This window comes from Streptomyces sp. NBC_00457, from assembly GCF_036014015.1.
In the GTDB taxonomy this organism is placed as follows: domain Bacteria; phylum Actinomycetota; class Actinomycetes; order Streptomycetales; family Streptomycetaceae; genus Streptomyces.
Genome location: NZ_CP107905.1, coordinates 685925 through 799625, shown reverse-complemented (window position 1 = coordinate 799625; position 113701 = coordinate 685925). Strand labels below are relative to the sequence as shown.

General features: G+C 70.9%; 106 protein-coding genes and 3 pseudogenes (2 of these 109 cut by a window edge). 64 read left to right on the top strand and 45 right to left on the bottom strand.

The window, feature by feature from the left end; genetic code table 11:
* Positions 1-701, top strand: the final stretch of a protein-coding gene (locus OG828_RS03790; protein WP_328500080.1) for a GMC family oxidoreductase. Its footprint begins 829 nt before the window's first position; only the last 701 of its 1530 coding nucleotides appear in the window; the start codon falls outside the window, past its left edge; its stop codon occupies positions 699-701.
* A 135-nt stretch (positions 702-836) separates the two neighbouring features.
* On the opposite strand, the gene OG828_RS03785 is transcribed toward OG828_RS03790, so the two are convergent.
* On the bottom strand, positions 837-1700 hold the full coding sequence (locus tag OG828_RS03785) for a 3-hydroxybutyryl-CoA dehydrogenase (protein WP_328350130.1): 864 nt from the start codon (positions 1698-1700) through the stop codon (positions 837-839).
* A gap of 240 nt (positions 1701-1940) precedes the next feature.
* Between OG828_RS03785 and OG828_RS03780 the strand changes: the two genes are divergently transcribed.
* The 16 genes from OG828_RS03780 (at position 1941) to OG828_RS03705 (ending at position 16026) form a co-directional block, all read left to right on the top strand.
* Complete coding sequence (locus tag OG828_RS03780) at positions 1941-2729, top strand: enoyl-CoA hydratase/isomerase family protein (protein ID WP_328350128.1); 789 nt, start codon at positions 1941-1943, stop codon at positions 2727-2729.
* Positions 2730-2734: 5 nt separating this feature from the next.
* On the top strand, positions 2735-3130 hold the full coding sequence (locus tag OG828_RS03775) for a Zn-ribbon domain-containing OB-fold protein (protein ID WP_328371562.1): 396 nt from the start codon (positions 2735-2737) through the stop codon (positions 3128-3130).
* Positions 3127-4281, top strand: a complete 1155-nt coding sequence (locus OG828_RS03770) for a thiolase family protein (protein WP_328500079.1) — start codon at positions 3127-3129, stop codon at positions 4279-4281. Before OG828_RS03775 ends, OG828_RS03770 begins: the two co-directional genes overlap by 4 nt.
* Before the next feature lie 18 nt (positions 4282-4299).
* The gene (locus tag OG828_RS03765; RefSeq protein ID WP_328500078.1) at positions 4300-5532 is read left to right on the top strand and encodes an acyl-CoA dehydrogenase family protein; all 1233 of its coding nucleotides are present in this window, start codon (positions 4300-4302) and stop codon (positions 5530-5532) included.
* Entirely contained in the window at positions 5529-6503 is a 975-nt protein-coding gene (locus OG828_RS03760) for a phosphotransferase family protein (protein WP_328350122.1), read from the top strand. Before OG828_RS03765 ends, OG828_RS03760 begins: the two co-directional genes overlap by 4 nt.
* 46 nt (positions 6504-6549) lie before the next feature.
* Positions 6550-7794, top strand: a complete 1245-nt coding sequence (locus tag OG828_RS03755; RefSeq protein WP_328500077.1) for an acyl-CoA dehydrogenase family protein — start codon at positions 6550-6552, stop codon at positions 7792-7794.
* Positions 7791-8567: an SDR family oxidoreductase gene (locus tag OG828_RS03750; RefSeq protein WP_328350118.1), complete on the top strand. Its 777-nt coding sequence runs from the start codon at positions 7791-7793 to the stop codon at positions 8565-8567. Before OG828_RS03755 ends, OG828_RS03750 begins: the two co-directional genes overlap by 4 nt.
* Positions 8564-9337: an SDR family NAD(P)-dependent oxidoreductase gene (locus OG828_RS03745; RefSeq protein ID WP_328500076.1), complete on the top strand. Its 774-nt coding sequence runs from the start codon at positions 8564-8566 to the stop codon at positions 9335-9337. The genes OG828_RS03750 and OG828_RS03745 overlap by 4 nt, the downstream gene beginning before the upstream one ends.
* Positions 9334-10137 carry an enoyl-CoA hydratase/isomerase family protein gene (locus OG828_RS03740; RefSeq protein ID WP_328500075.1) on the top strand — a complete coding sequence of 268 codons (804 nt, stop codon included), beginning with the start codon at positions 9334-9336 and terminating at the stop codon, positions 10135-10137. The genes OG828_RS03745 and OG828_RS03740 overlap by 4 nt, the downstream gene beginning before the upstream one ends.
* A gap of 47 nt (positions 10138-10184) precedes the next feature.
* Positions 10185-11333, top strand: a complete 1149-nt coding sequence (locus tag OG828_RS03735) for an acetyl-CoA C-acetyltransferase (RefSeq protein ID WP_210570112.1) — start codon at positions 10185-10187, stop codon at positions 11331-11333.
* A gap of 85 nt (positions 11334-11418) precedes the next feature.
* Complete coding sequence (locus OG828_RS03730) at positions 11419-12042, top strand: TetR/AcrR family transcriptional regulator (RefSeq protein WP_328350111.1); 624 nt, start codon at positions 11419-11421, stop codon at positions 12040-12042.
* A 192-nt stretch (positions 12043-12234) separates the two neighbouring features.
* Positions 12235-12615, top strand: a complete 381-nt coding sequence (locus OG828_RS03725; protein ID WP_328350109.1) for a nuclear transport factor 2 family protein — start codon at positions 12235-12237, stop codon at positions 12613-12615.
* Positions 12612-12989 (top strand): hypothetical protein, encoded by a 378-nt coding sequence (locus tag OG828_RS03720; protein WP_165256547.1) that lies wholly within the window; start codon positions 12612-12614, stop codon positions 12987-12989. Before OG828_RS03725 ends, OG828_RS03720 begins: the two co-directional genes overlap by 4 nt.
* Before the next feature lie 50 nt (positions 12990-13039).
* The gene (locus OG828_RS03715; RefSeq protein WP_328350106.1) at positions 13040-13366 is read left to right on the top strand and encodes an EthD domain-containing protein; all 327 of its coding nucleotides are present in this window, start codon (positions 13040-13042) and stop codon (positions 13364-13366) included.
* A gap of 31 nt (positions 13367-13397) precedes the next feature.
* Positions 13398-14906: a class I adenylate-forming enzyme family protein gene (locus OG828_RS03710; protein ID WP_328500074.1), complete on the top strand. Its 1509-nt coding sequence runs from the start codon at positions 13398-13400 to the stop codon at positions 14904-14906.
* Between the two features lie 79 nt (positions 14907-14985).
* The gene (locus OG828_RS03705; protein WP_328436578.1) at positions 14986-16026 is read left to right on the top strand and encodes an MBL fold metallo-hydrolase; all 1041 of its coding nucleotides are present in this window, start codon (positions 14986-14988) and stop codon (positions 16024-16026) included.
* Positions 16027-16087: 61 nt separating this feature from the next.
* On the opposite strand, the gene OG828_RS03700 is transcribed toward OG828_RS03705, so the two are convergent.
* The 3 genes from OG828_RS03700 to OG828_RS03690 are packed head-to-tail and all read right to left on the bottom strand — an operon-like array spanning position 16088 to position 19130.
* Positions 16088-16846, bottom strand: coding sequence for an SDR family NAD(P)-dependent oxidoreductase (locus OG828_RS03700; protein WP_328350100.1), 759 nt, complete (start codon positions 16844-16846; stop codon positions 16088-16090).
* A 35-nt stretch (positions 16847-16881) separates the two neighbouring features.
* Positions 16882-17931, bottom strand: a complete 1050-nt coding sequence (locus OG828_RS03695) for a phosphotransferase family protein (protein WP_328500073.1) — start codon at positions 17929-17931, stop codon at positions 16882-16884.
* Positions 17928-19130 (bottom strand): acyl-CoA dehydrogenase family protein, encoded by a 1203-nt coding sequence (locus OG828_RS03690; RefSeq protein WP_328500072.1) that lies wholly within the window; start codon positions 19128-19130, stop codon positions 17928-17930. Before OG828_RS03690 ends, OG828_RS03695 begins: the two co-directional genes overlap by 4 nt.
* A gap of 204 nt (positions 19131-19334) precedes the next feature.
* Here OG828_RS03690 and OG828_RS03685 point away from each other — a divergent pair, with 204 nt between their 5' ends.
* Both OG828_RS03685 and OG828_RS03680 read left to right on the top strand, forming a co-directional pair.
* Positions 19335-20051, top strand: coding sequence for a TetR/AcrR family transcriptional regulator (locus OG828_RS03685; protein WP_328500071.1), 717 nt, complete (start codon positions 19335-19337; stop codon positions 20049-20051).
* 2 nt (positions 20052-20053) lie between these two features.
* Positions 20054-20821, top strand: a complete 768-nt coding sequence (locus OG828_RS03680; protein WP_328350092.1) for an SDR family NAD(P)-dependent oxidoreductase — start codon at positions 20054-20056, stop codon at positions 20819-20821.
* A gap of 34 nt (positions 20822-20855) precedes the next feature.
* Here OG828_RS03680 and OG828_RS03675 read toward each other — a convergent pair whose 3' ends face one another.
* From OG828_RS03675 to OG828_RS49445, 3 genes and pseudogenes are all read right to left on the bottom strand, one after another.
* Complete coding sequence (locus OG828_RS03675; RefSeq protein ID WP_328500070.1) at positions 20856-21725, bottom strand: DUF72 domain-containing protein; 870 nt, start codon at positions 21723-21725, stop codon at positions 20856-20858.
* 58 nt (positions 21726-21783) lie between these two features.
* Positions 21784-22212, bottom strand: a pseudogene (locus OG828_RS03670) (response regulator transcription factor); the annotation flags it as partial.
* 9 nt (positions 22213-22221) lie between these two features.
* A pseudogene (locus OG828_RS49445) lies at positions 22222-22345 on the bottom strand (sensor histidine kinase); the annotation flags it as partial.
* A gap of 223 nt (positions 22346-22568) precedes the next feature.
* On the opposite strand from OG828_RS49445, the gene OG828_RS03665 reads away from it, so the two are divergent.
* On the top strand, positions 22569-24515 hold the full coding sequence (locus OG828_RS03665) for a ricin-type beta-trefoil lectin domain protein (protein ID WP_328500069.1): 1947 nt from the start codon (positions 22569-22571) through the stop codon (positions 24513-24515).
* A 45-nt stretch (positions 24516-24560) separates the two neighbouring features.
* On the opposite strand, the gene OG828_RS03660 is transcribed toward OG828_RS03665, so the two are convergent.
* Positions 24561-24917 carry a nuclear transport factor 2 family protein gene (locus tag OG828_RS03660; protein ID WP_374104639.1) on the bottom strand — a complete coding sequence of 119 codons (357 nt, stop codon included), beginning with the start codon at positions 24915-24917 and terminating at the stop codon, positions 24561-24563.
* Positions 24918-25106: 189 nt separating this feature from the next.
* Between OG828_RS03660 and OG828_RS03655 the strand changes: the two genes are divergently transcribed.
* Positions 25107-26567: an aldehyde dehydrogenase family protein gene (locus tag OG828_RS03655; protein ID WP_328500068.1), complete on the top strand. Its 1461-nt coding sequence runs from the start codon at positions 25107-25109 to the stop codon at positions 26565-26567.
* Positions 26568-26576: 9 nt separating this feature from the next.
* On the opposite strand, the gene OG828_RS03650 is transcribed toward OG828_RS03655, so the two are convergent.
* Positions 26577-28331: an ABC transporter ATP-binding protein gene (locus tag OG828_RS03650; protein ID WP_328500067.1), complete on the bottom strand. Its 1755-nt coding sequence runs from the start codon at positions 28329-28331 to the stop codon at positions 26577-26579.
* Between the two features lie 124 nt (positions 28332-28455).
* Between OG828_RS03650 and OG828_RS03645 the strand changes: the two genes are divergently transcribed.
* The 5 genes from OG828_RS03645 (at position 28456) to OG828_RS03625 (ending at position 31968) form a co-directional block, all read left to right on the top strand.
* Entirely contained in the window at positions 28456-28743 is a 288-nt protein-coding gene (locus tag OG828_RS03645) for a metal-sensitive transcriptional regulator (RefSeq protein ID WP_210570145.1), read from the top strand.
* A 108-nt stretch (positions 28744-28851) separates the two neighbouring features.
* A complete protein-coding gene (locus OG828_RS03640; RefSeq protein ID WP_328436571.1) occupies positions 28852-29940 on the top strand; it encodes an S-(hydroxymethyl)mycothiol dehydrogenase in 1089 nt (362 codons plus the stop codon).
* On the top strand, positions 29940-30569 hold the full coding sequence (locus tag OG828_RS03635; protein ID WP_328350079.1) for an MBL fold metallo-hydrolase: 630 nt from the start codon (positions 29940-29942) through the stop codon (positions 30567-30569). The genes OG828_RS03640 and OG828_RS03635 overlap by 1 nt, the downstream gene beginning before the upstream one ends.
* Positions 30559-30951: a DUF4180 domain-containing protein gene (locus OG828_RS03630; RefSeq protein WP_328500066.1), complete on the top strand. Its 393-nt coding sequence runs from the start codon at positions 30559-30561 to the stop codon at positions 30949-30951. The genes OG828_RS03635 and OG828_RS03630 overlap by 11 nt, the downstream gene beginning before the upstream one ends.
* 102 nt (positions 30952-31053) lie before the next feature.
* Complete coding sequence (locus OG828_RS03625) at positions 31054-31968, top strand: SDR family oxidoreductase (RefSeq protein WP_328500065.1); 915 nt, start codon at positions 31054-31056, stop codon at positions 31966-31968.
* Positions 31969-32026: 58 nt separating this feature from the next.
* Here the strand turns inward: OG828_RS03625 and OG828_RS03620 are convergent, their stop codons facing one another.
* Together OG828_RS03620 and OG828_RS03615 are read right to left on the bottom strand one after the other, a co-directional pair.
* Complete coding sequence (locus OG828_RS03620; RefSeq protein ID WP_328500064.1) at positions 32027-32659, bottom strand: DUF2461 family protein; 633 nt, start codon at positions 32657-32659, stop codon at positions 32027-32029.
* Positions 32660-32781: 122 nt separating this feature from the next.
* On the bottom strand, positions 32782-33174 hold the full coding sequence (locus OG828_RS03615) for a winged helix-turn-helix transcriptional regulator (protein WP_328350071.1): 393 nt from the start codon (positions 33172-33174) through the stop codon (positions 32782-32784).
* A 106-nt stretch (positions 33175-33280) separates the two neighbouring features.
* Here OG828_RS03615 and OG828_RS03610 point away from each other — a divergent pair, with 106 nt between their 5' ends.
* Both OG828_RS03610 and OG828_RS03605 read left to right on the top strand, forming a co-directional pair.
* A complete protein-coding gene (locus OG828_RS03610) occupies positions 33281-34114 on the top strand; it encodes an enoyl-CoA hydratase/isomerase family protein (RefSeq protein WP_328500063.1) in 834 nt (277 codons plus the stop codon).
* A 279-nt stretch (positions 34115-34393) separates the two neighbouring features.
* Entirely contained in the window at positions 34394-35191 is a 798-nt protein-coding gene (locus OG828_RS03605) for an SDR family NAD(P)-dependent oxidoreductase (protein WP_328500062.1), read from the top strand.
* 91 nt (positions 35192-35282) lie between these two features.
* On the opposite strand, the gene OG828_RS03600 is transcribed toward OG828_RS03605, so the two are convergent.
* The gene (locus OG828_RS03600) at positions 35283-36680 is read right to left on the bottom strand and encodes a pyridoxal phosphate-dependent decarboxylase family protein (protein ID WP_328500061.1); all 1398 of its coding nucleotides are present in this window, start codon (positions 36678-36680) and stop codon (positions 35283-35285) included.
* 183 nt (positions 36681-36863) lie between these two features.
* Here OG828_RS03600 and OG828_RS03595 point away from each other — a divergent pair, with 183 nt between their 5' ends.
* Entirely contained in the window at positions 36864-37559 is a 696-nt protein-coding gene (locus OG828_RS03595; protein WP_328371558.1) for a L,D-transpeptidase family protein, read from the top strand.
* Positions 37560-37587: 28 nt separating this feature from the next.
* Here OG828_RS03595 and OG828_RS03590 read toward each other — a convergent pair whose 3' ends face one another.
* From OG828_RS03590 to OG828_RS03575, 4 genes are read right to left on the bottom strand one after another with little or no spacing between them, the layout of a single operon-like run.
* The gene (locus OG828_RS03590; RefSeq protein WP_328371555.1) at positions 37588-38790 is read right to left on the bottom strand and encodes a Gfo/Idh/MocA family protein; all 1203 of its coding nucleotides are present in this window, start codon (positions 38788-38790) and stop codon (positions 37588-37590) included.
* 14 nt (positions 38791-38804) lie between these two features.
* Entirely contained in the window at positions 38805-40154 is a 1350-nt protein-coding gene (locus tag OG828_RS03585) for an ABC transporter substrate-binding protein (protein WP_328500060.1), read from the bottom strand.
* A 10-nt stretch (positions 40155-40164) separates the two neighbouring features.
* Positions 40165-41085: a carbohydrate ABC transporter permease gene (locus OG828_RS03580; protein ID WP_328436542.1), complete on the bottom strand. Its 921-nt coding sequence runs from the start codon at positions 41083-41085 to the stop codon at positions 40165-40167.
* Positions 41086-41103: 18 nt separating this feature from the next.
* The gene (locus OG828_RS03575) at positions 41104-42069 is read right to left on the bottom strand and encodes a carbohydrate ABC transporter permease (protein ID WP_328350059.1); all 966 of its coding nucleotides are present in this window, start codon (positions 42067-42069) and stop codon (positions 41104-41106) included.
* Between the two features lie 159 nt (positions 42070-42228).
* Here OG828_RS03575 and OG828_RS03570 point away from each other — a divergent pair, with 159 nt between their 5' ends.
* Both OG828_RS03570 and OG828_RS03565 read left to right on the top strand, forming a co-directional pair.
* Positions 42229-43389 (top strand): ROK family transcriptional regulator, encoded by a 1161-nt coding sequence (locus OG828_RS03570; protein ID WP_328350057.1) that lies wholly within the window; start codon positions 42229-42231, stop codon positions 43387-43389.
* A gap of 73 nt (positions 43390-43462) precedes the next feature.
* Positions 43463-43648: a hypothetical protein gene (locus tag OG828_RS03565; protein WP_210570168.1), complete on the top strand. Its 186-nt coding sequence runs from the start codon at positions 43463-43465 to the stop codon at positions 43646-43648.
* A gap of 57 nt (positions 43649-43705) precedes the next feature.
* Here OG828_RS03565 and OG828_RS03560 read toward each other — a convergent pair whose 3' ends face one another.
* On the bottom strand, positions 43706-45091 hold the full coding sequence (locus OG828_RS03560; RefSeq protein WP_328350055.1) for a S1 family peptidase: 1386 nt from the start codon (positions 45089-45091) through the stop codon (positions 43706-43708).
* Positions 45092-45187: 96 nt separating this feature from the next.
* Positions 45188-46219 (bottom strand): hypothetical protein, encoded by a 1032-nt coding sequence (locus tag OG828_RS03555; RefSeq protein ID WP_328500059.1) that lies wholly within the window; start codon positions 46217-46219, stop codon positions 45188-45190.
* Between the two features lie 25 nt (positions 46220-46244).
* Between OG828_RS03555 and OG828_RS03550 the strand changes: the two genes are divergently transcribed.
* Together OG828_RS03550 and OG828_RS03545 are read left to right on the top strand one after the other, a co-directional pair.
* Positions 46245-47423 (top strand): MalY/PatB family protein, encoded by a 1179-nt coding sequence (locus tag OG828_RS03550; RefSeq protein WP_328500058.1) that lies wholly within the window; start codon positions 46245-46247, stop codon positions 47421-47423.
* Between the two features lie 24 nt (positions 47424-47447).
* Entirely contained in the window at positions 47448-47846 is a 399-nt protein-coding gene (locus OG828_RS03545) for a PPOX class F420-dependent oxidoreductase (RefSeq protein WP_328436538.1), read from the top strand.
* An 82-nt stretch (positions 47847-47928) separates the two neighbouring features.
* Here OG828_RS03545 and OG828_RS03540 read toward each other — a convergent pair whose 3' ends face one another.
* Positions 47929-50703: a hypothetical protein gene (locus OG828_RS03540; protein ID WP_328500057.1), complete on the bottom strand. Its 2775-nt coding sequence runs from the start codon at positions 50701-50703 to the stop codon at positions 47929-47931.
* A 173-nt stretch (positions 50704-50876) separates the two neighbouring features.
* Here OG828_RS03540 and OG828_RS03535 point away from each other — a divergent pair, with 173 nt between their 5' ends.
* Positions 50877-52229 carry a Gfo/Idh/MocA family protein gene (locus tag OG828_RS03535; protein ID WP_328500056.1) on the top strand — a complete coding sequence of 451 codons (1353 nt, stop codon included), beginning with the start codon at positions 50877-50879 and terminating at the stop codon, positions 52227-52229.
* Positions 52230-52406: 177 nt separating this feature from the next.
* Here OG828_RS03535 and OG828_RS03530 read toward each other — a convergent pair whose 3' ends face one another.
* Positions 52407-52820, bottom strand: coding sequence for a Zn-ribbon domain-containing OB-fold protein (locus OG828_RS03530; protein WP_328350044.1), 414 nt, complete (start codon positions 52818-52820; stop codon positions 52407-52409).
* Positions 52821-52980: 160 nt separating this feature from the next.
* Positions 52981-53658, bottom strand: coding sequence for a TetR family transcriptional regulator (locus OG828_RS03525; RefSeq protein WP_328504794.1), 678 nt, complete (start codon positions 53656-53658; stop codon positions 52981-52983).
* Between the two features lie 200 nt (positions 53659-53858).
* Here OG828_RS03525 and OG828_RS03520 point away from each other — a divergent pair, with 200 nt between their 5' ends.
* The 4 genes from OG828_RS03520 to OG828_RS03505 all read left to right on the top strand — a co-directional run bounded on the left by OG828_RS03520 (position 53859) and on the right by OG828_RS03505 (position 59252).
* Entirely contained in the window at positions 53859-55391 is a 1533-nt protein-coding gene (locus OG828_RS03520) for a hypothetical protein (protein ID WP_328500055.1), read from the top strand.
* A gap of 312 nt (positions 55392-55703) precedes the next feature.
* Complete coding sequence (locus OG828_RS03515; RefSeq protein WP_328500054.1) at positions 55704-57005, top strand: AAA family ATPase; 1302 nt, start codon at positions 55704-55706, stop codon at positions 57003-57005.
* Between the two features lie 128 nt (positions 57006-57133).
* On the top strand, positions 57134-58339 hold the full coding sequence (locus OG828_RS03510; RefSeq protein ID WP_328371552.1) for a vWA domain-containing protein: 1206 nt from the start codon (positions 57134-57136) through the stop codon (positions 58337-58339).
* A gap of 217 nt (positions 58340-58556) precedes the next feature.
* Positions 58557-59252 (top strand): peptidoglycan-binding domain-containing protein, encoded by a 696-nt coding sequence (locus tag OG828_RS03505; protein WP_328500053.1) that lies wholly within the window; start codon positions 58557-58559, stop codon positions 59250-59252.
* A gap of 22 nt (positions 59253-59274) precedes the next feature.
* On the opposite strand, the gene OG828_RS03500 is transcribed toward OG828_RS03505, so the two are convergent.
* The 5 genes from OG828_RS03500 to OG828_RS03480 all read right to left on the bottom strand — a co-directional run bounded on the left by OG828_RS03500 (position 59275) and on the right by OG828_RS03480 (position 65669).
* Positions 59275-59652 carry a hypothetical protein gene (locus OG828_RS03500; RefSeq protein WP_210570190.1) on the bottom strand — a complete coding sequence of 126 codons (378 nt, stop codon included), beginning with the start codon at positions 59650-59652 and terminating at the stop codon, positions 59275-59277.
* Positions 59653-59930: 278 nt separating this feature from the next.
* On the bottom strand, positions 59931-60854 hold the full coding sequence (locus tag OG828_RS03495; protein WP_328350039.1) for a MurR/RpiR family transcriptional regulator: 924 nt from the start codon (positions 60852-60854) through the stop codon (positions 59931-59933).
* A 58-nt stretch (positions 60855-60912) separates the two neighbouring features.
* Entirely contained in the window at positions 60913-62625 is a 1713-nt protein-coding gene (locus OG828_RS03490) for a phospholipid carrier-dependent glycosyltransferase (RefSeq protein ID WP_443062368.1), read from the bottom strand.
* A gap of 93 nt (positions 62626-62718) precedes the next feature.
* Positions 62719-64659 carry a phosphatase PAP2 family protein gene (locus OG828_RS03485; RefSeq protein WP_328500052.1) on the bottom strand — a complete coding sequence of 647 codons (1941 nt, stop codon included), beginning with the start codon at positions 64657-64659 and terminating at the stop codon, positions 62719-62721.
* 101 nt (positions 64660-64760) lie between these two features.
* On the bottom strand, positions 64761-65669 hold the full coding sequence (locus OG828_RS03480; RefSeq protein ID WP_328500051.1) for an N-acetylglucosamine kinase: 909 nt from the start codon (positions 65667-65669) through the stop codon (positions 64761-64763).
* Between the two features lie 263 nt (positions 65670-65932).
* Here OG828_RS03480 and OG828_RS03475 point away from each other — a divergent pair, with 263 nt between their 5' ends.
* The 6 genes from OG828_RS03475 to OG828_RS03450 all read left to right on the top strand — a co-directional run bounded on the left by OG828_RS03475 (position 65933) and on the right by OG828_RS03450 (position 74164).
* Entirely contained in the window at positions 65933-67063 is a 1131-nt protein-coding gene (locus OG828_RS03475; RefSeq protein ID WP_328350036.1) for an ROK family transcriptional regulator, read from the top strand.
* 276 nt (positions 67064-67339) lie between these two features.
* Positions 67340-68668 (top strand): extracellular solute-binding protein, encoded by a 1329-nt coding sequence (locus OG828_RS03470; RefSeq protein WP_328500050.1) that lies wholly within the window; start codon positions 67340-67342, stop codon positions 68666-68668.
* A gap of 114 nt (positions 68669-68782) precedes the next feature.
* Positions 68783-69694 (top strand): carbohydrate ABC transporter permease, encoded by a 912-nt coding sequence (locus tag OG828_RS03465; RefSeq protein ID WP_328500049.1) that lies wholly within the window; start codon positions 68783-68785, stop codon positions 69692-69694.
* A complete protein-coding gene (locus OG828_RS03460) occupies positions 69691-70590 on the top strand; it encodes a carbohydrate ABC transporter permease (RefSeq protein WP_328500048.1) in 900 nt (299 codons plus the stop codon). The genes OG828_RS03465 and OG828_RS03460 overlap by 4 nt, the downstream gene beginning before the upstream one ends.
* Before the next feature lie 2 nt (positions 70591-70592).
* The gene (locus tag OG828_RS03455) at positions 70593-72311 is read left to right on the top strand and encodes a hypothetical protein (RefSeq protein ID WP_328500047.1); all 1719 of its coding nucleotides are present in this window, start codon (positions 70593-70595) and stop codon (positions 72309-72311) included.
* 23 nt (positions 72312-72334) lie between these two features.
* Positions 72335-74164, top strand: coding sequence for a hypothetical protein (locus tag OG828_RS03450; protein ID WP_328500046.1), 1830 nt, complete (start codon positions 72335-72337; stop codon positions 74162-74164).
* Between the two features lie 6 nt (positions 74165-74170).
* Here OG828_RS03450 and OG828_RS03445 read toward each other — a convergent pair whose 3' ends face one another.
* Positions 74171-74815 carry a nucleoside/nucleotide kinase family protein gene (locus tag OG828_RS03445; RefSeq protein ID WP_328500045.1) on the bottom strand — a complete coding sequence of 215 codons (645 nt, stop codon included), beginning with the start codon at positions 74813-74815 and terminating at the stop codon, positions 74171-74173.
* Positions 74816-74925: 110 nt separating this feature from the next.
* Between OG828_RS03445 and OG828_RS03440 the strand changes: the two are divergent.
* The 5 genes and pseudogenes from OG828_RS03440 to OG828_RS03420 form a co-directional block, all read left to right on the top strand.
* Positions 74926-75033: pseudogene (locus tag OG828_RS03440) on the top strand (DUF4440 domain-containing protein); the annotation flags it as partial.
* 147 nt (positions 75034-75180) lie between these two features.
* Positions 75181-76656 carry a hypothetical protein gene (locus tag OG828_RS03435; protein ID WP_328500044.1) on the top strand — a complete coding sequence of 492 codons (1476 nt, stop codon included), beginning with the start codon at positions 75181-75183 and terminating at the stop codon, positions 76654-76656.
* The gene (locus OG828_RS03430; RefSeq protein WP_328500043.1) at positions 76653-77588 is read left to right on the top strand and encodes a lysylphosphatidylglycerol synthase domain-containing protein; all 936 of its coding nucleotides are present in this window, start codon (positions 76653-76655) and stop codon (positions 77586-77588) included. Before OG828_RS03435 ends, OG828_RS03430 begins: the two co-directional genes overlap by 4 nt.
* Positions 77589-77655: 67 nt before the next feature.
* Complete coding sequence (prcB, locus tag OG828_RS03425; protein WP_328436525.1) at positions 77656-78510, top strand: proteasome subunit beta; 855 nt, start codon at positions 77656-77658, stop codon at positions 78508-78510.
* A 258-nt stretch (positions 78511-78768) separates the two neighbouring features.
* Positions 78769-79899 carry a HoxN/HupN/NixA family nickel/cobalt transporter gene (locus tag OG828_RS03420; protein ID WP_328500042.1) on the top strand — a complete coding sequence of 377 codons (1131 nt, stop codon included), beginning with the start codon at positions 78769-78771 and terminating at the stop codon, positions 79897-79899.
* Between the two features lie 15 nt (positions 79900-79914).
* Here the strand turns inward: OG828_RS03420 and OG828_RS03415 are convergent, their stop codons facing one another.
* The 3 genes from OG828_RS03415 to sthA form a co-directional block, all read right to left on the bottom strand.
* Positions 79915-80874, bottom strand: coding sequence for a hypothetical protein (locus OG828_RS03415; RefSeq protein ID WP_328350015.1), 960 nt, complete (start codon positions 80872-80874; stop codon positions 79915-79917).
* A gap of 11 nt (positions 80875-80885) precedes the next feature.
* On the bottom strand, positions 80886-82358 hold the full coding sequence (locus OG828_RS03410; protein WP_328350013.1) for an APC family permease: 1473 nt from the start codon (positions 82356-82358) through the stop codon (positions 80886-80888).
* 235 nt (positions 82359-82593) lie between these two features.
* On the bottom strand, positions 82594-83997 hold the full coding sequence (sthA, locus tag OG828_RS03405; protein WP_210570227.1) for a Si-specific NAD(P)(+) transhydrogenase: 1404 nt from the start codon (positions 83995-83997) through the stop codon (positions 82594-82596).
* A 146-nt stretch (positions 83998-84143) separates the two neighbouring features.
* Between sthA and OG828_RS03400 the strand changes: the two genes are divergently transcribed.
* Positions 84144-85268 carry a sulfite oxidase gene (locus OG828_RS03400; protein ID WP_328500041.1) on the top strand — a complete coding sequence of 375 codons (1125 nt, stop codon included), beginning with the start codon at positions 84144-84146 and terminating at the stop codon, positions 85266-85268.
* Positions 85269-85373: 105 nt separating this feature from the next.
* On the opposite strand, the gene OG828_RS03395 is transcribed toward OG828_RS03400, so the two are convergent.
* Complete coding sequence (locus tag OG828_RS03395) at positions 85374-85577, bottom strand: hypothetical protein (RefSeq protein WP_155056362.1); 204 nt, start codon at positions 85575-85577, stop codon at positions 85374-85376.
* 157 nt (positions 85578-85734) lie between these two features.
* Complete coding sequence (locus OG828_RS03390; protein ID WP_328500040.1) at positions 85735-86925, bottom strand: beta-1,3-glucanase family protein; 1191 nt, start codon at positions 86923-86925, stop codon at positions 85735-85737.
* 335 nt (positions 86926-87260) lie between these two features.
* Here OG828_RS03390 and OG828_RS03385 point away from each other — a divergent pair, with 335 nt between their 5' ends.
* The gene (locus OG828_RS03385) at positions 87261-88157 is read left to right on the top strand and encodes a GNAT family N-acetyltransferase (protein ID WP_328350005.1); all 897 of its coding nucleotides are present in this window, start codon (positions 87261-87263) and stop codon (positions 88155-88157) included.
* A 109-nt stretch (positions 88158-88266) separates the two neighbouring features.
* On the opposite strand, the gene OG828_RS03380 is transcribed toward OG828_RS03385, so the two are convergent.
* The gene (locus OG828_RS03380; protein ID WP_328500039.1) at positions 88267-89139 is read right to left on the bottom strand and encodes a Gfo/Idh/MocA family protein; all 873 of its coding nucleotides are present in this window, start codon (positions 89137-89139) and stop codon (positions 88267-88269) included.
* 213 nt (positions 89140-89352) lie between these two features.
* On the opposite strand from OG828_RS03380, the gene OG828_RS03375 reads away from it, so the two are divergent.
* Together OG828_RS03375 and OG828_RS03370 are read left to right on the top strand one after the other, a co-directional pair.
* A complete protein-coding gene (locus OG828_RS03375) occupies positions 89353-90210 on the top strand; it encodes an aldo/keto reductase (RefSeq protein ID WP_328436518.1) in 858 nt (285 codons plus the stop codon).
* A 157-nt stretch (positions 90211-90367) separates the two neighbouring features.
* Entirely contained in the window at positions 90368-91186 is an 819-nt protein-coding gene (locus tag OG828_RS03370; RefSeq protein WP_328442270.1) for an SAM-dependent methyltransferase, read from the top strand.
* Between the two features lie 21 nt (positions 91187-91207).
* On the opposite strand, the gene OG828_RS03365 is transcribed toward OG828_RS03370, so the two are convergent.
* Entirely contained in the window at positions 91208-92128 is a 921-nt protein-coding gene (locus tag OG828_RS03365) for a helix-turn-helix domain-containing protein (protein ID WP_328349998.1), read from the bottom strand.
* A 95-nt stretch (positions 92129-92223) separates the two neighbouring features.
* On the bottom strand, positions 92224-92454 hold the full coding sequence (locus OG828_RS03360) for a DUF397 domain-containing protein (protein WP_210570906.1): 231 nt from the start codon (positions 92452-92454) through the stop codon (positions 92224-92226).
* A gap of 292 nt (positions 92455-92746) precedes the next feature.
* Here OG828_RS03360 and OG828_RS03355 point away from each other — a divergent pair, with 292 nt between their 5' ends.
* On the top strand, positions 92747-93205 hold the full coding sequence (locus OG828_RS03355; protein WP_328504792.1) for a hypothetical protein: 459 nt from the start codon (positions 92747-92749) through the stop codon (positions 93203-93205).
* 6 nt (positions 93206-93211) lie between these two features.
* Here OG828_RS03355 and OG828_RS03350 read toward each other — a convergent pair whose 3' ends face one another.
* Positions 93212-93568 carry a hypothetical protein gene (locus OG828_RS03350; RefSeq protein ID WP_328349994.1) on the bottom strand — a complete coding sequence of 119 codons (357 nt, stop codon included), beginning with the start codon at positions 93566-93568 and terminating at the stop codon, positions 93212-93214.
* Positions 93569-93765: 197 nt separating this feature from the next.
* Complete coding sequence (locus OG828_RS03345; RefSeq protein ID WP_328500038.1) at positions 93766-94731, bottom strand: GlxA family transcriptional regulator; 966 nt, start codon at positions 94729-94731, stop codon at positions 93766-93768.
* Positions 94732-94909: 178 nt separating this feature from the next.
* Between OG828_RS03345 and OG828_RS03340 the strand changes: the two genes are divergently transcribed.
* A complete protein-coding gene (locus tag OG828_RS03340; RefSeq protein WP_328349990.1) occupies positions 94910-95380 on the top strand; it encodes a hypothetical protein in 471 nt (156 codons plus the stop codon).
* Between the two features lie 101 nt (positions 95381-95481).
* Positions 95482-95700 (top strand): hypothetical protein, encoded by a 219-nt coding sequence (locus tag OG828_RS03335; protein WP_328349988.1) that lies wholly within the window; start codon positions 95482-95484, stop codon positions 95698-95700.
* 27 nt (positions 95701-95727) lie between these two features.
* On the opposite strand, the gene tgmB is transcribed toward OG828_RS03335, so the two are convergent.
* The 3 genes from tgmB to OG828_RS03320 form a co-directional block, all read right to left on the bottom strand.
* Positions 95728-96705: an ATP-grasp ribosomal peptide maturase gene (tgmB, locus tag OG828_RS03330; RefSeq protein ID WP_328349986.1), complete on the bottom strand. Its 978-nt coding sequence runs from the start codon at positions 96703-96705 to the stop codon at positions 95728-95730.
* A gap of 16 nt (positions 96706-96721) precedes the next feature.
* Positions 96722-96913, bottom strand: a complete 192-nt coding sequence (gene tgmA / locus OG828_RS03325; RefSeq protein ID WP_210570264.1) for a putative ATP-grasp-modified RiPP — start codon at positions 96911-96913, stop codon at positions 96722-96724.
* Positions 96914-97090: 177 nt separating this feature from the next.
* On the bottom strand, positions 97091-97387 hold the full coding sequence (locus tag OG828_RS03320; protein ID WP_328349982.1) for a YkvA family protein: 297 nt from the start codon (positions 97385-97387) through the stop codon (positions 97091-97093).
* Between the two features lie 199 nt (positions 97388-97586).
* Between OG828_RS03320 and OG828_RS03315 the strand changes: the two genes are divergently transcribed.
* On the top strand, positions 97587-98618 hold the full coding sequence (locus OG828_RS03315; protein ID WP_328349980.1) for a hypothetical protein: 1032 nt from the start codon (positions 97587-97589) through the stop codon (positions 98616-98618).
* Between the two features lie 12 nt (positions 98619-98630).
* Here the strand turns inward: OG828_RS03315 and OG828_RS03310 are convergent, their stop codons facing one another.
* A complete protein-coding gene (locus OG828_RS03310; protein WP_328500037.1) occupies positions 98631-99737 on the bottom strand; it encodes a hypothetical protein in 1107 nt (368 codons plus the stop codon).
* A 345-nt stretch (positions 99738-100082) separates the two neighbouring features.
* On the opposite strand from OG828_RS03310, the gene OG828_RS03305 reads away from it, so the two are divergent.
* Positions 100083-100661: a DM13 domain-containing protein gene (locus OG828_RS03305; protein WP_328349976.1), complete on the top strand. Its 579-nt coding sequence runs from the start codon at positions 100083-100085 to the stop codon at positions 100659-100661.
* A 59-nt stretch (positions 100662-100720) separates the two neighbouring features.
* On the opposite strand, the gene OG828_RS03300 is transcribed toward OG828_RS03305, so the two are convergent.
* From OG828_RS03300 to OG828_RS03285, 4 genes are all read right to left on the bottom strand, one after another.
* Positions 100721-102085, bottom strand: a complete 1365-nt coding sequence (locus OG828_RS03300) for an FAD-dependent oxidoreductase (RefSeq protein WP_328500036.1) — start codon at positions 102083-102085, stop codon at positions 100721-100723.
* A gap of 183 nt (positions 102086-102268) precedes the next feature.
* Positions 102269-103075 carry a chitosanase gene (locus OG828_RS03295; protein ID WP_328349972.1) on the bottom strand — a complete coding sequence of 269 codons (807 nt, stop codon included), beginning with the start codon at positions 103073-103075 and terminating at the stop codon, positions 102269-102271.
* Positions 103076-103244: 169 nt separating this feature from the next.
* On the bottom strand, positions 103245-105986 hold the full coding sequence (locus OG828_RS03290) for a SpoIIE family protein phosphatase (protein WP_328349970.1): 2742 nt from the start codon (positions 105984-105986) through the stop codon (positions 103245-103247).
* A 70-nt stretch (positions 105987-106056) separates the two neighbouring features.
* On the bottom strand, positions 106057-108552 hold the full coding sequence (locus OG828_RS03285) for a SpoIIE family protein phosphatase (RefSeq protein WP_328500035.1): 2496 nt from the start codon (positions 108550-108552) through the stop codon (positions 106057-106059).
* Between the two features lie 265 nt (positions 108553-108817).
* Here OG828_RS03285 and OG828_RS03280 point away from each other — a divergent pair, with 265 nt between their 5' ends.
* The 6 genes from OG828_RS03280 to OG828_RS03255 form a co-directional block, all read left to right on the top strand.
* Complete coding sequence (locus tag OG828_RS03280) at positions 108818-109969, top strand: PP2C family protein-serine/threonine phosphatase (protein ID WP_328500034.1); 1152 nt, start codon at positions 108818-108820, stop codon at positions 109967-109969.
* A 152-nt stretch (positions 109970-110121) separates the two neighbouring features.
* The gene (locus OG828_RS03275; protein WP_328500033.1) at positions 110122-111510 is read left to right on the top strand and encodes an MBL fold metallo-hydrolase; all 1389 of its coding nucleotides are present in this window, start codon (positions 110122-110124) and stop codon (positions 111508-111510) included.
* Complete coding sequence (locus OG828_RS03270; protein ID WP_328349962.1) at positions 111507-111875, top strand: rhodanese-like domain-containing protein; 369 nt, start codon at positions 111507-111509, stop codon at positions 111873-111875. Before OG828_RS03275 ends, OG828_RS03270 begins: the two co-directional genes overlap by 4 nt.
* Positions 111872-112828, top strand: a complete 957-nt coding sequence (locus OG828_RS03265; RefSeq protein ID WP_328500032.1) for a sulfite exporter TauE/SafE family protein — start codon at positions 111872-111874, stop codon at positions 112826-112828. Before OG828_RS03270 ends, OG828_RS03265 begins: the two co-directional genes overlap by 4 nt.
* Before the next feature lie 61 nt (positions 112829-112889).
* On the top strand, positions 112890-113477 hold the full coding sequence (locus tag OG828_RS03260; protein WP_328500031.1) for a rhodanese-like domain-containing protein: 588 nt from the start codon (positions 112890-112892) through the stop codon (positions 113475-113477).
* 172 nt (positions 113478-113649) lie between these two features.
* On the top strand, positions 113650-113701 hold the 5' portion of the coding sequence (locus tag OG828_RS03255; RefSeq protein ID WP_328504791.1) for an MFS transporter. It continues 1427 nt past the right edge of the window; only the first 52 of its 1479 coding nucleotides appear in the window; its start codon is at positions 113650-113652; the stop codon falls past the right edge of the window.

Below are 113701 nucleotides of genomic sequence, written 5' to 3'. Positions count from 1 at the left end.
CGCGGCGGCTGCTCGACAGGCTGTCCATCCCCACGACCCAGTGCCTCGAAGGCGTCGGCAGGAACCTCCGCGACCACCCCATGGTGTACCTCACCTACGCCGTGGACGAGGCGACGGTCGGCGAACTCATGCCCCCCTTGCAGACCGCCCTGGCGTTCTCCTCGGCAGGGGCAGGCAGCCAGGGTGAAGTCGACCTGCACGCACTGCCGTTCACCATGGAGCCAGGGGTGATGCTGGTGCCCCTCGCTGTGGTCCGCCCGTACTCGCTGGGCAGGGTGGAGATCACCTCACGCGACCCTGATGCCGACCCGTCGATCCGGCTCGGCCTGCTGGACCACCCCGACGACCTGCGGCGCATGGTGGCCGGCATCCGCCAGATGCGGGAGATCATGGGCTCCGGCCCACTGGAGAAGTACGTACGCGCGGAGCAGTGGCCCGGACCCGAGGCGACCACGGACGCCGACCTGACCCGCGCCGTCCTGCAGGGCAAGAACACCTACTGCCACGCCGTGGGCACCTGCGCGATGGGTGGCGAGGGCACCCCGAACGCCGTGGTCGACCAGAGCGGCAAGGTGCACGGCCTCGACGGGCTGTACGTCGTCGACGCCTCGATCATGCCGGACATCCCGGCCACGCCGACCAACACCACCGTGCTGATGATGGCCGAGCGCTGCGCGGACGAACTGCGCCGGAACGCCTGACCGACCGCGGCACAGGTGCCTGCCGGTCTTCCCGAACCAGAACGCGCGGTTGCGGGCAGGGGGACGGCGGGCGCCTGGCCGTCACGACGGCCTCGACGCACGCCGGTCCCCGGCCCTCACCGGGGTGCGGAGGGTTTACGCGTCATACACGTAGAAGCCCCGGCCGCTCTTACGGCCCAGGTGGCCCGCGGCGACCATGCGGCGCAGGAGCGGGGGAGCGGCGTACAGCGGTTCCTTGTACTCCTCGTACATCGACTCGGCGACGGCCTGCGCCGTGTCCAGGCCGATCAGATCGAGCAGCCGCAGCGGACCCATCGGGTGGGCGCAGCCGAGCTCCATGCCGCTGTCGATGTCCTCCACGCGCGCCATTCCGGACTCGACCATGCGGATCGCGGAGAGCAGGTACGGCACCAGCAGCGCGTTGACCACGAAGCCCGAGCGGTCCGGCGCCTGGACGACCGTCCTGCCCAGCTGTTCGGCGGCGAAGCCGCGGGCGCGGGCCAGGGTGTCGGCGCCGGTGGTGAGGGCGGGGATCACCTCGACCAGCTTCTGCACCGGTACCGGATTGAAGAAGTGCAGCCCCACGACATGGGAGGCCCGGCCGGTGGCCACGGCGAGATCGACGACGGGGATCGAGGACGTGTTGGTGGCGAGGACGGCCTCCGGGTCGGTGACCGCCTTGTCCAGCTGACGGAAGACGTCCAGCTTCACCTCCCGGTTCTCGGCGACGGCCTCCACGACGAACTGCCGGTCGGCAAGGTCGCCCAGGTCGTGGGTGAAGGAGAGCCGGGCCAGGGCCTGGTCGCGGTCGGCCTCGGTGAGCTTCCCGCGCCGCAGCCCGCGATCGAGGGAGGCGGTGACGCGGTCGCGGCCGGCGGCGGCCAGTTCGGGGCTCGATTCGGCGACGGTCACATCGAGACCGCGCAGTGCGGCGACCTCGGCGATGCCGGAGCCCATGAGGCCGCAGCCGACGATGCCGAGACGGGAGATGCCGGACATGAAGGTCCTTCCGGGGTGCAGTCGTTGGGAGGGGGAGGACCCCTCCGTCATATTGAACCGAAGTAGGTATGCTCCTCAAGAGTGAGTTTGAATCAGGTTCGGTTCGATCAATGACGGGATCTCTCTTGCTTGGATCGCAGGATCCCTTCACCTGATGAATCCGTCTCGATCAGAGGGTTGACAGGATATCTTCCGCCTCCCAGACTCGTAGTGAATTCAGTTCAATCTGGAGGCGAAGAGATGGCAGTGGAAGACGAGATCCAGTTCGAGCGTGACGGCCACGTCGCCCGTGTCTGGCTCAACCGCCCGTGGAAGAAGAACTGCGTCACCGTGCCGATCCTGGAGCGGCTCGACGAGATCATCACCGAGGTCGACGAGGACCCCGAGCTGCGCGTTCTGGTGTTCCGCGGCCGCGGCGGCACCTTCTGCTCGGGCTTCGACCTCGACAGCCTGAAGGCGGAGTACGTCGGCAAGTCGAACGCGATCGACGTCGCGGTGAAGTCCGCGAAGGTCTGCGACCGCCTCTACTCGATGAAGACCCCCTCGGTCGCCGTCCTGGAGGGCCACGTCACCGCCGGCGGCTTCGAGATCATGATCTCCTGCGACTTCGCCATCTCCGCGGATGACGCCAAGATCGGCGACTTCCACATCCGCCGTGCGCTGTTCGGCGGAGCCGGCCCGATCTACCGGGTGCCGCGCATGATCGGCATCCGCAAGACCAAGGAGCTGATGCTCACCGGCAAGCTGCTCTCCGGGGTCGAGGCCGCGGAGTTCGGGCTCATCAACAAGTCCGCCCCGGCCGACAAGCTGGATGCGACGGTCGAGGACTTCATCGGCGACCTCGTCGACAAGAGCCCCTTCACCATGTGGCTCACGAAGATGACGATCGACCGCAGCCTGGACGCCGACACCCAGTCGCTGATGGTGATGGAGCACCTCGCCGTGGGCGTGGCGCTCAACTCCGAGGACGCGAACGAAGGCGTGTCGGCGTTCCTGGAGAAGCGTGAACCCAAGTGGACGGGGCGCTGATCCGGATGGCCACGGATCCGCGGAGTCCGACCGCCACCGCCGTCGGGCTCCAGGGCTCACGCTGCTCCGGCGACGGCTGCGCGGTGACGGTCTACCCCGCGGACGACGCGTGCCCGCGCTGCGGGGGACCGGCCGATCCGGTCGTCCTCCACGGCACCGGCACGCTGTGGACCTGGACGGTGCAGCGGTACGCCCCCAAGTCCCCGCCCTACCAGGCCCCGCCCGGCGGCTTCGAGCCGTTCGCACTCGGCTACGTCGAGCTGGCGGAAGGGGTGCGGGTGGCCGCCGTGCTCGAGGTCGGCGACTTCGACGACGTCCGCATCGGCATGCCCCTCACCGTGACCGCCGGCCCTGGCGTCCCGCGGGCCACGCCCACGACCCCCGGCGAGGAGGGTTCATGAGTACCGACGTACTGATCTGCGGCGCCGGACGCACCCCGTTCGGCCGGTCGGAGGCGAGTGGCCGGCAGCTGGCTGTCGGCGCGGTGAACGCCGCGCTGGCGGACGCCGGGATCGAGTGGTCGCGGGTGGGGGCCGCGTTCGGCGGCAGCGACAGCGCCGGCCTCGCCGACACGCTGGTGGCCCAACTCGGCCTGACCGGGCTGCCGTTCATCAACGTCAAGAACGGCTGCGCCACCGGCGGCAGCGCGCTGGTCTCCGCCGTGAACGCGATCCGCTCCGGCATGGCGGACGTCGTCCTCGCCGTCGGCTTCGACAAACACCCGCGCGGCGCCTTCGACCCGCGGCCCGAGGACTGGGGGCTGGGAGCGGAGTACGGCAGCGACGGGCTGATGGTGACCACTCAGTTCTTCGGCATGAAGATCCAGCGCTATATGCACGACCACGGCATCACCCCGCGGACCCTCGCCCTGGTGGCCGAGAAGGCATACCGCAACGGCGGCCTGACTCCCGAGGCATGGCGCCGCAAACCGCTGTCCGCCGAGGAGATCCTCGACTCCGGCATGGTGAGCGATCCGCTGACGCGCTACATGTTCTGCTCTCCGGGAGCGGGCGCGGCCGCGTTGGTGCTCTGCTCGCCCGAGGCTGCCCGCAGCTTGGACACGCCGGACGGTCCGCCGGTCACCTTGCGCTCGGCGGCCGTACGTACCCGGCGGTTCGGCTCGTTCGAGGTGTTCAGCCCCTGGATTCCCGGAGGCGAGCTGACCAGCGTCAGCCGTGATGCCTCGGCTGCCGCCTTCGAGGAGGCGGGGATCGGGCCCGGCGACATCGACGTCTGCCAGTTGCAGGACACCGAGAGCGGCGCCGAGGTCATGCACATGGCCGAGTGCGGGTTCTGCGAGGACGGCGAGCAGGAACGGCTGGTCGCCTCCGGCGCCACGGAGATCGGCGGCGCCCTGCCGGTCAACACCGACGGCGGCTGCATCGCCAACGGCGAACCCATCGGTGCCTCGGGACTGCGCCAGGTCTACGAGGTCGTCCAGCAATTGCGCGGACGGGCCGGTGAACGCCAGGTCCCCGGTGAACCCAGGGTCGGCTTCACCCATGTGTACGGCGCGCCCGGCGTGAGCGCCTGCACGGTGCTGTCCCGCTGAATGGAGGTGGAGGACGAGATGAGCGCCATCCCGGAACCCGAGGAGTTCCGTGCCGAAGCCCGGCGGTGGCTCGCCACGGTCGCCCGGCCGCGCGCCGCCGACGGAGAGTGGGGCAGCGGCTCCGACTCCGTCGCCGTCTTCGAGAACTGGACCGAGGAACAGGAACACGAGTACACCGCCCGCATCCAGGAATGGGAACGCACCCGCTACCACCACGGCTGGGGCGCGCTCAACTGGCAGCAGGCGTACGGAGGCCGGGGCCTGCCCGCGTACTACGAGCAGCTCTACCGCACCGAAGAGGCGGCCTTCGACGTGCCGCACCGCACCGAGGTCTTCCCGGTGACGCAGCAGCTCGTCGCCCCCGCGATCGGCATCTGGGGCACCGAGGAGCAGAAGCAGCGCTGGCTGCGGCCCATGCTCCGCACCGACGAGCTGGCCTGCCAGCTGTTCTCGGAGACAGAGGCCGGATCCGACCTCGCCGCGGTGCGGACCAGGGCGGTGCGCGACGGCGACAACTGGGTGCTGAACGGGCACAAGGTGTGGACCTCCGGGGCTCGCGTCGCGACCTGGGGCGTCGCGGTGTGCCGTACCGATCCGGACGTACGCAAGCACGCCGGTATCACCGTCTTCCTGGTGCGCATGGACGCGCCCGGCGTGACTGTACGGCCCATCCAGCAGATGACCGGCGGCACCAGCTTCAACGAGGTCTACCTCGACGGCGTGGTGGTGCCCGACACGGACCGGCTCGGGCCGGTCGGCGGGGGCTGGCGGGTCACGCTCAGCGTGCTGGCCGCCGAGCGGCTCGACTCCGGCAACCTCGGCCTGGACAACGCCGACCGGGCGCTGGAACTGGCCGGCAACCTGCCCCGCCCGCTCACCGGCAGCGAACAGCAGCGGGCCGCCGATCTGCACATCCGCACCCTCGTCCAGCGGATCGTCGGACTGCGCGTGACCGCCGCCCTCGTGGCCGGACGCGAGCCCGGGGCGGAAGCCTCGGTCGGCAAGCTCTACGCCACCGAGACCATGCGGCGCACCAGCGATCTGGTGTCCGAGCTGCTGGGGCCGAGCCTCGTCGCGGACACGGGGGCATGGGGCACGTACGCCTGGACGGAGCACCTGCTCGGCGCGCCCGGGTACAGCATCGCGGGCGGCACCGACGAGATCCAGCACAACATCCTCGCCGAACGCGTGCTCGGCCTGCCCAAAGAGGGCCCGCCCAAAGACCGCCTGCCCAAGGAGCCCGCCCGATGAGCACGGTCACGCAAACGTCGGAGCTGGCCGTCCGGGTCCGGGACCGGCTCGCCCGCCGCCATCCGGGCGCCCCGATCGGCGAGTTGAGGGTGTTGCCCGGTGGCCATTCGGGGCTGACGTACTCCGTCACCGCGGGGGAGGCCAGGTACGTCATCAAGGCGGTGCCTCCGGGGCAGCGGCCCGTCGGCCGCAACGACGTGCTGCGCCAGGCGCGGGTGCTGGGCGCGCTGGCCGGGTCCGCGGTGCCCGTGCCGGGCATCGCAGCGGTCGACGAGACACAACCAGCCTGGTTCGCCATGGACTTCGCGGCCGGGGAGGCCGTCGAGCCCGTACTCGACGAGCCCGAGGTGCCCGCCGCGACGGCCCGCGCCCGAATGCTGGAGATCGCCGCCGTGCTGCGGCGACTGCACGCCACCGACACCCACACACCCGGGCTCGATCCGCCCGAACCGCTCGATGCGGCCGGGGAGTTGGAGCGGTGGACCCGCACCCTGCACGCCGTACCGGCAGAACTCCGCCCGGGCGGAGAGGAGTTGCTGGCTCGCCTCACCGCCGACGTGCCCGGGGGCCTGCCACCGGTACTGCTGCACGGCGACTTCCGGCTCGGCAACGTGCTGTGCGCCGGCCAGCGTGCAGTGGCCGTCGTCGACTGGGAGATCTGGAGCGTCGGCGACCCGCGCATCGACCTCGGCTGGTTCCTGCTCTTCGCCGACCACCGCAACTTCCCCCAGCTGGGGCGTGCCGTACCTGGCCTGCCCACCGAGGCCGAACTGCTGGTCGCCTACCTCGACGGCCGGCCCGCGCTGCCCGCGATGGACTGGTTCCGGGCGCTCGGCCGCATGAAGATGGCCGCGATCATGGGCCACAACCTGCGCCGGCACCGCGAGGGCAAGCACCACGACCCGGACCAGGAGCGACTGCCGCCCACCATCGCCGCGATGATCCGCACGGCACGCGACATCCTCGGCTGATCCGGACCGACCACACGAACCCCGGCACCCCCGGACAGGAGCAATCGTGGATTTCGGATTCTCGCCACGGGCGAGTGAACTCCAGGACCGCATGCGGTCGTTCATGGATCAGCACGTCTTCCCCGCGGAAGCGGTCTACGACCGGCAGCTCGCCGAGGCGGACGACCCGCACGCGCTGCCGCCGGTGATGGCCGAGCTGAAGGAGAAGGCGCGCGCCGAGGGCCTGTGGAACCTCTTCATGGCGCATGGCGACTGGGGCGCGGGACTCACCAACCTCGAGTACGCGCCGCTCATGGAGCTGGCGGGCCGCTCCGTCATCGGCCCCGAGGTGTTCAACTGCTCGGCGCCCGACACCGGCAACATGGAACTGCTCGCGCTGTACGGCACCCCCGAGCAGCAGGAACGCTGGCTCAAGCCCCTGTTGAACGCGGAGATCCGCTCGTGCTTCGCCATGACCGAGCCGGAGGTCGCCAGCTCCGACGCCCGCAACATCCGTACCAGCATCACCCGCGACGGAGACAGCTACGTCGTCAACGGCCGCAAGTGGTACACCTCCGGGATCCTCGACCCCGACTGCAAGCTGATCATCCTGATGGGCAAGACCGATCCGGACGCGCCCACCTACCGGCAGCAGAGCATGCTGCTCATCCCCAGGGACACACCCGGTGTCACGGTCCTGCGCGACCTGCCGATGTTCGGCTACACCGACCGGCTCGGACACGGTGACGTGCTCTTTGAAGGCGTCCGCGTGCCGGTGGAGAACATCCTCAGGGGCGAGGGGGAGGGTTTCGCGCTCGCCCAGGGGCGGCTCGGTCCGGGGCGGATGCACTACGCGATGCGCGCCGTCGGCTTCGCCGAGCGCGCCCTGAAGCTGATGTGCGAGCGCGTCACCGCACGCATCGCCTTCGGCGGGCCCCTCGCCGACCAGGGCGTGGTGCGCGAGTGGATCGCCCGCAGCCGCATCGAGATCGAGCAGCTGCGCCTCCTCGTCCTCAAGTCCGCCTGGTTGATGGACACCGTCGGCAACGCCGCCGCCCGCATGGAGGTCGCCGCGATCAAGGTCGCGGCGCTGGAGGTCGCCCACAAGGTGGTCGACCGCGCCGTGCAGGCGCACGGCGCGGCGGGGGTCAGCGACGACACCGTACTGGCCCGGCTGTACGCCATCACGCGCGCCCTGCGCATCGCCGACGGCCCCGACGAGGTGCATCTGCGGACGGTGGCCCGCCAGGAACTCGCCAAGTACAAGCAGCCCGAGCAGCACAAGACCGACACGAAGGCAGGGGCAGCGTGAGCACCGACACCCTGGAGGGCAAGGTCGCCGTCATCACCGGCGGATCCCGCGGCATCGGCCTGGGCATCGCCACCGCCTACCGGGCGGCCGGAGCACACGTGGTGATCGCGGCCCGCAAGGCGGCCGGACTCGCCGAGGCGCGCGAGGAGTTGCTGCGGGTGAAGGGCGACGGCGACGTCCACACGGTGGTGGCCAACGCCGGTGAGCCCGACCAGGCCGAGGCCTGCGTCGACGAGACCATGATCCGCTTCGGCAGGGTCGACATCCTCGTCAACAACGCGGCGACCAACCCGTACCACGGCGATCTGCTCGACCTGGACGTGTCGCGTGCCGAGAAGACCGTACGCGTCAACCAGTACGGCATGATCGCCTGGACCCGGTACGCCTGGCGGGCCTGGATGGCCGAGCACGGGGGAGCGGTGGTCAACATCGCCTCCGTCGGCGGGCTGATCGTCGATCCGCACATCGGCTACTACAACGCCACCAAGGCCGCCATGCTGCACATGACCCGGCAGCTCGCCTACGAACTCGGGCCGCGGGCACGGGTGAACGCCATCGCCCCCGGGCTGATCAAGACGGAGCTGGCGCGGGCGGTGTGGGAGGTGCGCGAGCCCATCCTCACCGCCAAGCTGCCGCTGCGGCGCCTCGGCACGGTGGAGGACGTGGCGAACGCGGCGCTGTTCCTGGCCTCCGACGCCTCCTCATGGATGACCGGCCAGACCCTGGTGCTCGACGGCGGCGCGACCGCCCTGCCGATCGGGGTGGACGAGTGAGCGCGCCGCGATCCGCCGCCGAGCTTTTCTCGCTGGAGGGCAGGACAGCGATCGTCACCGGCGCTTCCGCCGGGCTCGGCGCCCGCTTCGCCGCCGTCCTCGCGCAGGCCGGCGCCATCGTGTTCGCCGCCGCCCGCCGCATCGACCGGCTGAAGGAACTCGCCGACTCCGACGCGCGCATCCACCCCGTCGCCTGCGACGTATCGCTCGAAGCCGACCGTACGCGGCTGACGGAGACGGCACTGGCCGCCACCGGCCGCATCGACGTCCTGGTCAACAACGCGGCGACGTCCGGCGAGACGCGCGCCGAGGACGAGTCCTCCGACGCCTTCGCCGACGTCCTGGGCGTCAACCTCACCGCTCCCTTTCACCTCGCCCGGCTCATCGCCGAAGGGCCCGGTCAAGCGGGCGGCAGGAGCATCATCAACGTCTCCTCCATCCTCGGCCTGGTGACCGCCGCCCCCCTCGGCGGCGCGAGCTACTCGGCGTCCAAGGCCGGACTGATAGGGCTGACCCGGGAGCTGGCCGGACAGTGGGGCGCGAGCGGCATCCGCGTCAACGCCCTCGCCCCGGGCTGGTTCCGCACCGAGATGACCGCGGACCTCTTCGGCGACGAGCGCTCCAGCCGCTGGGTCGAGCGCAACACCCTGCTGCGGCGCGGCGGCGACGGTCATGAACTCGACGGCGCGCTGCTGTACCTCGCCTCGGACGCCTCCTCGTACTGCACCGGGCAGGTCCTGACCGTCGACGGCGGCTGGACGGCGCGATGAGCGTCGGCATCGACATCCACGGCGACGGTCTGGCCCACATCACCCTGCGCCGGGGCGAGGCGGGCAACGCCATCGGCCTCGACATGGCGCACGGACTCCTCGACGCGGCACGAGCCTGCGAGCGCGGGACCGTACGGGCCGTGCTGCTCACCGGCGAGGGGAAGTCCTTCTGCGTCGGCGGCGATCTCAGGGAGTTCTCCCGGCTCTCCGGCGAGGCACTGGAGAAGCACCTCACCGCGGTGACCGACGCGCTGCACGAGGCTCTGCGTACGTTCGCCGCGATCGACGCGCCGATGGTGGCCGCCGTGCGGGGCGCGGTCGCCGGCGCGGGCATCGGCCTGGCCGCGGCCGCCGACATCACCCTCGCCGCCGACAACGCCTCGTTCACCGCCGCGTACACCGGTATCGGTTACTCACCGGACGCCGGAGTCAGCTGGTTCCTGCCCCGGCTCGTCGGACCCAAGCGAGCGCTGGATCTGCTGCTGACCAACCGCCGCATACCGGCGGCGGAAGCCGCGGCGATCGGACTGGTGAGCCGGGTCGTCGCCACCGACCAACTGGCCGCCGAGGCCGCGCGCACGGCCGAGGCCCTGCGCCGCGGACCCACCGCCGCCCTCGGCACCACCCGCCGACTCGTCGCCTCCGGGCTGACCGAGGACCTGGGCCCGCACCTGGACCGCGAGGCACGTGCGCTCGCCGCCGCGGCCGCCTCCGACGCGGGCCGCGAGGGCGTCGCCGCCTTCCTCGACAAGCGGACGCCGGACTTCACGCGCGTACCGCCCAGGATCTCCGGAACCTGATCCCGTCCCCGAAACCCATGGAGCCCACCGTGCCCAGCCTGCCCACCGTGTCGGAAGCATTCATCGTCGGAGCCGTCCGCACCCCCGTCGGCCGCCGCAAGGGCGCGCTGAGCGGCGTGCACCCCGCCGACCTCGGCGCCCATGTGCTGCGCGCCCTGCTGGAACGCACCGGCGCCGACCCGGGCGCCGTCGACGACGTGTACTTCGGGTGCGTCAGCCAGATCGGCGCACAGACCGGGAACATCGCCCGCACCGCCTGGCTGTCGGCGGGACTGCCGCAGCACGTTCCCGGCACCACCATCGACCGCCAGTGCGGCTCCTCCCAGCAGGCCGTGCACTTCGCCGCCCAGGCGGTCGGCTCGGGCGCCGCCGACCTGGTGGTCGCCGGTGGTGTGGAGGTGATGAGCCTGGTGCCCATCGCCAGCCCGATGTTCGTCGGCGAACAGGCCGGCATGGGCAGTCCGTTTGCGGGGGACGGCTGGCGCGAGCACTTCGGGGACCAGGAGGTGTCGCAGTTCCGCGGGGCCGAGCTGATCGCCGAGAAGTGGGGCATCTCCCGTACGGACATGGAGCGGTTCGCGCTCACCAGCCACCAGCGGGCCCTCGCCGCCCAGGCCGACGGCGTCTTCGACGACGAGATCACCCCGGCGTTCGGGCTCGCCGCCGACGAGGGCCCGCGCGCCGACACCACGCTCGAGAAGATGGCGGGACTGAAGACCCTCACCGAGGACGGCCGGCTGACTGCCGCCGTCGCCAGCCAGATCTCCGACGGTGCCGCCGCCCTGCTGATCGCATCCGGGGAGGCGGTACGCCGCCACGGTCTGACCCCGCTCGCACGCGTGCACACCATGGCCGTGGTCGGCTCCGACCCGATCCACATGCTGACCGGCCCGATCCCCGCCACCGAGAAGGTCCTGGACAGGGCCGGACTGTCGATCGACGAGATCGACCTGGTCGAGATCAACGAGGCCTTCGCCTCCGTGGTGCTGGCCTGGCAGAAGGAGATCGGCGCCGCCGAGGAACGGGTCAACGCCTTCGGCGGCGCCATCGCGCTCGGACATCCGCTCGGCGCCACCGGCGCCCGGCTGATGACCACGCTCGTCCACCAGCTGCGCAGGACCGGCTCGCGCTATGGGCTGCAGACGATGTGCGAGGGCGGTGGCATGGCCAATGCGACGGTGCTCGAGCGCCTTTGACCTGAAGTCGATTGGCAACTGAGTTCAGCTTGGGGCTACTCTCGGGTACCTACGAGGTGGGCGGCAGCCAGGAGACAGGTAGGTCATGGCGACAAGGATCGTTGAACCGGAAGCGGGACCGAGGTCCAAGCGTGCCGCCATTCTGGCGGCTGCCGTCGACTGCTTCGGCGAGACAGGGTTCGAGGCCACCAAGTGGTCCACCGTGGCGGAGCGGGTCGGCATCGGGCAGACGGCGCTGTATCACTACTTCGAGTCGAAGACCCACTGCCTGCTCACCATCATGCGGCTGGAGCTCCAGCGCTCCCACGACAAGTTCACGGAGGCGACCGCGGACGTCGCCGACCCGGTCGAGGCGCTGCGGGCGGCCGTACGCGCGGCGTACGACGTCTCCGACCAGGAGGTCCTGCAGATGCGCATCCTGCAGAACCACATGGACCTGCTCTCCGGCGCCCGGAAGTCCAAGCGTGAGGAGGCCGAGCGCGTCGCGGCCCGTCAGCTGGTCCAACTCGTCGAGCGGGACTGGACCAACCTTCTCGTACGGGGCATGTCGCAGGGCGCGTTCCCGCTGCGGGACGCGCAACTGCTGGGCTCGAGCTTGCTCGGCCTGATCGTGAGCGTCTGGCGGTGGTACCGGCCGTCGGGGCCGACACCGCTGTCGGAGGTCAGCGAACTGATCGAGGGCGCCTGCGTACGGATGGTCGCCACGTGACGCCCTGAGCGGCCCGCCCCGCTCTCCTCCTTGCCCCCTGCCGGACATCCGTCAGGGGGCTTCGTCGTTCCCCCTTCCGACGCCGCGCTACCGCCGCGGAAGCTTCGTGACGCACTATTGCCAGGTCTGTTTCCACGGGATTACCATCCAAACTGAATTGAATTTGAATCAGGTTGATCTGAAGGGGCTCCTATGGCGTTGCGTGCATACATGGCCAGCATGGACAGCGGGCGTCCCGAGCGGACACTGGACTTGCTCGAACCCGACTTCCGCTTCCTCATCGCCCTGCCGGGCAAGGAGGTCATCGGCAAGTCGAAGGAGGACTTCGCCGCATACATCGCCGGCCGCAATCCCGTGGACCGGGCGCACGAGATCCTGCGCTACAGCCGGGACGGCGACGTCGAAACCGTCTACGGAGTGGTCACGGAGGGCGGGCGGTACACCGGTTCCTTCCTGTCGGCAGCGGTCGTATCGCCCGCCGGACTCCTGGCGCGCTACCAGTCATTCTTCACCACCTCCTTCGAGCTCGTCGACTGGTCCGGGCAGGCCACGAACGACAGGAGCCGGACATGACCGACACCTCGACCGCCGCCCCCTTCCTCACCGCATGGTTCGAGATCCTCGACGGGGACGAGCCGTCCAAGATCCTCGACCTGATCAGCGACGACTTCTCGCTCTCCATCCTGTTCTCCACCGGTGACGGCAACGCCACCGACTTCGCCGGCGACCGCGCCGCCCTCGTCGGCTACCTCGAACAGCGCGAGAAGGGCACCCGCACTCACCATCGGCTGTCGGCGACCACGCTCGGCCAGGACGAGCTGTTCCTCGGGGAGGTACGACGCGCCGGTGTCCCCGAGGCGAGCTTCGTCGCCGCGGGGCGGGTGAACGGCGAAGGCCGGCTGCAGCGCCTGCTGATCGGCCGCTCGTCCGAGATTCGCTTCGACTGACCACCCCTGTGACCCGAACACTGTGATCCGATCGCGTACGGAGGACCGTCATGTACAACCTCGTCCTGCTGGCAGCCCGTCCTCCGGAATGGACGCACGAGCAGTTCATCGAGTGGTGGCGCGGCGACCACGCGGAGCTGACCTACCGCCTGCCCGGACTGCGTTCCTGGCGGCACACCGAGATCGACGCCGCCCTGGAGCCGCGCTCCGAAGGCTGGGACGGAATCTCCGTGCTCGGCTTCGACTCCCCGGACGACCTCAAGAAGGCCCTCGCGAGCCGGGAATGGGCCGATGCCGTGGCACAGGTCGGCGACATGAAGGGCCGCCGCATCGCGGTGATGGGGCACGAGGCGGAGATGTTCGGCGGCGTTCAGTAGACGGAGTTCGGCACGCGCAGCGAGGGACAAGATGCGACAGGTAGTGCGGGAGTTCCAACAGAAGGCGGATCTGGCCGACTTCGTTGCGGTCATCGACGACACGGGTGTCCATACGGCACGGGAGCTGCTCGGCGAGGCCACGCGGATGGCCGGAGCGCCGGCCATCGGCACGGCAGGCGGAGCGGGCGGCACCGTCATGGTCCAGGCCGACAACTCATGGCGTACCGTCGCCGCCACTCTTGCCGTGGGCCTGAGCGGAGGAGTGATCGCGGTGGTCAATCGGCACACCACACAGGCCGAGTTCGCCGCGGCCTGGGAGGACATCCGCCCGGACGCCGTCGTCGCCGAGCCCTCGGCGATCGACGAGTGGGCGGTGCCCGAACGGCTGCCGGGCCCAGAGCAGAGCGTGCTCGACGGCTGGAGGTGCCTGTCCGCACCCAGCAGGCGTGAGGTGTCGCGCTGGTCGGGCGGTGCCCTGATCGGCCTCACCTCCGGGTCGACCGGACGGCCCAAGGGCGTCGTACAGTCCGAACCGGCCTTGCGCTATGCCGCCGAGAGCACCATCGCCGTGAACGGCCTGTCGCCCGGCGATGCCGTCGCCGCGATCGTGCCGCTGTCGTCGACGGCGGCGTACTGCTTCGGCGTCTACCTCTCCCTCCTGCTGCGCGGGCCGCTCGTGATGACAGGGAAGTGGGACAGGGCCGCCGTGCTGCGGCGGATGGCCGACGCCGACGTCCGCTGGACCATGTGCGTACCGACGATGGCGCTGCAGATGGGCACCGAGGCGGCCGGCTCCGGCATCCTCAGCGGCGTCCGGTCGATCACCGTCGGCGGCGGGCCGATGGACCGCGGCGCCCTGGCCCGCGCCGAACAGTCCCTGGGCACAAAGATCCTCCGCGTCTTCGGCATGTCCGAGTGCCTCGGCCACACCTCGCCGAGCCCCGACGAACCCGAGGAGATCCGGCTCGGCAGGGACGGCCGCCCCTTCCCGGGTACGCATGTGCGCGCGCTCACTCCCGACGGGCAGGTGGCCGGACCCGGCGTGACCGGCCGCGCGCAGGTGCGCGGCCCCTCCCTCTTCCTCGGTTACGCCCGCGACGGCAGGGTCGAGCCGCCGGCGCTGACGGAGGACGGCTATCTGCCCACCGGCGACCTGGTGATGACTCATGAGGACGGCACCGTCAGCATCATGGGCCGCGAGAAGGACATCATCATCCGCGGCGGCCGCAATATCGACATCACCGAGATCGAGCGTGCGGTGGCGAGCTACCCGCGCGTGGCCAGGGCCTGTGTCGCGGCGGTTCCCGACGACGTGCTGGGCGAACGCGTGGCACTGCTCGTCGTCACCGAGGACGGCGACGGCATCGAACTGGCCGAGGTGACCGGGCACCTGGAGAGTGTCGGCCTGTCCAAGACCAAGTGGCCCGAATTCGTGTACGGCATCGAGGAATTGCCCCAGACCAAGGTGGGCAAGCTCGACCGGAGCGGGGCCCGGAACCTGGCCGTCCGACTGCATACCCGTACCCCCGACCAGGCCTGACGAGGCCACACATTCACGGACCGCACCGCCGCGCATGCCCTCGGGCATGATCCGCGGCGGTGCATCGGTAAGGAGAGTCATGACAGCGCGGTTCGACCAGGGCCCGTGGGCCGCCGCCGGAGTCCAGACCGTACAGCCCGGAGTGCACCGCGTTCCCCTGCCACTGCCCAACGACGGCCTTCACGCCGTCAACGTCTACCTGCTGGAGGGCCTGGCCGACGACGACGGCATCGTCATGATCGACGGCGGCTGGGCGATCCCCGAGGCGCGCAAGGCGCTCGAGGAGGCCATGGCCGCCATCGGCCGCGACCTCGGCGACATCAGCCACATCCTGGTCACCCACATCCACCGCGACCACTACACGAATGCGGTGGAACTGCGCCGGCTGCTGGGCTCGCGCGTCTATCTCGGCGCGGGGGAACGCCCGGGCCTGGAGATGCTCGACCGGCTGCGCAGCGACGAACCCGCCGGCTCACTGGAGACCCTGCGCAGGGCCGGAGCGGGCGAACTGGCCGACCGTATCCGGGCGATGGACCACGGCGGCTACGACCCGAGCGTGTGGGAGGCTCCCGACCGCTGGCTCGCCGCGGAGACGCTTCGCTTCGGTGACCGAGAACTGCATGTCGTGCCAACTCCCGGACACACCAAGGGACATGTGGTCTTCCTGGACGAGCAGCGGGGGCTGCTGTTCTCCGGGGACCATGTGCTGCCGCACATCACGCCGTCCATCGGCTTCGAACTGGCCGAGCCGGGCGGCCGTCCGCTCGCCGACTACCTGGACTCGCTGCGGCTGATGAGCCGGTACGCCGACGCCCGCCTGCTGCCCGCGCACGGGCCGGTCGCCGACAGCGCGCACACCCGGGTCGCCGAGCTGCTGGCCCACCACGACGACCGGCTGGCCAAGAGCCTGGCGGCGCTGGGTGAGGACACGCTCGACGCCCACGCGGTGGCGCGGGGGCTCGCGTGGACGCGCCGGGAGGTGCCGTTCGGCGACCTCAGCGCCTTCAACCAGATGCTCGCGGTCAACGAGACGGCGGCGCACCTGGATGTCCTCGTACTGCAGGAGAAGGCGACGGTGGCGTTCGTCGGCGGCGTGAATCAGTACACGCGCGTGCGCTGATATCGCACGAAGGGGGGGTACGGCGGGTGCCTCGCCGCCCCGTCCGCTGCCGGTCTGTCGGTCAGCGCGCCGTCCAGCCCCCGTCCACGTACAGCTCGGAGCCGGTGACGAAACTCGCGTCGCTCGAAGCGAGGAACGCCACCGTCCCCGCGACCTCGTCGGGCCGGCCGAGGCGTCCCATCGGGGTGCCCTCCAGCATCGCGGTGTGCCGGGGCGTGCCCCGCCACAGTTCGCGGGAGCGGGGTGTCTCGATGAAGCCGGGGTGGATGGAGTTGACGCGCACGCCGCGCGTGGCCCAGTGCAGTGCGGCGTTCTTCGTCATCAGCCGGACCGCGCCCTTGGCCGCGTGGTACGAGAACTGGCTGCCGAAGCCGCCGACCGTACCGAAGATCGAGGCGATGTTGACGATCGAGCCGCCACCGGAGCGTTCGATCGCGGGCCCCGCGTACTTCATGCCCAGCCAGACACCGGTCTGGGTGACCGCGATGACCTTGTCCCAGGACTCCTGGGTCTCCGTCTCGACGGTCCGCAGCTCGGCGATGCCCGCGTTGTTGACGAGCACCGACAGGCCGCCCAGCTCGGCGACGACACGATCGACCGCGGCGCGCCACGCCTCCTCGTCGCTGACGTCGAGCGCCAGGCCGAGCGCCCGCGCCCCGCCGTCCGTCAGCTCCTTCGCCAGCGCCTCGCAGCGCCCGGCGTCCACGTCGGTCACCGCCACCGCGGCACCCTCGGCGGCCAGCCGGCGCACGACGGCGTCGCCTATGCCGCCGGTCGCGCCGGTGACCAGGGCGATCATTCCGGACAGTCGGTCTCGCACGGGCCCTCCTTCGTTCAGTGCGTACGTGCCAGTGGTCACGGCAGCAGTTCAAGGCCCGAGCGCAGCAGCGCCGGGACCGCGGAGCCGACCCGGTCGAAGCCGGTGCCGACGGTCTGCCCCGCCGAGAAGCGGGCGTGGATGCCCTCCGCGATGACGGCGAGTTTGAAGCAGCCAAGCGCCTGGAAGAAGGCCAGGTCCGCGATGTCCCGGCCGGATCGCGCGGCATACCGCTCGGCCAGCTCACGGCCCGAGGGGAAACCGGGGTTGGCCGTCGGGACGTGGCGCGCCCCGAGCACCGGCTCACAGGTCGGGTCCCAGTACATGAGCAGCATCCCGAGGTCGGCGAGAGGATCGCCGAGCGTGGCCATCTCCCAGTCGACGATCGCGGCGATCCGCCCGAAGTCGCCGGGCGCCAGGATGGTGTTGTCGAGGCGGTAGTCGCCGTGCACGATCGCCGGGGTACCGCTGACGGGCAGGGAGCGGGCGAGCCGGCGGTGCAGCGCGTCGAGGTCGGGCAGCGTACGGGTGGCGACCTTGTCCCACTGGCTGCGCCACCGCCGCACCTGGCGTTCGAGATAGCCGTCGGGACGGCCGAAGTCGCCGAGTCCGACCTCGGCGGGGTCGACGGAGTGCAGTGCCACCAGGGCGTCCACGAGTGCCTCGGCGCTGCGCCGTGCGTCGGCCGGCGGCAGCTCGGCGGCCTCGTCGCCGTCGCGCAGCACGGCGCCCTCGACGAAGTCGACGACGCAGAACGGCGCCCCGATCACCGCCGGGTCGGTGCACGACAGCACGGCTCGCGCCACCGGCACCCCGGTGCCGTCGAGCGCCGCGACGACGCGGTACTCACGGTCCATGTCGTGCGCGGTCGGCGTGAGCACGCCCAGCGGCGGACGGCGCAGCACCCACCGGTGCGTCCCGTCGGTCACGTCGTAGGTGAGATTGGAGCGCCCGCCGTGCAGCGGCTTCACCCTCAACGGGCCCGCGCATTCCGGTACGTGGCGCTCGAAGTAGCGCTGCAGGCCAGGACCGTCGATGCCGATGACGGTCGTGTCGGGGGCAGTTGTCGCTGTCTCGGGTGCGGTCATCGTCCGGCCCTCCGCTCGCGCGCCGCCCGCACCGCGCGCTTGGCGATGGCCCAGCGGTGGGTCTCGGACGGGCCGTCGTAGATACGGAACGGGCGCACCTCGCGGTACAGCCGCGACAGCGGCGCGTCCCCCGAGATGCCGAGCGCACCGCACACCTGCACGGCCCGGTCGACGACCCGGTTCACCGCCTCGGAGACGTACGTCTTGGCGATCGAGGTGTGCTGGGCGGCCGAGCGGCCCTGGTCCAGTTCCCAGCAGGCCCGCCACAGCACCGCGCGGCTGGTCTCGATGTCGATCTCGGAGTCGGCCAGCAGCTGCTGCACCATGCCCAGTTCGGCCAGCGGCCGGCCGAAGGCCGAGCGGTCCGCCGCGCGCTCCAGGGCGATGTCCTGTGCCCGGCGCGCCACCCCCAGCCAGCGCATGCAGTGCGTCATACGGGCGGGCCCGAGACGCACCTGCGCCTGTGTGAAGCCCTGGTCCACCTCGCCCAGCACGGCGTCGTCGCCGACCTCGCAGCCGTCGAGGACGACCTCGCTGTGCCCGCCGAACAGGCCCTGATCCAGGGTGTCGATGTTCCGGACGATCTTCATGCCGGGGTTGTCGGCGTCGACGAGGAACATCGTCGCGCCGCCCGCGTCTCCGGGGACGCCGCTGGTGCGGGCCATGCAGATGGCGAAGGCGGCCCCGTCGGCGCCGCTGATGAACCACTTGCGGCCGTCGATCCGCCAGCCGCCCCCGGTCCTCGTCGCGGTGGTGGCCAGCGCACGGGGATCGGATCCGGCGCCCGGCGCCGGCTCGGTCATCGCGAAGCAGGAACGCACCTCACCGGACGCCAGCGGGTGCAGATACCGCTCCTTCTGCCCCTCGGTGGCGACCACTTCGAGCAGGTGCATGTTGCCCTCGTCGGGCGCCGCGCAGTTGAGTGCGAGCGGGCCAAGGAGCGAGTACCCGGCCGCTTCGAACACCACGGCCTGACCGCAGAGATCAAGGCCGAGCCCGCCCCACTCCGCGCCCACGTGCGGAGCGAACACCTCCGCCGCCCTGGCCGCCTCCTGCAGCCTGCGCCGCAGCGGCTCCGGTCCGTCATGGACGTTCCCGTCGCACGCCTGCTCCTCGGGCAGCACGACCTCCCGTACGAATTCGCCGGTGCGCCGTGCGATGTCGGCGACCCTCTCGTCGATCGAGAACCCGATGGACACCTTGACCCCTGACTTTGGCTACTGAGCATTAGCCATCACAGAGGTAGATGGGTGAGTGTGTCAATAGTGCTGCTGGAAACTTGGCGATTGAGGGGCTGGCTGTGGCTAATTGGAGGTAGCTCACATAGACTCCCTGTCGGGAGGGGCTCATGTCTCAATGGGACAGAAGTCTCGACGGGACATGATGGGTGTACGGTGAAACTCATGAAGGCGAAGGAGCCGGACACCGGCACACCAGCCGGTGCACCGGCCGAGGACCGCAGGCAGCGCAAGGCCCGGCAGACACGGGAGGCGATGGCCGCCGCGGCCGTCGACCTGATCCTCGAACACGGCGTTTCGGCAGTCACCGTCGAGGCGATCGCCGAGCGCGCCGATGTCACGCGCCGCACCTTCAGCCGTCACTTCCAGGGCAAGGAGGACGCGGCGCTGGACTTCACCCGCGCCGACGGGACTCGCATCAACGCCGCTCTGCGGGGACGCCCCGTCGACGAGCCACCGCTGATCGCCTACCGCAACGCCGTGGGGGAGTGGCTCGCCGCCCGGGAATCGCTGGGCAGGCGCGCCTACGTGCGGTGGCGTGAACTGCTGCGGCTCGTGGACGCCGAACCGACGCTGTTCGCCGCGTACGAGCGGATCCGCGTCGACGCCCAGGACGAGTCGATCGCGGTCATCGCCGACCGGCTCGGCACCGACCCCGGCCAGGACATACGCCCCGCCGTCGTCGTCGGGGCCGCCGCCGGGGTGCTGAGCGCAGCCCTGCGCACGTGGGCGCGCCAGGAGCACCAGGACGCGGCAGGACTTCCGGCCTGGGTGAACCGCGCCTACGACACCCTCACCGAACAGGCGGCCGGAGCCTTGGGCCGCGATGTGGCCGCAGCTTCCCTCCACCCCTCCCACCCCACCAGCGCAAGGAAAGAGTGACCATGAGCACCACCGAATACGCCACCGAGTTCGACGGCAGGACAGCCTTCGTCACCGGCTCCGCCTCCGGCATCGGCCTCGCCGTCGCCCGCCGACTGGGCCAGAGCGGCGCGGCGGTCGTCATCGCCGACTACAACCTCGAAGGCGCCGAAGAGGCCGCGGAGCAGCTGAAGTCGGAGGGCATCAAGGCGGCCGCCGTACGCGTGGACGTCTCCGACGCCGCCTCGGTCGAGGCCGCCGTACGCTTCACCGTCGACACCTTCGGCGCCCTGCACCTGGCCGTGAACAACGCGGGCATCGGCGCCGACGGCACGCCCGTCGGCGAGTACGACATCGACGTCTGGAACCGTGTCGTGCGCACCGACCTCGACGGCGTCTTCTACTCGATGCGCTACGAGATCCCCGCCATGCAGACCGCCGGAGCGGGCGCCATCGTCAACGTCGCGTCCATCCTCGGCTCCGTCGGCTGGGCGGGCTCCTCGGCCTACGTCGCCGCCAAGCACGGCGTCCTCGGCCTGACCAAGGCTGCCGCGCTCGAGTACGCCGACAAGGGCATCCGTATCAACGCCGTCGGCCCCGGCTTCATCGAGACCCCCGCCCTGCAGGCCATGGACCAGGACGCCTACAACGGCCTCACCGCCCTGCACGCCACCGGCCGCCTGGGCCGCCCCGAGGAGGTCGCCGACCTGGTCGCCTTCCTCCTCTCCGACCGGGCGTCCTTCATCCACGGCAGCTACCACCTCGTCGACGGCGGCTACACCGCCCGCTGAACCGAGCGCTGTGCCGACCACCGGACGTGGGAGGTCACGGCCCGGGCCGAGGCGTGAGCAATTGGCGCATCGACTGTGCGGCGCGTACGGCGGCGTCCGCGCAGCAGTTGTTGAACAGGACGTGGAGTTCGTCGCAACGGCCGGCCATCGAGTGCAGCCGTGGTAACCACTCCGCCAGTTCATCGGTCGTGTACGTGTGCCGGAACCGGTCCTCCTTGCTGCCGGTTCCCCACGACCTGCTCCGCCCATGAAAGCGTGCGACCGCCAGCCGGGGCGTGGTGACGGTGGTGACCGGAGGGACCGCGTCGGGCACCGACTGCGCCATGTCCACAGCCACAGCGCTCATGCCCAGTCGTGCGAGCAACTGTGAGGACGCGGCCCGCCGTTCCGCCCGCCACCACTCGGGATGCCGGAACTCCACGGCGACCGGCCACCCTTCCGTGCGCTGAGCGCACTGTTGCAGGACTGCTTCGGCGCGGGCACCGGGCGTGAACCAGGGCGGAAACTGGAACAGTACGGTGCCCAGCCGTCCCGCCCGCCGCAGCGGTTCGAGTGCCGTGGCGAACCGCTGCCACACCTCGTCGAGCAGCCCGGGCTCCGTGGCGTTTCGGGCGTGGGCGTCCCGCAGATCGGCGGGCAGGGCTGCGGCGCGTGTCCGATGCCCCGTGAGCAGCGAGAAGGCCTTTACGTCGAACCGGAAGCCGTTCGGTGTCCGCTCAACCCACAGACCGCTGTTGCGCTCTCTGGGCAGGCCGTAGTAAGTGGCGTCCACCTCCACCAGGGGGAACTGCTCCGCGTAGTACTGCAGCCGCCCCGCCGCGTCCCGCCGCCCGGGCGGGTACCAGCCACTGGACACCAGTGCCGGATCCGTCCAGGAACATGTGCCGACCAGAATCCTGCCCATGCCCGACCGGTAGCCCGGGATCGCCGCCCGACACCTCTGCGAAGCCCGCCCGTGGATGTCAGGAGTTGGCGTGGAGCTTGGCCATGGCCCGGTTGATATGGGTTTTCGTCGGTCATCGGGCTGATCACCATGCGGTCGGCGATCTGGTCGTTGGACAGTCCCTGCGCGACCAGGGCGACGGCCTCACGTGGGCGTCTCCCCGCGCGGCGACGCGTACCGTGTGCAGGAGGTCTTCCGGCACGATGTCCTTCACGAGGAATCCGGCGGTGCCGGCGCGCAGCGCGTTGAAGACGTATTCGTCCAAGCCGTAGTTGGTCAGGATGACGACGTGCACCTGGGCCAGGGCCGGGTCGGCGGCGATGCGCCGGGTCGCCTCGATGCCGTCGACGACCGGCATCTGGATGTCGATGAGCACGATGTCGCGAAGGTGTTCCCTGGCGAGCTCCAGGCCCGCCTTCCCGTCGGCGGCCTCGGCCACCACCTCGATGTACGCGGATCATGACGTCTGGTCCACGGGGAGTTCGGCCTGGGACGGTGAAGCTGTGCTCGCCGCGCGGTTCGGTGCGCAGCCAGCCGCCGAGGGCGGTGACGCGTTCACGCATGCCGAGCAGCCCGATGCCGGACATCAGGGGATCCGCATCCCCAACGCCCGCGCCCGCTGCCGGTACCCGGGCGTCAGTGTTCCGTCGGCGCAAGACCGCATGCAATCCCGCACCCGCACGCGTCACATCCGTTGACTTGCACCCCTCGCGGCTCTACTTTCAGCGCGCCGCACCGTTCGGATAACCGATCCTCGTTCGATATTTCGGCCATCTCGGCTATGGCTATCGGCAAAGGAGCCGTATGTTCCGCACCCTCGTCCTGCGCACCGTCGCCTTACTGGCGGCCGTGGCAGCCGTACTCCTCGTCGCCAACCCGAGCGCACCCTTCAAGGCGGCCCCGGCCGCCGTGGCGACCCGTCAGGTACCGGTCCCCACCGCCCCGATGGGCTGGGCCTCCTGGAACAGCTTCGCCGCGAAGATCGACTACAACGTCATCAAGCAGCAGGTCGACGCGTTCGTCGCCGCCGGTCTGCCGGCCGCCGGATACAAGTACATCAACATCGACGAAGGCTGGTGGCAGGGCACCCGCGACAGCGCCGGCAACATCACCGTCGACGAGGCCGAGTGGCCGGGCGGCATGAAGGCCATCGCCGACTACATCCACAGCAAGGGCTTGAAGGCGGGCATCTACACCGACGCCGGCAAGGACGGCTGCGGCTACTACTTCCCGACGGGCCGCCCCGCCGCGCCGGGTTCGGGCAGTGAGGGCCACTACGAGCAGGACATGCTCCAGTTCTCCAAGTGGGGCTTCGACTTCGTCAAGGTTGACTGGTGCGGCGGCGACGCCGAGGGCCTCGACGCGAAGTCGACGTACCAGGCCATCAGCGACGCGATCGCCAAGGCCACGGCGACCACGGGCCGCCCGCTCACGCTCTCGATCTGCAACTGGGGCAAGCAGAACCCCTGGAACTGGGCCCCGGGCCAGGGCGCGATGTGGCGGACCAACACCGACATCATCTACTGGGGCAACCAGCCCTCCATGCCGAGCCTGCTGGCCAACTACGACACCAACCTGCACCCCACCGCCCAGCACACCGGCTACTACAACGACCCCGACATGCTGATGGTCGGCATGGACGGCTTCACCGCCGCCCAGAACCGCACCCACATGAACCTCTGGGCGATCTCCGGCGCCCCGCTCCTCGCCGGGAACAACCTCGCGACCATGACCGCCGAGACCGCGAACATCCTCAAGAACCCCGAGGTCATCGCCGTGGACCAGGACCCGCGCGGCCTCCAGGGCGTCGAGGTCGCCGAGGACACCACGGGAGCGCAGGTCTACGGCAAGGTCCTGTCCGGCACCGGCAACCGCGCCGTCGTCCTCCTCAACCGCACCTCGGCCGCGAAGAACATCACCGTCCGCTGGGCCGACCTCGGCCTGACGAACGCCTCCGCGACCGTCCGGGACCTGTGGGCGCGGCAGAACGTGGGGTCGCATGCCACCGGCTACACGGCCAGTGTCCCGGCGGGCGGCTCGGTGATGCTCAGGGTCACCGGCGGCACGGAGGCGGCGGGCAGCACGTACGAGCCTGCCTCCACGGGACGCTTCACCGGCGTGACGGCGGCGAACACGGGCGTGAAGGTCGTGGACGTCTCCTACACCAACAACACCTCCGCGACCCGCACGGCGACCCTCCAGGTCAACGGCCAGACCAGCACCACGGTCGCCTTCCCGCCGACCGGATCCGCCGCGGGCACCGTCTCCGTCCAGGTCTCCCTCTCCAAGGGCTCCGCCAACACCCTCACGTTCACCGGCGGCCCCGCCGTCGAGGGCATCGCGGTCCGCCCCCTGCCCGGCACCAACGGCTCCCTCGTCGTCGGCGCCCAGTCGTCCCGCTGCCTGGACGTCCACGACAACACCATCACCAACGGCATCCAGGCCGAGCTGTGGGACTGCAACGGAGGCCGCAACCAGTCCTGGACGTACACCTCCCGCAAGGAACTCGTGGTGTACGGCAACAAGTGCCTCGACGCCTACAACCTGGGCACGACCAACGGCACCAAGGTCGTGATCTGGGACTGCAACGGCCAGGCGAATCAGCAGTGGAACGTCAACGGCGACGGGACGATCACCAACGTCCACGCCGGTCTGTGTCTCGACGCCTCCAACGCGGGCACGGCCAACCGCACCCCGCTGGTGCTCTGGTCCTGCGGCACGGGCGCCAACCAGAAGTGGACGCTCACCTAGGGGCGACGTCACCGCCCCGGCCGCCGTGGCCGGGGCGGCGGACGGCTACTCGTCCCACGCCTGGATCATGGTCTGCTCGGCGATCTTGCCGTCGCGCAGCGACACCATCGACTCGGAGAGGACCCGGACGCCGTCCGAGTACTCGCAGGACTCGCTGAACGCGAGGTCGTCGCCCTGGACGACGCATCGCTCCAGCTTGTGCGACTTGATGTCGCGGCTGTAGACGTCGGCGAGCATCTCGGCGATCTCGTCCCGACCGTGCAGGACCTTGGGGTGGCTGGGCTGGGTGTTGCGGTCCACGATCCGCAGCTCCGCGTCGTCCGCGTAGAGCGAGAGGAGCGGCTGCTCGGAGTGTCCTTCTATGGCCTGGCGCAGTGTGTTGCTGTCGAACGTGCCCATCATCGACCTCCTTCGAAGGCGGCGGCCCGACGAGGAGCGGGCCGTGCGAGCCCTCACCTCCGAGGCTCCTCCGCCCCGCCGGGCCCGGCAAGCGCAGCCGCGGCCTGAGACCCTTGACATAGCCGCAGTCGGCTCGCAGCATGCGCGGTAGAGTGGATCAACTTTCACACGGCGAACACAAAGGTCGGCGCCATGCCCATCACGCGTGAACTGTTCATCGGCGGCAAGGACGTGCCCGCCGCCTCCGGCCGCACCACGGAGGACGTCAATCCGTATACGGGGGAGGTGTACGCGACGGTCGCCGCGGCCGGACCCGAGGACGTGCGCCGGGCCGTGGACGCCGCCGACGCGGCGTTCGAGGAATGGGCGGCCCTCGCGCCCTTCGCGCGCCGGGCGATCTTCCTGAAGGCGGCCGACCTGCTGGACGCCCGGGGCGATCAGGTCGCCGAGCTGATGGCGAACGAGGCCGGCGGCACCCGCCCGTGGGCGTACTTCAACGTGGCCCTCGCGGCGAACATGCTGCGCGAGGCGGCGGCCGCCGTCACCGCGCCGCGCGGTGAGGTGCTGAACGCCCAGGCGCAGGGCGCGCTGGGGCTGGCGGTGCGTGAACCGCTGGGCGTGGTCGCCGCGTTCGCGCCGTGGAACGCGCCTGTCATCCTTGGCGTACGGGCCGTCGCGGCGCCGCTCGCGGCGGGCAACACCGTGGTGGTCAAGCCGAGCGAGGACGCGCCGATCGCCTGCGGACTGCTGATCGCCGACGTCCTGCGCGAGGCGGGACTCCCGGACGGTGTGCTGAACGTCGTCACCAACGCCCGTGAGGACGCCGCCGAGGTCGCCGAGGCGCTGGTCGCGGACGCGCGGGTGCGAGGCGTGAACTTCACCGGCTCGACCCCCGTGGGCCGGATCATCGGCGAGCACGCGGCCCGCCATCTCAAGCCCGCTGTCCTGGAGTTGGGCGGCAAGAACGCGGTGATCGTGCTGGACGACGCGGACGTGGACTACGCCGTCAACGCGGCCGTCTTCAGCGTGTTCATGAACGCCGGCCAGATCTGCATGTCCGGCGACCGCATCCTCGTCCACGAGTCGCTCGCCGAGGAGTTCACCGAGCGCTTCACCACGAAGGTCGCCTCCCTGCAGTCCGGTGACCCGGGCGACCCGCACACCGTGGTCGGCCCGCTGGTGGCCGCGTCGTCCGCGCAGCGCGTGGCCGGACTGGTACGGGACGCCGTGGCCAAGGGAGCCAAGGTCCTCGTCGGCGGCGGGGAGCCGGAGGGGGCGGTGCACCCGGCGACCGTCCTCACCGAGGTGCCGAAGGAAGCCGACCTCTACCACGCCGAGGCGTTCGGGCCGGTGTGCGTGGTCGAGTCGTTCGCCGACGACGCCACCGCCGTCACTCTCGCCAACGACACGGAGAACGGCCTGACCTGCGGCATCATCACCGAGAACGCCACTCACGGGCTGGCCGTCGCCCGCCGGATCCGGACCGGGATCGTGCACGTCAACGACCAGTCGGTGGCCGACGAACCGCACGCTCCCTTCGGCGGTGCCAAGGCCTCCGGATACGGGCGGTTCGGCGGTCGCTGGGGCATCGAGGCCTTCTCCAACACCCGCTGGGTGACCATCGCCACCCAGCAGGCCCACTACCCCTTCTGACCGGACCGGTCAGCCGGCCGTCGCCAGGAACTGCGTGGCCGCCAGCTCCGCGTACAGCGGGTCGGCGGCCACGAGTTCGCGGTGCGTGCCCACCGCGCGCACCTTGCCCGCGTCCATGACGACGATCCGGTCGGCCATCGTCACCGTCGACAGCCGGTGGGCGACCACGAGCACCGTCGTCGTACGGGCGACATCGGCGACGGTGTCCCGCAGCGCCGCTTCGTTCACCGCGTCCAGCTGCGACGTCGCCTCGTCCAGGAGCAGCAACCGGGGGCGGCGCAGCAGGGCACGGGCGATGGCGACCCGTTGACGTTCACCGCCGGACAGCTTGGTGCCGCGATGCCCGACGAGCGTCTCCAGGCCGCCCGGCAGCCTGTCCACCATGCCGTCCAGACGGGTCGTCTTCAGCACCCGCGCCAGGGCCGCCTCGTCCGCGTCCGGGTTCCCCAGCAGCAGGTTCTCCCGCAGCGAGCCCGACAGGACCGGCGCGTCCTGCTCGACGTAGCCGATCGCGGACCGCAGCTGGGCCAGCTCCCAGTCCGCCAGATCCCGGCCGTCGACGGTGATCACGCCGGACTCGGGGTCGTAGAACCGCTCGATGAGCGAGAAGACGGTGGTCTTGCCGGCGCCGGACGGCCCGACGAACGCCGTCATGCCCTGCGCGGGCACCTCGAACGTCACTCCGTGATGGACGTACGGCAGGTCGTCGGCGTACCGGAAACGGACGTCGGTGAAGGCGAGCGCGGCCGGCTGTGAGCCGGGCGAGGGCAGGGGGGCGGGCAGGGCCGCCGGTTCGGCGGGCAGCGCCAGCGCCTCCTGGATACGGGCGAGGGCCGCGGCGCCCGTCTGGTACTGGGTGATCGCGCCGACGACCTGCTGGATCGGCGACATCAGATAGAAGACGTACAGCAGAAACGCCACCAGGGTGCCGACGTCGACCGCGCCGGTCGCGACCCGTGCCCCGCCCACCGCGAGGACGGTGATGAACGCGATCTGCATCGCGAGACCGGCCGTATTGCCCGCCGCCGCCGACCACTTGGCGGCCCGCACGCTCTGCCGCCAGGACTCCTCGGCCGCCGAGTGCAGTGTCTGCTCCTCGCGGTGCTCCGCGCCGGACGCCTTCACCGTGCGCAGCGCGCCGAGGATTCGCTCCAGCGAGGCGCCCATGACGCCGACCGCGTCCTGCGCCTGCTTGCTCGCCCGGTTGATGCGCGGCACGATCACGCCGAGGATCGTGCCCGCGCCGAAGATCACGGCCACGGTGACGCCGAGCAGGACCGGATCGACCAGGCCCATCATCACGATCGTCGCGACGAGCGTGAGCCCTCCCGTGCCGATGCCCACCAGCGAGTCGGTGGTGACCTCACGCAGCAGGGTGGTGTCGGAGGTGATCCGGGCCATCAGGTCGCCCGGCTCGCTGCGGTCCACGGCCGCGATCCGCAGCCGCAGCAGATACGACGACAGCGCGCGCCGCGCGCCGAGCACCACCGACTCGGCGGTGCGCCGCAGCACATACCCGCCCAGCGCGCCCACCGCCGCGTTGGCGACCACCAGACCCGACATGACGAGGAGCGCGCCGGTGATGGTCCGGTCGTGCGAGAGGTCGTCGATCAACTCCCGTGCCACCAGCGGCAGCAGCAGTCCGGTGGCGCCGGTGACGAGAGAGAGCACGGCGCCCGCCAGCAGGGCCCAGCGGTGGGGTCTGACGTAACCGAGAAGGAGCCGCCACGTGGGCGTACTGCTCTTCGTCGCTGCGATGCTCACGGCGCTCCTTGGGAGTCGGGCGGAGTCTTCAGGCTACGGCCCGGACGACCGGATCCGAACGGGTTTCCGGGGCGGCGCGGACCCTGAGGTAAAATACCCCTAAGGGTATGCAGAGGGAGTGATCGTGGAGCTGCAGTTCGAAGGTGACGAGCTCAAGTCGGTGCTGAACCGGCTGAAGCGGGCGCAGGGGCAGATCTCCGGAGTGATCAAGATGATCGAGGAGGGCCGTGACTGCGAGGACGTCGTCACCCAGCTCGCCGCGGCATCCCGCGCACTCGACCGGGCCGGATTCGCGATCATCGCGACCGGGCTGCAGCAGTGCCTCACCGATCCGGCCCAGGGGGAGCGCGACGGCGAGAGCCCGGCGCAGATGAAGGCCCGGCTGGAGAAGCTGTTCCTGTCGCTCGCGTAGAGGCACCTGTGACTTGATCCGGCGGGTGACGTTACTGATCAGTCGCACGTAGTGTCGACTGGTCAGGACATCGTTCGGCCAGGACATCGTTGGTGAAAGGGGCCCACCATGGCGCAGGAAGTGCGCGGCGTGATCGCACCGGGCAAGGACGAGCCCGTCAGGGTGGAGACGATCGTCGTACCCGACCCGGGTCCGGGAGAGGCCGTCGTCCAGGTCCAGGCCTGCGGGGTCTGCCACACCGACCTGCACTACAAGCAGGGCGGCATCAACGACGAGTTCCCCTTCCTGCTCGGCCATGAGGCCGCGGGCGTCGTGGAGGCGGTCGGCGCGGGCGTCACGGACGTCGCCCCCGGCGACTTCGTCATCCTCAACTGGCGTGCGGTGTGCGGCCAGTGCCGGGCCTGTCTGCGCGGCCGGCCCTGGTACTGCTTCGACACCCACAACGCCGGCCAGAAGATGACCCTCGCCTCGACCGGACAGGAGCTGTCCCCGGCTCTCGGCATCGGCGCCTTCGCCGAGAAGACGCTCGTCGCCGCCGGACAGTGCACCAAGGTCGACCCGGCGGTCTCGGCGGCCGTGGCCGGGCTGCTCGGCTGCGGGGTGATGGCGGGCATCGGTGCCGCCATCAACACCGGCAACGTCGGGCGCGGCGACACGGTCGCGGTCATCGGCTGCGGCGGCGTCGGGGACGCGGCGATCGCCGGGTCGAACCTGGCAGGCGCCGCGAAGATCATCGCCGTGGACATCGACCAGCGGAAGCTGGAGAAGGCCCGCTCGATGGGCGCCACCCACACGGTCAACTCCAAGGAGACCGACCCCGTCGAGGCGATCCGCGAGCTGACCGGCGGCTTCGGCGCCGACGTCGTCATCGAGGCGGTCGGCCGCCCGGAGACGTACCAGCAGGCCTTCTACGCCCGCGACCTCGCCGGCACGGTCGTCCTCGTCGGCGTCCCCACCCCCGAGATGAAGCTCGAACTGCCGCTGCTGGACGTCTTCGGACGCGGCGGCGCGCTCAAATCCTCCTGGTACGGCGACTGCCTGCCTTCCCGCGACTTCCCCATGCTGATCGACCTGCATCTGCAGGGCCGCCTGGACCTGGAGGCGTTCGTGACCGAGACGATCCAACTCGACGAGGTGGAGAAGGCCTTCGAGCGGATGCACCACGGCGACGTCCTGCGCTCGGTGGTGGTGCTCTGATGGCCGCCCGCATCGAACGCCTCGTCACCTCAGGGCAGTTCACCCTCGACGGCGGCACCTGGGACGTCGACAACAACGTGTGGATCATCGGCGACGACCACGAAGCCATCGTCATCGACGCCGCCCATGACGCCGACGCCATCGCCGAAGCCGTCGGCGACCGCCGGCTGACCGCGATCGTCTGCACCCACGCCCACAACGACCACATCGACGCCGCTCCCGCCCTCGCCGACCGCACCGGAGCCACCATCTGGCTGCACCCCGACGACCTGCCGCTGTGGAAGCTCACCCACCCCGACCGCGACCCCGACGCCCATCTCACCGACGGGCAGGTGATCGAGGCCGCGGGCGCCGACCTGACCGTGCTGCACACCCCCGGGCACGCGCCCGGCGCGGTCTGCCTCTACGACCGGGGCCTCGGCACCGTCTTCACCGGCGACACCCTCTTCCAGGGCGGCCCGGGTGCCACCGGCCGCTCCTACTCCCACTTCCCGACGATCGTCACCTCGATCAGGGACCGCCTGCTCACCCTGCCGCCGGACACCAAAGTCCTCACCGGACACGGCGACTCGACGACCATCGGGGCGGAATCCCCCCACCTGGAGGAATGGATCGCCCGTGGCCACTGACGCCGTATCGCCCGCCGACGAGATCGTGACCCTGCACGGCGTCACCCTCCTGCGCTGCGCCCCCGACGGCCCGCCGCTCGACGGCGAGCGCGCGGCGCTGGACCTCATCGGCGACGCCGGGTGGCGCGAGGCTCAACTGGTCGCGGTCCCCGCGGAGCGTGTATCGGACGAATTCTTCCAGCTGCGCTCGGGGATCGCGGGCGCGATCGTGCAGAAGTTCGCCCAGTACCGGCTGCGCCTGGCCGTCGTCGGGGACATCTCACAGCACGTCGCCGACAGTCAGGCCCTGCGGGACTTCGTGTACGAGAGCAATCAGGGCCACCAGCTCTGGTTCCTGCCCGGCTACGACGAGTTGGACGAGCGGCTGCGCCCGACTGGCTGAGCGTCTGACAACCCGGCCGGATGAGAGCCTGAAAAACACGACAGAAGATGTCCGGCTTACCCGTCACCCTCGTATCAGAGACGGTCACACGGGAGGTCGGACATGTCACAGCCACTGCAGGGCAAGGTCGCGCTGGTCGCCGGAGCGTCACGGGGAGCCGGACGCGGTATCGCCGTGGAACTCGGGGCGGCCGGCGCGACCGTCTACGTCACCGGCCGCACGACCCGCGAAAAGCGCTCGGAGTACGACCGCCCGGAGACCATCGAGGACACCGCCGACCTGGTCACCGAGGTCGGCGGCCACGGCATCGCCGTACCCACCGATCACCTCGACCCGGCACAGGTCCGCACCCTCGTGGACCGTATCGCCGACGAGCAGGGCCGCCTCGACATCCTGGTCAACGATATCTGGGGCGGCGAGAAGCTCTTCGCGTGGGACAGCCCGCTCTGGGAGCACGACCTCGACAACGGTCTCAGGCTGCTCAGGCTCGCCGTCGAGACACACGCGATCACCAGCCACCACGCCCTGCCGCTGCTGCTGCGCCACCCCGGCGGCCTGGTGGTCGAGATGACCGACGGCACCGCCGAGTACAACCGCGACAACTACCGCGTCAGCTTCTTCTACGACCTCGCCAAGTCGTCCGTCCTGCGCATGGCCTTCGCCCTCGGCCACGAACTCGGCCCGCGCGGCGCCACCGCGGTGGCCCTCACCCCGGGCTGGCTGCGCTCGGAGATGATGCTCGACAACTTCGAGGTACGCGAGGAGAACTGGCGCGACGCCCTCGAGATTGTGCCCCACTTCGCCATCTCGGAGACCCCGCGCTACGTCGGCCGCGCCGTCGCCGCCCTCGCCGACGACCCCGACGTCGCCCGCTTCAACGGCGAGTCCCTCTCCAGCGGCGGCCTCGCCCAGGTCTACGGCTTCACCGACCTCGACGGCAGCCGCCCGGACGCGTGGCGGTACCTGGTCGAGGTCCAGGACGCGGGGAAACCGGCGGACGTGACCGGTTATCGGTGAGGGCACCGGCTGCGGGTGAGATCAGGCGCTGCTCGCCGCTCGGTACGGCTGCGCCCCTTCAGGCGGCACGCTTCACGTGGCGGACCAGCCACATCAGCAGGGCGTCCAGGTCGGCGGCGGCCGCGAGGACCCGGTCGACCGCCTCGGGGGTGTGCAGCCACTCCCCGCAGCCGAGGGGGCGGGCGGCGATCAGCGAACGGTGGCGCAGCAGGTCCGTACGGGAGTGGTCCGTCGGATAGCCGCGCGGGGGGCGTTTCATCACGTCCCCGGAGATGTCGTACCCCTTCTTTCGCACGTCCTCGACGATGGCGGACAGTTCACGGCCGCTCCTCTCGGAGGCCACGGCTTTGCGGAACGTGTCCACCTGGCCGGGATCGGGGTACCACCAGGCGCCCGAGATCCGCAGGCCGTCCAGGGAGAACCGAAGACCGATCTCGATCTTGCGGCCGAGCCGGATCACCGCGACCTGGTTCTGCCACCACCAGGAGTCGGTGCGGTAGTGCCAGACCGAGAAGTCCTCGTACCGGGGGTCGGTGTCCGCGACCTCGTTGAGCAGGGCGATCATTGGCTGCCGGACCAGGCGTTCGCGGTCCGTGCGGCAGCGCTCGCGGGTCGCGTGGGCCGGTTCGCCCTGGAGCTGCCACAACACGTCCATGGCCTGCTCCGGCCAGCCGGTGAACTGTCCACGCATGCGGGCAGGTTAGCTCACCCATGATCCGCGCGCGGAGAGTGAGAAGGGCAGGAGGGCGTTACCCCAAAACAAGATGGGAGGCGCTGCGGCGGGACTCGCCGGGCCAGGCCGATGTGCCGCGGTTAAGCGCCAGCCCTGGTGTCGTACGCTCGCTGGCAGTTCTGGATCTCTCCGCTGTGCTCGACGGTCCAGTCGTAGAGCTGGCCGAACGGCTTGCGCAGGGACTCGCCCAGGGGTGTGAGCGAGTACTCGACGCCGACCGGTGAGGTCGCCAGCACTGTGCGCTGAATCATGCCGTTGCGCTCGAGACGGCGCAGTGTCTGGGTGAGGACACGTTGCGTGATGCCCTCCAGACCTCGCTTCAGTTCATTGAACCGGGTGGGCCGCTCCAGCAGCGCCATCACCATCATCGACCACTTGTCCGCTATCTGGTCGAGGATCGGTCGGCTGGGGCAGTCCGCCCGGAAAACCGTCCGTGTTTCGGCGTCAACGCTGTGCAGATCGGTGTCCTTCATGATCCTAGGTGCTCCCAAAGTGCGTTCTTGACCAGCTGGGCGCCGTCGCTGACGGTAGGTATGCATTGCAAACCTACATGCCTAGCGGTAACCAATGGAGAACCTCATGACGAACGATGCCTACTCGACCCTGCGCCTGAGCAGCGAACACGGCGTCGCCCGGATCGTCCTCGACAATCCCCCGGTGAACGCGCTCGGAACGACGATGATGCGTGAGCTGCGGACGGTGCTGACGGGCCTCAAGGACGATCCTTCCGTCCGCGTGATCGTCTTCTCGAGCGCCGACCCGGAATTCTTCATTGCTCACGTGGACATGCACGTCGGGGAAGAGATGGACGTCCTCCAGGAACTCGCCGCATCCGCGCCGGCGGACGTCAACGTGTTCCAGGCGATCGGTGAACTGATCCGCCACCAGCCCCAGGTGACCATCGTGAAGCTCGCCGGGAAGGCCCGCGGAGGCGGAGCGGAATTCGTGGCCGCAGCGGACATGGCATTCGCCGCCACCGAGACCGCTGGACTCGGTCAGATCGAAGCACTCATGGGCATCATCCCCGGCGGAGGCGGAACGCAGTACCTCCGGGACCGCATGGGCCGCAACCGCGCACTGGAAGTGATCCTCACCGCCGACTTGTTCGATGCCGAGACCGCGGCGTCCTACGGATGGATCAACCGGGCCCTGCCGGTCGACGAACTCGACGAGTACGTCGACCGTATCGCCCGTAACATCGCCGCGCTGCCCGACGGTGTCATCGAAGCAGCCAAGCACTCGCTGCCCGCCGATGACTTCACGGAAGGACTCCTCCGTGAGAACGACGCTTGGGCTTCTACGTTCAGTCTGCCGGCCGCTCAGCATCTGATCAGCGGGGGCCTGCGGGACGGGGCACAAACACCGGCCGGCGAACGCGACCTTGAGGGACTGATGCGCAGCGTCGCGCGCTGACTGCCGGACGGGCACATGCCACATCGCACGCGGGCGCGGACGAACGTGGCTCGCGTCAGATGCCTGTTGGGCGAGCTCGGTGTGTGCTGCTCGGCCCGCTGGGCGGTCTCAACGAACTCGCGCAGCAATTTCCAGCGAGAGATCCGCCGTTCGCAAACAGGTTCAAAGGGGCGCGGGGCTGTATCGATATGCGGCTCCGCCGCGTGGGCGCGACCAGTCCCCACCGGCCTGGCGGTAAATGACCCGCGCAACTCCACCGAAGCGCTTAGGTTCTGGTTCATGACGCACACAACACGCTTCCAAGGCTACGGAGTCCTCGTCACCGGCGCGGCCCGGGGTATCGGTGCGGCCGTCTCCCGGAGGCTCGCCGAGGAGGGCGCACGCGTACTCGTCACCGACAGGGACGGGCCGGAAGCGGACAAGACGGCGTCGGCGCTGCGTGAAGTGGGCCTGACCGCCGAGGCGTTGGTGTGCGATGTCGCGGACCGCGCCTCGGTGGAGGCGGCCGTCGCGCACGCCGTCGAGTCCTTCGAGTCCCTCGATGTCCTGGTCAACAGCGCCGCCTGCTGCACCGCCGACACCACCCTCTTCGAGGACGGCCCGGACGAGGCGTGGGACCGCGACATCGACATCACCCTGACCGGCGCCTACCGCTGCTGCCGCGCCGCCCTGCCTCACCTGGCCGCCTCCGGGCGCGGCGCGATCGTCAGCATCGGCTCGGTCAACGGCGCCTACGACTTCGGCAACCACGCCTACAGCGCCGCCAAGGCGGGCCTCGCCTCTCTGACCCGCACGCTCGCCGGGCACGCCGCGCCGCGCGGAGTCCGCGTCAACCTGGTGATGCCGGGCACGGTGCGTACGTCCGCCTGGGAGGGCCGGGACGACGAACTCGACGCGGTGCGGCCGCTGTATCCCCTGGGTCGTGTCGGCGAACCGGAGGACATCGCTGCGGCCGTCGCCTTTCTCGCGTCCCGCGACGCGGCGTGGATCACCGGTACGACTCTGGCCGTCGACGGGGGGATCACGGCTGTCAACACCGGGTTCCGTACGGTGATTCGGCGACCCGGAGACGTGTGAGCGCTGCGCTGGGTTGTTTGTCGTCTGCGGCGCCGTCGTGGCTGGTCGCGCCCACGCGGCGGAGCCGCACATCGATACAGCCCCGCGCCCCTTACGGGGCGCTGCTGAACGCCGAGCTAATCGCGTCCACGATCCTGTCCACATCCGCCTCGGACGTGCGCCAGTTGGAGAACGCGGCCCGCAGGCCGGGAGTTCCCCTGTACACGGTCGGCGTCAGGAATGCCTCGCCCGACTCGGTGACCGCCTGCGCCAGGGCGTTCACCCGCTCGCGGGTCGGCTCGTCGGTCAGGGTGAAGCAGACGACGTTGAGGCGGACGGGCGCGAGGAGTTGGAGGCCGTCCAGGTCGGCGAGGCGGTCACCGAGGTCGCGGGCGAGGGCGACGGTGCGCTCGACGATCTCGCGGTGCCCCTCACGGCCGTATGCCATCAGGGAGAACCACGCCGGCAGGGCGCGCAGCCGGCGTGAGCTCTCCGGGGTGAGATGGAGGAAGTCGGGGTCCTGGGTGGGCAGTCCGATGTACTGGGACGCGTTGTGGAAGACCCTGACCTGGAGGTCCTGGCGGCGGGTGAACTGGACGGCCGCGTCGTAGGGCACGTTGAGCCACTTGTGCAGGTCGACGCAGACCGAGTCGGCGGCGTCGAGACCGTCGACGAGATGGGCGTACGCGGGGGAGAGGGCGGCGAAACCGCCGAACGCGGCATCGACGTGGAGCCAGAAGTCGTACCGCTCCTTGAGCGCGGCGACGGCCCGCAGGTCGTCGAAGTCGACGGTGTTCACGGTGCCGGCGTTGGCCACGACGATCGCCGGACGCCCGTCCAGTGCTTCGAGCGCGTCGGCGAGCCGGTCGACGTCCACGGCCTCGCGGTTGCCGGGCAGGAGCGGCACCGGACGCAGCCGGTCCCGGCCGATGCCGAGGACGGACAGCGCCTTGAGGACGGTGGAGTGCGCGCTGCCGGACAGCACCTCGACGGGGCCGAGCGCCCCGACGCCGTCCCGGGCCACGGAGACACCGGCACGCTCGCCGAGCCATTCCCTCGCGACGGCGAGTCCCACCAGGTTGGACGCGGTCGCACCGGTCACGAACGCGCCGCTGTGCGCCTGGCTCAGCCCGAACAGCTCCCTGAGCCAGCTCACCGTCTCCCGTTCCAGGGCGGTCGCCCACGAGTCGGCGGCATTGATCGCGTTCTGGTCGTACGTGCTCGTCAGCCAGTCCCCGGCGAGCGCGGCCGGCGTCGCCCCGCCCGTCACGAACCCGAGATAGCGCGGGCCCGCCGAACCGGACATACCCGGCGCCCACCGCTCGGCGAACCGCGTAAGAGCCGCCTGGGCGCCGACCCCGTCGGCCGGGAGGTGCGCGCGGTCGGGTGCCTTGCCCAGGCGTACGACCGGACGCTCGGCCATCCCCGCCAGCTCCCGGGCGGCCAGGTCACGGACGGACTGCAGGAGTTCGGGAAGCCGGGCGAGGTCCTCGGCGAGTGCGCGCTGCATGAACGCAGCGTAGGCGGGGCAGGACAGCAGGGCGCGGTCCAATCCGGGGTGACTGGCCCCGAATCCGCCCACACGCGGAATGTCACCGTTTTGTCGCGGTGCGTGGCCCACCACAACCGAATCCGCCCGACGCCGGTCTAGCTGGTGGCAAACGACACGCACATTCGTATGAAGGGCCAGGCCATGGGGGACATACGCAGACGGGGAGCCGTCGCACTCGGGATCACCGGACTGGTGGCACCGCTCACGATCGCGCTGGGCGCCACGCCCGCGCAGGCCGCGAGCTGCACCACACAGACCGGCCCGTATCAGAAGCAGGTGGAGAAGTTCCTCGGCCGCCCGGTCGACGGCAAGCAGTCCGCCGCCGACTGCAAGGCCATCCAGAACTTCCAGACCAAGCACGGCATCACGCCGAACATCGGCTACGCGGGTCCCGTCACCTGGGGCGTGATGGACTTGATGAACAAGCAGAAGGCCGTCGGCAACAACCCCAACAAGGCCGGCAAGTGCCCGGTGAACAAGGGCCGCATCGCCTGTGTGAACCTCTCCCTCCAGCTGAGCTGGATCCAGGACGGCAAGAAGCTCGTCTACGGTCCGGTGCCGGTCCGCACCGGTCGCAACGGCTACGAGACCCGCACCGGCCTGAAGAAGATCTACTGGCGGAACATCGACCACGTGTCGACCATCTACGACGTCCCCATGCCCTACGCCCAGTTCTTCGACGGCGGCCAGGCCTTCCACTCCGCCGGCGTCAGCATGTGGAACCCGCCCGGCTCGCACGGCTGCGTCAACATGACCAAGACCGTCGCCAAGAAGTACTGGTCGCTGCTGAAGAAGGGCGACGACGTCTTCGTGTACGGCCGCAAGCCGGGCACCTGACGCACGGTGCCCGGCCCGCCGGGACGCGTCACTGAGCGGGCGCGTCCCCGAAGTCCGGGATCTCCAGCCTGGCCCCGCCCTGCCGCGCCGACTCGTGCGCGACGATGCCCGGCAGGGTGTAGCGGGCGGCGACCCACGCGTTCACCGACGGCAGGCTCCGCGTGTTGACCGCGGTCACGAAGTCGTCGACCAGGAAGTGGTGGCTGCCCTCATGGCCGTTGTGCAGATGGTCGAACTCCCGGGGCAGCCGCGACCGGTCGTGCACCGGAGCCGAACCGGAGGTGAAGGCGGCCCGCAGGTCGGGGGCGATGTGCTGCAGTGACGGATCGTCAGGAGACAGTGTGGGCTTGGGTTCCAGTAGCTCGCTGATGTCCTTGACGCCCTTCTTGTCCTGCCAGAAGGCCACCGTCGCCAGCTGTTCCATGCTCGCCTCCGTCCCGAAGAAACGGAAACGCGACTCCCGGATGTGGGACGGATAACCGACCCGCCGGAACTCGTTCGTACGGAACGAACCGCCGCCCGCCACCTCGAACAGCGCGGTCGCGTTGGAGACGTCGTTGCCGAACTGGCTGACCTGCTGGTCGAAGACACCGTCCGCGCGCTCGTCGCGCACCCCGATCGCCGACACGCTCACCGCATGCGTCTGCCAGGCGCCCAGTACCCCGCCCACCGAGTGCGTCGGATACAGCAGCGGGGGATAGGACGCGGTCGCCTTCCAGTTCTCGCCGCCGCTGTACTGGTACGCCTCGTAGAACCCCAGATCCATGTCGTGGACGTAGTCGCCCTCGGCGTAGAAGATCCGTCCGAAGGCGCCCTCGGCGATCTGGTTGCGGGCGTGGACCGTGGCCGGGTTGTACTGGCTGGTCTCGCCCATCATGTACGTCAGTCCGGTCGCCTTGACCGCGTCGATGATCGCCGCTATCTCCTCCGTGGTGATCGCCATGGGGACGGCGGAGTAGACATGCTTGCCGGCGTTCAGGCCCTGGAGGACCAGCGGGCCGTGGGTCCAGCGCTGGGTGAAGATCGCGACCGCGTCGACCGCGTTCGACTCGAGCATGGCTTCGTACGAGGGGAAGGTCCCGGCCAGTCCCTGCGCGGCGGCGAGTTGCTCGGCCCGCTCGGGCAGCAGATCGGTGACGTAGACGTCGCCGACACCGGGGTGGGCGTGGAACAGCGTGGCGAACTGGCCGGAGAACTGGCCGGCGCCGACGATGCCGAGGGAGAACGTCATGAAATGCGTGCCCTTCACTGGGAGAGGATCAGGTTGATCTGGTCGTTGGTCTGGTCGAGGCTGCTCACGGGCTTGCCGTTGCCGTAGATGTCCTCCATCGCGGGCTCCATCAGCGCCTGTACGTCCGCCGCATAGCCGGTGATTGGGTAGGAGAAGGTGGTGAAGTCCTTCTTGTCGGCCACCGGTTCGGTGAACGCCGAGACGTCGATGCCCTTCTTCTCGTACGCCGCCACCGCGGCGTCCGTGCCGTCGGGCGTGGCCGGGAAGACAATGCCGGAACGGCCCACCGTCGTCTGGCACTCGTTCGACGCCAGGTACTTCACCCACTTCTTGGCGCCGGCCTTGTTGCGGGCGTTCTTGGTGATGGAGTCGGCGAGGCCGTTCATCATCGTGGCGCGCTTGCCGGTGGGGCCCTCGGGCGTGAGGGCGGTGCGGATCTTCATGCCCTTGAAGCCGGCGTACGTCGAGATCATCCACGCCCCGTCCAGCGAGGACGCCGCCTTGCCCGCGGCCACCTGGACGTTGCCCTCGTTGGACTGGGAGTTGTAGTCGGAGAGCGGTGCCATGTAGCCCTTCTTCGCCAGGCCGAAGAACCACTTGATGACTGACTGGAAGGTCTTGTCGTCGTACTGGTACTCGGTGCCCCACCGCTTCTTGTCGGTGTAGCTCCAGCCCGCGGAGGCGGCGAAGCTGCTCCACTGGGTCTGGCCGTCGGCGTAGCCACCGCCCTTGGACGCCAGGCCGTACACCTTGACGTTGTTCTTGTCGAAGCCGGGCTCGTCGCCGCGTTTGCCGTTCTTGTCGACCGTGAGATGGGCGATGGCTTTCTCGAAGGAACCGCCGTCCTTCGGGTTCCAGGACAGGTTGCCCAGCTGCTCGCCGGTGAGACCGGCGTCCTGCGCCATCTTCTCGTTGTAGAAGAGGGCGACGGTGTCCCAGTCCTTCGGGGCGCCGTAGCGGTGGCCGTCCTGGCCGATCCAGTTGGCGGCCAGGCCTGGCTGGTAGTCGGAGTCCTTGATGCCGAGGTCGTCGAGCGGCTCCAGCACCTGAAGGTCGGCGAACTGGCCGAACTTCTGGATGTGGTCGGTGAAGACGTCGGGCTGGGTGCCCGCGATGAAGCTCGCGGTGAGCTTGGTCCAGTAGTCGTCCCAGCCCATCTGGGTGATCTGGACGTTCAGACCCGGGTTCTGCTTCTCGAAGTCCTTGGCGCAGGCCTCGTAGGCGGGCAGCTGGTTGGCGTCCCACAGCCAGTACGTCACCGTGTTCGAGGACGAGCCGGTGCCGCCGTCCTGGGCACACCCGGCCGTCAGGGACAGCGCCAGGGCCACGGCCAGCGCCCCGACCGTACGGAATCGAAATCGCATGACCATTCCCTCACTTGAGCCCGGTGAAGCTGATGGAGCTGACGATGCGGCGTGCGAAGAAGCCGAACAGCACGAGCATCGGCAGGGCCGCGATGAGCGTCGCCGCCATGAGCCCCGACCAGTCGATGCCGGACTGCGGGGTCTGCGCCCGGAACATGGCCAGCGCCACGGTCAGCACGCGCGAGCTGTCGCTGTAGGAGACCATCAGCGGCCAGAAGTAGTCGTTCCACGAGGTGATGTACGTCAGCACGGCCAGGGTCATGACCGGTGTGGACGCCATCGGCAACAGCACCCGGAAGAAGACGCGCACCTTGCCTGCACCGTCGAGGAGCGCCGCCTCCTCGACCTCCTTGGGGACGTTCATGAAGAACTGGCGCAGGAAGAACACCGCGAACGGCGTCATGAACATCGTCGGCAGCGCGATGCCCAACAGGTTGTCCACCAGGCCGAGTTCCTTGATGAGCACGAAGTTCGGCAGCAGCGTGAAGATGGTCGGCACCATCAACCCGGCCAGGAACAGGGCGAAGACCGTGTCCCGGCCCCGCCAGCGCAGCCGCGCGAAGGCGTAGGCGGCCATCGCGGAGAAGAAGATCTGGCAGGTGGTGATCAGCGTCGAGACGAGCACGGAGTTGAGCAGATAGCGCCAGAACTTCAGCCCGCCGCCGGCGCCGCCCTGCGCGACCGCCTCCTCGGTGGACTGCAGGCCGAGCGCCCGCTCGAAACCGCCGAGGGTCAGGTCGACCGGCAGCGGATCGGCCGGTTGGGCGTTCAGCCCCGGGTTGGAGGAGAGGGCGGTGCGCAGGATCCAGTAGAACGGCACCAGGGTGATGAGCACGATCGCGACCATCACCGTCCAGGCCGCGACCCGCCCGAAGGAGGGCCTGCGCCGTGCGGGCCGTACGGTCGTCGTCGTTTCTGCCACGGCAGCCATGTCGGCGTCTCCCTTCCGTCAGCCGAGGTCGGTCTGGCCGGCCCGGGTGAGCCGGTACTGGAGGATGGTGATCGCGCTCAGCACCACGAGCAGGGCTACCGACATCGCGGAGGCGTAGCCGAACTGGAAGCGGCCGAAGGCGGAGTCGTAGATGTAGAGCTGGAGCACGTTGGTGGCGTTGGCCGGTCCGCCGTCGGTCGTCACCGCGACCGTGTCGAACACCTGGAACGAACCGATCACCGTCATGATCAGCACGACCGCCAGAACCGGACGCAGCAGCGGCATCGTGATCCGCCAGAACATCCGCCACTCGCTGGCGCCGTCCACCTTCGCGGCCTCGTACATGTCGTTCGGGATGGCCATGAGCCCCGCGAACAGCAGCAGCGCGGTGTAGCCGACGTGCCGCCAGACGTTGATCATGGCGATCGTCGGGATCGCCCAGGTCTCGTCGGCCAGGAACGGGATGCGGTCGAAACCGAGGCCCACGATGATCTCGTTGCCGATGCCGAGCTGGGTGTCCAGGATCCAGAGCCAGACGATGCCCGCGACGACGTTCGACATCAGATACGGCGCCAGCACGATCCCGCGCAGCACCGACGACTGCGTCAGCCGCTGGAGCAGCACGGCGATGGCGAGCGCCGCCACCGTCTGCACGCCGATGTTGAGGATCACGTACTCGACGGTGACCCAGAGCGAGTTCCAGAAGATCGGGTCGTTGACCATCCGGACGTAGTTGTCCAGGCCCACCCACTCCGCCGGTGTCAGCAGGTTGAAGTCGGTGAAGCTCAGGTAGATGCCGCGCAAGGTGGGCCAGAGCAGGAAGACCAGGAAACCCAGCATGGCCGGGGCGAGGAACACCGCGGCCAGCCGTCCGTCACCTGGTTTCTCACTGGCTTTCGCCCGGTTCGTGCTCGGCCTGGTCCGTGCCCCCTCCGCGGCGCCCGGTGGCAGACGCGACGGTGGGCTGCTGGAGGCGATGGTCATCGGAGACTCCCTCGTCTGCGGCTCGTCCTCGGCCACTTACTTTTGTGGCGGAAGAATCCTGGCGTCAAGAGGCGTGCAAACATCTTTTCCAGGGCGGCGCGACACCATAGAGTTGGCCATGTTGATTTCGCTGCAAAAGAATCTCCGGGGGGCGACCTCATGACCGCAGCAGCCGCCAGCTGGCTTCCGCTGAGTCCGGGCGAGCGCTCGGTGGCGATCGAGGTGCTCGTCCACGGCCCGCTGTCGCGCACCGAACTCGCCCGGCGGCTGGACCTGTCGGCGGGCAGCCTCACCCGGCTGACCAAGCCGCTGCTGGAGTCCGGCCTGCTGATCGAGGCCCCCGAGACGGCCGCCCTGCCCGAGGTCCGCCAGGGGCGCCCCTCGCAGCCCCTCGACGTCGTCGCCGAGTCCCGCTCCTTCATCGGCTTCAAGATCACCGAAGACATGGTCTACGGCGTCGTCACCACCCTCAGAAGCGAGATCGTCGCCCGCCATGACCGCCCGCTCACCACGCACGACCCCGCCGGGGTCGCCGACCTGCTGCGGGAGATGACCGGGGAACTGGCCCGCACCCACCCCCGGCTCGCCGGGATCGGCATCGGTGTCGGCGGGCTCGTCCAGGACCGGACCATGGTGGGGGAGTCGCCGTTCCTGCAGTGGCGGGACGTGCCCCTGGCCGAGCTCGTCGAGGAGCGCACCGGGCTGCCGGTCGTCGTCGAGAACGACGTCGCCGCCCTCGTCGAGGCCGAGACCTGGTTCGGCGCAGGCCGCGGACTCGACCGGTTCGTCGTCCTCACCATCGGCGCCGGCATCGGGTACGGGCTCGTCCTGGGCGGCAAGCGGGTGCCCTACGCCGAGGAGGACCGCGGCTTCGGCCGCCACTGGATCATCAACCCCAACGGGCCGCTCACCCCCGACGGCGCACGCGGCAGCGCGGTCTCGCTGCTCACCATCCCCAACATCCGCTACCAGGTGCGGGCCGCCACGGGTGAGGACCGGACGTACGAGGAGATCCTCGCCCTCGCCGCCGCAGGCGAACCCATGCCCGCCCGCGTCATCGACGAGGCCGCGCGCGCCCTCGGCACGATCGTCGCCCAGATCTCCAACTTCGCGATGCCGCAGAAGATCGTGCTCGCCGGGGAGGGGGTCGGCCTGATGGACGTCGCCGGGAAGACCGTCGACGAGGCGATCAGGGCCAACCGGCATCCGCTGGCCGCGCCCGTCGACCTGGAGACCAAGGTGTCCGACTTTCACGACTGGGCGCGCGGGGCCGCCGTACTGGCGATCCAGGTGCTGGTTCTAGGGGCGGTTGAAAGATGACGTGATCAGCAACACGGTCCGGTATGTCCGGAATGCCCATGGTGACTCACGGGGCCTTCACCTCTGGAGCCGTATGCTTCACAGCATGTCCACCACTGTTGAACCCGCCTCCGCACGGACGGCTGACGAGGTCAACGAGGAGATCCGGGCCCTGTGGCGCCGGTCGGGCGGGACACTGAGCGGCGAGCAGCGCGAGAAGTACCAGTTGCTCGTCCTGGAGTGGGCCGCCGCGGCCCCGCAGCCGGCGAGGGCGGCCTGAGCATCCCCATCCGCTGAAGGCCGCCGCGCGTCAGCGGCGGCCCGGATTCCCCCCTCGTCAGCTCCACGTAGCCGAGTAATAGCGCTGGTAGGCCTTGCGGTCCTGTTCCGCGCGGATGAACCGCGTGGCCACCAGCGCGATCAGGCTGCCGCCCATGACCAGCAGACCCGGGCCGATGTTCCGGGGATTCGCGAGCCGCGACAGCAGCGTCGACGCGTCCACGATGCCCTCCACCGGAGCCGACGACCCGGGCGACGCATCGCCGGGAGCGGCCGCGCCCTGCGTGCCACCGGCACCGGCGGACGGCTCCGCCGACGGCGAAGCGCTCTGCCCGCCGCCCGCCGGAGCGGCCACCAGCAGTTTCAGACCAAGCTCGCCCAGCGCCTTCGTCACCGGCTGGAAGAACGTCGTACCGCCCGACGTGCAGTCGCCGCTGCCGCCCGAGGTCACGCCCAGGGCGACCCCCTCGGAGAACATCGGCCCGCCGCTGTCACCGGCTTCGGCGCACACGTTCGTCTCGATCAGGCCGCTGACCGTGCCCTCGGGGTAGTTGACGGTGGCGTTGACCGCCGTCACCTCACCGTCCTGGAGCCCGGTCGTGCTGCCGCTGCGGAACACCTTCTGCCCGACGGACGCCTCGCCCAGGCCCGTGATCCGTACGCCCCGCCCCTCGCCGATGGAGACGACGTCGGCGCCGTCGCCCGCGCGGCCGTTCGCGTACTGGACCAGCGAGTAGTCGTCGCCGGGGAAGCTCTGTGTGGTCGTCCTGCCCACCTGCTCCCTGCCCCCGTTGTCGGAGAACCAGACGGAACCGGTGGGCCCGCAGTGCCCGGCGGTGAGGATGAAGTCGCGCTGGCCGTCGGTCACGTTGAAGCCCGCGGAGCAGCGGCCCGCGGTGGACAGGATCGGCTGCGCCCCGTTGATGCGGGTCGTGAAGGTGCCCTCGGTGCGCTCCATGCGCACCGAGCCGCCGATGGCGTCGGCGATCTCGTTCAGCTCGTTCCACTCGGCGGTGGAGACGGTGCGGTCGGCGCGCACCACGACCTCGTTGGACCGGTAGTCCACGGCCCACGCCGTACCGGGCACCTTGGGCGTCGAACCCAGCGTCGATGTGGCCGACTTGAGGTCGCGCATGCTGTAGCGCACCATCTTGGCCTCGGCCCCCGCCCGCTTGACCTCGGCGGCGGCCTCCTCGTCGGTGACCGCGACGACCGACCGGCCCTGGGCGTCGACCCAGCTGCCCGCCGTACGGGACGTACCGAGCCGGGACACCAGCCCGGCGCCCGTGTCGCCCGCGGCCTGCGCCAACGTACGGGGCAGTTCGGCGCCGTCGGACGGCTCACTCGCCACCGCCCGCGTCACCATCGTGCCTCCCAGGAGGAGTCCGCCGACCGCCGCCAGACGTGCCACTCGCCGGACGACTCGTCGTCGTGCGTGCCTCATGCATGGCTCCCGAACCAGAACAACGCGGTGTCAACACCACGAGGCACTCCGTTAGTTGAGCGCCCTCCCTAGGTACGTGGCTCGGCCCCGGGGCGTTCAGAGGATCGGTGATCCTTTCAGGGCGCGCGGCTCGTCCATGCTGTCGTCCACCGGTCCGAGCCGCTCCCAGCTGCGCTCGTCGCCCCAGATGGACGCCGCGTCCACGTAAGGGCGTACCAGCGCCGTGAGGACGGGGTCGCCGTGTCCGTTCAGCTCGTCGGAGGCGATCTTGCGGGCGATTCCGGCGAGGAAGTCGGCCAGCTGCACGCGCGGATCCAGCCCCGCCTGGACGAGCCGCAGCCCGCCGAGCCCGAACCCGGCCTGCCGCGCCGACTCCTCGATCCAGGCGATGCGGTCCGACGTGAGCATGTTCTGCCGGTCGTGGACCAACCGCACCAGCCGGCCGCCCGCGCTCCAGTACGCGGCGGTGTGGACGATCGCGGGCAGCAGCGGATTGAGAAGGGGAATGAGGGTCGGACCGTTGAGAATTCCCGCCCGATAGGAATCCGCACGGGAGCGTGCCGCCGCGAGCCGCTCCAGGGTTCCCGCCAGTTCCGTACCGGAATGTGTTCGCAGCAGTCCGTGGACCGTTCGGAAGAACGTCTCGACCGGCAGCTGTGGCTCTCCGTCGTTCCTGACCCGCAGCAATTGGTTCGCCGCCTCGAGGAATTTCCGCCAGCCGTCCGCCCCGAAAGTCCGAGGCCCCTGCCGGAACAGCACCACGGCCGAGGATCTGTCGCCGAGCAGCAGGTCGACGGCCCGGTCCACCACGAAGAACGCCTTCTCGGTGAGATGCACATGCGCGTGCCCATGGATCGGGCCTGAGGGCGCGAGCAGCCATTCCAGTACCGCGCGGTGTTTCTCCCGCAGGAGATGGTTCGCCTTGTACTCCTCCGCGGGCGAACGGATCCGGTCTCTTATCTCCTGCACGAATCCGGCCGCGGAGTCCATGGGCAGCAGCACGCTGCCGTGTGCGAAGACATCGGTGTTCCCGCCGGTGAGATTCTCCCCGTCCGAACCCGACTCGTCGCAGGCCACCTCGGGAATCCCGTCGACCGCCACCGTCCGTCCCCCGTGATTCCACGTCACGCCACAGCCCCCTATCTTGTGCTCCATGACCAGGATCCCGCACGAAACGTCCGGCGAACCGAATCCGCTGCAAGCCCTCACTCTCGACCGTCTCCGACGCCGTACGAGCATGAAATGGCGCACCTACCCCGACGACGTGCTGCCGCTGTGGGTGGCCGAGATGGACGTGCCGCTCGCCGAACCCGTCGTCCGCGCGATCACCGACGCGCTCACGCTGGGGGACACCGGGTATCCCGCGGGCACCGCCTACGCCGAGGCGCTGGCCGACTTCGCCGGCAAGCGGTGGGCCTGGGACAGGCTCGGGGTGGAGCGCACCGCGATCGTGCCCGATGTGATGCTGGGTGTCGTCGAGATGATCAAACTGGTCACCGGTCCCGGGGATCCGGTGGTGGTGAATTCACCCGTGTATCCGCCGTTCTTCCAGTTCGTGGAGCACATGGACCGGCGGGTGCTTCAGGCCCCGCTGGGTGCGGACCTGCGGATCGACCTCGGGACGCTGGAGGAGGTCTTCCGGCAGGCGGTCACGGACGGTGGACGCGCCGCCTACCTGCTGTGCAGCCCGCACAACCCGACGGGCACGGTGCACACCGCCGACGAGCTGGCCGCGATCGCCGCTCTCGCCGACCGGTACGGCGTGCGTGTCGTCGCCGACGAGATCCACGCGCCGCTCGTCGCCGGCGGCGTCGACTTCGTGCCGTATCTCAGCGTGCCTGGCAGCGAGTACGGCCTGTCGCTGATGTCGGCCTCGAAGGCGTGGAACCTGGCCGGGCTCAAGGCCGCGCTCGCGATCGCGGGCCCCGCTGCCGCCGCCGACCTCGCCCGGCTTCCCGAGGAGGTCAGCCACGGCCCGAGCCACCTCGGCGTCATCGCCCACACCGCCGCCCTGCGCGACGGCACCGCCTGGCTGGACGCGCTGCTCGCCGGCCTCGACGACAACCGGCGCCTGCTCGCCGACCTGCTGGCCGAGCACCTCCCCGCGATCCGCTACCGCCCGGGCGAGGCCACCTATCTCGCCTGGTTCGACTGCCGCCCGCTCGGCCTCGGGGACGACCCGGCGCAGGTCTTCCTGGAGCGCGGGCGCGTGGCGCTGAACTCGGGGATCCCGTTCGGCACGGGCGGGGCGGGACACGTACGCCTGAATCTGGGGACGTCGCCGGAGGTACTGGAGGAGGCGATACGACGGATCGCGGCGGTGTCGGGGTGAGGTGACCGGCCTAGACTCGCCGTCATGGACGACACGGCGTTGGAGCGGCTCGGTGCGGGCAAGTACCTGCTGATCACCAGCTATCGCAGGAACGGCACTCCGGTCGCCACCCCGGTGTGGGTGGTGCGCGACGGGGACACACTCGGCGTCTGGTCCGTCGCCGACTCCTGGAAGGTCAAGCGGATCCGGGCACGCGGCGATGTCCTCGTCGGCCCCTGCGACGCGCGCGGCAACCCGACCGGCGACCAGATCCCGGCCACCGCCGAGATCTGCGACGAGGCCACCACGGCGCGTTACCGCGCACTCCTCGCCCGCAAGTACCCCATCGTCGGGCGCCTCACCCTGCTCGGCAGCAGGGTGAGGCGCGGCCTGAAAGGGACTGTCGGCATCCGTGTGACGCCGACCAAGCGCTCCGCTGGGTAGTGCCGCGATGTGCCGTCGGTTGGGTGCGGCACCGTCGTGGCTGGTCGCGCAGTTCCCCGCGCCCCTTTCGGGGCGCTTCTGCTTAGGACGCGTCCAGTACCGTCCCGCTGATCACCGCCCCGTCGGGCTGCGGCTCGCCGGAGTCGTCGGCCTGCCGGAAGCGGACCGACTCCTCGGGCTCGGTGGCCGTGTCCTTGAGTGTGGGCAGGGACACGTCTACGGAGGTCTGGCCCGCCGGGACGCTCATCCAGAAGTACAGGCCCTCCAGCTGGGAGAGCGGGCGCTCCGGGTCCGGCGACTCACCCGAGTACTCCTCGATCCACCGCGGGTCGACGTCCTTCGTGGACAGCTCGGCGCCACCGGTCACCGGCTCCACGCGGAACAGGGGCGAGATCTCCGTGTCGGCGGGCTCGGACAGGGTCACCTGCCACGTCAGCGGCCGGCCCTCGGTCACCCGGTCGGCGACCGGCGTGACACCGATCGTCGGCACGGGGTCGTCGTTCACCGCGGTCACACCGCCCACGTACGAGCCGATCACCGAGTTCCGGACCGCCTTCACCAGCACGTCGTGCGTCATGTCGTACGAGAAGCGGGTGTTCCCCTCGACCTTCACCGGTACGTCGATGTCGTTGCCGCCGGGCCGTACCGTGACGAGCCGTTCCTCGCTGTTCCCGGTGTCCGGGTTCACGACGTACACCCGGACCTGGCCGCTGCCCTGTCCGGACACCCGCACGGGAACCCGGTAGGTCCGCACGCCCGAGTCGCCCTCGTCCACGGTGAGGCGGCCGATGTCGACGCGCGGCAGCGTGGCCTCGCGGACCGCGGGTGTGCCGGGGCGCCAGCCCCAGGCGTCCATCAGCCAGGCCTTCCCGGACCCGGAACGCGGCGTCAGCTGCAGGGAGTTGATGTGCCGCAGATCGAGACCGGCGCGGGCGGCCGCCGCCAGGGATACGCGGACCTCGCGGGCCCAGTACGAGGCGGTCCGCTCACTGCCGGGCAGCCCGTCCACGCGGACCCGGCCCAGGGTGGCCCGTCGCCCGGAGGCGTCGGCGATGGCCACGTCCAGCTGGGTGCCGGTGGTGTTGGGCGGCACGATCACACGCAGCGTCAGCCCCTTCGCCCCGCCGAGGGACAGCGGCTTGTCGGTCCGCACCCGGGCCGCGGACCCCGGCTCGGACCAGCGCAGCGCCACCGCACGGCGCCCGGACTCCGGTCCGGCCCCCCACCAGGGCACGAAGTGCGGGGAGGAGCCCGGGGTTTCACGGTCCAGGCAGGTCACGGCCGGGTCGGGGTCGGTGACGGAGCACAGCTTCGCGCCCGTGACGGAGACCTTGCCGCTGTCCGGCAGGAACCCGGCACGGCGGTTCGCGCCGACCGCGTGTGTGAGGACGCGCGCGGGGTCCGCCGAGGGTGCCCGCTTGCCCGAGCCGTCCAGCAGCGGCCGTACCCGGTCGTCGCCGGCGACGAACAGCCTGGCCGCCGCCGCGATGTACGTGGCGCCCGCCTTGTGCTGCTGGTCGGCCGTCAGCCGGGTCCGGGTGCCCGGCGAGCACACCGGGTCCGGCTGCTCCTCGTCGTCGTAGAAGTCGTCGTCCGCGGGCGCCTGGGCCTGGCCCGGCGTCCACTCGCTGTTGAAGAAGTTGTGGTTGGCGCCGACCATGTAGACGGCGCTGTGCAGGGCGCTGCCCCGGCTGACGCCGCGGGTGCCGTCGACGTACACCTCGCCCTGGAGATCGGAGACATCGCCGTCACAGCCCGGCAGGATCGTCAGGGACGGCACATCGGGGACCGGGTTCTGGCCGAAGATCGTCGGGCCGATGAGCACGGTGCCACGGATGTGCCAGCGCACCCGGCCGTGGTAGCCGTCCTGCTGGGCGGGCGGCGGGTAGAGACTGTCCATCGCGGCCCGGTTGACGCCCTCGCCGCCGCGGGAGTGGCCGACCAGGAGGACCCGCGAGAGGTCCGTCTTCGGCGCCTTGCGTACGATCGCCGGGGCCGCGTCCGGGTGCCCGGCCCAGTCGGCCCAGCGGGCGAGATGCTGCCGCACCAGCGACGAACGGGCCTGCGCGCCGCCGTCCTCGGCCGCGAAGTCCTGGCCGTTGACGCCGTTGGCCGAGATCGACACCGTCACATAGCCCTGCGAGGCCAGCAGCTTCTGGTCGCGCAGATAGCCGCGATGGCTCGGGATCGACTTCATGCCGGCCGGGCAGGGCCAGTCGCCGGTCACGTCCTCGTTGCCCTTGTAGCAGGTGCCATGACGGCCGTGCAGGAAGAGCGCGAGCGGGCGCTTGCCGGTGGCGCCGGTCGGTGCCACCACCACGGCCTGCATCTCCACGGGGTGCGGGAAGTCGGGCAGCTTCACGGAGTCGAGCTTGTACTCGCCGGAGACCGTCCGGTACGAGCCCGGCTTGCCCGGGTCGACGGAGTTGGCCGGCAGTGCGGCAGGCGGGTTCGCCAGCGCGGGAGAGCGCCGGTCCTGCCGCTCCTCCTCGGCGACCCCGGCCGCGTCCAACCGCCGCCCGCCGGACAGGACTTGAAGGTCCTTCGCGGAGTTCAGCGGTGCGGCGTCGAGGTCAAGGCGGAACGTACGGCCGTCCCGGCCGGGCACCGGTATGCCCAGCAGCCGGTCGCCGTCGTAGAACTCGACCCGCGCGTCACCCATGGGCACCGGCTCGGCCGACCTCCACACCAACTGCCGGTCCAGGCCCTCACCGGTGACCTGCCAGCCCGGTGGAAGGTCCGCCGACACCGAGAGCGGGGCCGGTCCGGCCGGCTGCGCCTGCGCCAGTCCTGGTGTTGCCCCCACCACTGCGAGCACCGCCGCAGCGGTCACCCATATTCGCCGGGCACGTAACACCGTTGTCCTCCTCCGCGCTGGGCTCGGGCCCTCCGGCTGCTCCGGACGGCCCTCACGCCACGGAGGACGGCGTGTGTGGTCTGTGGGTTGCCTGTGAAGAGGGGACAAGCGGGGGTGGGACAGCAGGAGTTGGCCCAGGACTGGCCGGGACGGTCAGCGGGAAGGGCTTGATCATGAGCCGATCAACTCCCCTGCGCGCGGCCGTCGTCGGTACCGGCCACCGCGCCCAGACCTTCACCCGCGCCCTCGCCGAACGCCCCGGCCACCGGATCGTCGCCCTCTGTGACCCCAACCCCACCCGGATGGCCTTCCACAACCGGCTGCTGACCGCCGCCGGCGAACCGCCCGCCAACCAGTGGGAACCCGAGCAGTTCACCGACCTGCTGGTCAAGGAGGACATCGATGAGGTCGTCGTCACCACCGTCGACGCCGAGCACGACCGCTACATCGTCCCCGCACTGAAGGCGGGCTGCCGGGTCGTCACCGAGAAGCCAATGACCGTCGACACCCAGCGCTGCGCCCGCATCCTGGACACCGTCCGGGAGACGGGCAACTCCCTCACCGTCGCCTTCAACTACCGCTTCAACCCCGTGCACGAGAAGGTGCGCACCCTGCTCGCGGACGGCGCGATCGGCGAGATCCTGTCCGTCCACTTCGAGTGGCTGCTCGACGTACGCCACGGCGCCGACTACTTCCGTCGCTGGCACCGGGAGAAGCGGCACAGCGGCGGACTCATGGTGCACAAGTCCTCGCACCACTTCGACCTGGTCAACTGGTGGCTCGCCGACGAGCCCGCCGAGGTCTTCGGCTACGGCAGGCTCGGCTTCTACGGCCATGAGGCGGGCGCCCGTCACGGACTGCGCCGGGAGTACGAGCGCGCCCACGGCGCCACGGCAGCCGCCGACGACCCCTTCGCCCTGGACCTCGCGGCCAACGACACCCTGCGCGCGCTCTATCTCGACGCGGAACAGGACGACGGCTACCTCCGCGACCGCAACGTCTTCGGCGGGCCGATCACCATCGAGGACGACATGGCCGTCCTCGTCCGCTACCTGCGGGGCGCCACGATGACGTACCACCTGACGGCCTACTCCCCGTGGGAGGGCTACCGGGTCATGTTCAACGGCAGCGCCGGCCGCCTGGAACTCGAGGTCGAGGAGAGCAACTGGCAGCCGCCGGTGACCCGGATCGCCTCCCACACCGGCGCCCTGCACGGGGACACGGCAGCCGAACACGCGGGCGGCGTACGGCTCACCCTGCGTCCGTTGTGGCAGCCGCCGAAGGAGATCGACGTGGAGACCGCGCACGAGGCCCACGGCGGGGGAGACCCGCGCATGCTCGCCGCGCTCTTCGGGCCGGTCCGCCCCGGGGATCCGGTGACCGGCGGCGTGGCGGCGGCACGGCCGGCCACGGAACGGGACGGGGCGCTGGCTCTGGCGGTCGGGCTCGCCGCCAACTCATGCTTCGAGTCGGGGCGTCCGGTGGCGGTGCGGGATCTGATACCCGGTCTGTACGGCGAGCCCTGAGCGGCTCCGGCGAAGTCCGCCGCGGTTCGGCAGCGCCCCAAAGGGGCGCGGGGCTGTATCAATTTGCGGCTCCGCCGCGATGGGGATCCCCCCGCTCGAGCGCATTCGAGAGTGGGGGAGCGACCAGCCACAACGGACCCGCAGCGACACACCGGCCTTCCAGCGGAGCGCTTCGCGTCAGCTCCAGGCCCGGTACGGCTCGTCGACCAGCTGGAACACCGGCTCGCCGCGGACGGGGTCCTTGGCCGTCGACAGCCGGACCCGGTCGCCGCTGTGGATGCCGATCGGTGGGCCGATGACCCGGCCGCGCACCACGAACCCCTCGGCCATCTCGACCAGGGACACATTGCGCGCGGCGGGGGTGTTGCGGTGCACCACGGACGAGTGGCGGACCGTGCCGACGCCCTCGCTGCGCTCTGTGCGCAGGTCGCTGCCCTGGCAGACCGGACAGAGCAGTCGGTGGTACATGGCGGTGCCGCACCAGGTGCAGCGCTGGTAGAGGAGGGCATCCGCGTCCCGGGGCGCGGGGTCGAGAAGGCCCGCCGCGGAGCCGGCTGTCGGACGGGCAACGCTTCCTGAGTGGTGGTACACGCTGTCAACTCCCTGCACTCGGCCGGAATCCCGCGTGCGCGGGTCGCCCGTGCACGCACGTGCCCGGTTCACCGTGCCACCGTGCACAGCCTCAGCGTATGGCACTCAGTGCCACTCGTAAAGGTACTGAGTGCCCCCGGATGTGGAAGGGCTGTGGGGATCAGTCGCGTCCGAGCGTGGACTCGATCTCCTGGACGACCCGCCACAGGGGCGCTCCCCGGCGGGAGACGACGACCACGACGTCCTCCGGCTGCTCGCCCGCGAGCGGGGCGGAGGGAGTCGGGGACGCGCCGAACGCGGACTGTACGTACCCGAGCGCGTGGTCCACGGCCGAGTCCGCGTCGTCCTGTCCGTCCGAACGCAGCCAGGAGCGCAGGGCGTTGTTGTGCGCCGCGACCACGGCCGCCGCGATCACGTCGGCCTGCAGCGTCCCGTCCCGCCGGCCGGCGAACCGTCCGCGCAGATACTCGGCGAGGGCGCGCTCGTAGCGCCACACCACCGACAGCTCGTACGCCCTCAGCCCCGGCACCTTCTTGGTGAGGCGGTAGCGCTGCACCGAGAAGGTCGGGTTCTCGGCATACATGCGCAGCACCAGCCGGGCCGCGTCGCAGACCCGGCGCACCGGCTCGTCGTCCTCGTCGCCGGCGGCGAGGAAGGCCGTCATGTCCGCCAGGCACCGTTCGTGGTCGGGGAAGACCACGTCCTCCTTCGAGGGGAAGTAACGGAAGAACGAGCGCCGCCCCACCCCCGCCAGCGCCACGATGTCGTCGACGGTGGTCTGCTCGTAGCCCCGCTCCAGGAACAGCTGGAAGGCCGCCGCGACCAGGGCGTCCCGCATGGGCGGTTTCACGGTGGAGCTCATGGTCGGGAACGTAGCACCCGAGACGAGGGTGTGGCACTCAGTGCGCTGCGGAGGGGGAACTGAGTGCGCTGGAAAAACGTGGGCTGACAGATCGACGTCGCGGCGGTTACGGTGTCGGGGATGAAGACCTTCTCCTCGTACGGATTGGGGGAATCATTCGCGCAAGGTGAGTGCTGATGGCACATCACTTCGCGAATGAGATTCCGTCCCGCCTGTTGATGTGGCAGCGCGTGCGCGAGTACGCCGTGCCACCGTCCATGATCGAGACCGCGACCGCACGGCGTGCCGTCGGCGACTGGGCGGGGGCCTGCGCCGCCGCCCGTATCGACGTCGATCTCGATCTGCACGCCGTGCGAGCCCGCCACGGCATCGATCTCGTCACCCGCCTCCGAGCGGATCTGCGCCGACTGGCACCGGATCTGCTCCGCTGGCACATGCCCCGGATCGCCCCCGACGGACGGCTCCGGCCCGGCCTCACCATCTGTCTGGCCCGTTACCGGAGTTCGGGCGCCACACCGGTCCAGCTGGTGGTGCGTACACCGCCGGCCTGGGCGGACGCCGGACAGCGGATGTCGCTGGCCCTGTGGGAAGGGTCCGGGACCGGCAGCCCAGGGCGCCATTCCCATCCCCATCCGCATCCCGACCGGCGTTTCCGGCTCGACCTGCACCGGCATCTCTGGGACGCCGGGCTGAGCGGCGAACTGGCGCGTCGGTGCGGTGCGGACGGCGCGCCTTTCACGGTGCTGCCGGAGCGGCTGCGTCCTCCCGGCCGGGCAGAGCCGCCCGACCGGCTGCACCCGCTCGGCTGGGCAGAGCTGCCGGACCGGCCCGCCGTTCACGACGGCCCGTGGGCGGTGGCCCGCTGGGCTGCCGAGGCGGAGTCGCTGTTGCGGGCCGAAGGGCTCCCACGCGGGGCCTTCACCGTGCGGCTCGGTGCGCGCAGACACGCCGTGCTCGAACTCGTCGCCCCCGACGACAGCCATGCCCCGACGCTCCGGCCGCTGCATGAGGCGGTGACGGCGCAGGAGGTCGCGGCGCTTCCGGTGCTGCCGGAGGTCGCGGCCCGGGTCCTGCCGGATCTGGAACTGCTGCGGGCCATGCTGGTCACGGCCGAGCGGTTGCACCCGCTCGTCGCCTCGGCGTTGGAGGCATCCGGCTCGGTGACGGTGACGGTGACGGTCCCGGTGCCAGGCCCGGCACCGGGACCCGATCCCCGCGATCCGCACCGGGTGCGGTGCCGGGGCGAGGTCCACCGGATCGCGCTGCGGGACGGGGTGCTGACGGCGATCGATCACGATCCGGCTCAACTACGCCGGGAAGAGCTGCTGGTGGCCCTCGGCGGACCGCCGCTGCCCTGCCTGCGGGCGATCGACGCGGTGCACCGCAACCCGGAGGCACTGCCCGCGGTCCGGGAGCGGCTCGGCCACGGTGACGTCGCCGGGGCGCTGGCCGTGGTCGAGGGGCTGCTCGGTCCCGCTGCGGTCCTGCGCGACGGACCGCTCCGGGAGGCACTGGAGTCGGCCGCGGCCCGCCGCATCGACCACGGGCTCTTCCGCTCGGGACTGGCCGGTGTGGGCGCCGCCGGAGAAGAGACCGCCCCGGACGTGCGGCACGCGGGCCACCGTCCCCGGATCGACCGCCGTACGCCACCCGCGACGCGCCGCAAGCGGAGCACCCGATCCCGTCCCCGCACCGGCCTGACCTGCTGACCGGCCGCGCTGACCGAAGTCCCTTTCCCGCGTTGCGCGTTCCGTTCCGCGCGCCCACGCCATCCCGGACGGGCCATCCTGTCCCCGCATCGGCCTGAGTTGCTGACCGGCCGCCCTCACCGAAGTCCCGTTCCCGCACTGCACGTTCCGCGCCCCCGCCATCCCGGATTGGCCGCCCCGTCCCCGCATCGGCCTGAGCCGCTGACCGGCCGCCCTGACCGAAGTCCCTTTCCCGCACCGTGCGTTCCGCGCCGCTCGTCCCCGCCATCCCGGACGGGCCATCCCGTCCCCCGACCACCCCAGGTGATGCCCATGACCTTCAGCACCGTTCTGCCCGCCCCCGTTCCGGCCGCCGGCACGTCCGCACCCGCACCCGTCCGCGCCGGCGCCTCCGCGACCGGCACCCATCTCGCCCTGGCCGACGACCTCCTGGGCCTCCTGCGGACGACGACCACCGAACCGCGCCCCGACGAGCAGCTCGAAGCGCTCACCCTGGCTGTCGCGGCCGACCTGCCCGTGCTGCTCTGGGGCGAGCCCGGCATCGGGAAGACGGCGGCTCTCACTCAGCTCGCCACCTCTCTCGACCTGCCGCTGACGACCGTGATCGCCAGTGTCCACGAGCCGTCCGACTTCTCCGGGCTGCCCATCGTGGGCGACGACCCGGCGGTGCGAGGAGTGCCGATGGCACCGCCGCAGTGGGCAGTGGAACTCGTGCGGGCCGGACGGGGGCTGCTGTTCCTGGACGAACTCTCCACCGCCACCCCGGCCGTCCAGGCCGCACTGCTCCGGGTCGTCCTGGAGCGGAGGGTCGGTGCGCTGCAACTGCCACCGGGGGTGCGGATCGTGGCCGCCGCCAATCCGCGTGCGTCGGCGGCGGACGGGTGGGAGTTGAGCCCGCCGCTGGCCAATCGGTTCGTTCATCTGCACTGGGTGCACGACCGGGAGGTGGTGGTGCGCGGGCTCGGCGGGGTCTGGCCCCGGGCCGAGCTGCCCCGGCTGGTGCCTGAGCGGCTGCCGGAGGCGGTGGCTTTCGCCCGACGCGCGGTCTGCGGCTTCCTGGAAGCCAGGCCGACGCTGATCCATCGGCTGCCCAGCACCGAGACGCGGCGCGGCGGCGCCTGGCCTTCGCCCCGCAGCTGGGAGGCCGCGTTGACCCTGCTGGCCTTCGGCACGGCTGCCTCCGTCTCCCGGGAGGTGCTGGCGCTGCTGGTGCGGGGGGCGGTGGGGGACGGGCCGGGGCTCGAACTCCTCGCCCATCTGGACCGGATGGACCTGCCGGACCCGGAGTCGCTGCTGGCCGATCCGGCCGCCGCCGAGCTGCCGGTGCGGGGAGATCTGCGGCAGGCGGCGCTGGAGGCGGTGGTGGCCGCGGTCGGGGCGCGGCCGGAGCGGGAGCGGTGGGAGGCGGGCTGGGCGGTGCTGGTCAGGGCGCTGGAGACCGGCGCCCCGGACCTGCTGGTCGCCCCGGCGACGGCGCTGGCCGCGCTGCGGCGCGACGACTGGGAGGTGCCGGAGGCGATGGAACGGCTCGTCGGGGTGATCGGTCTCGCCCGGCGGGCGGACCGGTCGGTGGGGCGGATCACGGCTGGGCGTGAGCAGGGGGTGCGCCGATGACCGGGGCCGTGCGCCGCCCGGTGCCGCGCCCGATGTCTCCGCCTCCGCCACCGCGCCCGGTGCGGGCCACCGTGCCGAATCCGCCGGCCGGTTCCGGCGGACCGGACGGGCCCGAACTCCCGCTGGACCTGGAGAAGTTGCTGGCGGCCAGGCTGCACGCGGTGAAGGTCCGCCCCTATCTTGCCGCCGCGCTCTTCGCGCTGCACGTGGTGGAGGACCGGTCGGTGCCGACGATGGCGGTGGACGCGCACTGGCGCGTGTACGTCTCACCCGGCTTCGTGGCGCGCACCCCGGTGGAGGAGCTGGCGGGCGTGTGGGTGCACGAGGTCTCCCATCTGCTCCGGGACCACCACGGGCGGGGCGAGCGGTATGCGCGGGAGCACGAGGAGCACGGATCGGGCGAGAGGCTGCGGCGGAACATCGCCGCCGACTTCGAGATCAACGACGACATCTACGGCGACGGTCTGCCCCTGCCGGTCGGGGCGGTCCTGCCGTCGCTGCTGCGGCTGCCCGACGGGCTGCTGATGGAGGAGTACCTGCGGACGGCGTCGATGACCGGGCTCACCGCGGACCTGGCATGGCTGGACTGCGGCAGTGGTGCCGACGGGCAGCAGCGGCCGTGGGAGCTGGGGCCGGACGGGGCACACGGGCTGAGCAGGCAGCAGCGGGACGCGGTCCGCTTCCGGGTCGCCGAGGGGATCAAGGGCCGGCCGGGCGAGACACCGGACGGGTGGCGGCGATGGGCGGACGAGGCGTTCCATCCGCCGCAGCCGTGGCGGCAGTTGCTCGGGGCTGCGGTCCGTTCGGCGGCGGGCGCGCCGGGGGTGGGCGAGAACCACAGCTACCGTCGTCCGTCCCGGCGGTCGGCCGGTGTCCCCGGGGTGCTGCTGCCCAGCCTGCGCCGCACGCCGCCCCGGGTCTGCGTCGTGATCGACACCTCCGGGTCGGTGAGCGACGCCGAACTGGGCAGCGCGCTGCTGGAGGTGGCGGCGATCTCGCGGGCGGTGGGCGGGCGGCGCGATCTGGTCTCGGTGATCTCCTGCGACGCGGCGGCCGGGGTCGCCGTCCCGCTCTGCCGCGCCGAGAGCATCGCCCTGATCGGCGGCGGGGGAACGGATCTGCGCTCCGGCTTCGCCCGTGCACTCCGCTCGCGACACCGTCCGGACGTCATCGTCGCCCTGACGGACGGTCAGACGCCATGGCCCTCGGCGCAGCCTCCCTGCCGCACCGTCGTCGGTCTCTTCCCCCGCCCCGCCCACGCCGTGAACGAGAGGAATCCCGACTACACCCCGGAAGCCCCGCCGCCCTGGGCGCATGTCGTCACCATCGGCTGAGAAGGCGCCGCGGGTGGACCGCCGCCCAAAGCAACTGACGCCACGGCTTCAGCGGATGGATCGCCTCGTCCGCCCATCGCCGCCACCCGTCGGCACCACTGCCGCGGGCCGGCCGTGCCAGGTCTGCGGAGTCCCGATGAACTCCCGGTGCGGCTGCCACGTATCACTCCACGGGGACCACCCGGACCCCAGCGCACGGGACGGAAGGAGAAGAGCGGTGCCGACACCGTCCGAACCCCGGCAGCCGTACGACGACCGGCCACCCCTGGAACCGGTGCGCGTCGTGCGCCCCCGCCGCACCGACGCCCTCGCCGAACTGCTCAAGGATCTGCCGCCGAGAACCGGCGGCTTCGAGACCGTGCCCATCCCGGCGCCGCAGCCCGGATCCGAGGACTGGACGCAGGAACTTCCACCCGTCCGCGCCGACGAGGAGGACCGCTCCACGCGCCCCGGCCGTCGCGGCGTGGGGCGACGCCACGCCGCCATGGCGGTCGCCGTGGCCGCTGCCGCCGTCATCGGTTTCGGTTGCGCCTTCCTGCTCCCCGACCGGAACGACGCCGACACGGCCGCTCCCGCACCCGACGCCCCTCCCGCGTCCGCCGCGCCTCCTACGTCAGCCGCGCCTCCCACGTCAGCCACCCCGCCCACCGCGGGCGGCGGTGCGGCGGTCGACCCCGACGGCGCCGGCACCCTCCGCCAAGGAGCGTCAGGCCCTGAGGTGACCGACCTCCAGGAGCGGCTGCTGCGCATCCCGGACGTCTACCAGGACGGTTCCACCAGCGGTCAGTACGACGCCGTCCTCACCGAGGCGGTGGCCCGCTTCCAGCTCTGGTACGGCATCCGCGGCGACGAGACCGGCGTCTACGGCGATGACACCCGCCGGGACCTGGAATCCCGTACCGGCACCGGCTGAACCCGCTCCTGCCCTGTGGCGGTCAGCGTGCGGAGGTGTCCACCAGGGCATGGGTGACCGCCCGCACGCTGCGCGCGATGTGCTGCAGTTGGAGGACCTCCGCCGCGTACAGCTTGATCGTGTGCTCGATGACCGACTCCGGCAGTCCGAGTGCGGGCAGATCGGCACGCGCGGTCTGCAGGGCGGTGCGGGCGACGCGTATCTCGTGCTGGACCTGGATCTGCGCATGGCGGGCGAGCAGCACGGGGTGGCGGATCAGGGCCGGGTAGCTGGCGTAGCGGGCCGGTACCAGTTCGCGCAGCCACTTGGCCGCCGAGCGCTCCCAGTCGTAGCTGCCGGGGGTCTTGACCTGGCAGGGCCAGTCCGGGCTGATGCGCGTGGTCGTCAAGGGCATGATCATCGCTTCCGGGTGTGCGGCGTCGTGAGGGGTGGTCCGACGGTTTTTGGCGGCTCCGGCCTAGGGGATGGCCGGAGCCGCCGCGGGCGCTCGCGCGTGCGATGCCCGTTCGAACGCCCTCGGCGCCGACGCGGGTGGGTGACGGCGGCTCCGGGCGTCCGGGTGTGAAGTATTTATATATACCGTCCGGTTTGCAAGACGCATGAAAACATTCATGCGTGGTATGAGGTGATTGATGCCCTTGTAGCCCTCTGTGGGGGGTGCGGTGGGCGTCCTGCTTCTCAGTCCCGGAGGAAGAACTGGTGCTGGTCGGAGATCTGCTCGTACTCCTCGAGGCGCGCCTGGGTGCGCTCGGGGTCGGCGTCGGTCATGGCCTGCAGCAGGGCCGCCGCGATCACGCCGGGCGCGGCGTAGGAGTCGAAGACCAGCCGGGAGCCGGTGCCGGTGGCGAAGGTGACGTCGGCCTCGTCGGCCACCGGTCCGAGCGCCAGGTCGGTGATCAGCGCGACCTTCAGTCCCGCGTTGCGCGCGACCTGTACGGCGTTGAGCGTCTCCTGCGCGTGCCGGGGCATGGAGAACGCCAGCACCCACGTGCCGCCCGCCTCACGGGACTGGAGCAGTGCGTCGTAGGCGACGCTGCCGCCCCGCGTCACCAGCCGTACGTCCGGGTGGACCCGGCGGGCCGCATACGCGAAGTACTCGGCCAGGGACACCGAGATGCGCAGGCCCAGGACGGTCAGCGGCGTCGACTCCGACAGCTTGCGGCCGGTGTCGATCACCTGGCCGGGGTCGGCGAAGTCCCGGCGCAGGTTCTCCAGGTTCTCGATCTCGGCGTCGACGGCCGCCTGCAGTTCGTTGCCCTGGTTCTCCTCGGCCGCCGGGGGGCCGCCGGCGAGCGTGCCGAGCGCGATCGACTGGAGCTTCTCCCGTAGCGCGGGGTAACCGCTGAAGCCGACCGCCGCGGCGAACCGTGTCACCGAAGGCTGGCTCACACCCACCCGCTCGGCGAGATCGGTGATCGAGAGGAACGCCGCTTCGGTGATGTGCTCGATCAGGTACTGGGCGATACGCCGCTGTCCCGGCGACAGCCGCGGCCGGTCGAAAAGCGTCCTGAGCTGGGAACTCGGAGCGGCCTCCGCCTCCGGAGCCGACTTGCCCGAGGTGATCGCGGACGCCTGTGCACGTGCCTGCTGCGGCGATGGCACCGGTGCGCCTCCTTTGTCTCCCACAGTCGTTCAACATAGCTCAGACACACCGAAACGATCACCGTCGGTAGATCGTGATCGAATGACCGACCGTGTCGATGGGACGACTGCTGTCGATCAACTCGGCCAGCCGCCCTTTCGCCTTGGCGACGCTGGAGTCCGACACGACCAGCAACCCGCGCACCTCACGAGCGGGCACCGAGCGCGGGTCGGTCGCGTCGATGCCGTAGTACGACGGCACCCCGCTGCCCTTGTACACCAGCCAGATCCGCTCACCCGGATAGCGCTCCCGCAGCCGGTCCGCGAGCCGGCCCAGATCCTGGCCCCAGTCCACGTTGGAGTCGTGCAGCCGCAGATGCGTCTTCGCGGGTCCGCCGAACGCCTCGTTGGAGTACGGCAGATAGTAGGGAAACGTGCGCAGCGAGCTGACCGCCACGAACAGCACCAGCGCGCCCGTCGCCACGAACCGCCATCGCCACCGCAGTGCCAGGACACCGGCCGCCGCCACCGCGAGGAACATCGGCACGAAGACGGCGTACCGCGTGCCGAAGTCCCGCGCCCCGTTCATGGCCACGGCGGACAGGACGGCGGGGGCGAGCAGCAGATACGGCGCCGCGGGCCGCAGCCGCCGTACCGCGAGCAGTGCGACGGCGCCGGCCACCCACAGCGCGAGCATGCCGAGTGGTGTCTTCACCAGTAGCGCCGACGGGAGGTAGTACCACAGCGACCCCGTGTACACCCGCCCGAACAGGAAGCTCTGCCAGGGCCGGGTCTCCAGCCCGAACTGGATGCGCATCCCGTCCCGGTACGCCTCCGGCAGCGGCAGCAGATCGACCAGCAGCCCCCGCAGCCCTCCCACCGCCGGCATATGCTGCTGCGGCGTCCAGCGCAGCCGCGGGTCGACGGCCAGATAGGTGGCCCATACGACGGCGATCGCGGCCAGCGCCAGCACGCCCGCACCCGCGGCGGCACGCAGCAGCGCCCTGCGACGGTCGGTCCACGCGCCCGCCCGGCGCCCGTTCGCTTCGGCCGTCCACACCGACACCCCGGCGAGTACCACCAGCACCGGAACCGCCGCCAGCGCGCTCATCCTCGTCGCCAGGGCCGCACCCAACGCCACCCCGGCGAGCGGCAGATACAGCCGTGGCCGGACCCGCGCCCGCCACAGCAGCCACACCGAGGTCAGCAGGAAACCGGCCGCCGGTACGTCGAGTGTGGCCAGCGAGCCATGGGCGATGAGGTCGGGAGAGAAGGCGTACAGGGCGAGCGCGGTCAAACCGCCCGCCGCGCCCACGAGTTCACGGGCGAACGCGAACACGACCAGCCCGAACAGCAGCGTCAGCACGATCACCGGGAGGCGGGCCCAGAACATCAGCTGCCACGGGTCGTTGCCGGACTTGTACAGCAGATGCCGACCCAGCACGCCCTGATCGCTGGGCCGCGACCGGTCGACATGCGGATCCGCGAGTGCCACACCGACGCTGACGACCAGCTTCCCCAGCGGGGGATGCTCGGGGTTGTACCGCAGGCTGTGGTCGTGCAGATAGACGGCGGCCGTGCCGACGTACACGGGCTCGTCGATGGTCGGCGTCTGCTGCACCGCCGTGGTCACCATCGCCACGGCCATCTGGGCGAGCAGCACGACCACCAGCAGCGGCACCAGCAGGCGCCTGCGCGACGGGCGTGGCGGGGCCACCGCCGTCACGGACGGCGGAGGGTGCCCCTCCGTCCCGGGATCGAGGACCAGTTCCCGTTGTTCGCGCGCCATCATCCACCCCGCGGTGACACCGGCCGCGCGGTGACGGGAGTGATCCAGAGCCGCCTCATGGGGCCACTCTGCATCAGCTCCCGCCACGTCGGGGCGTTACCGCTTCAGGAGTCGTACCGACAGACCGTCCGCCGTGTAGACGGGTACGGCCCGCAGCGTGTCCGAGTTCAGCTCGATACGGTCGAATTGGCCACGCAGCACCGGGGCGCCGATGACACGCACCGTGCTTCCCGCGGCCGGCGGCTTGTCGGCGTCGAGCCGCAGCGACAGCGAGCTGCCCTTGCCGAGCACCGCCCGCCGCGTGACCTCCAGGGCGGGGCCGCGACCCGAACGCAGCGTCACCTCGAGCGCGGCCGACTCCTGCGCGTACGTGCCGTGGATCTTCACCGTCGACCTGGTGGCCACGCGCAGGGTGCCGCCGGTGACCCGCACCTCGCCGTGGCCCAGGGCGTGCGCCGAGGCGGCGACGAGGACACCGTCCGCCAGAACGGTCCCGCCGGTGTACCGGTTGTGGCCGGTCAGGGTCAGCGTTCCGGTGCCGCGCTTGGTGAGGCCGCCGTCGCCGTCGATGTCGTTGCGCCAGCTGTCGGCCGCGCCGAAGCCGCCGGCCGAGGCGTCCAGCGTAACGGTCACGTCCGAGTCGAAGGCGCCGTAACCGTCCGCCGCCGCGAACAGGTCGAGCCGGCCCCACTGCTCCCAGCCGTCCAGCAGGACGTAGCCCGAGGGCAGCGCGGTCGTCCGCAGCACCTCGCGCCGCTGCGTAGCGTCGAGGTACGGCAGCCGCGTCTCCAGCAGCACCTCCGCGCCCTTCGGGACGGTGAGCGGCCGGTTGCCGCCGCGCCGGGTCAGCACGTACGTCAACTTCGGCGTGACCGTGCGGGCGTTCGCGGCACGGTCCGCATACGGGTCGGTGTCCGTGCCCGCCGAATGCGCGTAGGTGTACAGCGTGTCGGCCGTCGTGCCGGTCCGCTCCTGGAAGTACGCCAGAGCCTGGGCCCGCGCCGCCTTCTTCAGAGGCGCGTTCGCCGGGTCGGCGAGGGCGGCGGCGGCCAGGGCGGTGGCCATGACGCGGCCGCCGATGACATCGACCGTGGAGTGCATGCCCGACACGATGCGGGTGTGGCTGAGCTCGAAGGCGCGGGTCACCATCTCCTGGAAGCGCTCCGGGACGGCGTACGCGAAGGCCAGGGCCGCCAGGTGGATGGCGTTGGTGTGGCCGCTGGGGAAGCCGCCGTCCTCGGCCGGGGTCTCGCCGCGCTGCCGCAGCAGCTGCGGGGCGACGATCACGTCCGACTCGTAGACGGGGAAGCCGAACGCGTCCTTCTTCCCGGTGTCGACGACCTCGCTGTCCTCGTTCATGCGCCACGGACGCGGGTACTGGAAGGCGAACTTGGCCGGGTTGCTGGAGGCGAAGGGGCCGCGCACCGTGTCGACCAGCCTGGCCACCTGACCGAGTGCCGAGTCGTACGACCCGGCGCCGAGCGCGGAGCCGGCCGGGGCGTCGGCGGGCAGGGTGTCGCTGATCTTCGCGTCCGGGGTGCCGTCCGGCGCGCTGGTGATCGACGTGACCGCCTTGGCACCCGACTTGTACAACTCGGCCAGCGGACCGAGGCCGCCGATCACCGAGTAGCTCTGGTGCTGGCGGTCGTAGAGGAACGCGTCCTTCGCCTGGGCGTCCGTGCGCGTGGCTGTGACGCGGGCGCAGTAGCGCATGTTGGCCCGCAGCACCTCGGGCAGCAGCGGTATGCCCGTGTTCCAGGCGCCGCCGGTCTTCCAGACCTTCGCGAAACCGCCGAGGGCGCGGACCACCGCGTTGGTCTCGGGCGTCAGGTTCGCCGTGACGTTGGTCTTGTAGTCGTCGACGAACGCGGCGGCGGCCGTGGCGGCTTTCGCGTCCGCGGCGCCGAGCCACGCCGCGAAGGTGGGCGCGGCCAGAGCACCGGCCGAGACACCGAGGGAGGTCCGGAGGAACCCCCTTCTGTTCACGGCGAGTTCACTGACCGGCGCGGTGGACCGGGGCCCGGCGGATGACGGCATGCTGCTGCCTCTCTGGAGTTCTTCGGCCGTTCGGCCGGGGACGAGCGAAGATCTACGGGCGGGTTGTGTCGGACGAGGGTGGGCCCGCCGTCCGGCAGGTGTCACAGAAGTGAACGCGCCAGCGCCACCGCGCCCTCGGCCGGCGGCACCCGCAGTGGCTGTGGCCTGGCTGTGGGCACCCTGTCCGTGAGGGCGGAGGCGAAGGCGTCGTACAGGGCGGGCTGGGCGAGGACCGTGCTGCCCGCCACCACCACGTCGTCCACCACGACCCCGCGCGCGGCGAGCCGTTCGACGAGCGCGGCCAGCGACCGGCCGCCGTCTGCGATCACTGCACGGGCGAGCGGCGAGCCCGCTTCGGCAGCGGCGAACACGGCCGGGGCATGCCGGCCCCACTCGGCGGAGATGTCCTTGGCGGCTTCCAGCGCCGCCCCGAGCGCCGGGACTTCGGCGACTTCGAAGGAGGCGAGGAGACCGAGTGCGAGGGCGTCGGGCTCCTCCCCGCGGTCATGGGCCGCCCATACGGCGCGTGCGGCCTCGCGGACGAGACCGGCGGCGCCGCCCTCGTCGCCGAGGACCGCGCCCCAGCCGCCGACCTGGACGGGGCGGCCGTCGGCGAAGCGCCCCACCGCGACCGAACCGGTGCCGGCCACCAGGCCGACGCCCTTGTCCAGGCCCGCTGCGGGGACGAGGAGTTCGGCGTCGCCCACGACCAGTGCGGGCGCGTCGAAGTGGAGTTCCAGCGCGGTACGGATCTGGGCGCACTGACGGGAGGTCTCGCAGGCGTGACCGCCCACGGCCAGAGCGGACGGGCGCGAGCCCGCCGGCAGGGCCTCGGCGGCCAGCACGGCCAGCCAGCCGGCGGCGGCCACGGGGTCGTGCGGCCGCCAGCCACTGCTGGAGCGGACGTGATCGGCGACCGGGGTGTCGCCCGCGAAGGCGCGCAGATGCGTCTTGGTGCCGCCCACGTCGATACCGACCACGAGAGGGCCAGAAGGTGAAGCGTCCTGCACGGATCCTCTTTCGTCGTTGCATTGTGCTGCGACGGCGGGCGAGACCGTGTGGGGAGGAAGGGCAGTTGAAGAACCTAGGGAAGCCCCGGGACGGGCCTCTGACGGACCACGGCAGGCGAGTACCGTGACTTCGTTAGGAAGTTAACTAACGAAGTACAGTGCGTCAAGAGAAATCGCATGGCATCCCATCGCCGCATCCCCTGGAGAGGTACGACCCCGGAGCGCGGCGCTCGACCTCGCGTGGGAGAACTGTGGAACACGACGTGGCGGAACCACCCCGCCTGACCGAGAGCGCGAGCGCGGTGTTCGCCGTGCTGGCCCGGGCGGGCACGGCGACCCGGCCGCAGCTCGCGAGCCTGGCGGGCCTGTCCAAGCCGACGGTGTCCTCCGCCGTCGCGGAACTGGAGAGCGCCCGTCTCGCCGCACACTCGGGCACCGCCTCCGGCGCCACCGGACGCTCCGCCGCCGTCTACGGACTCGGACCGGCCGCCGGTGCGGTGCTCGCCGTCGACCTCGGCCCCGCCCTCACCCGGGTACGCGGCTGCGCCCTGGACGGCACCCTGCTCGCCCAGGCCACCGGCTCCCGGGACGAGGCCGCCGACGTCGTGCGCGAGGCCGTCTTCGCCCTGCCCGACGGCGCCCCGCTGCGCTCCATCGTCGTCGCCGTCGGCGATGTCCCGGCGGGGGAGGGGGGTGTAGGACAGCGCCCCGCGACCGCCAAGGCCGGCCCCCTCTTCGACGCCATGGCCGTCGCCCTGCCCCGGGGCGTGCCGGTCCACCTCGAGAACAACGTCAACTGTGCCGCGCTCGCCGAGCTTCACGAAGGCGCCGCCCGCGGCCGGAACACCTTCGGCTATCTGCGGATCGGCGTCGGTATCGGCCTCGGCATCGTTGTCGGCGGCCAGGTGCTGCGCGGGGCGAACGGCGCCGCCGGTGAGCTCGCCCGGCTGCCCTACCCCTGGGACGAGGGCCGCGAGCCCCACCAGGACGCCCTGGAGGAGTACATCGGCGCCCGTTCCCTGCTGCGCCGGGCCGCCGAGGCCTGGCCGGACGCCGACGGGTCCTGCCCCCGCACCGCCGAGCAGCTCTTCGCCCTCGCCCAGGAGGGCCGTGCCACGGCCCGTACGGTCGTGGACCGCCACGCCGCCGACATCGGCCGGCTGGCCGCCGCCGTGACCGCCGTACTGGACCCCGGACTGATCGTCCTGGGCGGCAGCACCGGCGCGGATCCGCAGCTGCTGCCGGGGGTGCGGGCCGAGATGGCGCGTCTGAGCTGGCCCACCGAGGTGGTGAGCAGCACGGTCGGTGATCTCGGCACCGTGGTGGGTGCTTCCCGGCTCGCGGTCGCCCAAGGAGTCCAAACCGTGACCGACGCCGCGGGGGCCAAGGATTGACGGGTTCCGGCTCGGTCTGCCAATGTCCGGACAAGCGCTTTCTAAGTCGGCCGGGACGCCGGCTTGGAGCGAGCGTCCCGCCGGTACTCGATGTACGGCAACCGCACGAGGGCGTGCCCGTGCGGTGACGGCCATGACGGCCGGGGACCTCGCCCGTGAGGATGACGCGGCCGGGCGAGGCCGCGCCCCCGGAAAGCGACGTTTCCTGCAAAATGCATCCGTGCCGCCTCGGTCGGCGCCGTGCTCCGTCCCCTGCGACGAAAAAAGGGATCGAAGATGACCAATGTAGGTGCGCGGCGCTCCCGCCGACTCGGCCGCGGCGGCATACGCCGCCTGGTCCCCCTCGCTGCCGTGGCCACGGCAGGTGCCCTGCTGCTCTCCGCCTGCGGGTCGGACTCCGGCTCGGGCGGAACCTCCAAGTCGCTGACGTTCTGGATCTCCACGGTTCCGGGGCAGGACGCGGGCTGGAAGAAGATGGTGGCGCAGTACAAGAAGGAAGCCGGCGTCGACGTCAAGCTCGTCAATGTTCCCTACGACGGCTACGACGCGAAGCTGCGCAGCGCCGCGCAGGCGAACTCCCTGCCCGACGTGGCGTCGGTTCCGAAGATCGACCCGATCTGGGCGAACAAGCTGATCGACCTCGGCTCCATCGCCAACAACAAGAGCAACAAGATCAACGGCAACTTCGTCGCCAAGGACTCGTCCGGGAAGGTGCTGGCCATCCCCTCGGACGTCACCGCGTCCGGCATGTTCATCAACAAGTCGCTCTTCGAGAAGGCCGGCGTCGACTACCCGACCTCGCCCGACAAGACCTGGACCTGGACCGAGTTCATCAAGGCGGCGGACGAGGTCCGGGAGAAGACCAACGCCAAGTACTCCCTGACCTTTGACCAGTCGCCGTCCCGGCTCCGCGCCATGGTGTACGAGATGGGTGGGAAGTACGTCCAGGCCGACGACTCCGGCAAGTTCTCGGTGGACGCGGCGACCAAGAAGGCCGTGAACACCTTCGTCGGGTGGAACGACGACAAGACCATGCCGAAGTCGGTGTGGACCAGCGGCGCCGACCCGTCGGCCATGTTCCAGAGCGGTGACGTCGTCGCCTACTGGTCCGGCGTGTGGCAGGTCGCCGCCTACGCGGAGAGCATCACGAAGTTCGAGTGGGCGAGCGTCCCGACTCCGGCTCAGCCGGTACAGGCCAGCGACGTCAACAGCGGCGGCATGACGGTGGGCTTCAACAACAACGGCGACGCGGCCGCCGCCGCGGAGAAGTTCCTGTCCTGGCTGTACGAGCCGGCCCACTACCAGGCGCTGTGCGAGGCGTCCGGGTTCCTGCCCGTCGAGAGCGGTCTGAACCCGAAGTACCCCTTCAAGTCCGAGGCGGCGCAGGCGGCGTTCAAGCTCTACAACGAGTCGATCCCGCTCTACGACCCGGTCTCCGGCTACTTCAACACCGCGCAGACGAGCTGGGCGCTGAAGGGCAAGACCCTCACCGAGGACCCGACCAAGGTGGAGCTCGGCAAGGCGATCAACGGCCAGCAGTCGGCCGACAAGGCCCTGGAGAACATCGTGGCCGGCTACAACCAGCAGCTCGGCGGCGGATCGTAGGCCACAGGGCCGGGCGGCGTGGTCGTACCGCCGCCCGGCCCTGTCGCCCATGTGATGCCGGGCTCATGGCGTGAGCCCACAGGGAACCCATTCCACCAGCACGGAGTCAGGAAGATGAAAAATCGCGCCCCGGACATGTCCGTGAGCCCGCCCAGGAGACGCAGCAAGTACACCGTCGCGCCGCTCGTCCTCGTCGCGGGCAATGTGGTGCTCTTCGGGCTGTTCTTCGTCTGGCCGGCGGTGATCGGGCTCGTCTACTCCTTCACGAACTACACGGGCATCGGGGCGTTCCAGTTCGTCGGACTGGACAACTACCAGAACCTGTTCGGGGACTCGATCTTCTACAGCGCGTTGACCCGGACGCTGCTGTACACCGTGCTCTTCGTTCCGCTGAACTTCGTGCTCTCGCTGCTGATCGCCAACGTGCTGGTGAGCAAGCACGCCAAGGGCGTGTCGGTCGCCCGCGTCTTCTTCTTCATCCCGTGGCTGCTGTCGCCCATCGTCGTGGGTGTCCTGTGGCGGTGGCTGTTCGGTGAGAATTTCGGACTGGTCAACGAGGTCATCGAGAAGCTCGGCGGAAGTGCCGTTCCGTGGCAGTCGAACGCGGACCTGTCGTTGATCGTGGTGGTGGTGGCGGCATCCTGGGCCTGGACGGGCTTCTCGATGCTGCTGTTCATCGCGGCGATCAAGAACGTACCGGTGTCGTACTACGAGGCGGCCTCGCTCGACGGTGCCGGTCCGTGGCGCCAGTTCATCAGCATCACATTGCCGAGCATCGCGCCCACTTCGTTCATCGTCATCCTGCTCAACACGATCCACGGGATGAAGGAATACCCGCTGTTCGCCTCCCTCAACAACGGCGGACCCGGAACGTCGAACAACCTGCTTGTCCAGTACATCTACCAGACCGGCTTCAAGTCGGGCCAGATCGGCTACGCGAGCGCCGCGTCGTTCGTGCTCATGCTCATCCTGATGGTCGTCGCGATCATCCAGATGATGGTCAACCGGCGGGTGGAGAACCGATGAAAACCACAGACATGCCACGCCCGGTTGATGCCGAGCCCGCACGGGCTGTTCCCAGGAAGCGGCCCCGTGGCGCGGCCAGTGGTGGGCTTCGGCGCGCGGTGCCCGCGACGACACTGCTGTGGGTCCTGGCGGCCCTCTACGGGTTTCCCGTGCTGTGGTTCGTCCTCAGCTCCTTCAAACCGGCGGGAGACCTGTTCTCCTCGCTGGCGCTGTTTCCGGACGACCCCACCCTGGCGGGCTACAAGGCAGCATGGGGCAGCGCCAACTTCTCCCAGTACTTCATCAACACGACCATCGTGTGTGTGGTCGCGACGATCCTCACGGTGGGAGTCAGCTGCTGCACGGGGTACGCGCTGGCCAAGTACGACAACAAATGGCTCAAGGCGTTCTTCGTCTGCATCCTCGCCACGACGATGCTGCCGGGCGAGGTCATGCTCGCCCCGCAGTTCCTGGTGGTCCGCGACCTGGGCCTGTACAACTCTCTCGCCGGCATCATCGTCCCGGCCTTGCTCACCGCGACCGGATGCTTCATGTTCCGCCAGTTCTTCCTGACGGTCCCCGACGAGCTCCTCGAGGCCGCCCGCATCGACGGGGCGCGTGAACTGTCGATCTTCCTGCGGATCATGGTGCCGATCTCCCGGCCCATCATGCTGACCCTCGCCATCCTGTCGTTCCAGTGGCGATGGAACGACTACATCTTTCCGCTGCTGATGCTCAACGACCCCAGCAAGTTCACCGTGCAGATCGGCATCCAGAGCCTTGTCGGCGCGCAGAACATCAACTGGTCGGTGGTGCTCGGCGGCTCGGTCATCACCATGGTTCCGCTGATCATCGTCTTCCTGGTGTTCCAGCGTTACGTCATGAACGCAGACATCAACGCCGGACTGAAGGACTGATCGTGCCCACCCCGCTCGACCACAAGTTCGTCCGGTCGGCGGCCCGCGCCGCCGACCGGACGGCCGCCCCACTGGCGGCCGGCCCCGACGAGGAACTCTCCGGCGTGCCCCACCGCGCTCTGGCACGCCGGGTGAAGACCCTGGTCGCGGCGTACCGTTCCCCGGAGTCGGCACTGCGCGGCAGCGGACAGGCCGTCGCGGCCATGATCGCCCACCTCCGTGCCCTGCTGGCCGTGCAGACGGCCTCGGGCCTCTTCGCGGGCGGCGACAACGTGCAGTCACCGCCGGACTCCGCGTTCACCGTCAACGACGTGTGCGACGCGCACGTCCTCGCCGCCGGCGCCGGGCCCGAACTGCGCGAGGTCACGGCCGCGCTCGCCGAGATCGCCGACGCCGCCACCGGCAGTCTCCTGACCGGCGGAGTGCACACCCCGAACCACCGCTGGGAGCTGAGCGCGGCGCTGGCCCGCCTGCACCGGTCGTTCCCCGACCACCGGCTGCTCGACCGCATCGAGGAGTGGCTCGCCGAGGGCATCGACATCGACGCGGAGGGCCTGTACTCGGAACGCAGCGCCAACTACGCGGCCCACGTGTCCAACCCGTCGCTGCTTCTGCTGGCCGAAGTGCTCGGCCGCGCCGACCTGCTGTACGCCGTCGAGCGCAATCTCGCCACGACCCTGGACCTCATCAGGCCGGACGGCACGGTGGAGACGGTCCACTCACGACGGCAGGACCAGAACCACCCGTTCCCGCTGGCGCCCTACCTGCCGCACTACCGGCTGCTCGCGATCCGGACCGGCCGGGGCGACTTCGCCCGGGTGGCGCGGCTGGCGGCCGCCGACGGTATCGACGACCCCGACCTGCTCGCCGAGACCCTCCTCACCCCGGACCTGTGCCGCGCCCTGCCGGCCCCGACTGCGGAGCCCCTTCAGCGCGACCGGTACCTCACCACCGCACGCCTCGCCGCACGCGCCTCGGCCACCGCACACACGGTGGTGTACGGCGGCTCCGACGTGCCCGAGCACCGGCGCATCCGCTCGGGCCTCGCCTGCAACCCCACCTTCCTGCGCCTGTTCGCGGGCGACGCCGTCCTGGACGCGGTCCGGCTCTCGCGGGGGTTCTTCGACCTGGGCCCGTTCCGCGCCGCCGACATGCAACAACTCACCGACAACCACTACCGGCTCACCGAAACCCTCACAGCCGCCTACTACCAGCCGCTCCCGCCGGACCAGAGGCGGGACGACGGCGGTTACCGGCTCGTGGACGAGGGACGCTTCTCGGCCGCGATGGCCTTCCCCGACCGGCCTCGGGACGAGGTCTCCCACACGACCCGCGTCGAAGTGGACCTGCGGGAAGACGGCGCCGACCTGCGGATCGACATCAGCGGACCACGGGTGCCCTGGGCCCTCGAACTGACCTTCCGCCCGGGCGGCGTGCCGGAGGGCGCCGTACCGATCGGCGACGGACGCTGGTGCCTGACGACCGAACCGATGACCTACCGGGTCGGCGACGACGAGATCCGGGTCGAGGCCGGCGTCGAGTCGGGCGAACCGCTCGCCGGGCCGGACCGGAGCGACGTACTGCGGTACGACCCGGGGCAGGACTACACCGTGGTGGGCGGCACCGACGCGACGACCGGCAACCGTGTCTACCTCGGTGGACTCGGCCCGCACACACTGACCGTCGCCCTGCGCGCCCACCGGACCGCACCTGTCGAATGACCCCCACGGCTGAGGACAGTCAGATGCATCTCCCGCACCAGCGCGGCCCGTTGCACGACCTGCCGGACACCCCCGAGGCATACGACGCCGTCCTCGCCGACGTCACCGAGCAGGCCCTGGCCCGCATCACCCCGGACGGCAATCTCGAACACCCCGACGCGGTCGACGACATCGGCGACACCTCGCTCGGCGTGACGTCGCTGCTGGCGTTCGCCTGGCAGCGCACGCAGGATCCCCGGCTGCCGGAGGGGGTGCGTCGCAGTCTCGCCTTCCATCTGCGGGAGCGGGTGTACGTAGAGGACAACCCCGGCTACCCGAACCTGAAGGTGCGCAACTCCGGTCTGCCGTACGCCCATTACACCCTCGCGGCGGGCGCGCACCCCATCGGGGACTGGCCCAGCACGGTGTGGGCGCTGCTCCAGACGGTCAACCTGCTGGACACGACGGACGGCCTGGTCGACGACGAACAGCGCACCGAGCTGCTCGAGTTGGCGCACGGCTACTGGCGCTGGCTGACCGAGGCGACCTTCTTCAACCCGCAGGAGGCGGGCAACCAGGCGATCGGCTGTGTGGTCGGCGGCCTGATGCTGGCCCGTCATCTGCCGGAAGAACAGGGCGAGGCGGTGCGCGCGCGGGCGCTGGAGCTGTACGCCGACAAGATTCGTGCCCACCGGGTGCGCGACCGGGGCGCCCTGCTGCCCCCCGAGCACGGCGGCGCCTACGACAACAACTACGGCCCGATCTCCCTGTCCTTCCTCGCCCAGGCCCACCGGGTCAGCGGCGAGGAGATCTTCGCCGAGGACGGCGACACGCTCGCCCGCTACATCGACGCCCGCCTGACGACCGGCGGCTTCGACATCGGCGGCCCCCGCTACAGCGAACAGCACTCCGGCTTCGAATCGGTCCTGGGCCTGCGCTACTTCAGCCGCCGTATCGGCTCCGACCTCGGCCGCTACCGGGGCGACACCCGCTGGGGCCGGCACGCGGCGCAGGCGGACGGCGGGATCGACGGCCACTTCGCGTGGATGCTGATCTGGCAGATCCAGGACGGCACGCGCTGGCACCGGGAGCCGGCCACGGCGGCCGCCCGCCACCAACTGCGCTCAGGCACGGTCTCGGTGGCCTTCGCCGACCGGATGACCCCGGCGGTGGTCGAGGCGGGCGGCACCTACTACCTGCCGGCCGCCGTCAACCGCCAGCACGGCTTCGGCCCGGTCACGGACGGCTTCCTGCACTGCCGCCCCATGGGCGAGGTCCGCGTCCGCGACCTGCGTGCCGACGGCCTGACCGCCAAGCTGGTCACCAAGCCGGTCGTCGGCCGCGACCACGTCCTGCGCCATGTCCGGTCCCTGTACGTCACCGACGGCACGCGGCTGTGGATGACGGTGGCCGTCGAGCGGCTGCCGGGATCGCCGTACCTGCTCGCCGGACTGCCGTACGCCGCCGACGACGGCGACCGTGTGCGCAGGGTCGCGACCGGCGAGGTGGCGGCGGCGGGCGAACTCCGTCTGACCCACCCGGAGCCGGAGCGCACGGACCACTTCGACGCCCGCTCGGAGACGACCCAGGAGCTGGCGGCCTTCGCCCTGGCCGCCGATCCGCGCGGTTACGGCAACCCGGACGAGGGCTGGCGTCACCTGGTCGCGTCCACGGCGCTGGAGGCCGAACCGGCGCCGGGCGTGCCCGGTGACCTGCACGTCTTCGCCGTGCGCTACGGCGCCGAGGGCCCGTTCTCCCCGGAGTTCGAGCTCGGGGAGCAGGGGCTGACGGTACGGACCGAGGCCTTCACCGCCGTGATCGGGGAACCGGCCGGCGACGAGCGAGGGGAACCGCGGCTCACCCTGCGCGGCTGAGCCGCATCACACTCCGACATCGAGGGACGTCGGGACGATCAGGTCGGCGCGGTCCCGGGTCGCGGCGACCAGGTCGGCGTTGCGCTGGTCCGTGCCCAGCACCCACGCCACCGCCTCCGTGTGACCCTTGCCGAACTCCTCGTGCCGGGCGACCAGCCGCCGGATCCGCTCCTCCTCGTCCAGCTCGCAGAACCACACCTCGTCCAACTGCGCCCGGACACGCGCCCACGCCCCCGTCCCCAGCAACAGGTAGTTGCCCTCGGTCACCACCAGCCGGGCCGTCGGCGGCACCGGAATCGCGCCCGCGATCGGCTGCTCCAGCACCCGCTCGAAGCCCGGCGCGTACACCGTGCCGTCGACCTCCTCCCGCAGCCGCCGCAGCAGCGCCGCGTACCCCGCCGCGTCGAAGGTGTCGGGCGCGCCCTTGCGCTCGCGCAGACCCAGCCGGTCCAACTCGACGTCGGCCAGATGAAAGCCGTCCATGGGAACGTGCGCCACCCACGGCTCCCCTGACGCGTTCAGTTCCCGTACGAGGGTCTCGGCGAGCGTCGTCTTGCCCGCGCCGGGGCTGCCCGCGATCCCGAGGACGCGGCGGCGGCCGTCGGCGAGACCGCGGGCGCGGGTGAGGAGGTCGTCGAAGGTCACAGGCACACAGCAGAGTGTGGCACCCTGCCCGGCGATGAGGTGCGCCGATGCGGAGAGTCGGTAGAGGACGAGGTCGCGTCCATGCAGAGCCACCGACAAGTCCACGCAGAGCCAAGGAACTCACCGAGCGCCCCACCCTGCGCCTGCGGCTCACCCTCGGCCTGCGCAAGGAGGACGGCCGCCGGCTGGTCGCCCACGAGCACCACTCGTTCCCGCACGACTGACGGAGGACATCACGCTCCTGGGCGCACACGGAGGGCTGACCATGCCCTGCCCGGGATACTTTGTCCATGTTTCCGGGGCTCCCGCCTTCAGCCCCTCCGGCTGGCGGGCTGAGGAAGCCCACGACGTACAGGGGTGAGGGGTGGACGATGGCGCGCGGGTCGAACGCCATGCTCGTCGGCAGGGGAGGACGCGACGAGGCGACCGTGCCCGGTGCGTTCGGCCGGGCCCACGGCAGGGGCCCGCTCGCGGTGGTCGCCGGTGCCTTCACCCTCGCGCAGCTCGCGCTCGTCCACCCCTCCATGGGCCTCGGCTGGGACGAGACCGTGTACGTGAGCCAGGTCGGCACCCAGGCACCGGCCGCCTTCTTCAGCGCCCCGCGTGCCCGTGGCGTCTCTGTGCTGGTGGCGCCCATCGCCTCCTGGTCGACGTCGACCACGCTGCTGCGCGTCTACCTCGCGCTGCTCGCCGGAGCCGGTCTGTACCTTGCCCTGCGCACCTGGCGCGGACTGTTCCCGGCCGGCGTCCTCGCCACCGCCGGCGCCCTGTTCGCCACGTTGTGGGTGACCCTCTTCTACGCCCCGCAGGCCATGCCCAACTACTGGGTCGCGATCGGCGCCCTGGTCTGCGTCGGCTGCTTCCTGCGCGCCCGCTCCGACCGGCAGGACCGGCGTGCCCTGTGGGGCGTCGCGGCGGGCGCCGCGCTCATGGCGTTGATGCGGCCCACGGACGCCGCCTGGGGCGCGCTGCCCCTGCTGGTCGTGGCGATACGTCAATGGAGGCTCGTCCTCGCTCTGGTGGCGGGGCTCGCCTCCGGTGCCGTCGCGTGGGTGATCGAGGCGTTCGTCAGCCACGGCGGCCTGGTCGAGCGGCTGTCGGAGGCCTCCCGGATCCAGGGCGGACTCGGCTGGCACAACGCCGTCGACGACCAGCTGCGCAGCCTCGTCGGACGCACCCTGTGCCGCCCCTGCACCATGGAGATGCCCAACCCGGCGGTGACCCTGTGGTGGTTCGTGCTCCCGCTGCTTGCCGCCCTCGGCCTCGCGGTCGCCGTGCGCGCCGGACGCACCGCGCGGACCCTCGTACCGCTCCTGTGCGCCACGACAGCCGCCGTTCCCTACCTGTTCCTGATCGAATACGCCGCCCCCCGCTTCCTGCTGCCCGCCTACGCGCTGCTCGCCGTCCCCGTCGCCGACGCGCTGCGCCACCTGGTCACCGCGCCGGACGGGCGATGGCGGCCGGTCGTCGCGACATTGGTCGCCGTCGGGCTGGCGGGACATCTGGCCGTGCAGTACGTCGTCCTGGATCGCGTCGTGGAGCGCACGACCGCCGACCGCCGCGACTGGACCCGCAGCGCCGCCGAACTGCACCGCCTGGGCGTGCGCCCGCCCTGTCTGCTCACCGGGCACGAGGCCATCCCCGTCGCCTACTACACCGGCTGTTCCTCCGGCGCGATCCGCGGCCACAACGCCAACACCACGAAGGCGGACATCCTGCGCACCGCACGCACCATCCCGGTCGCCGCCCTCACCCCGCCGGGCGGCACCCCACCCGAATTCGCCCGCACCTGGCAGACCCATCGCCTCGACGGCCTGGACGTCCACATCGCACCGGGGCCCGCATGACGTCCGAGCAGGTCCTCGCGCCGCCCGACCGCAGACGCGCATACTGGCACAGCGCCCTCACGCTCGCCGTGCTGATGGGCGCCGGCTATCTGGCCCGGCGGCACTGGCCGGTGCTGGAGACCGGAGCGGTCCGGCTCGCCGGCGCCGACCAGGGCTGGCTGCTCGTCGCCGCGTCCGCCGCGGCCATGACCTGGCTGTGCTCGGCGCTGGCCCAGCAGGGCGCCGTGACCGCGAGGCTGCCGCCGGGGCGGCTCGTGGCCGCGCAGTTCGCCGCCTCCGCCGCCAACCATGTGCTGCCCGCCGGGCTCGGGGCGAGCGCGGTCAACCTCCGCTTCCTCATGCGTTGCGGCATGTCGGCAGGGCGCGCGGCGACGGCCCTCGCGGTGAAGGCGTCCGCGGGCGGCGTGGTCCGCGGCGCCCTGATCGCCGTACTCGCCCTGGCCTGCCCCGGAGTTCTGCGGGTGCCGTCCCTGTCCGGGGGAGGCGTGGCCGTCGTCATCCTCGTGGTCGGCGTGGCGGCGGTCCTGCTGTGCAGCGGGCGCTGCCGACGGGTTCTCGCCGTCGTGGTGGCCGACATCCGGGCCGTCCACGCGCGGCCTCGGCGTGCGGCGGCCCTGTGGGGCGGGTCGCTGGCCTTCGCCCTGCTGCACTGCGCGGTACTGATCGCGGTCACCCAGGCCGTGGCGCTGCCGCTGTCCCCGGCCAGGGTCGCGCTGCTCTATCTCGCCGCGAGCAGCGCCGCCGCCCTGCTGCCCACCCCCGGCGGGCTCGGCTCCCTCGACGCCGCGCTCGCCCTCGCGCTCACCTCCGCCGGCACTCCGGCGTCCGGTGCCGCCTCCGCCGTGCTCGGCTACCGGCTGCTGACCATGTGGCTGCCGCTCGTTCCGGGGCTGCTGGTGCTCGGGCTGCTGATCCGGCGCAAGGCGCTGTGAGGAGTTTCCGGCGCGCCGCGTTCAGGTAGGAGTCGTCCATCGGGGTTCCGACGCGAGGGGGAGTGCGATGGCGGGCGAGGAGACCGGCGGCCGGCTGGGGGAGGAGTTCTTCACTCCGGGAGGCTCGTCCTTCACGGCGTTCCTGGCGGCGCACCGCCCCGAGTTGCTGAGCACCCGCAGTCCGCTTCCGGACAGCCTCCGCGCCGAGCCCGACCGCGTTCCGCACGGCACCACGGTCCTCGCCCTCACCTACCGCGACGGCGTGCTGATCGCGGGAGACCGCAGGGCCACCATGGGCAACCTCATCGCCCAGCGCGACCTGGAGAAGGTGCACCCGGCCGACGACTACACGGCCGTCGCCATCGCCGGCACGGTCGGCCTCGCGCTGGACATGGTGAAGCTGTACCAGGTCGAGCTGGCGCACTTCGAGAAGATCGAGGGCACGGCGATGAGCCTCAACGCGAAGGCACGCCGCCTCGCCGGCATGATCCGCGACAACCTCGGCCAGGCCATGCAGGGCCTCGCCGTCGTCCCGCTCCTCACCGGCTACGACCCGTCCGCCCCCGAGGGCGAGCGGGGCCGCATCTTCAGCTTCGACGTCGCCGGCGGCCTCTATGAGAAGACCGACTTCCACGCCGAGGGCTCCGGATCCCCGTACGCCCGCGGCGCGTTGAAGAAGCTCTTCCATCAGGGCATGTCCCGGCGTGAGGCGGCGCTGGCCGCACTTCAGGCGCTGTACGACGCCGCGGATGACGACTCCGCGACCGGCGGCCCCGACATCAACCGCCGGATCTTCCCCATCGTCTCGGTCATCACCGAGGAGGGTTTCGAGCGGCTGTCCGAACCGGAGACGGAGGAACTGAGCCGCGAGATGGTCGAGCAGCGCCGCGGGAACCCGGACGGACCGACCGCGACGGTCTGACGACGGACCACGTCCTTTCCGGGGAGCGCGCCCGCGCGGCCCCGCGCGCCTCGCTCCACGGGCGCCGGGCCCTTCGCCGCCGCTCAGCCGCAACCTCGCTCGGTATGCGCCCTGACGACACACCGCCGTGGCCCCTGACATCGGCCTTTCCCCGGCCATGGTGAAGACCTGCCACGGGCTTTACTGCACATCGATTGCAAGTACCGCAGGATGGCGTAAGGCTGCTCAGTGCGGCCGTTCACCGACAGAAAGCCCCTGATGACGGCCGCCCCTGACTCCGCTCCACACCTCCCCGCCACGCCTTCCGCACACGGCTCGGCCTGGCACCGCGTCCGCACTTCCATGACGCGGCAGGAGTGGATCAGGGTCGGGGGCATGGCCGCCTTCATCCTGGCCCTGCATGTGATCGGCTGGTTCACCCTCGTCGCCCTGGTCGCGCCCGAGCACTACAGCATCGGCGAGAGATCCTTCGGCATCGGGATCGGCGTGACCGCCTACACGCTCGGTATGCGGCACGCCTTCGACGCCGACCACATCGCGGCCATCGACAACACCACCCGCAAGCTGATGGGCGACGGGCAGCGCCCGCTGTCCGCGGGGTTCTGGTTCTCGCTGGGCCACTCCAGCGTCGTCTTCGCGCTGGCGTTCCTGCTCTCCCTCGGAGTGAAGACCCTCGCCGGACCGGTCCGCGACGACGACTCCCACCTCCACGAGGTGACCGGCCTGATCGGTACGGCCGTCTCCGGGGCGTTCCTCTACGTCATCGCCGCGCTCAACCTGGTCGTGCTGGCCGGCATCTGGAAGGTGTTCCGCCGGATGCGCTCGGGCCACTTCGACGAAGCCGCGCTGGAGGAGCAGCTCGACAACCGCGGCTTCATGAACCGCCTCCTGGGCCGTGTCATGAAGTCCATCACCAAGCCGTGGCAGCTGTACCCGCTGGGCCTGCTCTTCGGCCTGGGCTTCGACACCGCGACGGAGGTCGCCCTGCTCGTCCTGGCCGGTTCGGGCGCCGCGTCCGGGCTGCCCTGGTACGCGATCCTGTGCCTGCCCGTCCTCTTCGCCGCCGGGATGTCCCTGCTCGACACGATCGACGGCACCTTCATGAACTTCGCGTACGGCTGGGCCTTCTCCCGGCCCGTCCGCAAGGTCTACTACAACCTCACCGTCACCGGCCTGTCCGTAGCCGTCGCCCTCCTCATCGGCACGGTCGAACTCCTCGGCCTCCTCGCCGACAAACTCCACCTCCACGGCCCCTTCTGGGCCTGGATCGGCACCCTCGACCTCAACACCCTCGGCTTCGCCATCGTCGGCCTCTTCGTGGCCACGTGGATCATCGCCCTGCTGGTGTGGAGATTCGCCCGCATCGAGGAGAAGTGGACGGCGGACTGACTCCCTGCTCCCGCTTCACGCGCGCAGACCCAGCTCTGCCCGCCACTTGAGGATCTGCTGCTCGGGATCCCCGGTGTAGGACCAGGGCGTGCGGGTGGCGCGTCGGCCGACCAGCTCCAGCAGCGGGGCGGCGAGGTCCGGGAGGCCCGCGAGGCAGGCCGCGTGGGCCAGGTAGTGGAGGTCGCGCAGCTCGCCGGGGGCGACGGCGTCCTCCGCGCGGCCCGTGATCCAGCGCTGCCAGGTGCGGCGTACGTCGCTGACGGCGCCGTCGTGGTTCCAGTGCTGGCTGAGCATCACGGCGGCGTGCCGGCCCTTCGCGGCGTCGAGGGCGTAGCGGAACTCCTCGACCCGGGCGTACTGCACCAGCACCGGCAGCGCGCAACCATGCGGTGCCGCGCCGGCCGCGTCGCGGGCGAAGTCGTACATGAGGCCGTGCGTGCCGTGCCAGCGGGAGGAGTAGTAGTGCAGCACCTGGAGGTGGCCCTCCACGCTGTACGGATCCCGCCGGTGCAGTTCGTCCCACCAGCGGGCCAGCTCCTGCCGCCGTACGCCCGACGGATACAGCCGGGCGACGGAGATCAGGGAGATCCACGGCGTGGGATCCTCCGGGTACGCCTCGGCGGCGTGCAGGCACGCGGTCACCGCGGCGTCGATGCGGCGCTGGTCGATCGGGACGCCCCGGCCGGCCGCGATGGCCAGGTTGAACGCCCGGGTGATCTCCGTCGCCGCCCGCAGCACCAGCGCGTCGGCGCTGCGCGGCTCGGCGGCCAGCCACGACTCGACCGTGGAACTGCTCGCGCACGCCTGTGCGAGCGCCCGCACGCGGTGGCCGCGCGCCAGCCAGTCGGCGCCCGTGGTCCGCAGCAGGTCCCTGACGCCCTGCCAGCGGCCGATGACGATGTCCTGGCGGGCGGCGGTCAGCGGCGCGTCCCCGCAGTCGGGGTCGAAGTCGGGGGTGAAGTGGTCTCGCGCCATCGGGATCTCTCTCAGAAGTCGGTGGGGAGACCCTCGTGGACACGCGCGTGCTCGTCCGCGCGGCTGTCGGGCACGTAGTCCACGGTGACGGTGCGGCTGGCGTCGAGTTTCGCGGGGTGGTAGTAGTCGCTGCCCTGCCGCCAGTACCAGAGCATCGGGATCAGCCCGACGGCGAGTCCGCCGATGCCGATCACGATCGCCGGAGTGCTCAACTCGCCCAGCGACTCGATGAAGATCCAGAACATGAAGAGCGCGCCGAGCAGCGGCCACACTCCGCCGAGGAGGAAGTTCGCGGGGGACTTCAGCAGCATCTTGCGGTAGGCGACGACCACGGCGAGCCCCGCGAGACCGTAGTACACGGCGATCTGCAGACCGATCGCCGAGATGGCGTGGCCGAGGATGTCACCGACCGTGCCGAGCGCGTTCGAGGCGATGATCATCAGCAGTGCCACCGCGCCCACCACCGCGATCGCCACCCACGGCGTGTTCCAGGTGCGGTGCACCCGGCCCAGCGCGGACGGCAGCGTACGGTCGCGGCCCATCGCGAACAGCGAACGCGTCACCTGGATCAGCGTCGTCTCCAACGTGGCGATGGTGGACAGCATCACCGCCACGATCAGCAGCTTGCCGCCCCAGCCGGGCCAGATCTCCTCGCCCAGCACGGCAAGGACGTTGGAGTCGTTGTCCTGGATCTGCCGCGTGGACAGCAGGACGTTCACCGCGATGGTGAACGCCTCGAAGAGCAGGAAGACGATGCCGACCCCGATGAGCCCGGCGATTCCCGTCGTACGACGGCTGTTGCGGGTCTCTTCGCTGAGGTTGCTGGTGACGTCCCAGCCCCAGTAGTAGAACGCGGCGATCAGCGCGCCCGACGCGAACCCCGACACGCCGTCGAAATGGCTGAAGCCGAGCCACGACCAGTCGAAGGCTCGCGCATGGCCGGAGTGAAAGAGGGCGAGCACCACGAAGAGCGCCAGGATGACGAGTTCGATGCCGGACATGACCAACTGCGCGCGGACGGTGAGCCGGGCGCCGCCCAGGACCACGAAGAGCATGAGCAGGAACCAGGCCGCCCCGACCAGCGTGGACAGCAGGGTGTTGTCGGCGAGTTGCTCGTCGAAGAGCGCCAGCGTCAACGACCCGGCGGGCAGCGAACCGGCCACCATGAAGATGGTCGCCGAGATCACCAGTGCCCAGCCGCTGATGAACCCGAGAAAGGGATGCAGCGTCCGCCCCACCCAGGAGTAGCTGGCGCCCGCGTTCACATCGATCCGGCCGAGATAGCTGAACGCCAGCGCGATGCCCAGCATGGGTATCGCGCAGTACAGCAGGGCCGCGGGACTCGCCACCCCCACCGAACCCACCAGGACCGCCGTGGTCGCCGCGATCGAGTACGCCGGCGCGCTTCCCGCGACCGCCATCACCACGGTGTCGAACGTGCTGAGGGCATTGGCCTGGAGCCCTCTGCCCCTGCTGTTGCTCATGCGTGTGCTGCTTTCGGTCGTGCACGCCGCCCCGGGCATGCCGCGGCGGCGTAAGGGTGGGGGGTGAACCCGCCGCGCACCGGCGAGGGTTGACCCACCGGCACGGACGGCACAAGGGGGGCGGCGGATACCGGCAGCGTTGTGTCGGCAGATGGTCACGCCTTGTGTGCACGTGATGATAGCCCTACCCGACGACCACTCAAGTCGCGTGTCTGAATCGGTATTCGGGCCGGTGTCAGTCCCCGATCCGGTCGATCTGCCGCAGCTTGTTGGTGGCGTCCAGGGCGGCGACCTTGTACGACTCCGCGAGCGTCGGATAGTTGAAGACCGCGTCGACCAGATAGTCCACGGTGCCGCCGCAGCCCATCACGGACTGCCCGATGTGAATCAGTTCGGTGGCCCCGGCGCCGAAGCAGTGCACTCCCAGCAAAGAGCGGTCCTCGGGGGACACCAGCAGCTTCAGCATGCCGTGCGAGTCGCCGACGATCTGCCCGCGGGCCAGCTCCCGGTAGCGGGCGACACCGACCTCGAACGGCACGGAGTCCTCGGTGAGTTGGTCCTCGGTCCGCCCGACGAAGCTGATCTCCGGGATGGTGTAGATGCCGATCGGCTGAAGGTTGTGCATCCGGCCCACCGGCTCCCCGCACGCGTGATACGCCGCCGCGCGCCCCTGCTCCATCGACGTGGCGGCCAGCGCCGGGAAGCCGATGACGTCGCCGACGGCGTAGATGTGCGGAACCTCCGTGCGGTAGTGCTCGTCGACCTTGATCCGGCCGCGCGGATCGGCCGTCAGGCCCGCCTTGTCGAGGTCGAGTTCATCGGTGAGGCCCTGCCGACCGGCCGAGTACATCACCGTGTCGGCGGGGATCTTCTTACCGCTCTCCAGGATGGTCAGCGTGCCGCGCGGATGACGCTCCACGGCGGCGACGGTCTCGCCGAAGCGGAACGTGACCGCGAGGTCCCGCAGGTGGTACTTGAGCGACTCGATGATCTCGACGTCGCACATGTCGAGCATCGCGGCACGCTTCTCGACGACGGTGACCTTGCTGCCGAGCGCGGCGAACATGGAGGCGTACTCCATGCCGATGACTCCGGCGCCGACGATGACCATGGAGCGCGGTACGCGTTCGAGGGTGAGGACGTTGTCCGAGTCCATGATCGTCCGGCCGTCGAACTCGACACTGTCCGGCCGCGCGGGCCGGGTGCCCGTCGCGATCACGATGTGCTCCGCGCTGATCAGCCGCTCATGGCCGGTGACCTCGCGCAGGGCCACGGTGTGGTCGTCGATGAAGTGGCCGGTGCCGGCGTACAGGGCGATGTGGTTGCGGGAGAGCTGGTTGCGGATGACGTCGACCTCGCGGCTGACCACGTGCTGGGTGCGGGCGGTCAGGTCGGCGACGGTGATGTCCTCCTTCAGCCGGTAGCTCTGCCCGTACAGATCGCGCTGGGTGAGCCCGGTGAGATAAAGCACCGCCTCGCGCAGCGTCTTGGAGGGGATGGTGCCGGTATGGATGGAGACCCCACCGACCATGTCGGGGCGGTCGACTACGGCGACCCGGCGGCCGAGCTTGGCCGCGGCGATCGCGGCCTTCTGGCCACCCGGACCGGATCCGATGACAAGCATGTCGAAGTCTGGCACCTCCGGAGTCTGTCAGCCGGACGACCTCCCGCGAAAGAGTGAACCGGCAACCACCTGGCCGGGAGGGGCCACCGCAAGTCCCTGAGGCCGGTGGGAAGTTGCGCCCGCCGCTGCGCCGACCGGCCTCGCGGCGCGATAATGCCCCCATGGGCCATCGACTCGGCGACGCGAGCACACCCGCCCGGCTGGCCGACCCCGATGAGGGCATCGGCCAGGACGAGCTGGCCCTCGCCGCCCGCAATCACGGACTGCCGCTCGAGGCGCTGCGCTACGACATCACGCCGCCGGGCCTGCACTACGTCCTCACGCACTACGACATCCCGTACGTCCCCCAGGACGAGCCCTGGACCCTGACCATCGGCGGCCTTGTCGACCGCCCGCTCCGTCTCGACCTCGCCGACCTCCGGTCGTTTCCCCAGGTCACCACCCGCGTCACGCTGGAGTGCGCGGGCAACGGCCGCGCCCTGCTGACCCCCCGGCCGGTGAGCCAGCCCTGGCTCGTCGAGGCGGTCGGCACCGCCGACTGGACCGGCGTACCGCTGCGGCTGCTGCTCGCGGAGGCGGGCCTCGCCTCCGACGCGGTCGACGTGGTCTTCACCGGCGCCGACCACGGCGTGGAGCGCGGCGTCGAGCAGGACTACCGGCGCGCGCTGCCCGTGGACGTGGCGACGGGCGCCGACCCCGAGGTGCTGGTGGCGTACGCGATGAACGGCGCACCGCTGCCGCCGCAGCACGGCAGCCCGCTGCGCCTCGTCGTGCCCGGCTGGTACGGGATGGCGCACGTGAAGTGGCTGCGCGAGATCACCGCCATCGACACGCCGTTCACCGGCTTCCAGCAAGCCGTCGCCTACCGGCTCAGGCAGCACCCCGGGGACGAGGGCGACCCGGTCACCCGCATCGCACCCCGCGCCCTGCTGGTCCCGCCCGGCTTCCCGGACTTCATGTCCAGAACCCGCATCGTCCGGCCGGGCCCGGTCACCATCGAGGGCCGCGCCTGGTCCGGCCAGGCACCGGTCACCCGCGCCGAGGTCAGCACAGACGCCGGACACACCTGGCACCCGGCCGACCTGACACCGGACGACGGCCACCGCTGGGCCTGGCGCCGCTGGCACTTCACCTGGACGGCAACCCCCGGCGAGCACGTCCTCAGCGCCCGAGCCACCGACACCGAGGGCCACACCCAGCCGCTCGAGGCCCCCTGGAACCGCGGCGGCTTCGCCAACAACCTGGTCCAGCGGGTACCGGTGCTGTGCGTATCAGCGGAGGAGTAGCGCCCCCAAAGGGGCGCGGGGAACTGCGCGACCAGCCACGACGGCGCCGCAGACGGCAGACGGCAGACAGTCCACGGCGCTATCGCGGCACCCCCTAGCGGAGCGTTACGGCAACATCTTGTCCAGTGCCGCCGGCCCTTCCTTCGCCAGCTTCCGCTTAGCCCACTCCATGTTGCGCGGCGTGATGTCCTTGCCGGAGGCAAGCACCAGGTCCTCCGGCGACACATCCGTGCCGGTGCGGGCGTGGAGCAGGTCGTCCGGGGTGGCGCGGTCCTCGGACGGCCCCGACGCTGACTGTGACGTCGTCATGATCTCGCTCCTCGGGTCCGGGTCGCTGCTTCGGCCCCGCTGCGTTCATCGGGTCCACTATCACCATCGATCGCGGCGGCCCGCCCTGCATCCGGAGGCGCCGACGGATGTGACCCGAGGGGCCGGAGAAGCGCACGTGACGCCCGGTGTGCCGCCTCTAGAACGGCGTCAGCGTCAGCCGCACACCCGTGGGCGCCGTGTCCTGGATGTACGACGCGAAGTCGGCGATGTCGTCGAAGGCGAAGCCGTACGCCTTGCCGTCTTCGGTCGCCGCGTGCATCGCCCTCGCGTAGTGGTTGGTGAGACCGGTCGAGTAGAAGGCCGCGGGATCGGTGACCGGCTGGGCCGCGGTGGAGACCAGCGTCGAGCGGTTGAAGCCGGCGCCGAGGACGGCGGCGACGGGACCGGTCGTGCCGTCGTTGGGCGCGGCGAGGCTGCCGTCGCAGAAGAGCACGTCCCGGGTCGACGGCTTGGCGAAGGAGACCGCCGCGGGCCCTTCGAAGGCGAGCTGGTCGCCGCGGACCCGCCCGGTGAAGGTGCCCGCGTTGGTGGTGACCTTGAGGTCACGCCCGGCGTAGGTGCTCCACACCTCGTCGATGTACGGGGCGAGGTAGTCGTCCGCGAACAGGCCCGCGTCCAGGCCATGACCGGGCGCGATGACGCGCGTGTCGTCCACGACGAGGGAGCCGAAGCCCTCGGTCTCCCGGACGGCGGCGAAGGCAGCCGCACGGCCGCCGTCGCGGAGCGTGCCGGTCGTCTGGTCCTTGGCGCCGGTCAGCCGGATGCTCAGCGGCACGCTGAACATGTCGACCATGGTCGTGTTGCAGAACATGCCGGCCGCGTTGTACGTGAACTCGGCGCAGTCGTGCAGCACCGGGTAGTTGGGGTCCGACTCGACCCAGCCCGCCGGGTACTGCAGCGCGGCGTTGCCGTTGCCGTCCGTGACCGCCTTGAGCTTGAGCTTCTCGCCCAGGGACACATAGATGCGGCCCGACATGTACGGCAGGTCGAGCCGGGTCTCGCCGCTGCCGGCCAGGCTGATCGCGTAGTCGGTGAAACCGTCGGCGCCGTTGTCCGAGGCGGCGATCGGTGCGAGCGTGCCGTCGGGCGTGACGCGGACCTGCTTGCCGTCCTGGTTTCCGACGATGTAGACGTGGACGGAGGCGTTGTCGAAGGAACCGCTGTTGTTGACGAGCGTCAGCGGAAGGGCGCCGTCCGCCGCCTTCGTGGTGTTGCCGGCGAGGGCGTGGGGGGCGATCGCCGCGACGCCGGGCGCGGCCACCGCCGCTCCCGCGAGAGCGACAAGGAACCTGCGACGGCCGAGGGTGCGCTGGTGACGGGGTGTCATGTGGGGCTGTCTCCCGTGTAGTTGACGTAGATCTGAGAGCGCTCTCAGTCGCATCCCTTTTACCTCTGGCCACTTGGGAAGTCGATGGGCGGCACGATCGTTTAACCCATGGATAAGGCGCGCTTAAGTGATCTCGCAGGGGAGTCGGTCGTGCGAAAAGGCGATGGACAGGCGCAGTTGGGCTCCCGTACCGTGTGACGCCACGCCCCGAGTTGGCCGGAAGGAGGCGAGTGCCGTGCAGTTCACCACCACCCCGCGCTCCCTTTCCGTTGCCCCGGCGTGCTTCGTGTGACCGACCGGGAGCGCTCCCCGCAGCATGCATCCCGGAGGAATCCGTGACCGACCTGGTCATTCGTACGCTCGACGCGAGCGACGCCCATCTTTTCGACACGGCCCCCGACCCGCTGGGCGCCCGTGAGGCCCACCGGCTCACCCACCACCGCCCCGACTGGAAGCGGGTGGCCCTGCGCGACGGCACGGTCGTCGCCCGCGCGGCCTGGTGGGGCGGCCCCGACGACACCGAGCCCCTCAACATCAACTGGTTCGACGTGGCCGACGGCGAGGAGGAAGCGGGAGCCGAACTCCTGCGCACCGCGCCCTGGCAGGTCGAGGAACTGGAGTTCAACCTCCCCGGCGGCTGGCGCGACACGCCTCAGCTGCGGGCGGCCGCCGAGGCCCGCTTCACGGCTGTACGAGCCGCCGGTTTCGAGCTGCTGGTGGAGCGCTTCCTCTACCGCTGGACCCCCGAGTGCGGGCTGCCCGAGCAGCCCGGACGCCTGCTGTTCGAGCCCGAGCCGGACGACGCGGTCTTCTACGACGCACTCCGCCGCATCCACTCCGTCACCCTCGACGTCCATTCCCGAGCCGCCATCGACGCGGGCGGCGTAGACCAGGCGGCCCAGGAGGAACTCGACTTCTTCCACTGGTGCCCCTCGCCCCGGGAATGGTGGCAGGTGGCCCGCACGCGCGCGGGCGAGCCGGTCGGCATCCACATCCCGGCCCACAACCCGTCAGGCCCCTGCATCGGCTTCATCGGCGTCCTGCCCGAACAGCGCGGACACGGCTACGCCTACGACCTGCTCGTAGAGTGCACCCGCTTCCTCGTCGAACAGGGCGCCGAGTTCATCACCGCAGCAACGGACCAGGGCAACTTCCCGATGGCGGCCCACTTCGCCAAGGCCGGCTATCCGGTGGTGCGGGAACGGATCAACTTCCAAGCGATCCAGACGTAGGCCCGGATCCCCGCGCCCCTAAGGGGCGCGGGGCTGCATTGAATTTGCGGCTCCGCCGCGTGGGCGCGACCAGCCACAACGAACCCGCAGACGACGCACACCGCCGCGCCTAGCCCAACTTCGCCTCCGCCGCCGCCAGGATCTCCGTGACCCGCAATGCGAACCCGGCGTCGCACGCATGCGGCAGCCCAGTGCGCGCAGCGGTCCGCAGCGCGTCGGCGGCCCGCGTCAGCGCGGCCACCGCCCCCTCCGCGCCCTCCGGCAGCAGCGTCACTCCGGCCTCGCCCCGCAGCTCGACCTCGGCCCCGCCCGCCGCGGGCGGGGCCGTGAGGCTCAGCGTCAGCGTGCTCGACGCGCCGCCGGCGTGCTCGAGGACGAGATGCGCGGTGTCCCCGGGACCGGACGCCACGGCCGCCACACGTCGTACGTCGCCCAGCACCGGCAGCAGGACGGACAGGGCGTGCGGGCCGACGTCCCACAGCGCGCCCTTCTCCCGCCGCCACGGCGTGGCGAACGGGCTGTCACTGGTGAACACCGAACCCAGCCACTGGGCCCGAGCCGTGAACCAGCCCCCGCGCTCCGCCTGCTCGGTGATCCACGCCTCCGTACGGGTCTGGAACCGGGTGGTGAAGAAGACCACCGAGGCGACACCGGCCTCCCGCACGGCCTCGACGACCGCTCGCCCGTCCTCGACCGTCAGTGCGAGGGGCTTGTCCAGCAGCAGATGGCACCCGGCCCGTGCGGCCCGCGCGGCGAGCCCCGCCTGGATGTCCGGAGGCAGGGCGACCGCGACGGCGTCCACATCGGCGAGCAGGGCGTCGACATCGTCGTACGAACGTGTCCCGTGCCGTTCGGCCAGTTCCTTGGCGGCCTCCGGACGACGGCCCCACACGCCCGCGAAGTCCAGGTCGGGGTGCTCGCTCAGGGCGGGTGCGTGAGCCATCTGTGCCCAGGGGCCGGTGCCGAGCAGTCCTATGCGCATGCCGTCGCCTTTCCGCGATGCCGAGCCGGGTGCCGGGCGAGCCTCGCACATGGACCCGGCCAGGGAGCAACCCGGTGGACGCAAAGACGCACACGGGCGCGGATTGAGTCGCTCGCGTGCTGAATGCGTTCTCTTTCTTCTATTGGACTGCTGGCGGCAGGCCAGCGAGGCTAGGGGTGGTCCACCACGACAGCCGAAAGAGGTCACGACCACATGCACACTCGCCGCATCGGTGACATCGACGTCAGCGCGATCGGCCTGGGCGGTATGCCCATGTCGATCGAGGGGCGACCGGACGAGGCCCGGTCCCTCGCGACCATCCACGCCGCGCTCGACGCCGGCGTGACGCTGATCGACACGGCGGACGCCTACCACCTGCACGCCGACGAGGTCGGCCACAACGAGACGCTGATCGCCAAGGCCCTCGCCTCCCACGACCGGGGAGCGGACGTCCTGGTCGCCACCAAGGGCGGCCATCTGCGCCCCGGCGACGGCAGCTGGACCCTGGACGGCAGTCCCGAGCACATCAAGGCGGCCTGCGACGCGTCCCTGCGCCGGCTCGGCGTGGACGCCATCGGCCTCTACCAGTTCCACCGCCCCGACCCGCGCGTGCCCTACGCCGAGTCCGTCGGCGCGGTGCGCGACCTGCTGGACGACGGCAAGATCCGCATGGCGGGGATCTCCAACGCCGACCCGGAGCAGATCAAGCAGGCGAACGAGATCCTCGGCGGACGCCTGGTCTCCGTCCAGAACCAGTTCTCCCCGGCCTTCCGCTCCAGCGAGCCGGAGCTGCGCCTGTGCGACGAACTCGGCATCGCGTTCCTGCCCTGGAGCCCGCTCGGCGGCATCGCCCGCTCCGGTGAACTCGGCTCCGTCCACGCGCCGTTCGCCCGCATCGCCGAGGCCCACGGCGTCAGCCCGCAGCGCGTCTGCCTGGCCTGGATGCTCGCCAAGTCGCCGGTCGTCGTACCGATCCCGGGCGCAAGCCGGCCGGAGACCATCCGTGACTCCTGCGAGGCGGCGGATCTGGTGCTCACCCCCGAGGAGATCGCCGAGCTGGACGCCGCCTGAGCCGACGCCGCTTCCGGCCCGGTCACCGCGGCGTTCGCCAAGTCCTTCATCCGGAGGGCCGGTTCGCCGATGGGCTGGTCGCGCGGGTCGCCGGGTCCCTAGGATGTATCCCCAGTCAGGCCAGTCCAGTTGGCGCGGCAACGAGGCCGGGGGAACGATGCACACCGACAAGCAGCTGTCCACGTCGATCGACGCCGATGTGCCGACCGCCGCCCGGATGTACGACCACTATCTGGGCGGCAAGGACAACTACGCCGCCGACCGCGCGGCCTGCGCGGAACTCGACAAGGTCGTGCCCAGCACCCGCCGGCTCGCCGTCAACAACCGGCGCTTCCTCCAGCGCGTCGTCCGGACGCTCGCCGAGGACTACGGAATCCGCCAGTTCCTCGACCACGGATCCGGCCTGCCTACGCAGGACAACGTGCACCAGGTCGCCCAGCGCGTGCACCCCGACTCCCATGTGGTCTACGTCGACAACGACCCCATGGTGCTGGTCCACGGCCGGGCACTGCTGGAGCAGGACGAGCGCACGGCCGTCATCCACGCGGACATGCGCGAGACCGACGCGATCTTCGCGCACCCCGACACCCGGCGCCTGATCGACTTCTCCCAGCCGGTCGCCGTGCTCTTCAACTCGGTGATGCACTGCATCCCGGACAGTGACACGGACGGCCCCCTCGCCGTGGTCCGCCGTGTGGCCGCACGGCTGGTGCCCGGCAGCTTCATGGTCATGTGCCAGCTGGTCAGCGAGGACCCCGAAGTGCGCGCCTTCGTCACGGACTTCATGGACAAGGCCACCCAGGGCCACTGGGGCCGTGTGCGGCAGGAGAAGGACGTCGCCGCGCTCTTCGAAGGACTGGAGATCCTCGAACCGGGCCTCGTGGAGGTCTCCACCTGGCGGCCCGACACCGAGGTGGCGCCCCGTCAGCTCACCCACGAATGGATCGAGTTCGGCGGCGTCGGCCGCCTCCCCTGAGGCCGAACGGGTCCTGGGCTGTCAGGCCTGGGAATACCGCTGTTCCATCGTCTCGCGCAGCCGCTCCAGCGACGCGCGAGGCGTGAGCGCCTCGTCGGCCAGCCGGTCCAGGGCGAGCCGGTACTCCTCCGTCTCGTCCTGGTCCTCCAGGAAGTTGGCGCTCTTGATGTGCTCCAGATAGACGACGTCGGGCAGATCGAGACCGCCGAAGCGCAGATACGTGATCGGTATGGCCGGCGCCGACGCGTTCGTCACGTCCAGCGGCACGATCTGCACGGTCACGTTCGACCGCTGAGCCATCTCGACCAGATGCGCCAGCTGCTCGCGCATGACGTCCACGCTGCCCAGAACCCGCAGCAGCACCGATTCGTCGATAACCGCCCACAGTTGCGGAGCATCCGCCCGCAGCAACAACTCCGTCCGCCGCGTGCGCAGTTCGACCCGGCGCCGGACCTCGGCGGCGGGCGCGGTCGGCAGACCCCGCCGCACCACGGCCCGGGTGTACTCCGGAGTCTGCAGCAGACCCGGGACGTACTGGATCTCGAAGGTCCGGATCGCGGCCGCCGCCTCCTGCAGCCCCACCAGCCGGTCGAACCACTCGGGCATCAGACGCTTGTCGTAGCGCTGCCACCAGCCCGGCTCACCGGCCCGGTGCAGCAGCTTCAGCAGCACCGACGCCTCGTAGTCGTCCGTGCCGTACAGCTCCAGCAGCGCGCGGACGTCGTTCTCCGCCGGGGGACGGCGGCCCTTGCCCGCCTCGATGCGCGAGAGCTTGGCGGGACTGAAGCCCAGGGCGCGTGCCGCCTGGTCCTGGGCGAGTCCGGCGTCCTCACGGAAGCCCGCCAGCTGCACACCGACCAGCATTTTCAGCAGAGTCGGCGCGGGCTCGGGCCGGTCGAGATAGGGTTCGAGCAGGGAGATGCGATGCGACTCTGCTGACATCCTGACTCCCGCGGACCGGCATGAGGGTGACTCACCTTATCGCACCGTACATACCTGCGGCATGCCCGTCGCAGCAAGGGAGTTGACCGGTCCGGCTACAGCAGATGGTCGAACTCGCCGTCCTTCGCCCCGGCCAGGAAAGCCGCCAACTCGGCCGCCGTGTAGACCAGTGCGGGACCGTCGGGGTCGCGGGAGTTGCGCAGCGCGACACCTCCGTCGACGAGTGTGGCGATCTCGACGCAGTTGCCCTCGGCGTTGCTGTGCCGGCTCTTGATCCAGCGGGCGTCCAGTGAACTGGCCCGCACTCCGTTGTGTACTGGTGGCACCGCAGTCTCCTCGCTGTTCAAGATGCTGTTCACGACCGATGTCCCTGCGCATGGGGCATTGCGACGGTCCTACCCGCTCCGGCCGGCTTCTCACGCAATTTCCCGTGCAATTGCACGAAGGGGCGTTCGCTGTGGATAATAGCTGCGGCGTCAACACTGCGTCCGGCGCCCCATTCTGACGTCGCATCGGGGAGATGCCGTGTCATCACCTGCGGACCTACCACGCCACACGTCGAGCGAGGCAGCGCGGCGAGACGTGCAGCCGACGGGTGTGGCACGCACCACGCCCCTGATGGCGCTGGGGCGGGTTCCGTGGGACGAGATCAAGGACTCCACGGGCTCCGCGGCGGCCATCCCGCTGCTTCTCAACAGCGTCGCGTGGGGTGACGCCGCCACCGCCCGCTCCGCACTCGATGAGCTGCGCACCCGCATTTGTCAGTACGGCTTCGTGGTGGAGCAGGCGACGCCAGCCACCGTGCCTTTCCTGTGGGAACTCGCCCAACTTCCCCATGTGACCTGCCGCGCGCAGATCATCCAGCTGCTCAGGAGCATCGCCGACGCCCGCCAGTGGGAGAGCACCGCGGCCGTCTACCCGAAACTGCTTCACCACCGCGAGAACCCCGTGGTGTGGGAACGCCAGGCACGCCAGGCCGTGCGTGCAAGGCGCGGCGAACTGGGGCGGCTGATGAACGACGAGGACGCCGAGATCGCCCAGGCCACGACGGAACTGGCGCGGGCCATAGGGGCCTGATCGCAGTCAGGCGGCGCTGCTTCGTGGGATCTGATGCGGGCAGGACGCGTCGTGGTCGGTGCCGCAACTCGTCCACCAGCGCTCGCAGCAGGCGGCGTACAGCTCCGAGCGGACGATCTCGTCGGCGGCTCCGTCGCCCCGCCCCCGCGCGGCGGCGGCCTGGGCGCGCAGCGCGGCGACGGTGCGGCGCTCGTCGTGCAGGACCGTTTCCCGTACGACGGCGATGACCGGGACGAGACTGGCGGCCGTGAACAGCAGCGCCGCCCACACGAGACCGCAGAGGAGTTCGAGGACCGCCGTCCAGGCGAGTCCGGCGCTGGTGAGGACGTACAGCCCGCAGAGCAGGCGATGGGAGGCGTGCATGGGCGAAGACCGTTCCTACTGAGGGGGATGCCTCCTGCTCAACTGCCCGCGGTGGCGCGGGGAAGCGGGTGTTTTCGGGCGGATCGTCCGTGACCGGGTGTCTGTCGTGACGTTGGTCGGATTCGAGCGGCAATCGTCAGCAATGCGTCAAGTGCGAGCCAGGAAACGGAAGATGGGCGTCCGTGTGCGGGAGGGCGTCAGGAACGCTTCATCGCCCCAGCCTTTCCGTGGAAGGCCGCCCGATAGGTCTGCGGACTGGTGCCGACCACTCGGCGGAACCGCTCCCGGAACGCGGTCGCCGAGCCGAACCCCGCGAGCTGCGCGACCCGTTCGACCGGATGGTCGCTGTTCTCCAGCAGATACTGGGCCCGCCGCACCCGCGCCCGGAGCACCCACTGCAGGGGCGTGCTGCCCGTCTGCTCGCGGAAACGACGGCTGAAGGTGCGCTCGCTCATTCCGGAGCGCGCCGCCAGCGCGGACAGAGTGATCTCGTGGGCGAGGTGGTCCTCGATCCACTCCAGCAGCGGCTCCAGCGTCGAGCCGCGCGGCACGGGCGGGTGTTCGTGCACGATGAACTGGGCCTGGCCGCCCTCCCGTTCCAGCGGCATGACGGACAGCCGGGCGGCGTCCGCGGCGACGGCCGACCCCAGGTCCCGGCGGATCATGTGCAGGCACATGTCGAGTCCGGCGGCGGCGCCGGCCGAGGTGAGGATCTGGCCGTTGTCGACGTACAGCACGTCCGGCTCCACCTTGATGTCCGGGAAGCGCTGGGCCAGCACATCGGCGGCCACCCAGTGGGTGGTGGCGCGCTGTCCGTCCAGCAGCCCGGCCTCCGCCAGCACGAACGCGCCGACGCACACGGACGCGATCCGGGTGCCGGCCTGCGCCGCCTGCCGCAGCGCCGTGACCACCCGGTCGGACGGGGGAGGCGCGCCCTGGGCGCAGCCCGGCACGATGACGGTGTCGGCCTCCGCCAGCGCCTCCAGCCCCACGTCGACCTTCAGCGCGAAACCGTGGGTGCGCACCTCCGGGGACTCGGCGCAGAGCCGGACCCGGTAGGGATGGCGGCCGTCGGGCAGCCGTGTCAGCCCGAACACCTGCAGGGGTGTCGCCATGTCGAACGGCACCACCTCGTCGAGGACCAGGATCGCCACACTGTGCATGAAGGCCACGATAGACGGATTCCCGCCACCCTGATTCACCGGCGAACACGCGAGAAAGGGCCTGGTGTGCGGCTTGGCGAGAATCCGTTGAAAGCTGTCATTCCAGCCCCTGTGCCGTCGCTCCGAAGATCCATAACGTGGACCGGACCCGAGGCCCTTCGACCCTGGACGCTCCACGATGACCAAGATCCTGCTGTCCCTGCACGTCCTCGCCGCGATCATCGCCGTCGGCCCCGTCACCGTCGCCGCCAGCATGTTCCCGCCGGCGGCCCGGCGCGCGCACGCCGACGGCGAAGGGCCGGATCCCGCGGCGGTGAGCACCGTCCGGATGCTGCACCGCATCTGCCGCGTGTACTCCGGGATCGGACTGGCGGTGCCGCTGCTGGGGTTCGCCACGGCTGCCGCTATGGGTGTGCTGGGCGACGGCTGGCTGATCACCTCCATCGCCCTGACCGCCGCGGCGGCGGGCGTACTGGTCGCCTTCGTGCTGCCTCGCCAGGACGAGCTTCTCGGCGAACTCGGCGCCAGCCGACCCGTGGAGCGCGCGCACACCGCCCAACTCGCCATGTTCACCGGCATCTTCAATCTGCTGTGGGCCACGGTCACCGTCCTCATGATCGTCCGGCCCGGTTCCACAACCGGCGCCTGACGTCAAGCCACCGGCGGAATTCACGCCCACGTGTGCCGCTGCGCCTACACTCGACAGTCGTGCCCATACGCATGGGCCATGATTGAAAGGCACGTTGACGGGTGTTCCAGGATTCCCCCATCTACGACCGGCTGGTCGCCGAGCGCGGCGACGTACCCTCCCAGGCCCGCAGGGAGGCCGAACGCGTCAGCAGGGAACTGGAGTTCGCCATGCGGCCGCTGCAGTCCCACGGGCATGCGCCCGGCCTCGAGCAACGTCCGTCGCATCCGGGCGCGGGGTGGCAGCGCTCGGCCCTCCCGCCGGGCCCCCGACCGCACTGACCTCCTGGCCGCCCCGCCGTCCGTCTGTCAAGAAGCCGCCCTGTTCGTGCCGTTGACCTGCGAGCGCCGTTCCGGACCCGGTTGCGCCAGCCACTCCGCGATGCTCCGGGCGATCGGCTGACCCGTGTCCACCTCGACGAAGCCGAACTGGCCCGACTGGTTGCACTCCAGGAACCACCAGGTGCCGTCGGCGTCCTCGGCGAAGTCGAAGGCGCCGTAGGCCAGTTCCGCCTCACGGAGGTAGAGGCGGACAGCGGCGGCGACACGTGGCGGCACCTCGGCGGCCTGCCAAGGGGAGTCGGAGAGGGCGAAGCGGACGTCCACCTGGTCGGGGTCCGTGTCCGCGACCTTGCGGGCGGCGAGCATCCGGTCGCCGACGGCCGTGAGGCGGATGTCGGCCCGCTTGGCGATACGCCGTTGCAGCAGGGTGGGACCGAACGCGACGGCGGCGAAGTCCGTGCCGGGTGCCACCCTGCTGGTCGGCACCGCCCGCGGCGGGTCCTGCGGGTGCGCCCCGGAGACCGGCTTGACGACCAGATCGGGGTAGCGCTCGGAGAACTCGCGGGCGGCCTGCGGGAACGTCGTGATCAAGGTGGCCGGCACGGGCAGGCCGCACCGCTGGGCCAGCCGGAGCTGCCACGGCTTGTGGCGGGCGCGGCGGGCCGCGTCCGGATGGTTCATCCAGCGCGCGTCCGAACCGCGGAGCATGCCGTACAGAGCCTGTGATGCCTCCTCCGTCAGCCAGGAGGACGGCGCGGGGGCGCGCGTGGCCGCGGCCCCCGGCCTGCGCACCCAGATCGAGCGCACCCCCTCGATGCTCACCAGCCGCCCCCCGGCCGACAGATGGCCGCGGAACCCACCGTGCACATACTCCCCGGACAGCCCGACATCGCCGGTCAGGTCGGCCGGGTCGAGCCGGATCACCGGTACCCCGGACACGTTGAGGTGCACCACCACCAGGTCGGCCGTCACATCCGCTTCGGACGTGAGGATCAGGACGGTCATCGTCGCCGGTCCGTGTTCAGTCGTCGAAGTGAGTCTTCGAGCCCGCGGTCGACGTCGTGGTCCCCAGTTCCCTCATCAGGGCGAAGTCGCGGGCGGCTATCCGCCCGTCCATGAGCACGTTCAACTGCAGTCCGGAGTCATAGATGTACGGAGTGGTGACTTCCAACTCTGCTGCCGGACGTGCGTAGTTGAGCGTGAACGGTTGCATCGTCTCTCCCTCGTCGGTGCTGTGCCGATCAGCTGCGGTCGGCTGGCGGCAAGGCATGGTCCGCCGACTTCCTTCGTTTTCCAGAGACTTATACGAATCGAACGAGTGAATGGTTTCCTTACGCTGCGTAGTCACAGTCAGTTCCCGTTCTTGAGACGCGAAAAGACGTCCTCGGGTTCAGGCGGGACCATTCCGGCGGTCGGCGCGCGAAGGGCCGAGGGGCGCGCGCAGGGAGCGCAGGGCGAGGAGCAGTACGCCGATGTCGTCCAGGTACACCGGGTCCGGCACCAGGTCGGTGGGCAGCACAAAGTAGAGCAGGGCACCCCAGAACACCCAGCGTGGCCCGGTCGGCAGTCCCGCCCGGCGCAGCGCGCGCCGGGCCCGGACCAGCCGCACCAGCAGGGCGACGGCCACGGTCAGCAGGGCCGCCGCCAGGACCGCCGCCACGACGATCCATTCAGTGGTCGAATCCACGGAACCTCCTCGCGCCGGGCTTCTTCTATGCGGATTGCCCGTTTGCGGTGCTTGTATCGCCTGCCGGGGTGAGGACAGTCATACCTGTGGCCCACCTGAGTGGCAGGGTGCCGCGCGTGCGCCTGGAATGGTCAGCGATACGTCGCGTGTCGCGCGTCGGGGGCGCGAGAGCAACCGCACTCTTCCCAGGGAGCCGACCATGACGACCAGTTCCGCATCGCCGGGTTCGAACGAACATGTGATACCTGCCACAGGGGCGCGGTACGGCGATCCGCTCGGCGGCCTCGTACAGGCCGCCGTCGCCGACCGGCCCCTGGAAGAGGTCGCCCACCTCATCACGCTGTTGGAGCAGTCACCGCAGTACGCGCAGGCCACGGTGGACGCGCTTCGCGCGGTGGGAGTGACCCGGTCCGTGGAGGACGTCACCCGGCTCGTCATCCTGCTGACCCGGCCGCCGCGCGACGCCGGCTGCGCGGACGAGGCGATCCGCGCCGCGGCGGGGGCCCGTCCGGTGGAGGAGGTGACCCGGCTGATGGACCTGATGCACCGGGCGCCCCTGGAACCCCACTGCGGGCAGGAGGCCATACGGGCGGTCGCGACCGGGCGGCCCGTCGAGGAACTCGTGGAGCTGATCGGGCGGCTGGCCGTCGCGCGCAGCGCGGAGAGCGTCGACGAGCCGCCCGACTGGCCGCCGTTCGGCCAGGGACCCGAGGGCGCACCGACCCTGGGCGCCGTCCCTCCGCCGCCTCCCGGTCGCCCGCCCTCGGTCAACAGGGCGCCCCGCTGGCCGAGTCGGCTCTCCGTCGCGGCGCTCGCCGTCTGCGGCCTGCTCTGGTTCCCGCCGCAACGCGACGGCGCCTCGCCGCAGGTGTACGGCTTCGCGCTCGGCGTGTCGGCCCTGTGCCTGTTCCTGGCCCTGCTGCTGACCGTGCGGGCCGCGCTGCCCCTGCTGGCGGCAGCCGTCGTGGTCCCGGCGGCGCTGGCCGCGACCCAGGTCTTCGAGGCCTGGCTGGACTCGCCCGACCTGTCCTGGGCACTGGATCTCACCCTCGCACCGAGCTGGGCCACCGGCCTGACCGCCGTATGCGCGGCACTGGCCGCGCTGATCGCCCTGCTGGTGAACCTGGCGGCACAGTCACCCGGCGCGGACTCGGTGGCACGACTGATGGCGGAGGCGCAGCGCGCGGCCGACGCGCCCCGTACGGCGCAGGCGCACCGTACGGGCGACTGACGCCGGCCCTGCTCAGCCGGCGTCGTCCTCCTCGCGCCGCCGTGCTCTGGCAGTGCCCTTGAGGCGTCCGAACGTGCGCGTCAGCTGCTGGAGCGGGGAGTTGGCGTGCCCGTCGGGCGTGACCGGTTCCTGGAGTGCGGCGGCGGAGGACTCCCGGTACGCGGCCAGTGCCTCGTTGGCGCGCTCGGCCGCCTCCCGGTACAGATCCCGGGACTTCGTCATGGCTTCGAGTGCGTCGGCGTACATGGCCACCAACTTGCGCTGGCGCACGAGGTCCTCTTCGACCGTCAGCAGCCGCCAGCCCTCCCGGAAGGCGCTGATGGCCGCTTCGGCGCCGTCCGGCAGCGGCCGGGCGGAAGCGGCGTACCGCGTCAGGATGTCGATCAGTTCCGTCGGCTCCGACCCGTCCAGGAAGACGCTGCGTACGGCCAGGTCCTGGGCGTCGTCCCCGTCGCGGGCCGGCGCCTTGGACAGCACGACGGCGCCGCCACGCGGCACCTCCACGCCGAACTCGCGCAGCGCCCAGTTCACCGCGCGCAGCTGCTGCGGCGCGGCGCGGTGCTCGACCACGCAGTGCCGCAGGCTCGGCGGCAGCAGCCGGGCCAGCGGCAGCAGTCCGCGCTCGTCGGGGGTCATGGCCTCGTGGACGACGATGTGGATGCCCCAGCTGCCGCGCACGGAGTCCCGCAGGACGCGTCGCAGGGCCTTGTCGTCCGCGGGCAGGCGGTTGGCGTCCCGGAAGCGCAGTCCGGTGACCGGCTCGAGGTCCCAGGCGGAATCCGGTGCCTCGGGCCAGAACATGGTGACAGGGGAGGGCCAGTCGGGGTCCCACGGCCGGTCCGCCTCCGCGACCAGGACCCACTCCCGTCCGTCCTCGGAATCGGGGGCGAACGTCAGCCGGGCCCGTACGGTCACGGCGTCGGCGACCTGCCATCGGGCCTCGAAGATTCCTTCGGGGGCGTCCTCGGTGACCTCGAGGTGGTCGTCCAGGACCCCGTTCTGCTTGCGCCGTCGGAGCGTGAGCCGGACGACGGCGTCCGCGTCGGGTCCGGCGTAGCGGCCGCGGGCGAGCCACACGGTGGACGGAATCGTGGAGTGGACGGCGGGGGTGGTCGTCATGAGTCCATCTGTATGCGAGGTGACCGTACAACTGCCAGTATCGTCGCCGCAGGTCGAGCTGGAACACGCGGGGTCCCGCCCGTGTGGGCACACGGGAGGCGCGAAACGCACACGGGGTGTGATCGTCGCACTTCGGCGGGCGGCCCTTCACTCATGGCCCGGACCCTGCCCGACCGTGACAATGACTCCCGGCGAACAGGGCTGGCCCACCATCCGCATTGGGGCGGGTCCTGTTCGCCGCCCTGGACATCGACGTAAGACTTCCGTCATCACCTGTTACATGTGCGAGGGCGCCCCGGTCCGCTGAAATGGGGGCGACAGGCAGTTCTTAGGAAGTGGGGCGGGATGGGGCGCGTGCGCAAGGTACTGACGAAGCCATGGGTCATCGGGGCGCTGGTGGTGGCGTTCGCCGGAGTCGGTGCGGGGCTGTACTGGTTCCAGCCGTGGAAGCTATGGCAGGACGAGACGGTGGTGGAGGCGCTTCCCGAGGTCGCCCCGTCCTCGTCCTCGTCCCCGGCCCCGTCCTCTTCCGCGTCGGCCGAGGCGGTGCCGTCCCCGGTGGCGCAGGAGCCGCAGACGCTGGCCAAGGGCGAGTTGATCAGCCACGAGCACGCCACCTCGGGCACGGTGAAGCTCGTACGACTGGCCGACGGCTCCCATGTCGTACGGCTGGAGAGCCTGGACACCAGCAACGGTCCGGACCTGCGCGTGTGGCTGACCGACGCGCCGGTGAAGGAGGGCGTCGCCGGGTGGCGCGTCTTCGACGACGGCAAGTACGTCAGCCTCGGCAAGCTCAAGGGCAACAAGGGCAGCCAGAACTACGCCCTGCCCAAGGAGGTCGACCCCGCCAAGTACAGCAGCGTCAGCATCTGGTGCGACCGGTTCGACGTCTCCTTCGGAGCCGCCGAACTCAGGTCCGCCTGACGCGGTGAGCGCAAGGGGGCCGGGAGCACCGCTCCCGGCCCCCTCGATCAGTCGCTCCCTTACGCGCCGCTCGCCTTCAGCATGTCCTCACGCTCGACGAGCTTCACGCGCTCGCGGCCCTGCGGCTCGCCCAGCGCCTTCTCGGCGGCGTCCAGCTTGTACCAGCCGTCCCAGGTGGTGAACCGGACGTTCCGCTCGGCGAGGAACGCGTCCACGGCGTCCGGCTCGGGCGAAGCCGGTGTGTGCAGACGGCCGCCCGCGTGGTCGGCCAGGAGGTTGGACACCGTCTCGTTGGCGTCGCCCTTGGTGTGGCCGATCAGACCCACGGGACCGCGCCGGATCCAGCCGGTGACATACGTCGACTGCAGGTGCTCACCGCTCTCCTGGATGACCCGGCCGCCCTCGTCGGGGACCGTGCCCGAGTCGAGGTCCCAGGGCAGCTTGGGGAGCTTGTCGGAGAGATAGCCGACGGCGCGGTAGACCGCCGTGACGTCCCAGTCCTTGAACTCGCCGGTGCCCTTGACGTTGCCGGTGCCGTCGAGGGCGGTGCGCTCGGTGCGCAGGCCGACGACCTTGCCGTCCTCGCCGAGGATCTCGGTAGGCGACTCGAAGAAGTGCAGGAACAGCTTGTGCGGCCGGTCGCCGACGTCGCGGATGGCCCAGTTCTCCAGGGTCTTGGCGACCATGTCGGCCTGCTTGTTGCCGCGCCGGGTCTCGATCGAGCCCTCGTCGTAGTCGATGTCCTCGGGGTCGACGATGACTTCGATGGTGGGGGAGTGGTCCAGCTCGCGCAGTTCCATCGGGGAGAACTTCGCCTGCGCCGGGCCACGGCGGCCGAACACATGGATCTCCACGGCCTCGTTGGCCTTCAGGCCGTCGAAGACGTTCGGCGGTATCTCCGTGGGCAGCAGTTCGTCCGCGGTCTTGGCCAGGATGCGCGCCACGTCGAGCGCCACGTTGCCGACGCCGAGGACGGCGACCTTCCTGGCGGTGAGCGGCCAGGTGCGCGGCACGTCCGGGTGGCCGTCGTACCAGGAGACGAAGTCCGCGGCGCCGTACGAGCCGTCGAGTTCGACGCCGGGGATCGACAGGTCGCGGTCGGCCGTGGCGCCGGTGGAGAAGATCACCGCGTCGTAGAACGCGCGCAGGTCGTCCAGGCTGATGTCGGTCGGGTAGTCCACGTTGCCGAACAGACGGATCTGCGGCTTGTCCAGCACCTGGTGGAGGGCGGTGATGATGCCCTTGATCCTGGGGTGGTCGGGGGCGACGCCGTACCGGATCAGCCCGAACGGGGCCGGCATGCGCTCGAAGAGGTCGATGGACACACCGGGTTCGGCGGCCACGTCGGACTTGAGCAACGCGTCGGCGGCGTAGATACCGGCGGGGCCGGCTCCGACGATGGCTACCCGCAGGGGGCGGGGCATGATCAGGTTCCCTTCGAGCGGCGACAGACGATCTCGAACGGGAAGCCTAAACTAAGGTAACCCTAAGTCGGTACGCGGGTCCGGTCTATGAGCTCATAAGGCTACGTTATGAGAGGTACGGGCCTCGCGGCGCCCCCAGTGGGCTGCCGCACCAGGTGCGGTGCGGCAGCCGTGACGGCGGGCTCAGTCGATGTGGTAACTGTCCCCGTAGACCTTCCAGTTCAGCGGCGGGTCGAGGTCCAGGTTGCCCTCGCGCAGGAAGACCCGCTGGGCCGTGTCGACCCGGCTGGTGTCGCTGTGCGCCTCCTCCTGCTTCATCGCCCACACCCGGGCGTCGAGGAAGGCGTCCAGGTACGTCACCTCGTCGCCGCCCTGCGCCGGCGGCCGTGCGCTCCGCAGGGCTCGGTTGCGGATGCTCCCGAAACTGGCGCTGTCTGAGCCGTTGCCGTGCATGACCAGGGCGTCGTAGTACGCGAACTGACCGAGCACGCGCAGCCCGTCCGCCTTGCCCTGCCGTACGGCCGGGTTGAAGTACACCCGGTCGCGTTCGTCGTTCTGCGCCTGCTGGAAAGCGCTGTCCTGTGCGGCCCGGCGCCAGTCCCGGGGGTAGTCCGGGTCGAGGCCCTCGTGCGAGTCGGAGCCGTTGACCTCGCGCAGTGCGGGCAGGTACCGGGCCAGCACGTTGCCGGGCTTGCGGTCGGCGTAGAGCTCCACCAGGTCGAGCATGTCGCCGGTGCCGGAGCAGAAGCCGACGATCCCGGCGGTGTAGCCGCGGCCGTCACCGATGTCCTCGATGTACTGGTACTGCGCCTTCCAGTCGAGCGAGGAGTTCTCCGCGCTCGACACGAGCTTCATGGCGATCTCCTTCTTCGCCGGGTCGTCGAGTCCGGGCGCGCGCACGGCGCCGGCGTACGGGGCGTTGAGCAGGGGGATCGCGGTGGCCGACACGCCGATCACGGCGAGCAGGGTGCGGCGAGTGGGGTGCCTCACGGGTGCTCCAAGTGATGGTGGGGGGTGGGGGATTGGAGGTACGTGGCACTGATAGGAAGGTTTCCTATCAGAGGTTGGAGGCATTGGACACCCGTCGCGGCACAACTTCGTAGGGATGAACAAGCGGGGGACGAACAAGCAGGCGGGCCTCAGCGCCGCCCGCCAGGAGTCACGGCAGTGGCTGTTCCGCCCAGATGACCTTGCCCTCGGGCGTGTAGCGCGTACCCCAGCGCTCGGCGAGCTGGGCGACGAGGAACAGGCCCCGCCCGCCCTCGTCCGTCATCGCGGCATAGCGCAGATGCGGAGAGGTGCTGCTGCTGTCGAAGACCTCGCAGATCAGGGTGCGGTCGCGCAGCATCCTGACGTGGATGGGGTCGCCGCCGTACCGGATCGCGTTGGTCACCAGCTCGCTCAGGATCAGCTCCGTGGCGAACGTCAGCTCGTCCAGCCCCCAGTGCGCCAACCGGCGTGTGACCTCGGCCCGTACGTCCGCGACGGCCGCCGGGTCGGACGGCACCTGCCACTCGGCGACCCGGTCGGCGTCCAGCGCCCGGGTGCGCGCCACGATCAGGGCGATGTCGTCGCTCGACCGGGCCGTGAGCCGGGAGTCGAGGACGACCCGGCAGGTGTCCTCGGGCGAGTCGTCGGCCTGCTCCAGCGCGGAACGCAACAGCTCCAGACCGACGTCGATGTCCCGCTCCCGGTCCTCGACGAGACCGTCCGTGTACAGGACGAGCCGGCTGCCCTCGGCCAGTTCGAGGTCGACCGTCTCGAACGGCAGACCGCCGAGGCCCAGCGGGGGACCGGCCGGGACGTCGGCGAACTCGACGCTGCCGTCCGGGTGGATGAGAGCCGGCGGGGGGTGCCCGGCGCGGGCGACGGTGCAGGTGCGGGAGACCGGGTCGTAGATCGCGTACAGACAGGTCGCGCCGGTGACCGGAGCGCTGCCGCCCTCCACCGTCTCGTCCTGGTCGATGCGGCCGACCAACTCGTCCAGCAGGGACAGGAGTTCGTCGGGCGGCAGGTCCAGTGCGGAGAAGTTGTGCACGGCCGTGCGCAGCCGCCCCATGGTGGCCGCGGCATGCAGTCCATGGCCGACCACATCGCCCACGACGAGGGCGACCCGGGCGCCGGACAGCGGCAGCACGTCGAACCAGTCCCCGCCCACGCCCGCCTGGGCGGGCAGATACCGGTAGGCGATCTCCAGGGCGTTCTGCTCGGGCAGATTGCGGGGCAGCAGACTGCGTTGCAGCGTCACCGCCATGCTGTGCTCGCGCGTATAGCGGCGGGCGTTGTCGATGGACACGGCCGCCCGCGCCACCAGCTCCTCGGCGAGGGCGAGTTCGTCCGCGTCGAAGGGCTCCGGCTTCTCGGAACGCCAGAAGGTGACCACACCCAGCACCAGGGAGCCCGCGCGCAGCGGCACCGCGATCAGCGAGTGGATGCCGTACTCCACGACCTGCGCGGACCGCTCCAGGTCCTGGGCCCGCCAGCCCGGCGCCTCGCTCAGCTGCGGTTCGAGGACGGCCTGGCCGGAGCGCACGGCACGGGCCTGGGGCGACGAGGCCACCAGCCGGATCTGCTGGCCCAGCGGGTAGAGCGGAGCGTCCTTGCGGATCCCGCTGACCGCCGTACGGCGCACATCGGCGCCCAGGTCCGGCTGCCCGCCGCTCAGCACCGCCTCGAACAGGTCCACGGTGGTGAAGTCCGCGAACCGCGGTACCGCCAGCTCCGCCAGTTCCTCGGCGGTACGGGCCACGTCCAGGCTGGTACCGATCTCCACCCCGGCGTCGTACAGCATGTTGAGCCGTTCGCGTGCTGTCTCGGCCCGGCCGGACAGGGCCCGCAGCTCGGTCGAGTCGCGGAGTGTGGCCACGCTGCCGGCCGGTGCCCCCTGCAGGTCGGTGGGCCGCTGGTTGACCGCGAGCAGCCGGTCCCCGACCCGGTGCACCTCGTCGGTGGCCATCCGGCCGGAGGCCAGCAGGTCGGCGGTGTCGGGGGTGAGGCCGAGGTCGCGCACCTGCCGCCCCGTGGCGTTCTCGGGCAGGTCGAGGAGCCGGTGCGCCTCGTCGTTGGCGAGCAGCAGCCGCCCCTCGTCGCCGACGATCATCACGCCCTCGCGCACGGCGTGCAGCACCGCGTCGTGATGCTCGTACATCCGGGTCATCTCGTTCGGGCCCAGACCGTGGGTCTGCCGCAGCAGCCGTCTGCTGACCAGCGCCGTACCCGCCGTGGCGAGGGCGAGCCCCGCGGCCCCGGCGGCCAGCAGGACCGGCAGTTGCTCGTTCGCGGTCCCGCCCACGTTCTCCGTCGTGATGCCCGCCGACACCAGCCCGACGACCTTCCCGTCGTCGTCCTTGATCGGCACCACGGCCTGGACCAGGGGGCCGATCGTGCCGTCGATCTGCTCGGTCACGACGCCCCCGGCCAGCGCGGGCTGGAGGGTGCCGACGAACTTCTTGCCGATGCGGTCGGGGAAGGGATGGGTGTAGCGGGTCCCGTCGGTGTTCATGACGACGATGAAGTCGACCCCGGTCGCCTCGCGGGCCGCCTCGGCCCGCGGCTGCAGCACAGCCGTGGGATCCGGGTCGTCCAGCGCCTCGCGGGTGCCCGGCGCGTTCGCGAACGCCTCGGCGACGGCGACCGAGCGGTTGCGGGCCTCGATCGTGCTGTCGTGCCGCACCTGCAGCACCAGCGCCACCACGGCGGCCACGACCAGCAGCAGCACGATGACGACCTGCAGGACGAACACCTGCCCGGCGACGCTGCGCCCGCTCAGCGCCGACCGCAACGCCGCGGCCGGCCCGCGGCGCTGGTTCGCCCCACGGGCAGGGCCGGGCACGCGCTGCACGCGCGGACCACTGGGGCGACGGGTCGTCCCCACCTCGGATCGACCCCCATGCCGGACCATGTGCCATGTCTACACTGCGGGACCTCATGAGGCGAGGGGCGTCACCCAGGGTGACAGCCCTGCCGCGCGGTCACGGGCGTGGGCGTGCGGACCGGCGCGTGGCCAGCAGCAGCGCGATGTCGTCCGGGCGGTCGCGGGCGTGCCGGGCCCGCGCGGTGAGCCGGTCGGCGATGCCCGTCAGCGGCAGGCCGCCCGGCGTGCCCGACTTGGCGAGGGCCACGCGTAGTTCCGTGATGCCGACGTCGATGTCGGCGCCGGGCCGCTCGACCAGGCCGTCCGTGTAGAGCGCGAGGACGGCGCCCGGTTCCAGCCGCAGGTCCGTGACCGGGTAGTCGGCGTGCGGGTCGACGCCGAGCACGACACCGCCGGGCAGATGCAGGACGTGTGTGCTGCCGTCCGGGTCACGCAGCAGCGGCGGCGGATGTCCCGCGCGAGCCGCTTGGACGGCACCGGTCGCCGGGTCCAGGCGGATGTAGCAGCAGCTCGCGAACTGTCCCGGATCGAGGTCGATCAGCAGCCGGTTGGTGCCGCTCATGACCTCGTCCGGTGGACGCCCGCCGAGCGCGAACGCCCGTACGGCGCTGCGCAGTTGCCCCATCGTGGCCGCCGCCTGCACCCCGTGTCCCTGGACGTCCCCGATGACCAGGGCGAGCCCGTCCCCGGCCTCCACGACGTCGTACCAGTCGCCGCCCACCTCCATGCCCTGCGTCCCCGGCAGATAGCGCCCCGCCGTCTCCACCCGCGGATGCGCCGACAGACGCCGGGGGAGGAGGGCCTGCTGCAGTCCGCGGGCGAGGGCCGCCTCGCTCTCGTAGCGCTGGGCCTTCTCCATGGCGTTCGCGATCAGCCCGGCGAGCGCGGTGAGCACCGTCCGCTCCTCGGAGCTGAAGCTGCGGGGGCGGTCGAAGCCGAGGATGCAGGAGCCGACCGGGCGGCCGGAGGCGATCAACGGCAGGAAGGCGCGGGCCCCTTCCGTGGCGTCGAGCGGGATGTCCGGGTACGTGGCGGCCAGATCCTGCATCGAGTCGAAGAACAGCGGCCGGCCCGAGGTCAGCGTCTCCACACCGGGCAGGTGCGCGTCCAGGGCCACTCCCTCGAACGGGGCCAGGAACCCCGGCGGGAAGCCGGTTTCCCAGGCCAGGTACAGGTGCCGCTCCTGGAGCAGGTAGATGGCGAGCCGGCGGCCACCGAACGCGGGCAGCAGCTCCCGCATCACCACCGCGGACACCTGGCGGGCGGTGACCGCCTCCGTCAGCGCGATGGCAAGGACGATGGGCCGGTACAGCGGCGCCATGGACGGGTCGCCGGACGCCGAGGCGCGCCCGGCCGGCGAGTCCGTGATCCGCCCGGCCGGCTGGAGGGTGCAGGTCAGGTGGTCCGGGCCCGGATACACCGACAGGGCGAGCCAGTCGCCCTCGAACTCCCCGCCGTCGTCCGCGGGGCGTCGGACGTGGCAGTGCACCGGATCCGGTGCCAGCAGGGCGCTGCGCAGATGGTCCTCGCAGGCAGGCTGGTTCATCCAGGGCACGGCCTCCCACAGGGAGCGGCCCAGCAGTTCCTCCCGCGACCGGCGCAGCAACCGCTCGGCCCGCGGATTGACGTACACCACCAGCCCGAGCCGGTCCAGGCAGAACACGCCGTCCGGCAGGAGGTCGGCGGCCGTGTCCGCCGCGGCGCCGGGGCCCGGATCCAGTACGACGCCTCGCACCCGGTACGGGTCCGGGTGCTCGGCCGGTGTGTCGTACGCCGTCCAGAGCTCCATCAGCCGCAGCGCCCCGTCCTCGGCCCGCACGTACAGCGGCAGCGACGGAGGTCTGCCGGAGGCCGTCTCCCGCAGCGCCGCCAGCACGCGGGGCGCGTCGGCCGGTGCGGCCACCGCGTCGGCGAGGTCCTGCACGGACGGGGCGGCGTCCGACTCGCGCAGCAGGGCGTGCAGACGCTCGTCCGTCTCCACGGCCCCGGTCGTCGGGTCCCAGGCGAACCGGGCGGTACGGCCCGTGGCCGGGGACGCGCTCGGCGGCCGTACGCACAGCGGCTCACCGTCCCAGACGACCGGCGGGACGGCCCCGGCCTCCAGGCCCCGCAGGTCCGCCCCCAGCTCCTCGGCGATCCGGGTGAGGCGGTCGCGGGCGGGAAGCAGTTCGGTGGCGTCCGGGGCGGTGGTGCGCAGGACGGTCAGGACGCCGTACACCCCTGACGAGCCGGCGGATCCGGCCGCCGCCACGACGGGCACGTACAGCGAGCCGAACGGGAACGGCAGCCCGGCCGCGAACTGGGGGTAGCGGCGCATCGTCTCCGTGGCGTTCGGCAGGATCACCTGCACGCCGAGCCGATAGGCGTCGGCGACGGGGAACGGGCGGTCGACGTGCATGCGCCACCACGGGCGGAACAGCTGTCCGGGCAGGCCGGAGAGCACCGCCAGGCGCAGCAGCCCGGGCGTGCTGGAGCGCAGATAGACCCCGCCGGCGCGACCGCCGGCCGCGTCGACCGCCTCCGTCGAGGCGTCGGCCAGCAGCGCGGCGAGCCGTCCGGGCATCCGGTACGTGTCCTCGGCGCTCCGAGTCATCGGCCCTACCTCGTCCGTGCGCCGCCACTCGGGCGACACAGCAAGAATGCGCCACGACGCGCCCGGTTCGCACCTGGGCGGCGGGAACCGATCGCTCCGGACCGGGAGTCGTTCACGCTCCGGTCGGCGCGCGCTGCGGCGCCACCGCTGGAACACATCTGCCGATACTGGAGTGAATGCGTCGGAAAGGGATGTGGTGGAAGACGACCGGGCTGTCCGACCCGCAGCGGCCTCGGCCGATCGATTCGCGCTCGCAGAACGGGCCGTGGCCGCCATCGGCACGACTCTCGACGAACGCAGGACGGGCGCCGAACTGGCTGCCTTCCTCGCCGAGGTGCTCTGTGACTCCGTGGCCGTCGACCTGTTCCCGCAGGACCGGGAGCCGGACGCCGCGCCGGGTTCCCTGCGGCCCGTGGCGGCGGCGGGCCGGCGCGATCTGCTGGACGACCTGCGCCGGACCCCGCGCGGCGAGGTCCTGGTCCGGGCCCTGGACGAGGGCCGCCCCCTCACCGCGTCGTTCACCCGGGCGGGCGGCAACCGGCTGGCCGCGCTGTCCGTGCCGCTCCTGGCCTGGGACCGGGCCTTCGGAGTGGTCCTCGCCGTCCGCGCTGACCGTGTCTTCACCGACGACGAGGCGGCCGTGGCCCACTACGCCGCCCGCCTGGCCGCCGCTCACCTCCACCACGCCGCCGAGCACCACGCGGCCCGCAAGACCGTCCTCGATCTGCAGGAGGTCCTGCGCCTCGCCCCCAGCCAGCCGCACCCGAACCTGGACATGGCCACCCGCTACCTCCCCGCCGGCAGCGGCGCTCTCGTGGGCGGCGACTGGTACGAGACGGTACGGCTGCACTACGGCCGCACCCTCCTCGTCATCGGCGACGTCATGGGCCACGGCCTGGACGCCGCCGTCGACATGAACGCCTACCGGTCGATGCTGCGCTACGTCGCCTCCACCGATCTGCCCCCGCACCGGATCCTGCGCCGGATGGACACCTCGATGTCCGAGGACGGCAACCGCAGGCCCGCGACCTGTCTGCTGGCCCTCCTGGACCCCGCGCGCGGGACCGTCGCCTTCTCCAGCGCGGGCCATCTGCCGCCCGCCGTCTTCCACCGGGACGGCACCGGCGAGCTGATCGAGCTACCCGTCGGGCCTCCCCTCGGTACCGGCTTCTCCGACTACGAATCGGCGACCGTGCCGCTCACCCCCGACGACACCCTGCTGATGTTCACCGACGGTCTCGTCGAACGCCGCGACGAGGACATCGACACCTCCCTCGCCCGGCTGGCCCGCCTTCATGTGAAGCCCGATCTCGACGTCTCCCACCTGCTGGACGAGGTCCTCGATCACCTGCGCGCCGACGCGGCGGACGACGACGTCGCCGCGCTGGCGGCACGCCTGCGACACCGGGTCAGGTGACGCCGGGCTGTCGCTCGCGGCCGCCCCTCCCAGAAAATACCCCCCGGGGTACCCGTGCTAGTCTCCGACACATACCCCCGGGGGTAATTTTCGTCCCTGGGATCGCGACCGGAAGTTCGACCGGCAAGTTCGACTGGGAAGGGAGTGCTCGCGTGTTCTTCGTCGACACCATCGAGGTGACAGGACTCGGCAACCGCGGCTATCTGGCGGGCGGTGAACGGACGGCGGTGGCCGTCGACCCGCCGCGCGACGTGGACCGGGTGATCGCGGCGGCGGCCCGGCGCGACGTGCGGATATCCCACGTCGTCGAGACGCACGTCCACAACGACTACGTCACCGGCGGCCCGGAACTGGCCCGTCTCACCGGTGCCGCCTACCTCGTCCCGGCCGCCGCCCGGATCGCCGTCGGCCACACCCCCGTCCACGACGGGGACGTCCTGGTCGTCGCCGCCGAAGACGCCATGACCCTGCGTGCACTGGCCACGCCCGGACACACCCCGCACCACACCTCGTACGTCCTCGAAGAACACGGCGACGCCGTCGCGGTGTTCACCGGCGGTTCGCTGCTCATCGGCACCGTCGGCCGCCCCGACCTGGTCGAACCCCGCCTCACCGCGGACCTGGCCCGCGCCCAGCACGCGTCCGTCCACCGCCTCGCGGCCGAACTCCCGGACGAGACGGAGGTGTTGCCCACCCACGGCTTCGGCAGCTTCTGCGCCTCCGGCACGGCCGACGGCACCGCCACGACGATCGGCAAGGAGAAGGCGGCCAACGCGGCGTTCACGCGCGACGCCGACACCTTCGTCGCCGACCTGCTGGCCGGTCTCGACGACGTCCCCGCCTACTACGCCCACATGGGCCCCGCCAACGCCGCGGGCCCCGCACCCGTCGACCTCACCCCGCCCGCCGTGGCAGGCGCCGACGAGATCGCCGAGCGCCTGGCCGCGGGGGAGTGGGTGGTCGATCTGCGCAACCGGGTCGCCTTCGCCGACGGGCATGTCGCGGGCTCCCTGAACTTCGAGGCCGAAGGACAGCTCGCCACCTATCTGGCCTGGCTGATCCCCTGGGGCAAGCCGGTGACGCTCCTCGCCGAATCTCCCGCTCAACTGGCCACCGCCCAGCGTGAGTTGGTCCGGGTCGGCGTGGACCGCCCGGCCGCCGCGGCGACCGGCGATCCGTCGGCCTGGGTGCGCCGGGGGGAGACCCCGGCCTCGTTCCCGCGCGCCACCTTCGCCGGCCTCGCCGCACAGCGCCGGACGCGGGACCTGGTCGTACTGGACGTCCGCCGGTCCTCCGAACGCGCCGCGGGCTACGTCGAGGGCTCGCTCCACATCCCCCTGCACACCCTGCACCGACGGCTCGCTGAGGTGCCGGCGGGCGAGGTGTGGGTGCACTGCGCGGGCGGCATGCGCGCCGCCATCGCCGCCTCCCTGCTGGACGCGGCGGGCCGTGACGTCGTCGCGGTGGACGACGCGTTCGCCGCCGCGGAGCAGGCCGGACTCACCGTCCGCGGGTGTCCGGGGAGCGAGGAGCGCCGATGAGTCGACTCCGGTACGGGCCCGGCCGGATCACCGCCGCCGAGGCCGCCCACCGCACCCACCCCGCCGCCACCGCGACGTCCGTACTGCTCGACGTACGGGAAAGAGACGAATGGCAGGCGGGCCATGCCCCCTGGGCGCTCCACCTGCCCCTGTCCACGCTGAGTTCAGAGATACGACTGCCTCCCGAGGCCCGGGACAGGCATCTGGTCGTCATCTGCCGCTCGGGCAACCGCTCCCGGCAGGCCGCCGAACTGCTCACCGCACAGGGCGCCGACGCCGTCGACGTGATCGGCGGCATGCGGGACTGGGCGACGGCCGGCCTGCCCGTGATCGACCAGCACGGCGAGGAAGGCGCCGTCACGTGAGTGCCCTGATCCTCGCCCTGTGCGCCGGGGCTGTGACCGGTCTGGCGCTCGGGGCGCTCGGAGGCGGCGGCAGCGTACTGACCGTCCCCGCCCTGATCTACCTGCTCCACTTCACCCCGGCCGCGGCCACCACCGCGAGCCTGGCCATCGTCGCCGTCACCTCCGCCACCGCGCTGACCGCGTACGCCCGCGACGGCCACGTCCACTGGCGTACGGGGCTGCTGTTCGCGGCGGCGGGCAGCGGACCGGCGATGCTGGGCGGTGCGGTGGCGGGGCGACTGCCGGATGCCGCGCTGACGGCCGCCTTCGGCGTGCTCGCGTCCGTGGCGGCGGTACGGATGCTGCGGGGGCCGGGGCCGACGGAGGCCGGACAGGCTGTCCTGGCGGGCCGGCCGACGCGTCCCGGACGGTCGTCTGTCCGGCTGGATCGGCGAACGCGCGCCAGGGAATCGTTCCGACCGGACGGACAGGCGGACGTGGAACGGTCTGTCTCCCTCGACCCCACCGCGGATGGCGAACTGCCCGGCCGGCCGACTGACTCCGGGCCCCCGGACCGCCCTGCTCGGCAGACGGACACCCGGCAGCCCGTCGGCCCCGGTCGTGCGGCCGCCGCGGGTGCCGGGCTCGGCGCGGTCACCGGGGTGCTCGGAGTCGGCGGCGGCTTCCTCGCCGTACCCGCGCTGACCGGTCTTCTCGGGCTGCGGATGCGCGCGGCGGTGGGTACCAGCCTTCTGGTGATCACGGTCAACTCGCTGGCCGCGCTGGCCTGGCGGGCCGGCACGGTGGACGCCCTGGACTGGGCCGCCGTAGGGCCCTTCGCCGGGGCCGCCGTCCTCGGCGCCTGGGACGGCCGGCGGCTGGCCGCGAAGGCCTCCGCCCGCGCCCTTCACCGGACGTTCGCCCTGGCACTCCTGGCCGTGGCAGCCTTCATGTTGATCGATTCCGTATTCTGAGACCACGCTTCCGTGACGTGAGACCCCTGCTCATCAGCTCGACCCACCGAAAGGTTCACCCATGACCGCCGCCTCCGCGCCCGTCACCCTCGACACCGACGAGGCCCACGCCCGGTTGCACGAGCTGACCGTCATCGACGTGCGGACCCCCGGCGAGTACGCCGCGGGCCATCTGCCCGGCGCGCTCAACATCCCCCTGGACCGGATCCGGCGCACACTGCCCGACCTGCGGAACGCCGCGGAACGGTCCGGCCTCCTGCTCGTCTGTGCTTCCGGCGCCCGCTCCGAGAACGCCCGTACGGTCCTGGCCGAACAGGGCATCTCCGCCGCCTCCCTGGCGGGCGGCACCGACGCCTGGGCCGCCGCGGGCCACGACGTGGACCGCCCCGCGACCCGCGCCCCTCGCGCGGCCTGGAGCATGGAACGCCAGGTCCGTCTGACCGCCGGCGCCATCGTCCTGCTCGGCCTGCTGCTCGCCCTGTTGGTGCATCCGGCCTTCCAGCTCCTGTCGGCAGGCATCGCCGGAGGCCTGGTCTTCTCCGCGCTCACCAACACCTGCGGAATGGCCCTGATCCTGTCCAAGCTGCCCCACAACCGTCCCCGTGAGACGGACCTCGCCGCCACGATCGCGGCACTGCGCGACAGGTGATCGAGCGGTAGATCGAGTGGTACGCCGCCGCGCGGCGGCGTACGGTCGAATGGTGGCCAGAACCGGCCACTGATCCGCCGCACGGCGCACTGTCATGACGAGCCCGCAGCCCGCACCCCACGCACGGACCACCACTCATCAGGAGAAAGAGGGCGGTGGCCGGGGCAGCGCGATGGCGCTTCTGGTCATCGCCTCATGCCAGTTGATGGTGGTCCTCGACATCA

Excerpts from the sequence above, each read along its gene's own strand:
- OG828_RS03450 (WP_328500046.1), top strand. The coding sequence starts at position 72,335 with ATGCATCTCCCGCACCAGCGCGGCCCGTTGCACGACCTGCCGGACACC.
- OG828_RS03490 (WP_443062368.1), bottom strand. The coding sequence starts at position 62,625 with ATGATGGCGCGCGAACAACGGGAACTGGTCCTCGATCCCGGGACGGAG.
- OG828_RS03775 (WP_328371562.1), top strand. The coding sequence starts at position 2,735 with ATGGCCACGGATCCGCGGAGTCCGACCGCCACCGCCGTCGGGCTCCAG.
- OG828_RS03730 (WP_328350111.1), top strand. The coding sequence starts at position 11,419 with ATGGCGACAAGGATCGTTGAACCGGAAGCGGGACCGAGGTCCAAGCGT.
- OG828_RS03725 (WP_328350109.1), top strand. The coding sequence starts at position 12,235 with ATGGCGTTGCGTGCATACATGGCCAGCATGGACAGCGGGCGTCCCGAG.
- OG828_RS03785 (WP_328350130.1), bottom strand. The coding sequence starts at position 1,700 with ATGTCCGGCATCTCCCGTCTCGGCATCGTCGGCTGCGGCCTCATGGGC.
- OG828_RS03635 (WP_328350079.1), top strand. The coding sequence starts at position 29,940 with ATGGCCGCCCGCATCGAACGCCTCGTCACCTCAGGGCAGTTCACCCTC.
- OG828_RS03710 (WP_328500074.1), top strand. The coding sequence starts at position 13,398 with ATGCGACAGGTAGTGCGGGAGTTCCAACAGAAGGCGGATCTGGCCGAC.
- OG828_RS03485 (WP_328500052.1), bottom strand. The coding sequence starts at position 64,659 with ATGCCGTCATCCGCCGGGCCCCGGTCCACCGCGCCGGTCAGTGAACTC.
- OG828_RS03520 (WP_328500055.1), top strand. The coding sequence starts at position 53,859 with ATGGCACATCACTTCGCGAATGAGATTCCGTCCCGCCTGTTGATGTGG.
- OG828_RS03550 (WP_328500058.1), top strand. The coding sequence starts at position 46,245 with ATGACCAGGATCCCGCACGAAACGTCCGGCGAACCGAATCCGCTGCAA.
- OG828_RS03695 (WP_328500073.1), bottom strand. The coding sequence starts at position 17,931 with ATGACCGCACCCGAGACAGCGACAACTGCCCCCGACACGACCGTCATC.
- OG828_RS03760 (WP_328350122.1), top strand. The coding sequence starts at position 5,529 with ATGAGCACGGTCACGCAAACGTCGGAGCTGGCCGTCCGGGTCCGGGAC.
- tgmB (WP_328349986.1), bottom strand. The coding sequence starts at position 96,705 with ATGACCGTCCTGATCCTCACGTCCGAAGCGGATGTGACGGCCGACCTG.
- OG828_RS03570 (WP_328350057.1), top strand. The coding sequence starts at position 42,229 with ATGACCGCAGCAGCCGCCAGCTGGCTTCCGCTGAGTCCGGGCGAGCGC.
- OG828_RS03595 (WP_328371558.1), top strand. The coding sequence starts at position 36,864 with ATGGGGGACATACGCAGACGGGGAGCCGTCGCACTCGGGATCACCGGA.
- OG828_RS03270 (WP_328349962.1), top strand. The coding sequence starts at position 111,507 with ATGAGTCGACTCCGGTACGGGCCCGGCCGGATCACCGCCGCCGAGGCC.
- OG828_RS03355 (WP_328504792.1), top strand. The coding sequence starts at position 92,747 with ATGGCGCTGGGGCGGGTTCCGTGGGACGAGATCAAGGACTCCACGGGC.
- OG828_RS03395 (WP_155056362.1), bottom strand. The coding sequence starts at position 85,577 with ATGACGACGTCACAGTCAGCGTCGGGGCCGTCCGAGGACCGCGCCACC.
- OG828_RS03500 (WP_210570190.1), bottom strand. The coding sequence starts at position 59,652 with ATGATCATGCCCTTGACGACCACGCGCATCAGCCCGGACTGGCCCTGC.
- OG828_RS03535 (WP_328500056.1), top strand. The coding sequence starts at position 50,877 with ATGAGCCGATCAACTCCCCTGCGCGCGGCCGTCGTCGGTACCGGCCAC.
- OG828_RS03400 (WP_328500041.1), top strand. The coding sequence starts at position 84,144 with ATGGGCCATCGACTCGGCGACGCGAGCACACCCGCCCGGCTGGCCGAC.
- OG828_RS03365 (WP_328349998.1), bottom strand. The coding sequence starts at position 92,128 with ATGTCAGCAGAGTCGCATCGCATCTCCCTGCTCGAACCCTATCTCGAC.
- OG828_RS03590 (WP_328371555.1), bottom strand. The coding sequence starts at position 38,790 with ATGACGTTCTCCCTCGGCATCGTCGGCGCCGGCCAGTTCTCCGGCCAG.
- OG828_RS03315 (WP_328349980.1), top strand. The coding sequence starts at position 97,587 with ATGACGACCAGTTCCGCATCGCCGGGTTCGAACGAACATGTGATACCT.
- OG828_RS03430 (WP_328500043.1), top strand. The coding sequence starts at position 76,653 with ATGACGTCCGAGCAGGTCCTCGCGCCGCCCGACCGCAGACGCGCATAC.
- OG828_RS03685 (WP_328500071.1), top strand. The coding sequence starts at position 19,335 with ATGAAGGCGAAGGAGCCGGACACCGGCACACCAGCCGGTGCACCGGCC.
- OG828_RS03410 (WP_328350013.1), bottom strand. The coding sequence starts at position 82,358 with ATGAGCAACAGCAGGGGCAGAGGGCTCCAGGCCAATGCCCTCAGCACG.
- OG828_RS03435 (WP_328500044.1), top strand. The coding sequence starts at position 75,181 with ATGGCGCGCGGGTCGAACGCCATGCTCGTCGGCAGGGGAGGACGCGAC.
- OG828_RS03575 (WP_328350059.1), bottom strand. The coding sequence starts at position 42,069 with ATGACCATCGCCTCCAGCAGCCCACCGTCGCGTCTGCCACCGGGCGCC.
- OG828_RS03560 (WP_328350055.1), bottom strand. The coding sequence starts at position 45,091 with ATGAGGCACGCACGACGACGAGTCGTCCGGCGAGTGGCACGTCTGGCG.
- OG828_RS03620 (WP_328500064.1), bottom strand. The coding sequence starts at position 32,659 with ATGCGTGGACAGTTCACCGGCTGGCCGGAGCAGGCCATGGACGTGTTG.
- OG828_RS03260 (WP_328500031.1), top strand. The coding sequence starts at position 112,890 with ATGACCGCCGCCTCCGCGCCCGTCACCCTCGACACCGACGAGGCCCAC.
- OG828_RS03640 (WP_328436571.1), top strand. The coding sequence starts at position 28,852 with ATGGCGCAGGAAGTGCGCGGCGTGATCGCACCGGGCAAGGACGAGCCC.
- OG828_RS03675 (WP_328500070.1), bottom strand. The coding sequence starts at position 21,725 with ATGGGCAGGATTCTGGTCGGCACATGTTCCTGGACGGATCCGGCACTG.
- tgmA (WP_210570264.1), bottom strand. The coding sequence starts at position 96,913 with ATGCAACCGTTCACGCTCAACTACGCACGTCCGGCAGCAGAGTTGGAA.
- OG828_RS03615 (WP_328350071.1), bottom strand. The coding sequence starts at position 33,174 with ATGAAGGACACCGATCTGCACAGCGTTGACGCCGAAACACGGACGGTT.
- OG828_RS03600 (WP_328500061.1), bottom strand. The coding sequence starts at position 36,680 with ATGCAGCGCGCACTCGCCGAGGACCTCGCCCGGCTTCCCGAACTCCTG.
- OG828_RS03415 (WP_328350015.1), bottom strand. The coding sequence starts at position 80,874 with ATGGCGCGAGACCACTTCACCCCCGACTTCGACCCCGACTGCGGGGAC.
- OG828_RS03655 (WP_328500068.1), top strand. The coding sequence starts at position 25,107 with ATGCCCATCACGCGTGAACTGTTCATCGGCGGCAAGGACGTGCCCGCC.
- OG828_RS03370 (WP_328442270.1), top strand. The coding sequence starts at position 90,368 with ATGCACACCGACAAGCAGCTGTCCACGTCGATCGACGCCGATGTGCCG.
- OG828_RS03665 (WP_328500069.1), top strand. The coding sequence starts at position 22,569 with ATGTTCCGCACCCTCGTCCTGCGCACCGTCGCCTTACTGGCGGCCGTG.
- OG828_RS03680 (WP_328350092.1), top strand. The coding sequence starts at position 20,054 with ATGAGCACCACCGAATACGCCACCGAGTTCGACGGCAGGACAGCCTTC.
- OG828_RS03515 (WP_328500054.1), top strand. The coding sequence starts at position 55,704 with ATGACCTTCAGCACCGTTCTGCCCGCCCCCGTTCCGGCCGCCGGCACG.
- prcB (WP_328436525.1), top strand. The coding sequence starts at position 77,656 with ATGGCGGGCGAGGAGACCGGCGGCCGGCTGGGGGAGGAGTTCTTCACT.
- OG828_RS03420 (WP_328500042.1), top strand. The coding sequence starts at position 78,769 with ATGACGGCCGCCCCTGACTCCGCTCCACACCTCCCCGCCACGCCTTCC.
- OG828_RS03465 (WP_328500049.1), top strand. The coding sequence starts at position 68,783 with ATGAAAAATCGCGCCCCGGACATGTCCGTGAGCCCGCCCAGGAGACGC.
- OG828_RS03770 (WP_328500079.1), top strand. The coding sequence starts at position 3,127 with ATGAGTACCGACGTACTGATCTGCGGCGCCGGACGCACCCCGTTCGGC.
- OG828_RS03345 (WP_328500038.1), bottom strand. The coding sequence starts at position 94,731 with ATGCACAGTGTGGCGATCCTGGTCCTCGACGAGGTGGTGCCGTTCGAC.
- OG828_RS03350 (WP_328349994.1), bottom strand. The coding sequence starts at position 93,568 with ATGCACGCCTCCCATCGCCTGCTCTGCGGGCTGTACGTCCTCACCAGC.
- OG828_RS03300 (WP_328500036.1), bottom strand. The coding sequence starts at position 102,085 with ATGCCCCGCCCCCTGCGGGTAGCCATCGTCGGAGCCGGCCCCGCCGGT.
- OG828_RS03285 (WP_328500035.1), bottom strand. The coding sequence starts at position 108,552 with ATGACTCGGAGCGCCGAGGACACGTACCGGATGCCCGGACGGCTCGCC.
- OG828_RS03625 (WP_328500065.1), top strand. The coding sequence starts at position 31,054 with ATGTCACAGCCACTGCAGGGCAAGGTCGCGCTGGTCGCCGGAGCGTCA.
- OG828_RS03580 (WP_328436542.1), bottom strand. The coding sequence starts at position 41,085 with ATGGCTGCCGTGGCAGAAACGACGACGACCGTACGGCCCGCACGGCGC.
- OG828_RS03585 (WP_328500060.1), bottom strand. The coding sequence starts at position 40,154 with ATGCGATTTCGATTCCGTACGGTCGGGGCGCTGGCCGTGGCCCTGGCG.
- OG828_RS03380 (WP_328500039.1), bottom strand. The coding sequence starts at position 89,139 with ATGCGCATAGGACTGCTCGGCACCGGCCCCTGGGCACAGATGGCTCAC.
- OG828_RS03565 (WP_210570168.1), top strand. The coding sequence starts at position 43,463 with ATGCTTCACAGCATGTCCACCACTGTTGAACCCGCCTCCGCACGGACG.
- OG828_RS03305 (WP_328349976.1), top strand. The coding sequence starts at position 100,083 with ATGGGGCGCGTGCGCAAGGTACTGACGAAGCCATGGGTCATCGGGGCG.
- OG828_RS03715 (WP_328350106.1), top strand. The coding sequence starts at position 13,040 with ATGTACAACCTCGTCCTGCTGGCAGCCCGTCCTCCGGAATGGACGCAC.
- OG828_RS03375 (WP_328436518.1), top strand. The coding sequence starts at position 89,353 with ATGCACACTCGCCGCATCGGTGACATCGACGTCAGCGCGATCGGCCTG.
- OG828_RS03740 (WP_328500075.1), top strand. The coding sequence starts at position 9,334 with ATGAGCGTCGGCATCGACATCCACGGCGACGGTCTGGCCCACATCACC.
- OG828_RS03610 (WP_328500063.1), top strand. The coding sequence starts at position 33,281 with ATGACGAACGATGCCTACTCGACCCTGCGCCTGAGCAGCGAACACGGC.
- OG828_RS03290 (WP_328349970.1), bottom strand. The coding sequence starts at position 105,986 with ATGGTCCGGCATGGGGGTCGATCCGAGGTGGGGACGACCCGTCGCCCC.
- OG828_RS03525 (WP_328504794.1), bottom strand. The coding sequence starts at position 53,658 with ATGCGGGACGCCCTGGTCGCGGCGGCCTTCCAGCTGTTCCTGGAGCGG.
- OG828_RS03470 (WP_328500050.1), top strand. The coding sequence starts at position 67,340 with ATGACCAATGTAGGTGCGCGGCGCTCCCGCCGACTCGGCCGCGGCGGC.
- OG828_RS03660 (WP_374104639.1), bottom strand. The coding sequence starts at position 24,917 with ATGATGGGCACGTTCGACAGCAACACACTGCGCCAGGCCATAGAAGGA.
- OG828_RS03460 (WP_328500048.1), top strand. The coding sequence starts at position 69,691 with ATGAAAACCACAGACATGCCACGCCCGGTTGATGCCGAGCCCGCACGG.
- OG828_RS03340 (WP_328349990.1), top strand. The coding sequence starts at position 94,910 with ATGACCAAGATCCTGCTGTCCCTGCACGTCCTCGCCGCGATCATCGCC.
- OG828_RS03780 (WP_328350128.1), top strand. The coding sequence starts at position 1,941 with ATGGCAGTGGAAGACGAGATCCAGTTCGAGCGTGACGGCCACGTCGCC.
- OG828_RS03705 (WP_328436578.1), top strand. The coding sequence starts at position 14,986 with ATGACAGCGCGGTTCGACCAGGGCCCGTGGGCCGCCGCCGGAGTCCAG.
- OG828_RS03545 (WP_328436538.1), top strand. The coding sequence starts at position 47,448 with ATGGACGACACGGCGTTGGAGCGGCTCGGTGCGGGCAAGTACCTGCTG.
- OG828_RS03605 (WP_328500062.1), top strand. The coding sequence starts at position 34,394 with ATGACGCACACAACACGCTTCCAAGGCTACGGAGTCCTCGTCACCGGC.
- OG828_RS03390 (WP_328500040.1), bottom strand. The coding sequence starts at position 86,925 with ATGACACCCCGTCACCAGCGCACCCTCGGCCGTCGCAGGTTCCTTGTC.
- OG828_RS03765 (WP_328500078.1), top strand. The coding sequence starts at position 4,300 with ATGAGCGCCATCCCGGAACCCGAGGAGTTCCGTGCCGAAGCCCGGCGG.
- OG828_RS03310 (WP_328500037.1), bottom strand. The coding sequence starts at position 99,737 with ATGACGACCACCCCCGCCGTCCACTCCACGATTCCGTCCACCGTGTGG.
- OG828_RS03720 (WP_165256547.1), top strand. The coding sequence starts at position 12,612 with ATGACCGACACCTCGACCGCCGCCCCCTTCCTCACCGCATGGTTCGAG.